The sequence below is a fragment of the Photobacterium kagoshimensis genome (assembly GCF_050337045.1).
GTDB classification, from domain to species: Bacteria; Pseudomonadota; Gammaproteobacteria; order Enterobacterales; family Vibrionaceae; genus Photobacterium; species Photobacterium kagoshimensis.
Window position 1 is genome coordinate 461,371 of the sequence record NZ_JAKJSO010000008.1, and the last position, 115,343, is coordinate 576,713.

General features: G+C 44.0%; 105 protein-coding genes, 2 pseudogenes and 1 riboswitch (2 of these 108 only partly in view). Of the genes and pseudogenes, 55 read left to right on the forward strand and 52 right to left on the reverse strand.

Going from position 1 to position 115,343, the window contains the following annotated elements; all coding sequences use genetic code 11:
• Together L4C35_RS02630 and L4C35_RS02635 are read left to right on the forward strand one after the other, a co-directional pair.
• Window positions 1-1,688 carry the 3' portion of an L-lactate permease gene (locus L4C35_RS02630; protein WP_428461416.1) on the forward strand. It extends 13 nt beyond the left edge of the window, so the window shows 1,688 of its 1,701 coding nt (coding positions 14-1,701); the start codon falls outside the window, past its left edge; it ends in the stop codon at window positions 1,686-1,688.
• Window positions 1,689-1,907: 219 nt separating this feature from the next.
• The gene (locus L4C35_RS02635) at window positions 1,908-2,771 is read left to right on the forward strand and encodes a bestrophin-like domain (protein ID WP_428461417.1); all 864 of its coding nucleotides are present in this window, start codon (window positions 1,908-1,910) and stop codon (window positions 2,769-2,771) included.
• 1 nt (window position 2,772) lies between these two features.
• Here the strand turns inward: L4C35_RS02635 and L4C35_RS02640 are convergent, their stop codons facing one another.
• Both L4C35_RS02640 and L4C35_RS02645 read right to left on the reverse strand, forming a co-directional pair.
• The gene (locus L4C35_RS02640; RefSeq protein WP_428461418.1) at window positions 2,773-3,657 is read right to left on the reverse strand and encodes a DMT family transporter; all 885 of its coding nucleotides are present in this window, start codon (window positions 3,655-3,657) and stop codon (window positions 2,773-2,775) included.
• Window positions 3,658-3,940: 283 nt separating this feature from the next.
• Complete coding sequence (locus tag L4C35_RS02645; protein WP_428461419.1) at window positions 3,941-4,414, reverse strand: hypothetical protein; 474 nt, start codon at window positions 4,412-4,414, stop codon at window positions 3,941-3,943.
• Between the two features lie 319 nt (window positions 4,415-4,733).
• Between L4C35_RS02645 and L4C35_RS02650 the strand changes: the two genes are divergently transcribed.
• From L4C35_RS02650 to L4C35_RS02660, 3 genes are all read left to right on the forward strand, one after another.
• Window positions 4,734-4,901, forward strand: coding sequence for a hypothetical protein (locus L4C35_RS02650; RefSeq protein ID WP_428461420.1), 168 nt, complete (start codon window positions 4,734-4,736; stop codon window positions 4,899-4,901).
• Window positions 4,901-6,106 carry an MFS transporter gene (locus L4C35_RS02655; protein ID WP_428461421.1) on the forward strand — a complete coding sequence of 402 codons (1,206 nt, stop codon included), beginning with the start codon at window positions 4,901-4,903 and terminating at the stop codon, window positions 6,104-6,106. The genes L4C35_RS02650 and L4C35_RS02655 overlap by 1 nt, the downstream gene beginning before the upstream one ends.
• A gap of 308 nt (window positions 6,107-6,414) precedes the next feature.
• Window positions 6,415-6,586, forward strand: a riboswitch (Lysine riboswitch).
• A gap of 85 nt (window positions 6,587-6,671) precedes the next feature.
• Window positions 6,672-8,258: a Na+/H+ antiporter NhaC family protein gene (locus tag L4C35_RS02660; RefSeq protein WP_428461422.1), complete on the forward strand. Its 1,587-nt coding sequence runs from the start codon at window positions 6,672-6,674 to the stop codon at window positions 8,256-8,258.
• A gap of 441 nt (window positions 8,259-8,699) precedes the next feature.
• On the opposite strand, the gene htpX is transcribed toward L4C35_RS02660, so the two are convergent.
• Window positions 8,700-9,578 carry a protease HtpX gene (gene htpX / locus L4C35_RS02665; protein WP_428461423.1) on the reverse strand — a complete coding sequence of 293 codons (879 nt, stop codon included), beginning with the start codon at window positions 9,576-9,578 and terminating at the stop codon, window positions 8,700-8,702.
• A 404-nt stretch (window positions 9,579-9,982) separates the two neighbouring features.
• Here htpX and L4C35_RS02670 point away from each other — a divergent pair, with 404 nt between their 5' ends.
• The 4 genes from L4C35_RS02670 (at window position 9,983) to L4C35_RS02685 (ending at window position 13,277) form a co-directional block, all read left to right on the forward strand.
• Window positions 9,983-10,141 carry a hypothetical protein gene (locus L4C35_RS02670; protein ID WP_428461424.1) on the forward strand — a complete coding sequence of 53 codons (159 nt, stop codon included), beginning with the start codon at window positions 9,983-9,985 and terminating at the stop codon, window positions 10,139-10,141.
• Between the two features lie 222 nt (window positions 10,142-10,363).
• Window positions 10,364-10,957, forward strand: a complete 594-nt coding sequence (locus tag L4C35_RS02675; RefSeq protein WP_428461425.1) for a GNAT family N-acetyltransferase — start codon at window positions 10,364-10,366, stop codon at window positions 10,955-10,957.
• A gap of 206 nt (window positions 10,958-11,163) precedes the next feature.
• Window positions 11,164-12,336, forward strand: a complete 1,173-nt coding sequence (locus tag L4C35_RS02680; protein ID WP_428461426.1) for a MerR family transcriptional regulator — start codon at window positions 11,164-11,166, stop codon at window positions 12,334-12,336.
• Window positions 12,337-12,563: 227 nt separating this feature from the next.
• Window positions 12,564-13,277, forward strand: a complete 714-nt coding sequence (locus tag L4C35_RS02685) for an HAD family hydrolase (RefSeq protein WP_372020320.1) — start codon at window positions 12,564-12,566, stop codon at window positions 13,275-13,277.
• Between the two features lie 106 nt (window positions 13,278-13,383).
• Here the strand turns inward: L4C35_RS02685 and L4C35_RS02690 are convergent, their stop codons facing one another.
• The gene (locus L4C35_RS02690) at window positions 13,384-13,557 is read right to left on the reverse strand and encodes a hypothetical protein (protein WP_428461427.1); all 174 of its coding nucleotides are present in this window, start codon (window positions 13,555-13,557) and stop codon (window positions 13,384-13,386) included.
• 183 nt (window positions 13,558-13,740) lie between these two features.
• On the opposite strand from L4C35_RS02690, the gene L4C35_RS02695 reads away from it, so the two are divergent.
• Window positions 13,741-14,598, forward strand: coding sequence for a helix-turn-helix transcriptional regulator (locus L4C35_RS02695; RefSeq protein ID WP_428461428.1), 858 nt, complete (start codon window positions 13,741-13,743; stop codon window positions 14,596-14,598).
• 30 nt (window positions 14,599-14,628) lie between these two features.
• On the opposite strand, the gene L4C35_RS02700 is transcribed toward L4C35_RS02695, so the two are convergent.
• From L4C35_RS02700 to L4C35_RS02745, 10 genes are all read right to left on the reverse strand, one after another.
• Window positions 14,629-15,015, reverse strand: coding sequence for a thiol-disulfide oxidoreductase DCC family protein (locus L4C35_RS02700; RefSeq protein ID WP_428461429.1), 387 nt, complete (start codon window positions 15,013-15,015; stop codon window positions 14,629-14,631).
• Between the two features lie 214 nt (window positions 15,016-15,229).
• Window positions 15,230-15,673 carry a F0F1 ATP synthase subunit epsilon gene (locus L4C35_RS02705; protein WP_428461430.1) on the reverse strand — a complete coding sequence of 148 codons (444 nt, stop codon included), beginning with the start codon at window positions 15,671-15,673 and terminating at the stop codon, window positions 15,230-15,232.
• 11 nt (window positions 15,674-15,684) lie between these two features.
• Entirely contained in the window at window positions 15,685-17,070 is a 1,386-nt protein-coding gene (gene atpD / locus L4C35_RS02710) for a F0F1 ATP synthase subunit beta (protein WP_428461431.1), read from the reverse strand.
• A gap of 34 nt (window positions 17,071-17,104) precedes the next feature.
• Window positions 17,105-17,980, reverse strand: coding sequence for a F0F1 ATP synthase subunit gamma (gene atpG / locus L4C35_RS02715; RefSeq protein ID WP_048897165.1), 876 nt, complete (start codon window positions 17,978-17,980; stop codon window positions 17,105-17,107).
• A gap of 53 nt (window positions 17,981-18,033) precedes the next feature.
• A complete protein-coding gene (atpA, locus tag L4C35_RS02720; protein ID WP_107302409.1) occupies window positions 18,034-19,575 on the reverse strand; it encodes a F0F1 ATP synthase subunit alpha in 1,542 nt (513 codons plus the stop codon).
• A gap of 13 nt (window positions 19,576-19,588) precedes the next feature.
• Window positions 19,589-20,137: a F0F1 ATP synthase subunit delta gene (locus L4C35_RS02725; protein WP_048897164.1), complete on the reverse strand. Its 549-nt coding sequence runs from the start codon at window positions 20,135-20,137 to the stop codon at window positions 19,589-19,591.
• Window positions 20,138-20,150: 13 nt separating this feature from the next.
• Window positions 20,151-20,621, reverse strand: a complete 471-nt coding sequence (gene atpF, locus L4C35_RS02730; protein ID WP_428461432.1) for a F0F1 ATP synthase subunit B — start codon at window positions 20,619-20,621, stop codon at window positions 20,151-20,153.
• Between the two features lie 53 nt (window positions 20,622-20,674).
• Window positions 20,675-20,911: a F0F1 ATP synthase subunit C gene (gene atpE / locus L4C35_RS02735; RefSeq protein WP_004730405.1), complete on the reverse strand. Its 237-nt coding sequence runs from the start codon at window positions 20,909-20,911 to the stop codon at window positions 20,675-20,677.
• A 48-nt stretch (window positions 20,912-20,959) separates the two neighbouring features.
• Entirely contained in the window at window positions 20,960-21,730 is a 771-nt protein-coding gene (gene atpB, locus L4C35_RS02740; protein ID WP_048897162.1) for a F0F1 ATP synthase subunit A, read from the reverse strand.
• 1 nt (window position 21,731) lies between these two features.
• Entirely contained in the window at window positions 21,732-22,130 is a 399-nt protein-coding gene (locus L4C35_RS02745) for an ATP synthase subunit I (protein WP_428461433.1), read from the reverse strand.
• Window positions 22,131-22,685: 555 nt separating this feature from the next.
• Between L4C35_RS02745 and L4C35_RS02750 the strand changes: the two genes are divergently transcribed.
• Together L4C35_RS02750 and L4C35_RS02755 are read left to right on the forward strand one after the other, a co-directional pair.
• Window positions 22,686-23,585 (forward strand): DUF723 domain-containing protein, encoded by a 900-nt coding sequence (locus tag L4C35_RS02750; protein WP_428461434.1) that lies wholly within the window; start codon window positions 22,686-22,688, stop codon window positions 23,583-23,585.
• 194 nt (window positions 23,586-23,779) lie between these two features.
• A complete protein-coding gene (locus tag L4C35_RS02755; RefSeq protein WP_428461435.1) occupies window positions 23,780-24,325 on the forward strand; it encodes a hypothetical protein in 546 nt (181 codons plus the stop codon).
• Window positions 24,326-24,455: 130 nt separating this feature from the next.
• Here L4C35_RS02755 and bioD read toward each other — a convergent pair whose 3' ends face one another.
• From bioD to bioB, 4 genes are read right to left on the reverse strand one after another with little or no spacing between them, the layout of a single operon-like run.
• A complete protein-coding gene (gene bioD, locus L4C35_RS02760; RefSeq protein WP_428461436.1) occupies window positions 24,456-25,136 on the reverse strand; it encodes a dethiobiotin synthase in 681 nt (226 codons plus the stop codon).
• Window positions 25,129-25,968 carry a malonyl-ACP O-methyltransferase BioC gene (gene bioC, locus L4C35_RS02765; RefSeq protein ID WP_428461437.1) on the reverse strand — a complete coding sequence of 280 codons (840 nt, stop codon included), beginning with the start codon at window positions 25,966-25,968 and terminating at the stop codon, window positions 25,129-25,131. The genes bioD and bioC overlap by 8 nt, the downstream gene beginning before the upstream one ends.
• Complete coding sequence (bioF, locus tag L4C35_RS02770; protein WP_428461438.1) at window positions 25,961-27,112, reverse strand: 8-amino-7-oxononanoate synthase; 1,152 nt, start codon at window positions 27,110-27,112, stop codon at window positions 25,961-25,963. The genes bioC and bioF overlap by 8 nt, the downstream gene beginning before the upstream one ends.
• A 30-nt stretch (window positions 27,113-27,142) precedes the next feature.
• Window positions 27,143-28,195 (reverse strand): biotin synthase BioB, encoded by a 1,053-nt coding sequence (gene bioB, locus L4C35_RS02775; RefSeq protein WP_428461439.1) that lies wholly within the window; start codon window positions 28,193-28,195, stop codon window positions 27,143-27,145.
• A 248-nt stretch (window positions 28,196-28,443) separates the two neighbouring features.
• Between bioB and bioA the strand changes: the two genes are divergently transcribed.
• The 9 genes from bioA to L4C35_RS02820 all read left to right on the forward strand — a co-directional run bounded on the left by bioA (window position 28,444) and on the right by L4C35_RS02820 (window position 38,285).
• A complete protein-coding gene (gene bioA, locus L4C35_RS02780; RefSeq protein WP_428461556.1) occupies window positions 28,444-29,712 on the forward strand; it encodes an adenosylmethionine--8-amino-7-oxononanoate transaminase in 1,269 nt (422 codons plus the stop codon).
• A gap of 247 nt (window positions 29,713-29,959) precedes the next feature.
• Complete coding sequence (locus tag L4C35_RS02785; RefSeq protein ID WP_428461440.1) at window positions 29,960-30,523, forward strand: LON peptidase substrate-binding domain-containing protein; 564 nt, start codon at window positions 29,960-29,962, stop codon at window positions 30,521-30,523.
• A gap of 142 nt (window positions 30,524-30,665) precedes the next feature.
• Window positions 30,666-31,235, forward strand: coding sequence for a sigma-70 family RNA polymerase sigma factor (locus tag L4C35_RS02790; protein WP_428461441.1), 570 nt, complete (start codon window positions 30,666-30,668; stop codon window positions 31,233-31,235).
• Window positions 31,228-31,920, forward strand: a complete 693-nt coding sequence (locus L4C35_RS02795) for a ChrR family anti-sigma-E factor (protein ID WP_428461442.1) — start codon at window positions 31,228-31,230, stop codon at window positions 31,918-31,920. The genes L4C35_RS02790 and L4C35_RS02795 overlap by 8 nt, the downstream gene beginning before the upstream one ends.
• Before the next feature lie 603 nt (window positions 31,921-32,523).
• Entirely contained in the window at window positions 32,524-34,107 is a 1,584-nt protein-coding gene (locus L4C35_RS02800; RefSeq protein WP_428461443.1) for an L-lactate permease, read from the forward strand.
• A gap of 253 nt (window positions 34,108-34,360) precedes the next feature.
• Entirely contained in the window at window positions 34,361-35,080 is a 720-nt protein-coding gene (locus tag L4C35_RS02805) for a (Fe-S)-binding protein (protein WP_428461444.1), read from the forward strand.
• Window positions 35,081-35,091: 11 nt separating this feature from the next.
• Window positions 35,092-36,501, forward strand: coding sequence for a LutB/LldF family L-lactate oxidation iron-sulfur protein (locus tag L4C35_RS02810; protein WP_428461445.1), 1,410 nt, complete (start codon window positions 35,092-35,094; stop codon window positions 36,499-36,501).
• Between the two features lie 15 nt (window positions 36,502-36,516).
• Window positions 36,517-37,263, forward strand: coding sequence for a LutC/YkgG family protein (locus tag L4C35_RS02815; protein ID WP_428461446.1), 747 nt, complete (start codon window positions 36,517-36,519; stop codon window positions 37,261-37,263).
• A 116-nt stretch (window positions 37,264-37,379) separates the two neighbouring features.
• Window positions 37,380-38,285, forward strand: a complete 906-nt coding sequence (locus tag L4C35_RS02820; protein ID WP_428461447.1) for a LysR family transcriptional regulator — start codon at window positions 37,380-37,382, stop codon at window positions 38,283-38,285.
• A gap of 28 nt (window positions 38,286-38,313) precedes the next feature.
• Here L4C35_RS02820 and L4C35_RS02825 read toward each other — a convergent pair.
• Window positions 38,314-38,508, reverse strand: a pseudogene (locus L4C35_RS02825) (MFS transporter); the annotation flags it as partial.
• A 156-nt stretch (window positions 38,509-38,664) separates the two neighbouring features.
• On the opposite strand from L4C35_RS02825, the gene L4C35_RS02830 reads away from it, so the two are divergent.
• The 6 genes from L4C35_RS02830 to L4C35_RS02855 are packed head-to-tail and all read left to right on the forward strand — an operon-like array spanning window position 38,665 to window position 43,962.
• The gene (locus tag L4C35_RS02830; RefSeq protein WP_428461448.1) at window positions 38,665-39,732 is read left to right on the forward strand and encodes an ABC transporter substrate-binding protein; all 1,068 of its coding nucleotides are present in this window, start codon (window positions 38,665-38,667) and stop codon (window positions 39,730-39,732) included.
• Window positions 39,733-39,791: 59 nt separating this feature from the next.
• Window positions 39,792-40,607, forward strand: coding sequence for an alkaline phosphatase family protein (locus tag L4C35_RS02835; protein WP_428461449.1), 816 nt, complete (start codon window positions 39,792-39,794; stop codon window positions 40,605-40,607).
• The gene (locus tag L4C35_RS02840; protein WP_428461450.1) at window positions 40,604-41,497 is read left to right on the forward strand and encodes an ABC transporter permease; all 894 of its coding nucleotides are present in this window, start codon (window positions 40,604-40,606) and stop codon (window positions 41,495-41,497) included. The genes L4C35_RS02835 and L4C35_RS02840 overlap by 4 nt, the downstream gene beginning before the upstream one ends.
• On the forward strand, window positions 41,497-42,282 hold the full coding sequence (locus L4C35_RS02845; protein ID WP_428461451.1) for an ABC transporter permease: 786 nt from the start codon (window positions 41,497-41,499) through the stop codon (window positions 42,280-42,282). Before L4C35_RS02840 ends, L4C35_RS02845 begins: the two co-directional genes overlap by 1 nt.
• On the forward strand, window positions 42,282-43,301 hold the full coding sequence (locus L4C35_RS02850) for an ABC transporter ATP-binding protein (protein WP_428461452.1): 1,020 nt from the start codon (window positions 42,282-42,284) through the stop codon (window positions 43,299-43,301). The genes L4C35_RS02845 and L4C35_RS02850 overlap by 1 nt, the downstream gene beginning before the upstream one ends.
• Before the next feature lies 1 nt (window position 43,302).
• A complete protein-coding gene (locus L4C35_RS02855) occupies window positions 43,303-43,962 on the forward strand; it encodes an HAD family hydrolase (protein ID WP_428461453.1) in 660 nt (219 codons plus the stop codon).
• A 119-nt stretch (window positions 43,963-44,081) separates the two neighbouring features.
• Here L4C35_RS02855 and mlc read toward each other — a convergent pair whose 3' ends face one another.
• A complete protein-coding gene (gene mlc / locus L4C35_RS02860) occupies window positions 44,082-45,299 on the reverse strand; it encodes a sugar metabolism global transcriptional regulator Mlc (protein WP_428461454.1) in 1,218 nt (405 codons plus the stop codon).
• Window positions 45,300-45,517: 218 nt separating this feature from the next.
• On the opposite strand from mlc, the gene queE reads away from it, so the two are divergent.
• The 7 genes from queE (at window position 45,518) to L4C35_RS02895 (ending at window position 53,415) form a co-directional block, all read left to right on the forward strand.
• Entirely contained in the window at window positions 45,518-46,186 is a 669-nt protein-coding gene (gene queE / locus L4C35_RS02865) for a 7-carboxy-7-deazaguanine synthase QueE (RefSeq protein ID WP_428461455.1), read from the forward strand.
• 317 nt (window positions 46,187-46,503) lie between these two features.
• Window positions 46,504-49,320: a hydrogenase expression protein HypA gene (locus L4C35_RS02870; protein WP_428461456.1), complete on the forward strand. Its 2,817-nt coding sequence runs from the start codon at window positions 46,504-46,506 to the stop codon at window positions 49,318-49,320.
• 210 nt (window positions 49,321-49,530) lie between these two features.
• Window positions 49,531-49,683 (forward strand): hypothetical protein, encoded by a 153-nt coding sequence (locus L4C35_RS02875; protein WP_428461457.1) that lies wholly within the window; start codon window positions 49,531-49,533, stop codon window positions 49,681-49,683.
• 99 nt (window positions 49,684-49,782) lie between these two features.
• A complete protein-coding gene (gene asnS, locus L4C35_RS02880) occupies window positions 49,783-51,183 on the forward strand; it encodes an asparagine--tRNA ligase (protein ID WP_062688867.1) in 1,401 nt (466 codons plus the stop codon).
• A gap of 370 nt (window positions 51,184-51,553) precedes the next feature.
• Entirely contained in the window at window positions 51,554-52,000 is a 447-nt protein-coding gene (locus tag L4C35_RS02885; protein WP_428461458.1) for a MauE/DoxX family redox-associated membrane protein, read from the forward strand.
• Window positions 52,001-52,037: 37 nt separating this feature from the next.
• Window positions 52,038-52,616, forward strand: a complete 579-nt coding sequence (locus L4C35_RS02890) for a rhodanese-like domain-containing protein (protein WP_428461459.1) — start codon at window positions 52,038-52,040, stop codon at window positions 52,614-52,616.
• A 229-nt stretch (window positions 52,617-52,845) separates the two neighbouring features.
• Entirely contained in the window at window positions 52,846-53,415 is a 570-nt protein-coding gene (locus tag L4C35_RS02895; RefSeq protein WP_428461460.1) for a hypothetical protein, read from the forward strand.
• 120 nt (window positions 53,416-53,535) lie between these two features.
• Here L4C35_RS02895 and L4C35_RS02900 read toward each other — a convergent pair whose 3' ends face one another.
• Window positions 53,536-54,009, reverse strand: coding sequence for a YehS family protein (locus L4C35_RS02900; protein WP_428461461.1), 474 nt, complete (start codon window positions 54,007-54,009; stop codon window positions 53,536-53,538).
• Between the two features lie 153 nt (window positions 54,010-54,162).
• On the opposite strand from L4C35_RS02900, the gene L4C35_RS02905 reads away from it, so the two are divergent.
• On the forward strand, window positions 54,163-54,378 hold the full coding sequence (locus L4C35_RS02905; protein WP_428461462.1) for a VF530 family protein: 216 nt from the start codon (window positions 54,163-54,165) through the stop codon (window positions 54,376-54,378).
• Window positions 54,379-54,602: 224 nt separating this feature from the next.
• On the forward strand, window positions 54,603-55,361 hold the full coding sequence (locus L4C35_RS02910; protein WP_428461463.1) for an enoyl-CoA hydratase-related protein: 759 nt from the start codon (window positions 54,603-54,605) through the stop codon (window positions 55,359-55,361).
• A 73-nt stretch (window positions 55,362-55,434) separates the two neighbouring features.
• Here the strand turns inward: L4C35_RS02910 and L4C35_RS02915 are convergent, their stop codons facing one another.
• Entirely contained in the window at window positions 55,435-56,820 is a 1,386-nt protein-coding gene (locus tag L4C35_RS02915) for an MFS transporter (protein ID WP_428461464.1), read from the reverse strand.
• A 561-nt stretch (window positions 56,821-57,381) separates the two neighbouring features.
• On the opposite strand from L4C35_RS02915, the gene L4C35_RS02920 reads away from it, so the two are divergent.
• Window positions 57,382-58,572, forward strand: coding sequence for an amino acid aminotransferase (locus tag L4C35_RS02920; RefSeq protein ID WP_428461465.1), 1,191 nt, complete (start codon window positions 57,382-57,384; stop codon window positions 58,570-58,572).
• A gap of 117 nt (window positions 58,573-58,689) precedes the next feature.
• On the opposite strand, the gene L4C35_RS02925 is transcribed toward L4C35_RS02920, so the two are convergent.
• Together L4C35_RS02925 and L4C35_RS02930 are read right to left on the reverse strand one after the other, a co-directional pair.
• On the reverse strand, window positions 58,690-58,995 hold the full coding sequence (locus L4C35_RS02925) for a hypothetical protein (protein WP_048897135.1): 306 nt from the start codon (window positions 58,993-58,995) through the stop codon (window positions 58,690-58,692).
• A gap of 271 nt (window positions 58,996-59,266) precedes the next feature.
• Window positions 59,267-59,668, reverse strand: coding sequence for a MarR family transcriptional regulator (locus tag L4C35_RS02930; protein WP_428461466.1), 402 nt, complete (start codon window positions 59,666-59,668; stop codon window positions 59,267-59,269).
• 410 nt (window positions 59,669-60,078) lie between these two features.
• Here L4C35_RS02930 and L4C35_RS02935 point away from each other — a divergent pair, with 410 nt between their 5' ends.
• The gene (locus L4C35_RS02935) at window positions 60,079-60,738 is read left to right on the forward strand and encodes a DUF2982 domain-containing protein (RefSeq protein WP_428461467.1); all 660 of its coding nucleotides are present in this window, start codon (window positions 60,079-60,081) and stop codon (window positions 60,736-60,738) included.
• A 69-nt stretch (window positions 60,739-60,807) separates the two neighbouring features.
• Here L4C35_RS02935 and L4C35_RS02940 read toward each other — a convergent pair whose 3' ends face one another.
• From L4C35_RS02940 to L4C35_RS02965, 6 genes and pseudogenes are all read right to left on the reverse strand, one after another.
• Entirely contained in the window at window positions 60,808-61,461 is a 654-nt protein-coding gene (locus L4C35_RS02940) for an MBL fold metallo-hydrolase (RefSeq protein WP_428461468.1), read from the reverse strand.
• 103 nt (window positions 61,462-61,564) lie between these two features.
• Window positions 61,565-62,119, reverse strand: a complete 555-nt coding sequence (mepK, locus tag L4C35_RS02945) for a peptidoglycan L,D-endopeptidase MepK (RefSeq protein ID WP_428461469.1) — start codon at window positions 62,117-62,119, stop codon at window positions 61,565-61,567.
• Window positions 62,120-62,273: 154 nt separating this feature from the next.
• Complete coding sequence (locus tag L4C35_RS02950) at window positions 62,274-64,019, reverse strand: L,D-transpeptidase family protein (RefSeq protein WP_428461470.1); 1,746 nt, start codon at window positions 64,017-64,019, stop codon at window positions 62,274-62,276.
• A 223-nt stretch (window positions 64,020-64,242) separates the two neighbouring features.
• Window positions 64,243-64,419: pseudogene (locus tag L4C35_RS02955) on the reverse strand (di-heme oxidoredictase family protein); the annotation flags it as partial.
• Between the two features lie 88 nt (window positions 64,420-64,507).
• On the reverse strand, window positions 64,508-66,109 hold the full coding sequence (locus tag L4C35_RS02960) for a BCCT family transporter (protein ID WP_428461471.1): 1,602 nt from the start codon (window positions 66,107-66,109) through the stop codon (window positions 64,508-64,510).
• A 9-nt stretch (window positions 66,110-66,118) separates the two neighbouring features.
• Window positions 66,119-66,652, reverse strand: coding sequence for a hypothetical protein (locus tag L4C35_RS02965; RefSeq protein WP_428461472.1), 534 nt, complete (start codon window positions 66,650-66,652; stop codon window positions 66,119-66,121).
• 283 nt (window positions 66,653-66,935) lie between these two features.
• Between L4C35_RS02965 and L4C35_RS02970 the strand changes: the two genes are divergently transcribed.
• Window positions 66,936-67,427 carry a MarR family winged helix-turn-helix transcriptional regulator gene (locus L4C35_RS02970; protein ID WP_428461473.1) on the forward strand — a complete coding sequence of 164 codons (492 nt, stop codon included), beginning with the start codon at window positions 66,936-66,938 and terminating at the stop codon, window positions 67,425-67,427.
• A 150-nt stretch (window positions 67,428-67,577) separates the two neighbouring features.
• A complete protein-coding gene (locus L4C35_RS02975) occupies window positions 67,578-68,432 on the forward strand; it encodes a LysR family transcriptional regulator (protein WP_428461474.1) in 855 nt (284 codons plus the stop codon).
• Here L4C35_RS02975 and L4C35_RS02980 read toward each other — a convergent pair.
• Complete coding sequence (locus tag L4C35_RS02980) at window positions 68,383-69,153, reverse strand: TSUP family transporter (RefSeq protein ID WP_428461475.1); 771 nt, start codon at window positions 69,151-69,153, stop codon at window positions 68,383-68,385. The two genes, L4C35_RS02975 and L4C35_RS02980, sit on opposite strands and share 50 nt — an antisense overlap.
• 437 nt (window positions 69,154-69,590) lie before the next feature.
• Here L4C35_RS02980 and L4C35_RS02985 point away from each other — a divergent pair, with 437 nt between their 5' ends.
• Window positions 69,591-70,904 carry an anaerobic C4-dicarboxylate transporter gene (locus L4C35_RS02985; RefSeq protein ID WP_428461476.1) on the forward strand — a complete coding sequence of 438 codons (1,314 nt, stop codon included), beginning with the start codon at window positions 69,591-69,593 and terminating at the stop codon, window positions 70,902-70,904.
• 99 nt (window positions 70,905-71,003) lie between these two features.
• On the opposite strand, the gene L4C35_RS02990 is transcribed toward L4C35_RS02985, so the two are convergent.
• Entirely contained in the window at window positions 71,004-71,885 is an 882-nt protein-coding gene (locus tag L4C35_RS02990; RefSeq protein WP_428461477.1) for a LysR substrate-binding domain-containing protein, read from the reverse strand.
• A gap of 270 nt (window positions 71,886-72,155) precedes the next feature.
• Here L4C35_RS02990 and cuyB point away from each other — a divergent pair, with 270 nt between their 5' ends.
• Window positions 72,156-72,866, forward strand: coding sequence for a cysteate racemase (gene cuyB, locus L4C35_RS02995; protein WP_428461478.1), 711 nt, complete (start codon window positions 72,156-72,158; stop codon window positions 72,864-72,866).
• Window positions 72,867-72,936: 70 nt separating this feature from the next.
• Here cuyB and L4C35_RS03000 read toward each other — a convergent pair whose 3' ends face one another.
• Window positions 72,937-73,569, reverse strand: a complete 633-nt coding sequence (locus L4C35_RS03000; protein WP_428461479.1) for a PEP-CTERM sorting domain-containing protein — start codon at window positions 73,567-73,569, stop codon at window positions 72,937-72,939.
• A gap of 380 nt (window positions 73,570-73,949) precedes the next feature.
• Between L4C35_RS03000 and L4C35_RS03005 the strand changes: the two genes are divergently transcribed.
• Window positions 73,950-74,168: a hypothetical protein gene (locus tag L4C35_RS03005; protein WP_428461480.1), complete on the forward strand. Its 219-nt coding sequence runs from the start codon at window positions 73,950-73,952 to the stop codon at window positions 74,166-74,168.
• Between the two features lie 39 nt (window positions 74,169-74,207).
• Entirely contained in the window at window positions 74,208-74,729 is a 522-nt protein-coding gene (locus L4C35_RS03010; protein WP_428461481.1) for a THxN family PEP-CTERM protein, read from the forward strand.
• A gap of 84 nt (window positions 74,730-74,813) precedes the next feature.
• On the opposite strand, the gene L4C35_RS03015 is transcribed toward L4C35_RS03010, so the two are convergent.
• Window positions 74,814-75,146 carry a tRNA-binding protein gene (locus tag L4C35_RS03015; RefSeq protein ID WP_428461482.1) on the reverse strand — a complete coding sequence of 111 codons (333 nt, stop codon included), beginning with the start codon at window positions 75,144-75,146 and terminating at the stop codon, window positions 74,814-74,816.
• A gap of 166 nt (window positions 75,147-75,312) precedes the next feature.
• On the opposite strand from L4C35_RS03015, the gene L4C35_RS03020 reads away from it, so the two are divergent.
• Window positions 75,313-76,311, forward strand: a complete 999-nt coding sequence (locus L4C35_RS03020; RefSeq protein ID WP_428461483.1) for a substrate-binding domain-containing protein — start codon at window positions 75,313-75,315, stop codon at window positions 76,309-76,311.
• A 120-nt stretch (window positions 76,312-76,431) separates the two neighbouring features.
• Here the strand turns inward: L4C35_RS03020 and galM are convergent, their stop codons facing one another.
• From galM to galE, 4 genes are all read right to left on the reverse strand, one after another.
• Window positions 76,432-77,466: a galactose-1-epimerase gene (gene galM, locus L4C35_RS03025; protein WP_428461557.1), complete on the reverse strand. Its 1,035-nt coding sequence runs from the start codon at window positions 77,464-77,466 to the stop codon at window positions 76,432-76,434.
• A gap of 80 nt (window positions 77,467-77,546) precedes the next feature.
• Window positions 77,547-78,707, reverse strand: a complete 1,161-nt coding sequence (gene galK / locus L4C35_RS03030; RefSeq protein ID WP_428461484.1) for a galactokinase — start codon at window positions 78,705-78,707, stop codon at window positions 77,547-77,549.
• An 87-nt stretch (window positions 78,708-78,794) separates the two neighbouring features.
• Window positions 78,795-79,850 (reverse strand): UDP-glucose--hexose-1-phosphate uridylyltransferase, encoded by a 1,056-nt coding sequence (locus tag L4C35_RS03035; protein ID WP_428461558.1) that lies wholly within the window; start codon window positions 79,848-79,850, stop codon window positions 78,795-78,797.
• 25 nt (window positions 79,851-79,875) lie between these two features.
• Complete coding sequence (galE, locus tag L4C35_RS03040) at window positions 79,876-80,886, reverse strand: UDP-glucose 4-epimerase GalE (protein ID WP_428461485.1); 1,011 nt, start codon at window positions 80,884-80,886, stop codon at window positions 79,876-79,878.
• Between the two features lie 356 nt (window positions 80,887-81,242).
• Here galE and ebgR point away from each other — a divergent pair, with 356 nt between their 5' ends.
• The 4 genes from ebgR to L4C35_RS03060 all read left to right on the forward strand — a co-directional run bounded on the left by ebgR (window position 81,243) and on the right by L4C35_RS03060 (window position 87,783).
• Window positions 81,243-82,226: a transcriptional regulator EbgR gene (gene ebgR, locus L4C35_RS03045; RefSeq protein ID WP_428461486.1), complete on the forward strand. Its 984-nt coding sequence runs from the start codon at window positions 81,243-81,245 to the stop codon at window positions 82,224-82,226.
• A gap of 412 nt (window positions 82,227-82,638) precedes the next feature.
• Window positions 82,639-85,743, forward strand: a complete 3,105-nt coding sequence (ebgA, locus tag L4C35_RS03050; protein WP_428461487.1) for a beta-galactosidase subunit alpha — start codon at window positions 82,639-82,641, stop codon at window positions 85,741-85,743.
• Between the two features lie 3 nt (window positions 85,744-85,746).
• A complete protein-coding gene (locus tag L4C35_RS03055; RefSeq protein ID WP_428461488.1) occupies window positions 85,747-86,226 on the forward strand; it encodes a beta-galactosidase subunit beta in 480 nt (159 codons plus the stop codon).
• A 108-nt stretch (window positions 86,227-86,334) separates the two neighbouring features.
• Window positions 86,335-87,783 carry an amino acid permease gene (locus tag L4C35_RS03060; RefSeq protein ID WP_428461489.1) on the forward strand — a complete coding sequence of 483 codons (1,449 nt, stop codon included), beginning with the start codon at window positions 86,335-86,337 and terminating at the stop codon, window positions 87,781-87,783.
• Between the two features lie 100 nt (window positions 87,784-87,883).
• On the opposite strand, the gene L4C35_RS03065 is transcribed toward L4C35_RS03060, so the two are convergent.
• The gene (locus L4C35_RS03065) at window positions 87,884-88,492 is read right to left on the reverse strand and encodes a TetR/AcrR family transcriptional regulator (protein WP_428461490.1); all 609 of its coding nucleotides are present in this window, start codon (window positions 88,490-88,492) and stop codon (window positions 87,884-87,886) included.
• 177 nt (window positions 88,493-88,669) lie between these two features.
• On the opposite strand from L4C35_RS03065, the gene L4C35_RS03070 reads away from it, so the two are divergent.
• Complete coding sequence (locus L4C35_RS03070) at window positions 88,670-89,785, forward strand: efflux RND transporter periplasmic adaptor subunit (protein WP_428461491.1); 1,116 nt, start codon at window positions 88,670-88,672, stop codon at window positions 89,783-89,785.
• A 3-nt stretch (window positions 89,786-89,788) separates the two neighbouring features.
• Window positions 89,789-92,839 (forward strand): efflux RND transporter permease subunit, encoded by a 3,051-nt coding sequence (locus tag L4C35_RS03075; protein ID WP_428461492.1) that lies wholly within the window; start codon window positions 89,789-89,791, stop codon window positions 92,837-92,839.
• Between the two features lie 66 nt (window positions 92,840-92,905).
• Here the strand turns inward: L4C35_RS03075 and torA are convergent, their stop codons facing one another.
• From torA to L4C35_RS03100, 5 genes are all read right to left on the reverse strand, one after another.
• Window positions 92,906-95,383 carry a trimethylamine-N-oxide reductase TorA gene (gene torA / locus L4C35_RS03080; RefSeq protein WP_428461493.1) on the reverse strand — a complete coding sequence of 826 codons (2,478 nt, stop codon included), beginning with the start codon at window positions 95,381-95,383 and terminating at the stop codon, window positions 92,906-92,908.
• A 19-nt stretch (window positions 95,384-95,402) separates the two neighbouring features.
• A complete protein-coding gene (torC, locus tag L4C35_RS03085) occupies window positions 95,403-96,587 on the reverse strand; it encodes a pentaheme c-type cytochrome TorC (RefSeq protein ID WP_428461494.1) in 1,185 nt (394 codons plus the stop codon).
• 36 nt (window positions 96,588-96,623) lie between these two features.
• The gene (gene torE / locus L4C35_RS03090; protein ID WP_048897116.1) at window positions 96,624-96,797 is read right to left on the reverse strand and encodes a trimethylamine N-oxide reductase system protein TorE; all 174 of its coding nucleotides are present in this window, start codon (window positions 96,795-96,797) and stop codon (window positions 96,624-96,626) included.
• A 227-nt stretch (window positions 96,798-97,024) separates the two neighbouring features.
• Window positions 97,025-97,819, reverse strand: coding sequence for a tetratricopeptide repeat protein (locus L4C35_RS03095; RefSeq protein ID WP_428461495.1), 795 nt, complete (start codon window positions 97,817-97,819; stop codon window positions 97,025-97,027).
• Window positions 97,820-98,126: 307 nt separating this feature from the next.
• Entirely contained in the window at window positions 98,127-99,137 is a 1,011-nt protein-coding gene (locus L4C35_RS03100) for a hypothetical protein (RefSeq protein ID WP_428461496.1), read from the reverse strand.
• Window positions 99,138-99,243: 106 nt separating this feature from the next.
• Here L4C35_RS03100 and L4C35_RS03105 point away from each other — a divergent pair, with 106 nt between their 5' ends.
• Complete coding sequence (locus tag L4C35_RS03105) at window positions 99,244-99,480, forward strand: hypothetical protein (protein WP_428461497.1); 237 nt, start codon at window positions 99,244-99,246, stop codon at window positions 99,478-99,480.
• Between the two features lie 35 nt (window positions 99,481-99,515).
• Here L4C35_RS03105 and mukB read toward each other — a convergent pair whose 3' ends face one another.
• Genes mukB through cmoM form a run of 4 tightly spaced genes read right to left on the reverse strand, consistent with a single transcriptional unit; the run spans window position 99,516 to window position 106,846 of the window.
• Window positions 99,516-103,985, reverse strand: a complete 4,470-nt coding sequence (gene mukB, locus L4C35_RS03110; RefSeq protein WP_428461498.1) for a chromosome partition protein MukB — start codon at window positions 103,983-103,985, stop codon at window positions 99,516-99,518.
• Window positions 103,985-104,728: a chromosome partition protein MukE gene (gene mukE / locus L4C35_RS03115; protein ID WP_428461499.1), complete on the reverse strand. Its 744-nt coding sequence runs from the start codon at window positions 104,726-104,728 to the stop codon at window positions 103,985-103,987. The genes mukB and mukE overlap by 1 nt, the downstream gene beginning before the upstream one ends.
• Window positions 104,709-106,031, reverse strand: a complete 1,323-nt coding sequence (gene mukF, locus L4C35_RS03120) for a chromosome partition protein MukF (protein ID WP_428461500.1) — start codon at window positions 106,029-106,031, stop codon at window positions 104,709-104,711. The genes mukE and mukF overlap by 20 nt, the downstream gene beginning before the upstream one ends.
• The gene (gene cmoM, locus L4C35_RS03125) at window positions 106,028-106,846 is read right to left on the reverse strand and encodes a tRNA uridine 5-oxyacetic acid(34) methyltransferase CmoM (protein ID WP_428461501.1); all 819 of its coding nucleotides are present in this window, start codon (window positions 106,844-106,846) and stop codon (window positions 106,028-106,030) included. Before cmoM ends, mukF begins: the two co-directional genes overlap by 4 nt.
• Window positions 106,847-106,965: 119 nt before the next feature.
• On the opposite strand from cmoM, the gene elyC reads away from it, so the two are divergent.
• Window positions 106,966-107,799 carry an envelope biogenesis factor ElyC gene (gene elyC, locus L4C35_RS03130; RefSeq protein WP_428461502.1) on the forward strand — a complete coding sequence of 278 codons (834 nt, stop codon included), beginning with the start codon at window positions 106,966-106,968 and terminating at the stop codon, window positions 107,797-107,799.
• 244 nt (window positions 107,800-108,043) lie between these two features.
• Entirely contained in the window at window positions 108,044-109,426 is a 1,383-nt protein-coding gene (locus tag L4C35_RS03135) for an L-cystine transporter (RefSeq protein ID WP_428461503.1), read from the forward strand.
• A gap of 153 nt (window positions 109,427-109,579) precedes the next feature.
• Here L4C35_RS03135 and kdsB read toward each other — a convergent pair whose 3' ends face one another.
• The 4 genes from kdsB to msbA are packed head-to-tail and all read right to left on the reverse strand — an operon-like array spanning window position 109,580 to window position 113,290.
• Window positions 109,580-110,326 (reverse strand): 3-deoxy-manno-octulosonate cytidylyltransferase, encoded by a 747-nt coding sequence (kdsB, locus tag L4C35_RS03140; protein WP_428461504.1) that lies wholly within the window; start codon window positions 110,324-110,326, stop codon window positions 109,580-109,582.
• Between the two features lie 3 nt (window positions 110,327-110,329).
• Complete coding sequence (locus tag L4C35_RS03145; protein WP_428461505.1) at window positions 110,330-110,509, reverse strand: Trm112 family protein; 180 nt, start codon at window positions 110,507-110,509, stop codon at window positions 110,330-110,332.
• Entirely contained in the window at window positions 110,490-111,512 is a 1,023-nt protein-coding gene (lpxK, locus tag L4C35_RS03150) for a tetraacyldisaccharide 4'-kinase (protein ID WP_428461559.1), read from the reverse strand. The genes L4C35_RS03145 and lpxK overlap by 20 nt, the downstream gene beginning before the upstream one ends.
• 8 nt (window positions 111,513-111,520) lie before the next feature.
• Window positions 111,521-113,290 carry a lipid A ABC transporter ATP-binding protein/permease MsbA gene (gene msbA / locus L4C35_RS03155; protein ID WP_428461506.1) on the reverse strand — a complete coding sequence of 590 codons (1,770 nt, stop codon included), beginning with the start codon at window positions 113,288-113,290 and terminating at the stop codon, window positions 111,521-111,523.
• 493 nt (window positions 113,291-113,783) lie between these two features.
• Here msbA and L4C35_RS03160 point away from each other — a divergent pair, with 493 nt between their 5' ends.
• Window positions 113,784-115,343, forward strand: partial view of a methyl-accepting chemotaxis protein gene (locus L4C35_RS03160; protein WP_428461507.1) — the 5' portion only. 72 nt of this gene lie beyond the right edge of the window; only the first 1,560 of its 1,632 coding nucleotides appear in the window; it begins with the start codon at window positions 113,784-113,786; its stop codon lies beyond the right edge, outside the window.

A 115,343-nucleotide genomic window follows, 5' to 3' on the forward strand; every position in this document is an offset into this window, starting at 1 on the left:
TACTTGCTATACTCGCCTTTTCACCGATAGTGCTCGCCGCTATCTTACTGGTTGGTCTTAATTGGCCAGCAAAGCATGCCATGCCTGTCGCCTTTGGCTTAACGGTTATCATTGCTTTATTCGGCTGGGATATGTCGGCTAACCGTGTTTTAGCCTCCAGTATCCAAGGCTTAATGATCACCATTGCAGTGTTGTGGATTGTGTTCGGTGCTATCTTCTTGTTAAACACTTTAAAGCACACTGGCGCTATCACTACCATTCGTAATGGCTTCACTGATATATCTACCGACCGACGTGTTCAAGCGATCATTATTGCTTGGTGTTTTGGCTCCTTCATTGAAGGCGCATCTGGCTTTGGTACCCCTGCCGCTATTGCAGCCCCTCTTTTAGTTGCTATCGGTTTTCCTGCATTAGCAGCTGTGCTGATGGGTATGATGATCCAATCGACTCCGGTTTCTTTTGGTGCCGTTGGCACGCCTATAATCGTGGGTGTTAACAAAGGGCTAGATACCCATAACATCACAGAATCATTAATCGCTAATGGCTCAACATGGGATGTTTACTTACAACAGATCACCACTAACGTCGCCCTGATCCATGCTTGTGTCGGCACATTAATGCCAGTATTAATGGCGATGATGCTCACGCGTTTTTTCGGTAAAAACAGAAGTTGGACGGAAGGCTTAGACATCTTGCCGTTCGCCCTATTTGCAGGCTTTGCGTTCACGGTACCTTATGCATTAACAGGTGCACTGCTTGGCCCTGAGTTCCCATCGTTAATTGGCGGCTTAGTCGGGTTAGCCATTGTCGTTACTGCTGCTAAAAAAGGCTTTTTAGTCCCTAAATCAAAGTGGGATTTTGAAAGCGAAGACAAATGGCCAGCAGAATGGTTAGGGTCACTTAAAATAGAGATCAAAGAAGCAACAGGCAAACCAATGAGCCTCGCATTAGCGTGGGCACCTTATGTACTGTTAGCGGTAATACTGGTTGCGAGCCGAGTCAGTAAAGACTTCAAAAGCATGTTAACCGATGTTAGCTTTTCACTCAGTAACATACTCGGTGAAGCGGGGATCAGTGCTGCCATCCAGCCTTTGTACTTACCTGGCGGTATCTTAGTCTTTGTTGCTCTGCTTGCGGTATTGCTGCAATCACGCCAAGTCAGCCCACTGATTAAAGCCTTTGGTGAATCAAGTAAGACCTTAATTGGTGCAGGGTTTGTACTGATCTTTACTATTCCTATGGTGCGAATTTTCATTAACTCAGGCGTTAACGGTGCTGATTTAGCCAGTATGCCTGTAACCACTGCTAATTTTGCATCTGGCTTAGTGGGTGAATTCTTTCCAGCCCTTAGCGCAACAATCGGAGCGTTAGGTGCCTTCATTGCGGGATCAAATACCGTATCGAATATGATGTTCAGCCAGTTCCAATTTGAAGTGGCGCAGACGCTAAGTATCTCAAGTGCGGCCGTGGTTGCCTTGCAAGCGGTAGGTGCGGCAGCGGGTAATATGATTGCGATTCACAACGTGGTTGCCGCATCTGCGACTGTGGGTTTGTTAGGTCGTGAAGGGGCAACTTTACGCAAAACCATTATCCCAACGTTCTACTACCTTGTGATGACTGGTGTGATTGGTTTGATCATCATTTATGGCTTCGGTATAGGTGATGTGCTACTAGCCAGTAGTTCGTAAAAACCTTATATCAGGCTAAATCCTTGAGACTAAAATAAGCCAAGAAAGGGACTTCTTGGCTTCTCTTGTATTCCTTTGCTTATTTCGGTTCTGCTCCCTGCTGTGGCTCTTAGTTGTCACGCAGTCATTCCCCCATACCCGCCGCGTCTACCATCCAAGACACAGACACAAAGTTTCGCCAACTATACTCAAACCACCTTGTAGCCATTAGGAATGAATGTGGTGATTGAATCGCTTCCTACTTTTGTCGGATTGGCCACAGTTATCAGTCTTTCAGCACTGGCTGCTGTGCTGTTCACTACCCTCATCCACTATGCTGTTCACCCTGCCCGTACCGATGAAAATGCGCAATTATGCTCTACACTCTCGACACGGTTAGGCGCTATTCAAGCCTTCATTCTTGCCTTAGCTTTTAATTCTGTTTTTTCCGAATATAACGAATTACGCGAATCAATTGATCAAGAAGCCATGGTGATCTCTTTGGTATTAGAAGATTTAAGTGAAGAGTTACCCACCGAACATGCCCTTCCAAGCATCGCCACTCTCGCCAACTATGTTTACGCTGTTATTGAAGAAGATTGGATAACTAAAGATCCATTAGCAAACAGCCTTACCGCAGATCTCGCTCTATATGACTTACGCCGCATGCTAGATGCCATTCCGCGTACCCCTGACATTGTTGAAACAACAAATGAAATAGACAAACTACTTGATGAAATAGAACGGCTACGCATGCAACGCTTATTTGATTACGATGATGACCTACCCCCTTTATTTTGGATTATGGTGATCGGTCTTTTTTTTCTTGCTCTGATACCGTTGAGCTACTTTAAACCGAGTAAGATTAGTTCGTTTTATCTTTCAGCTTTTGGTGCAGCGACAGGAATGGTGATGTACGCGATTTTAATTTATTCACAACCCTTCCAAACAAGCTTAACTGTTGGTAATCAACCTTTTAGTCAAATACTAAACGCAATAGAAAATGAATATTCAGCCCTAAAACAAATCTCGGAAGATCCAGACGATCTTCGCCTACCCAAAGTAAAATCAATGCAGGTAACCCCATACCCAAGAGAACGCTAAATTAGCTGTTTTTCAACCACGCGCGAATTTTCGGATTCGATAAACCACGGTACAACAACAAAGAAAACAAGATCATCGTACACCCTACTACCTTAGTGGCGGGCATGGCTTCTTTGTACCATAGGATACTGAGTAGTACGGTCCAGATCGGCTCTAAGATCATGATGATCGCAGCATTGGCAGCCGTAACCCGTTGCTGACCCATGGTTTGGGTTAGGTAACGTAAACTAGTCGCAAATAGCACACTGAGTGCAAACCAGCCCCATATCACCGATGGGATCGTAGCAGGCCAAGTCTCCACCGATAATGAGAGTATTAGCCCTAGCACACCTGTCACGAATAGTTGAATACAGGTTAGCAACATCACAGGCATACGCTGCGCAAAGCGACTATTAAAGTTAAAGTGCAATGCCAAAAAGAAAGCAGCAAGTAAGAACCACAACTGGCTAATAGATCCCTGCCAACCTTGAGAAAGTGACAGCAACATTAAACCAACGATAGCAAAAGGTAACGATAACCAAAACTCTCGAACAGGTTTGTGCTTAAAGAGCACCCACGCCACTAGCGGTGCAAGCAATACCGAAAGGCTCATAATAAAAGCCCCTTCCCCTAAGGTATCGCTAATTGAAATGGCATAAATCCAACACAGCAGTGCCCCACCAAGCAAACAGCCTACCGACATAGAACGCAGGACATCGCCAATCGCGACAGCTTTAAAATGCTTCACACAAAAGGGAAGTAATATTAATGATGCCGCTAAAAAACGTAGCCCCATAAAACCAAATGGCGGCAGGCCTTGGATCACTTCTTTTGAAAAGATCCAACCAGCAGAAGCACAAAACGTTGTAAAAAGCAGTAAAAACTCAGCGCGTCTTTCAAGTGTCATTAAATGGTTTATCTCATACAAAAAAAGCGTCACGAGGAATAACGCGCATTGTATGATGATTTGGTAAAAACACGATTAGTTTCACGATGAACCGAGTGATTAATCACAAAGATCATCACATTTTATGCCTCTGAACATTCACGCTGAATACCCAAATATCTTGTGATCAGTTTACATGCCAGGAAAAGTCTCACTGCGCATAAACTTTATACATTGCGACGACATTTCACTTGCTATATTTGAAGGTATAGACGTATTCCAAAACGGTTTAGTGCATCTATCCTTAATTTTGTATTTTCATCTCATCATGTTTTAGCCTTATACGGCAGCCTAGTTTTTCACTCGCCTTCATAGCAAAATATTGTACAACTAACATTAAGGCCGTCACTAATGACGTAATCAGTAAGATAATAGCTATATCACTGCCAAAAAGGGATGATATCTCATAAAGTAACCCCATTACGGACAACACTAAGTACGCAAAAAACAGGCTAATAAACAAATGAAATAATAGCGCTTTCAACCTAGTATCAAAATCCATAATAGATGAACGCTTATAGCCAGAGTAATACCCCGTTATCATCACTGGTAGAATGAGGCTCAGGAAAGAATTTGAGCTTGATTCTATGCCTAAAAAAGTCGCGATCACTCCCCAAATAATGCCAGATACTATCGACACAGCTAGCAATAGGAACCCCACCCTCACCCAACTAGATTCAGGCTGATTAATGTGTGTATCAACGTCAAGTTCACTCATCTTTATTTCTCTACTCTTATTTATGAAATAATTAGAGCGGTATTAAACCAATTGAATATGATTAACACTAACCGATTTTTGCTCACTCACTCCTAAATATGAAAATTCGCTTTTCAATCTGTTACACACTTTTCAATCTGTTACACAATATAGGGCTCGGCCAATGCCACCTAAGCACGCCTGTTATGTGTAAACGTCATGTCTGCACTTTAGTCGATACAATGCAAATTATGCATACCATTCCTGAGTTTTATTCATTTGTTTCATTAACTAGGTTTCTTTAATATCCGCGCCTCGCAATTTCGCGTATGAGGCACTGATGTTTTCACAATCACTTTTTGCGCAGTTAACCCGTATGGTTTTACTGCTCATCATTACTCTTATTGGCGTTCATCATTGTCAGCCTTTGTTAGATGCACTTGCACAACATGCTGTTCATGCAGGTTGCCATCAATCAAACTCGGATTCACATACAGAGCACCACTAATGAGTATTTTTCGTTTTCCACTTTTAGTATGGATGGGAATAGGGACATTAATTTTTAGCCTTGGGATTAGGCAGTCATTTGGTATCTTCATGATGCCAATCTCAGATACATTTCAAACTGGCCGTGAGTTCTTTAGCTTTGCGATTGCCCTGCAAAACCTTCTATTTGGCATGTTCCAACCTTTTGTTGGCATGGCATCGGATCGCTGGGGACCACGACGTATCATCATGTTAGGTGCTGTTGCCTACGGCGCTGGCTTGTATCTCACGTCAATCGCGACTGAGCCAAGCATCTTGTATGTCACTATTGGTATGTTGGTGGGTTTAGGTTTAAGTGCTACTAGCTACGTGATCGTACTGGGGGCTATCGCACGCGTAGTACCTGCAGAGCACACAGCAAAAGCCTTTGGCTTAACGACCTCGGCAGGCTCGTTTGGTATGTTTGCGGTGATCCCAGGCGCGCAATCGCTATTAACCCATTTTGATTGGCAAACCGCATTACAAATTTTTGCCTTAGCTTGCTGTTTAATGATCGCTTTCGCGAGCTTTATGAAAACAGAAAGTGCTAACAGTAAAGGCGTGGTTGAAGATCCACAAACACTGAAACAGGCCCTGTCTGAAGCCTTCAGTCACAAGGGCTATTGGCTGATTCATGCGGGTTTCTTCGTATGTGGTTTCCACGTCATGTTTATTGCGACTCACCTGCCTAGCTATCTGGCTGATAAAGGTTTACCCGGTAATATTGCCGCGATGGCACTTGCCTATGTGGGTATTTTCAATATCTTCGGTTCGTACTTTTGGGGCGTGATGGGCGATAAATTTGATAAACGTTATGTGATGACTTCACTGTACCTTGTTCGTACTGTGGTTATTGCAGCCTTTGTCACTTTACCTGTGACTGAACACACCGCTGCTATCTTTGGTGGCGCCATTGGTTTTTGTTGGTTAGGTACAGTGCCATTAACATCTGGTTTAGTTCGTCAGATCTTCGGCGCACGCTACCTATCCACCTTGTACGGCTTGGTTTTCTTTACTCACCAAGTAGGCAGTTTCTTAGGTGCTTGGGTGGGTGGTCGTATTTACGACTATTACGGTTCATACGAGCCTATCTGGTGGTCGACGGTAGTATTAGCTTTCGTGGCGGCATTGCTTCACTTACCCATAAACTGTAAACCTGTTGCTCGCCTTCAAGCTGTATATGGCTAATATTTTTACAGATTGAACAATATTAAGCACTTGGCTGCATAATAATTTATGCAGCCAACATTTATTCAGCTTCATTTTCGTCTTCACTCACGCCCCTTTCACAACAACTCTGCGCACACTTTGTTGCTAAAAAGTACCTAAGTTATTCACAAAACGAACAATTCCCAATCGTCTATTTGATATATTTATCATCACAATCAAAAAAATTGCATTTAACTGTGAATAAAGCTGATTATTTGATGACTAAAATATTCAACCACATATAATACCAACACAAGGCATTTCATTGGTATAATGGAATTTGCCAACCCTAAAGTAGAGGCGCGCTGCCTAAGAGTATCCGAGCGGAGGGTGATTCCGTTGATGCCGGAGAAAGGAGCCAGCGCCGAAGTGACTGTTGCTATCAATCTCAGTCGCTGGGTCTGTGCCGAACAGGTACAGAACTGCCATAGGTTTTTACTATGGAGCGCTGCCAGAAGGGGTAACAAGTGATCGTTATTATGCTTCTTAGTTACTCGTCCTTTCGGTAGATCTCCACCTTATATGTTGTAGGTGAACTGAGATCATGAACCTTTTTGATTTTTCGGACTCTCTTTGGTCCGTATTGCCCGCTATGATTGCGGTCATTCTTGCTGTATCCACGCGCCGTGTTTTGCTGTCTCTCGGTACTGGTATTGCAGCGGGTGCATTAATGCTTAATCATTACTCACCGCTAGATGCCCTCCACTATTTAACAGACAAAGTCTTAGCCATTGTGTGGAGTAACGGTTCGCTAAATGGCGACAACGTGAATATGATTATCTTCATGTTATTGCTTGGGGCGCTAATTAGCTTAATGAGTGTCTCGGGCGCAACACAAGCTTTTGCCGATTGGGCATCGGTACGCTGTAAAGACCGCCGCAGTGCTAAGTCTCTTACTGGCTTAATGGTATTTGTTTTCTTTATCGATGATTTCTTCCACAGCCTGTCTGTTGGTGCAATTTGTCGCCCTGTGACAGACCGCTTCCAAATCTCCCGCGCTAAACTTGCTTACTTACTTGATTCTACCGCTGCTCCTGTTTGTGTTCTTATGCCTATCTCATCTTGGGGTGCGTACATCATCGCGCTTGTCGGTGGCATCATGGTGGCACATAACGTAACAGACCAAAGTCCTATCGCTGCATTTGTCGAAATGATGCCAATGAACCTGTACGCGGTATTTACCTTAGTTATGGTTGTGTGCGTTATTTTCTTCCAGCTAGATATCGGCCCTATGCGTAAGCACGAAGCTTGGGCGTTAGAAGGCAAACTTTGGGATGAATCACAAGGTAAACCAACGGGCCTAGATGTTGAAGTACCTGAAGATGCTAAAGGCGGCATGATTGATATGGTATTGCCGATCTTCACGCTAACCGCTGCCACTGTCTTTTTCATGGTGCAATCTGGCGCAGCAGTACTTGCTGATAAGGGTGAAGTATTTAGTGTTATCGGTTCATTTGAAAATACTAATGTTGGCTCGTCACTGGTCTACGGTGCGATTTGTAGCTTAGTGGTTTCAATTGGTTTAGCACTACGCTTAAAAATGAGTGCAAACACTTGGCTAAAAGCTGCACCGCAAGGTATCTCTGCGATGATGCCTGCGATTGTTATTTTATTCTTCGCATGGACCATTGGTGCCGTTGTACGTGACATGCAAACCGGTATTTACTTAGCATCAATGGCTAACGGCAATTTACCTATCGAGCTATTACCTGCGCTGGTTTTTGTTTTATCTTGTGCTATGGCGTTTGCAACAGGTACAAGCTGGGGTACGTTCGGTATCATGCTGCCACTAGCAGGTGATATTGCAGCTGCAAGTGACATTGCGATGCTACTTCCAATGCTGTCTGCGGTGCTTGCTGGTGCGGTATTTGGTGACCATAGCTCCCCTATTTCCAGTACCAGTATCCTTTCTGCTACAGGTGCAGGTTGTCACCACATGGATCACGTCATGACACAGCTGCCATACGCATGTTCTGTCGCGTTTGGCGCACTACTGGGCTACCTTGCTATCGGTTACACCCAGTCTGCATGGATTGGTGTAGGCGTGAGTGGCTTATGGTTCTTAGCCTTCTGTATCTTTGCAGTACGAAAATCTCAACCTGCTATGGCCGCAGAGCCTGTGACTAACTAATCACACGACGACAAATATAAAAAAAGAGCAAAGCTATAATGGCTTTGCTCTTTTTTTTGCGGCCACAGTAAACCTATCCCCCCTCTCACTGTCTCCTCTCTCTATCTCCTCTCTTCCCGCCAAAAACTGGCACAAGCTACATCATTCTTTTTCAGTCTTACTGTATTTCAGTATCCGTTGATTTCAGCATCAATAGATTGGATTACAGAAACGCGCTATTTCGTAAACACCAACACAAGGTCGCCAGCACCTGCGGTAGGGTAAAAACAAGTAATAACGCTATTCATCGCGCTTAGGCAACCTTAGCTCCTAGACTACCTTAACCCCTAGACGAGCCGACTCCACCCATAAAAAATGCCAGTCAGCAAAACTGACTGGCATTTTGATTTTTATGCTAACTCGTTTCTAGTACGAGTAATCACACTACAACATGGCTAGCGATTAAAGGTGCTCACCACGACGTAGTGCATCGATACGTTTTTCTAGCGGTGGGTGTGTCATGAATAACTCAGACAGTGACTTTTTACCGTTAATACCAAACGCCATCATCGAACCTTCAAGCTGTGGCTCTTGGCTCATTTTCAAGCGCTCTAGGGCAGAAATCATCTTCTGCTTACCCACTAGGTGAGCAGAGCCCGCATCCGCTTTAAATTCACGATGACGGCTGTACCACATGGTCAAGATGCTCGCCAAGAAGCCAAACAGTACTTCCATGATAGAAGACACGATAAAGTAGGTCATGTAGCTACCACCTTCACCCTCTTCATCATTACTATTAACGCCACTGATCACGCCAGCAACTAAACGAGAGACGAAAATAACAAAGGTATTCACGACACCTTGCATTAACGTCATTGTCACCATGTCACCATTGGCGATATGGCTGATCTCGTGAGCAAGCACAGCTTCAGCTTCATCACGTGTCATGTTGTGCATCAGGCCAGTAGATACCGCTACTAATGAATCATCACGCTTAGCACCTGTCGCAAAAGCATTAATGTCAGCGGAGTCATAAATCGCCACTGTTGGCATACCAATGCCCGCTTGTTGTGCTTGACGAGATACAGTTTCCATTAGCCAATGCTCTGTCTCATTACGCGGATGTTCAATAACTGAACCACCCACAGAGCGCAACGCCATCTTCTTCGACATGAATAGAGAGAATAGCGAGCCACCAAAACCAAACAATGCCGCCATAACAAGCAAACCTGAAAGGCTACCTGGCTGCATACCTGTGACAGCATAAACAATGTTCAAGACGACACTGAATACCAACATAACGGCAAGGTTGGTTGCCAAAAACAATGCAATTCGCTTCATATTTTTAGTTTTCTCCAATAAAAGAAGCTTCAACAGCTTTATTGTTAAATGCCATAACGCCTTCCTGCTACGCGCCAATTGCGTATGCGTAAAAAGCATTTAACGATTTATCTATATAGTATGGTCGATCAAAGTGATTACAAGGGAAAGTCTCAAATTGTTACTTTTCGTTAGCTAGTATACATTTTTGATATGACCATTGAGGAATAGCTCATTGTATAGAAAGAGTTTTCTGTACAACAACACATATTAAGACTAAGTTACAAATTAACCATTACTTTTGGTTAAACACTAAACAAAGTGTTTTTTTATTAGTATAAGACCTTAGTCGTATTGCATAGATCATACTAGTTAGCTATTGTCGCTATGTATTAAGCGAATGTCATATCTATCAAGGAGGAAAAATGGCAGACCAAGAGAATTACCAAGTTGCAATTGATATCCTTCGCTGTCATCTGGGCATGACAGCAGATGAAGCACACAAAGAACTTGGTTTAGATCAGTCGGGCAAACCGCAGTTGTCTTCAACGCAAGAAGCGCTGATTGGTTTAACACAAGACTAATCAAGCTCTGTATTTCAGCGTTATAACTTGCTCAGGTGAATCCCCTGCCATTAGCGGGGGATTTTTGTATTTGCATTCCTAAGGCTTAGCCATTCTAGCAACTCGATATGCTCTCTGCTGGGTTCATTTCAGCGCATGACAGAAAGTGTCGGAAATGTTCAATCTGTCTCGCGCGTTATTCACTATCATAACCTTGTAATTCCAATTATAAGGTTAACAACATTGTCTACTCTCTCTCTGAAAACAGGCCTACCTGTTGCGTTAACACCAACGCTGAATATTTCATTAATTGCTCAAAACGACTTGCCAGACATCATCGACATGCTGGGTAACCCTGCGGTGAATGAATTCCTTTTTTTTGCACCAGCGCCCATTGACGTTTACGAAGGTTTTTTTGGCCCAATTATTGAAGAGACACAAAATGCAATCGCTACAGGTGAATGGCCAGAGCATCTTACTATCGTGATTCGAGACACAAGTGGCACCTACATGGGAATGGCTGGTCTACCATCGGTAATGTTCTTAGAAGGCAACTTCGAACTTGGCTATCAGCTGGCAGAGCACGCATGGGGACAAGGCATTGCAACACAAGCCGCACAATACCTAACAGCACTTGCGTTTAACGAACTTGGTGCGCATAAGGTAACTGCCGATTGTTACGCCAGTAATGCAGGTTCGTACAAGACATTAGAAAAATGCGGATTTAACCGTGAAGGTTGCCAAAAGGATTACTATAAAGTTGAAAATGGCTTTGATGACCTCTTGCATTACGGTATGACCAAAGCTGATTTCCTTGCTCAACACACATTGCGTTAAAACATAACGTTTACCTCACCTCTCACATCCAACTCACATCATCACGCTTTAGTGATGATGTGGGTTTCCTCTTGGCCTATCAGCAAACCCATCCTTACTTTGCTTGTCGCTTGATAAGCTATAAATTAGATGATTATTAATATTGACCTGTCTACAGCTTTACAGTTTACAGTGCCTTGGTTCAAACAATCGTGTGGAGACAAACAGTGTATCGAATATCAGAACTTGCAGAGCAAGTGGGCTTATCACGCACGGCTTTGCTCTATTACGAGAAACAACAACTCATTAAAGGTCATCGTCTCGACAACGGCTACCGCGTATACAGTGATAAAGATTTACAGCGCATTCGCCTTATTCAACAACTGCAATCTGGTGGATTAACACTCAAAGAGTGTAAAGCGTGCTTAGAAGCAAAAGTGGATCGCCAGTTACTGGCAAACCGTTTAGTAACCTTGGATGAAGAAATTGCGAAAAAGCAGCAATCTCGTCAATTGCTTGCTGCATTACTGGGTGAAGGTGACCTTAAAGCATGGCATGAGAGCGTTGATAAAGTCGCGCCAGATGCACATTTAGACTGGTTAATAAAGCAAGGCTTTACGGAAAAAGAAGCTTTGCACTTAAAATGGTTATCAAAAGACATGAACGAACACGACACTTACATGGCCGACTTTATGAAGGTCTTTGAAACACTTGAACGTTGGGCGCCTGGTTCTGAAAGCGAAACGTTAAAAGCACTCTCCTTAGTTCCACATACACCGAGCACTATTCTCGAAGTGGGCTGTGGTAAGGGGCTAGCAACTCACTTATTAGCAAACCACACCGATGCATCAATCACAGCGGTGGATAACGAAGAGTCAGCCCTGCAACGACTCAACGAGCGATTCATAGCCAATCACTTAGCTCATAGGCTTACAACTGTGTGTGCCAGCATGACGGATATGCCCTTTCCCCACAATAGTTTTGATTTGATTTGGGCTGAAGGGAGCGCTTACATCATGGGGGTCACCAAGGCCCTATCCACATGGAAGCCTTTGCTGACTGACGACGGTATTATGATGCTCAGTGACCTTGTATGGTTGACCGACGCACCAGATGATGAAGCAATTGAATTTTGGAAACAGGAGTACCCTGATATTCAGACTGTTGCGACACGTTTAGCACAAATCAAGGCCGCAGGTTTTGACGTCATTGAGCACTTCACACTCAATGAGGAAGCATGGCAAAACTATTACGAGCCACTCAAATCGCGAGTGAAAGAACTTGAGGCTGGCATGCCAGCGTCTACAGCCCTGCAAGATATAAACAAAGAGGCCAATATCTACACCCGCTACCTTGGTCAATTTGGTTATCAAATGTTTATCTTAAGAAATCGGCGCTAACTATTCTGGCTATTCACATCATTTCGAAAGTGTCATGGTGTGAATCCCCCTCTAACAAGCTCAACGCTTTTTCGCTTATATCCTCAATAAGCAATCAACTCATTGTTTCCTTACGTGGACGTTTTAAGCCTGTTTCGGCTTATATTTTCCGATATATTCATACCAACACAACTAATAATAACACCTAGTCGTTTGCCCCGACTGGGTATCAAAGTACGAGAAAATAAATGAAATTAGATGCGATCCTTTGGGACTATGATGGAACACTCGTTAACTCAGTCCCCAAAAACATCGATATTACGAAGCATATTTTATCCATCGTTGCCCCCCACCTCACAGGCGACAACCTACCTGAATGCCTACAAAGTGAAGCGGCCTATCATCAGGTAAACCATGCGGCCAAAAATTGGCAAGATCTTTATGTACGCTATTACGGTATGACAGAATCAGAAATGTTAATTGCAGGTTCATTATGGGCTGAACATCAATTAACAAATACAACCCCCGTCCAACTGTTTACAGGTATAGACTGCACTATCAGAGATCTATCCTCGATCCCTCATGGTATTTGCTCACAAAATGCCTCACAAAACATTTTAAATGTATTAACGGATGCACACGTTGATCCCTATTTTAAAGCGATTATAGGCTACGATGATGTTGCTAGCTCAGGGCAAAAGCCATCACCAGAGAGCGGCTTGTTATGTTTTAACCAGTTATTTGATAGCCCTGAAAACAAAACCATTATGTACATTGGCGATCATGAAGCGGATGTTCTTTTTGCTAAAAACATGAATGCAGCATTGGGTGATAATACAACCGTTATTTCTGTTGCTGTCACCTACAGCGGTGCACTACCTAAGCACTGGGCTACCCAGCCAGACTTCATTATTCACACACCAACAGAATTAACCACTCTCTGTGTACCGTACTTATCGTAGCTAACGGCTTTTGCGAACTTCTCTCCCCCTGAAGTCACAAAGATGTTGCAACCAACGAAGTCGATAAAAGCCCCCCTGCTTATCATTTGTGGGGGAAATATCGATATTACTTTTGCTGTAAGCTCCGCGCTAAATCCTTCCTGTAATCATCATTGGAAGCGTAGCCATATAACCGCCACATATCTGCACTTTTTAATCCGTACCGATAAACACACTCTGCAAGCCATTGTTGACGATTAATAGCGATAAGCTGTTCTATTTTTTGTTTAAGTGATGTCATCTTAATTCTCCAATGTAGTGGACATTGAAAGTATATTGACCTCAGCTAACCACATGAGTATCAGACAAGCAGATTGCAGTACTTTTCGCGCAATATAAACATAACAAGGCTGTTTTCAGTATAATTTCAATACCTAAAAACCACCCGTAACCATCGGTGGAAATAAAGAATGAAGGCAAAATAATGAAGGGACACCTTGAAAAAGTACCTCAGCGCATTGGCGCTTCTTGGCGATACCGAAAGATCGTTGAAGGCAGTAAAAGCTATGGCTGGCACCGACACAAGGAGTATGAACTCGCCATTCATCGTCACTTTCAAGGTTGTTGTTTTGTTGGCCACCACCAGAGCAATATTCAGCATAATCATATGGTACTTATCGGCCCTGACCTACCCCATGCCATGTTTTCCAATACTGACGGCCAACACACTCAGTGTGAAACACATGTCATTTGGTTTCGTAAAGATTGGGTTCAGCAACTCATCGCCTGTTGCCACGAGTTAGAACCCCTAAAACGGCTACTCTCAAACGCGAGCCATGGCATACAGTTCTCTACCGATACAGCAGAGCGCGCAGCGCAATTATTAGCTGGTGTGATTGATATGCCACCTCACCAGCAACTCACCACGCTATTTTCATTGTTTTCACTGCTACTTAAAGATAAACAAGCGCAGCAATTGATGAGTATTGTTACAACAAACATTGATGATGAATTAGCCAATGAACGTATTGGTAAATCTGAGGCGTTTTTAATGAAAAACTTTGCAAATGATATTAGCCTTAACGATCTGGCTAATCATTTGTATATCAGTGAGAGTAGCGTTCGGAGGCTATATCAAAAGCACTATAACGAAAGCTTCAGCCAACATTTAAAGAAGATCCGACTGAATGTTGCCTGCGATTTACTGATGAATACCCGCTTACCGATAAATATTATTATCCAAAAGGTAGGATACGATAACCAAGCCAACTTTAACCGTCAGTTTAAAGCGTATAAGCAGGTCACTCCGACGGCTTATCGAGCGGCAATGAGTAAGATATAGATGGGGTAATATCGTGAGCAGACTTATGTACTATTTTACGCATGTTCCACTGTCACAACGCGATTTACCGGTTAACCAAAATGAAAAACGGTATCTATTTTTAGCAAAGAATAGGTAAAAACAATCGACAAAGGGTTTGATCAGGGGCCAACGCAAGGGTGCGTATAACCAGCCTCGCCCAACTAACTGCCATGCACGATGCGTGACGTCTAATCCCAGTAATAACTGCCCTTTATCATCTAATGCATGCAGCACAGTATTAGCTGCGTTCGCATCAATTTGAGGGTATGCACTAAAAGCGTCACTGTAGATGTCCACGATTTGAATAACACGCTGGTGATCTTTTGCTGCCAGCGCTGACATTTCTTTTGAACAAAGCGGACATGTTCCATCATAAAATACCGTGAGCTTAATCATTACGACCTTCAGTACAGTGAATGTATTTACCCTAATGTACGCGATTAAGCCTGTTTCGATCATCGTTTAATAAATTTCAGATAAAAAAAAGCCCCGAACTCAGTACTGTTCGGGGCAAAGACAACTCTGGAAATGAAATTTAATTAGCTTTTCTGAAACCGTATTTCAATCTGGACAAGCGGTCGGTAAGCCGTGTCCAGACTGCAATATCGGTCTATCGGCGCATCTGTTTCTGGCTTAACTCAACGGCACGAAGTTGCGCCATTGCTTTTGCCAAATCCATTTGCGCCTGAGCGAAGTTCACATCGTTAGCATGCTTAACAATGTTCTCTTCCGCTGCACGGCGTGCCTCGTCCGCGCGGGCTTTGTCGATGTCCTTCCCGTGCATAGCTGTATCAGCCAGCACGGTTACTACTGAAGGTTGTACTTCAACAATCCCACCCGAGATATAAAGGATTTCTTCAGGATCCTTTAGACCGGTAACGAAACTCGCCACACCTGGTTTTATCCCACTGAGCAAAGGAGAGTGGCCCGGGCGAATACCTAATTCACCATCGAACCCTGCAATCGCCAGCGCATGGGCCGGACCAGAAAACAGTGGGCCTTCGGCACTCACAATGTTGAGCTGGAACGTATTTTCAGTAACGCCAATTGCCATAATTTACCCCTTTACATCTGCTTCGCTTTTTCAATTACTTCATCGATACTGCCGCAGTACAGGAATGCCTGCTCTGGGATATCGTCATACTCGCCATTTAGCAGCCCTTTAAAGCCTTCGATGGTTTCTTTCAGTGAAACAAACACACCAGTCTGACCTGTAAACACTTCTGCAACGTGGTAAGGCTGAGTTAAAAAACGTTCAATCTTACGAGCGCGGGAAACGGTTTGCTTATCTTCTTCTGACAGCTCATCCATACCCAAAATCGCGATGATATCTTTCAGTTCTTTGTAACGTTGCAATACAGTTTGTACACCACGAGCGACTTGGTAGTGCTCCTGACCAACAATCAGCGGATCAAGCTGACGTGACGTTGAATCAAGTGGATCAATCGCAGGATATAAACCTAGCGCGGCAATGTTACGTGACAGTACAACCGTTGCATCTAAGTGCGCGAACGTTGTTGCTGGAGACGGATCCGTTAAGTCATCCGCAGGGACATATACTGCTTGGATCGAGGTGATCGAACCTTTCTTGGTTGATGTAATACGCTCTTGTAATACACCCATCTCTTCAGCCAATGTAGGTTGGTAACCTACCGCTGATGGCATACGGCCAAGAAGTGCTGATACTTCTGTACCAGCTAAGGTATAACGGTAAATGTTATCGATGAATAACAACACATCACGGCCTTCATCACGGAAACGTTCAGCGATAGTCAAACCTGTTAAAGCAACACGTAGACGGTTACCTGGGGGCTCATTCATTTGCCCGTACACCATGGCAACTTTGTCGAGTACACCCGCTTCTTTCATCTCGTAATAGAAGTCGTTACCTTCACGGGTACGTTCCCCAACACCAGTGAACACTGACAAACCTGAGTGTGCTTTTGCGATATTGTTGATAAGTTCCATCATGTTGACGGTTTTACCTACACCTGCACCACCGAATAAACCGATCTTGCCGCCTTTGGCAAACGGACAGATCAAGTCGATCACTTTCACGCCAGTTTCAAGCAGCTCAGCACTGTTGGCTTGCTCTTCGTAAGAAGGGGCTTCACGGTGAATGGCATAAGTCATTTCTTCACCAATTTCACCACATTCATCAATCGGTGTGCCTAGCACATCCATGATACGGCCCAGGGTTGCTTCACCTACTGGTACAGAGATTGGTGAGCCTGTGTTATGAACATTCAGGCCACGGCGTAAACCATCTGATGAACCCATTGCAATACAACGAACGACACCACTACCAATTTGCTGCTGGACTTCCAGCACTAATGAAGCATGACCATCATCAATAATATTCAGTGCATCGTATACGCGTGGCACACTATTCTGGTCAAATTCCACATCAACGACTGCGCCGATGACTTTGACAATTTTACCCGTACTCATTTGTTATCCTCGGAAATTCATTGTTAGCTTGGTATTACACAGCTTGGGCACCAGCTACAATTTCACTCAACTCTTGAGTGATGGCGGCCTGTCGGGCTTTGTTGTAAACCAACTGGAGATCATTTATCAGGTTGCCTGCATTATCGGTTGCTGCTTTCATTGCCACCATTCGTGCGGCTTGCTCACATGCACAGCTCTCAACCGTTCCCTGATAAACCTGCGATTCGATATATCGCAGCATTAATTCATCCAGTAGTGCCTTCGGGTCTTGCTCATAGATGTAGTCCCAACGGCCTGACGTTTTTTTACTGTTAGCATCATCAACTTGTGCCAACTCTGGCCGTGGTAGTAACTGCACCACTTGTGGCTTTTGCACCATGGTGTTAACAAATTCGTTATACACCAGATGTAAGCGATCAATTCGGCCCTCGTCGTAATGCTCTAGCATGGCTTTCACCGGGCCAAGCACATCTTCCAACTTAGGTTTGTCACCCAGACCAGAGGTCTGAGCAACAACATTACCGATACGGTGAAAGAAAGAGATGGCTTTAGAGCCAATCAAAGAAGTATCAACCTCTACCCCTTTCTCACGCCATTGCTGCATCTCACCCAGCACTTTCTTGAACAGGTTGTTATTCAAGCCACCACACAATCCTCGGTCAGAAGAAATAATGATGTACGCAACCCGTTTAACTTCGCGTTCTTCAAGATATGGATGCTTATATTCCAACGAGCCTGAAACAACGTGACTGATCACCTTACGCATGTTGTCTGCATAAGGGCGTGTCAGCACCATGTTGTCTTGCACCTTACGCATCTTGCTCGCGGCAACCATTTCCATCGCACTGGTGATCTTCTGGGTGTTCTGAACACTACTGATCTTGGTGCGAATTTCTTTTGCGTTTGCCATTTTTCGCTCCTGTCTACCTCGTTGCTATGCCGCTGAGCGGCTTACCCTGACAATTAAAACGACTGGGTGTCCATGAAGGTCTTCAACAGGTTGTGCAGATTAGTTTCAATCTCATCGTTGTAATTACCCGATGCATTGATTGACGATAGCAATTCAGCTTGTGAGCTCTTAGCAAAAGCCATTAACTCAGCTTCAAATTCACCGATACTCGCTAATGGGATCTCGTTGAGGTAGCCTTTTTCAGCCGCAAAAATAGCAATCGCCTGTTCAGCAACAGACATAGGTGAATACTGTTTCTGCTTCATTAGCTCAGTCACTTTTTCACCGTGGTCTAACTGTTTGCGTGTTGCGTCATCTAGGTCAGATGAGAACTGAGCAAACGCGGCTAACTCACGGTATTGCGCCAATGCAGTACGAATACCACCAGACAGTTTCTTAATGATCTTGGTCTGAGCAGCACCACCAACACGAGAGACCGAAATACCTGGGTCAACCGCTGGGCGTAAGCCCGCATTGAACAAGTGAGTCTGTAAGAAGATCTGACCATCTGTGATAGAAATAACGTTGGTCGGAACGAAGGCAGATACGTCACCAGCTTGCGTTTCGATAATAGGTAGTGCGGTGAGTGAACCCGTCTTACCTGTTACTTCACCATTGGTGAAACTCGCGACATAATCTTCGTTGACACGCGCTGCACGTTCTAGCAAACGGGAGTGAAGATAGAACACGTCACCAGGGAAGGCTTCACGACCCGGTGGGCGTTTAAGAAGCAGCGAAATTTGGCGGTAAGCAACAGCTTGTTTAGACAAGTCATCGTAAACAATCAGTGCGTCTTCACCACGGTCGCGGAAATACTCACCCATAGTACAACCAGCATACGGCGCAAGATATTGCAGTGCAGCCGCTTCAGAGGCAGACGCTACAACCACAATCGTATTTTGTAGGGCGCCATTTTCTTCTAGCTTGCGTACAACGTTAGCAATGGTTGAGGCTTTCTGGCCAATTGCCACGTAAACAGAGTAAATACCGGATTCTTTTTGGTTGATGATGGCATCTATCGCCATCGCTGTTTTACCCGTTTGGCGGTCACCGATGATCAATTCACGCTGACCACGGCCAATTGGCACCATGGAGTCCACGGCTTTGTAACCAGTCTGAATCGGTTGATCAACCGACTTACGATCGATAACCCCTGGGGCAATAATTTCGACAGGTGCAAAACCATCATTTTCAACCGCACCTTTGCCATCTAGTGGCTGACCGAGCGTATTAACGACACGGCCGAGTAAGCCTTTGCCTACTGGTACTTCAAGAATACGGCCAGTCCCTTTTACTGTCATGCCTTCGGCAAGGTCAGCATAAGGGCCCATAACAACAGCACCGACTGAATGGCGCTCAAGGTTCAATGCAAGTGCATAGCGGTTGCCAGGAAGTTCGATCATCTCGCCTTGCATTACATCCGCAAGGCCGTTAATGGTGATGATACCGTCACTTACGGAGATAATTGTGCCTTCATTACGTGCTTGGCTAGCTACGTTAAAGGAGGCGATCCGTTGTCTTATTAGATCGCTGATTTCATTTGAATTTAATTGCATGTCTAGTACCTAATTACACCTCTAGGCGGCTCGCAAGTCGATTAATAGCGCTTTTTAGCGACCCATCAATCACAAGTTCACCAGCAGTGATCTTAATTCCTCCAACCAGCGTCTTATCGATCTGGCAAGTCAGAGAAACGGTGCGGTTCAACTTCCGCTCCAGAGCTTGGCTTAAGCTATCTTTTTGCTGCTCATCCAGCGGCTCAGCTGTTGTTACACAAGCCTCAACTGTGCGTTCAAAATCAGATTTGAACGTCTGATAAAGCTCTGCGACCTGAGGCAACACACCGAGTCGGCCATTCTCTGCCATTAGCTTGAGTAGATTCTGTCCGTACTCATCTAGCAGGCCTTCACAAATAGCCAGAAAAGACTGAGTAAATTCCTCATGCGCATCTGGGCCGAGCATATCAAGTGCTTCGATTTGGCTGGCGACAGACGGCGCTTGTGCGACTTCTTTCATCACTACCAGCATATTTTCCCAAGCTTCAAGCTGGGCTGCATCGCGAGCATAATCAAACGCCGCTTTTGCATAGGGGTAAGCAATGGTTTGTGAATCGGACATTCTTAACCCCTTATTACAGATCTGTGATGATCTTATTAACCAATGCTCGGTTGGCGTCCGTGTCTAGTTGACGGTCAATCAATTTCTCAGCGCTCTCAATCACCAAGGCCGTCATTTCGTGGCGTAGTTCTTCACGAATACGATTACGCTCACTTTCCAACTCCGTTTGCCCTGCCGCAATAATGCGGGCTTTTTCTTGCTCAGCTTCGAGCTTGGCGTCTTCAATGATCTGTGAACGACGCTTGTTACCCTGCTCAACCAAGCTGCTTACTTGCTGTTTGGCATCTTCAATCAGTTTTGCACCATTGGCTTTCGCCATTTGTAACTCTTTCGCCGCATACTCGGTATGAGATAGACCTTCAGCGATAGTTCGCTGGCGCTCATCAAGCAATGCAGTCAAAGGAGGCCAAACATATTTCATACAAAGCCAGACAAAAATCACGAAAGACAGTGCCTGTCCTAGCATGGTGGCATTTAAGTTCATTCCATCCTCACTTTTTGGTAACCCAATGTTGTTTAAAAGAGTGGTTGAATGACTTATGCCACAGCAAAGATAATGTACAGACCGATACCTACGCCAATCATTGGTACCGCATCAACCAGACCCATCATGATGAAGAATTGAGTACGTAGCATTGGGGTCAAATCAGGTTGACGTGCAACACCTTCAAGATATTTACCGGCCAAGTTACCGATACCGCTCGCTGCACCTGCAGCACCTAAACCAATAAGCAGCGCACCCGCAACGTAAAGAACCGCACTAACAATATCCATGAATAACTCCGAATCTAATTATGAAAAAACGTAACTTAAAAAATAAAATCAATGTTGTTCTTCTACTGCCATTCCTAGGTAGACAATTGTCAGTACCATGAAAATGAAAGCTTGTAAGAACACTATCAAGATGTGGAACAGTGCCCACGGCACACTCAGTGCCCATTGCATCCACCAAGGCATCAATGCGATAAGAATAAAAATCATCTCACCTGCATACATATTCCCGAATAGTCGTAGACCAAGTGAAATTGGCTTGGAGATCAGTGTTACTAATTCCAAAATAAAGTTCACTGGATACAACAATGGATGAGTAAAAGGTTGGGTGGTTAATTCTTTAATAAATCCAACTAAACCTTTATTTTTGAGTGTATATCCAATAATAAGAATGAATACACCAATCGCCATCGACATTGGAACATTTATATCAGCTGATGGTAGGTCCCTAAAGTGCTCAAAGCCAAGAGTACGCGCAATCATTGGCACATAATCCACAGGGAGCAAGTCAATCGAATTCATTAAAAACACCCATACGAATATCGTTAATGAAAGAGGGCCTATTAATTTATCTTCTGTTTTAAATATTTCCTTAACTAGGTTATTAACAAATTCAAATGTGATTTCAATAAAACATTGCAACCGACCAGGAACACCACTTGTCCCTTTTGTTGCAACATACCTAAACACACCAATAAAAGTTAAACCTAACACCCAAACCATGAACATGGAGTCTAAGTTAATACTCCAAAATCCTTCGCCTGCGGTGAGAAATGTCAGATGGTGCTCAATATATTCATGAGCAGAAGTAACTATTTCCACCTTACGTCATCCTAAATTGAGGTTTGTTAAGTATAGGGGTTAAACAGCTTCCCATATAAGTCAGGGAATACGCCACAAGCATAGCTATCTCATTGATTTCTATAAACCTAGAAACCAAAAGCATCAATACTGCTGTGTATATCAATTTAATTGACTCATTAAACCACGCCAGTTCACTGATATGACTTCTGTTATTACGCTTAACTTTTACTGCAACAGCAAGCAAACCTAATAAAGAGGGAACAACAGCAACAGCTACGCCAATTAATGCTGACTCAACACTCAGGGCGTCTCCTAATACTATTTGGTATAAAATCACAAGAGCACCAACAATTGATTGTGCAAGTAATAATGATTTTACAACAGAAATAATATCTGACCCTGGGGAATAACTTTCCATAGATATATCCTCTTACGTTAATAATTATTTATCAAACCACCTCCCAAACATCATCAGAAATAAAACACCTGATGTAATAAAAATAAAACCCAAAGTGTTTTTTTAAACTAACACATAGATTTTAAATGTCACACAAAAATAAAGTAATTTTTAATTTTTCTATATTTCCAACCATAAAACACATTCCAATTTAAATCATCCACACATATATTATCTTACAATTTATATGATGAGAGATTTTAATTAAAAGCTATTTTTATTTCTTATTAAAATGATATTTTAAATAAAATTACGGTTTGAAGAGGGCATTGAATCTACGCCTCGCCAAACGTGATTGGAATCTCAATTTTTGCAATCATTGATTTTCATTTTTGGTGGTTGATTGTGTTATCAGTTAGTAGGAATATGCATATATGGTCTGAATAGTTATGCTACCAAGACCTACAAGGAACGAAAATAACCTTTTAAAAATCAATATGTTCCTTTAAGACAATAATCTTGCCTACCTATTTATAGTTAATTAGCTGGTAGGCCAATAGAGACGAAGATGTAGAAATGAGAAAAACCAAAGCAATGTTCGTTGAACAAGCACGGGCTTTTCATAACGGAAAATACGGTTATGAAAATTTCGTGTACACCAACGCCAAAGCCAAAAGTCTAGTCACTTGCCCTATCCATGGCGACTTTGAACAACGAGCAGATGCCCACCTTGCTGGCCGTGGCTGCCCGAAGTGTGCAGGAAAAGAAAAACAAACAATAAAAGAGTTTGTGATAAAGGCGAAGAAGGTGCATGAAGACAAATACGACTACAGTAAGTTTGTTTATCGTGGATCGCTCGAGAAAAGTATCATCATTTGTCCACACCATGGCGAATTTGAGCAACGCCCTAACTCGCACCTCTCAGGAAAAGGTTGTCCGGGTTGTTCTCGCTCCACCCCTTTGACGCAAGAACAATTCATTGAACGCGCTTATGCTATCCACCATGGTAAATACTTTTATGATCGCTTCGTTTATGCAGGAGCATTAACCAAAGCCACCATTACTTGCCCGCTACACGGCCCGTTTGAGCAACGACCAGACACGCACTTGCGCGGGGCGGGTTGTCCTGCCTGTGCCAAGAGTAATCGTACCAAAACCACCTCTGATTTTGTTAGCCAAGCCTTAGCCCTGCATAATAAACGTTATAGCTACGAAAATTTCGTCTATGTTAACGCTCGCACTAAAGGCAAAATCACTTGTGCAGTTCACGGTACCTTTGAGCAGTTACCTTTTAATCACCTTGCAGGGAATGGATGCCCGCATTGTGCAGCGCAAAGTCGCCCGAGTTTCACGAGTAGTCGTTTACAACCATTTTTCTTATGGTTACTAAAACCTTTACTAACCCATTCACCGCACTTTCACACTTTCTTCTTACACCACCCGGTGTTTCATCACGCTGTGACTCGATTGATTTAAGTAACACATTAAACCATCAGTTTCACTGCACTGAGATATCATACGCAGTTCCCTGAATTGAAAAAGCACTAACCCCAGTTGTTCTTTAGAATGCGGTGCTAATAATTTCGGGGAACTGTCTGCCAATGCAAAAAACAAACATTCAAAGTACAGTGTTCCAGTTGAACAGCAGTTCATTTGGAACCTACTTTTAGATGAAAAAGGTTTTAGCTCTAAGCTCAGTTTTAATTCTATCTATACTATTCCTTTACTTTTTCGCTAACGAATTAATCAATTATTATGAATTTAAGACATTGGCAAAGCAAATCAGCAATAACTACGCCATAGTGTATATAGATCCAACCTATCTAGTTTTCTATGGAACATTTTTATTTATTCCTCCCTATGTGTGGTGTGTTTTTAAGCTCCAACTTTTTGGAAAAGAAAGTTTAGGTATCGCTGTTAAACTGACTGCTGTCACAACACTTGCAGCACTAGCCATTTCTATTCCAGGTCAAATTATCGAACACCAAAGACAAAAGAGCATCGCGCGTGAACATGGTTTCGTTGATTGCCCTTCATTTACGTTGCTTTCAAGTACTCATATCGTTGAAGCTATGGTCAAAGATCCTCAATACTGCACCGATGATGAGATCACTAGCATAGCTAAGTATGGCTACTTTCGTGAACTGTCTGAAGTAAATGCGTATGTAGATAAGGTGTATGATATGAAGACTCCCCAACCCGCTACCGATATCTAATTAGCGCAGTAACACATTCAGTGTGGTTGATTTAGAGCACGCACAAAAAAGCCGACGCAAAAGTCGGCTTTTTACTGTGTGTCTTATACTGTAAATCGCGTTCACAGTTAACCCAATGTTATTTGGTCAATTATAGCCCTAGCGGTGCTAAGTTGATGTACTTAGACAAGTCACGCTTTTTAATACTCGGCATGTATGGGATTTCACCTAGTTTTGGGGCTCCTAGGTTGTCTTCCATCATGCGAATAATTTCTGCGTAATTTTCTGTACCTGGGTTAATTCGGTTTGCAACCCAACCTACAAGCTCTAAGCCGTCGTTACGGATCGCTTCTGCCGTTAGAATCGCATGGCTCATACAGCCAAGTTTTACGCCGATAACTAAGATAACAGGTAGCTTCTCTTGCTTCACCCAGCTTGATAGGTAGTCGGTACGAGAAACAGGAACACGCCAACCGCCTGCACCTTCAACTAATACCGCTTCCGATTTTTCTTTCAGCGCTGCAAGGCCTTCAGAAATCACTGGAAACTCAATAACACGATTTTCTTGTTCTGCTGCTAGGTGTGGTGACACCGCAGCTTCAAATGCATAAGGGTTAACTTCGTCGTACGCTAGTTCAACAACAGAGGCTTCTTGAATGTACAACGCATCGGAATTACGCATGCCTTCATCTGTTTTTACACTGTCTGACGCTACTGGCTTATAACCTGCCATCTTGATATTCGCGCTAGCCGCAGCTTGTAGAATTGCGCGCGAGGCAACCGTTTTACCTACTTCGGTATCGGTTCCTGTCACAAAGAAAGCGTTAGTCATTTATTATTACTCCAAAACAGACTTGATAGGTTGCTGGCAGTTGGCCTTTCTCATCTCTAAACTCATCGTAAGCGCGTTCTAAAGCCTGAATTGTCTTGCGACTAGCTAAGCCTGCTTTGCGTTCCCGCTGCAGATGCGTCGCCCCTATCCCTTTCAGGTCTTTCATGAGTTCAACTGCCGTATTGTATTTCACTGTAATCGGGAGGAATTTTAGGGTATCGATTTCTCCCCCCGCTTGCGCCAGCGCAAGTTTTACCGCCTTTTGCGAAAGAAAATGGTTCACATGTTGATATTGATCAACCTGCAGCCACGCATAACGAAGCTCATGGAGTGAATTTTCTGCCAATGTGGTGAATAAAATACAACCACCTGGTTTGACCACACGTCGTAACTCTTTCAAGGGTACAGATAAATCAGAGCACCACTGTAGCGCTAAAGTGGTATATGCAATATCAAAGCTATTATCCGCAAAAGGCAGATCTTCTGCATCACCTTGTTGATAAGTGACTTGGTTACCACAACGTAATTTCGCCTGCTCCAACATTTCAGATGATAAGTCTGTCGCGCAAACATCAAATCCACGGTTAGCAAGTTGCTGCGAAAAATATCCCGTACCACAGCCTAAATCGAGTAGCTTGCTGCCCACAGGAACAAGTGCTGGCAACTTCTCCATAAGTTGATGGCCAACTAAGCGTTGAAAAGCGGCAGATTTATCATAGTTAGCCGCAGCCTTACCAAAGGCGGCTGCAATTGCACTTTTATCTGCGCATGAGTTAGGTTCTGTTAGTTCGGTACGATTTAGGTTCGACACCTTTTTAGCAACATCAGTCATACATCACCTCATTGATTGTTGTTGCGAGATATTTAACATCTTCGATGCTATGGCTAGCCGTTAATGTAATGCGCAATCTGGCACTATTAACAGGTACTGTAGGCGGGCGTATTGCACTTACCCAGCACCCACGCTGGTTTATCGCGTGAGATAGCTGCATTGCTTTATCACTACAGCCCACCAGTAACGGTTTAATAGGCGAAGGCGTATTGGTAAACTCAATAGCACTATCTAAGGCCTGTTCGAATTCGTGGCTTAGGTGCGCCAGTTTTTCACGACGCCAATCATCTTGTTGAATCAGTGCGCACGCTTTAGAAAGAGCAAAGGCTTGCGCAGGGGGGATGGCGGTCGAATAGATAAAGTGACGAGCAAATTGCACCAAATATTCAGCAGTCTCTTCGCTACACAGCACGGCTGCGCCTTGTAAACCAAACGCTTTGCCAAAAGTAACAACCAGAATATCGGCTTTTATCTTGGCTAAGTCGCAACTGCCTCGTCCTTTTTCTCCTAGGACACCGCAGCCATGTGCATCGTCTACCATCAACCAAGCATCGGCGGCTTGCGTCATGTTGGAGATTTCAGCTAATGGCGCGAGATCGCCATCCATACTGAAGACACCTTCAGTAACCACCAAAGAGGCTTGGTTCGCTTGTTGGCTAAGTAGTCGCTGGAGATGAGCTGTATCATTGTGCTTAAAGCGTTTCATGGATGCGGGTGATAACATGCCCGCTTCCATGAGTGAGGCATGGTTCAGTTTATCTTGCAGCAGGCAGTGCGTTTTATTTAGTAAACTAAACAACACCGCTTGATTCGCGCTAAAGCCACTGTTGAACAGTAATGCGCGGTCGTAGCCTAGCCACTCTGCAAGCTGTTGTTCTAACTGCCTATGAGGTTGATTAAAACCCGTGACGAGTGGTGATGCCCCGCTACCTGCTCCAAAGCGTTGCAAACCTTGTTGCCACGCTTGAAGCAGTTGCGGCTCTTGCGCTAAACCAAGGTAATCATTTGAGGAGAAGTTTAGTAGCGACTTACCATGATGATTAACGTGCTGCGCTGTACGTTCAAGGCACACACGCTGTCGGTATAGCCCTTGTTGATGGCGTTCCGCCAGTGCTTGTATGATGTGTTCGTTAAACCGAGACATGGTAAAAAGCCTTGTTAAACCGATGCAATGCTAAACAGTCGCATCATAAAACAAGTCGTCTTTACCTGGACGAGCAGCAACACGTTCCGCCACACGATCAAGCAACTCATGCTCTTGAATCTCATCAGGCTTAGCGGCATGTTCTTGGCTATTAATACCTAATTTAGCAAACAGCTGCATGTCTTTATCTTCACCTGGATTTGGTGTCGTCAGCAGCTTACAACCGTAAAAAACTGAATTGGCACCCGCCATAAAGCACAGTGTTTGCATTTGCTCATTCATGTCTTCACGCCCAGCCGAAAGTCGAACAGCAGATTCGGGCATAATGATACGAGCCACAGCAACAATACGAACAAAATCGAATGGGTCAACGTCATCCACATTTTCTAGTGGCGTACCCTTCACTTTCACCAGCATGTTAATTGGTACACTTTCAGGGTGCGTTGGCAAGTTCGCTAATTCAACCAGCAGAGCTGCACGGTCACGTGAACTTTCACCCATGCCAATAATACCGCCCGAGCAAATTTTCATACCTGAATCACGTACATGGCTCAGTGTATCGAGGCGATCTTGGTAAGTACGCGTGGTGATAATGCTGCCGTAATATTCCGGTGAGGTATCTAGATTATGGTTGTAATAATCTAAACCAGCATCCGCTAACACATTAGCTTGATCGCCTGTGATCATACCTAGTGTCATACAGGTTTCTAAACCCATTTCTTTTACCCCGCGGATCATATCCAACAGGTAAGGCATATCGCGCTCTTTCGGGTTTTTCCACGCAGCCCCCATACAGAAGCGAGTTGCACCAGATACTTTTGCTTTATTGGCAGCATCAAGCACTTGTTCTACTTCAAGTAGACGCTCACGCTCAACATCAGTACGATAATGCGCACTTTGCGGGCAGTATTTACAATCTTCTGGACAAGCTCCTGTTTTAATAGACAACAAGGTACTCACCTGAACCTTGTTAGGCTCGTGATATTGGCGATGGATCTGCTGTGCTTCAAACACCAAATCCATAAAGGGCTTATCAAATAAGGCTTGAACTTCCGCGACTGTCCAGTCGTGTCTTACTTCCACGTGTATAACCTCTTTCTTTCGCAATTAAGTACACATCTTGCATGACTAATTGCATAAATCGACATGCTTAACTGTTTGTTATTATTGTGATAACTCACCGATTGGTGGGTTTAACAAACGCGCCAGTAAATGTATTTCTTTGAATAATTTTACTTACTGTAATGCTTGGCTAGTCTACGTAGACTTAGTAGACTGTCAACTAACAACAAACACCAAGGTTTACATCTGTGCAAAAATTAAACAATAAAATTGATTTAGAATTTGATCAACAGCACATCTGGCATCCATATACCTCCACACTAAACCCTTTACCTTGTTACCCTGTCACAAGTGCAAGTGGTGTTTACTTGGAATTAGAAGGCGGCAGAAAGGTGATTGATGGTATGTCTTCGTGGTGGTCCACCATTCACGGCTATAACCATCCGGTACTTAACGAAGCGGCAAAAGCACAAATTGATAAAATGTCACATGTGATGTTTGGCGGGATCACCCACCAGCCAGCGGTGGATCTTTGCCAAAAGCTAATTACTATGACCCCCACTCCACTCCAACATGTTTTCCTTGCCGATTCAGGTTCTGTTGCTGTGGAAGTCGCGCTAAAAATGGCACTGCAATATTGGCACACGAAACAAGAACGCCGCCCTAAATTTCTAACGGTGCGCCATGGCTACCATGGGGATACTTTTGCTGCCATGTCAGTAACGGATCCTGACAACTCAATGCACAGTTTATATAAAGGTTTCTTACCTGAGCATATCTTTGCCGACTCACCCGAGTGTGGCTTTTTTGATGAATGGTACGAAGACGATATTAGTGATTTTCGTCAGCAAATCATTGCGCACCAAACCGAACTTGCCGCTGTGATCCTTGAACCTATCGTACAAGGTGCTGGCGGCATGCGCCTTTACCACCCCACTTTCCTCAAACGCGTGCGCGAGCTGTGTGACGAATTTGGCATACTCTTAATTGCCGATGAAATCGCAACAGGGTTTGGCCGAACCGGAAAATTATTTGCGTGTGAACATGCAAACATCAGCCCAGATATTATGTGTGTCGGTAAAGCCTTAACAGGCGGCTACATGACACTATCAGCGACGCTGGCAACGAAACATGTTGCCGATACTGTCTGTGGAGGCGATGCGGGGTGCTTCATGCACGGGCCAACCTTTATGGGGAATCCATTAGCTTGTGCGGTCGCCAATGCCAGTTTGGGCTTGCTACAAGATGGAAAGTGGCAACAACAAGTCGCTCAGATTGAAAAACAACTTGCGGTCGAATTAACGGAAATTAGTCATCTTAGCGCCGTGAAAACTGTACGCTGGCTGGGCGCTATTGGCGTAGTTGAATTGCATCACGCTGTTGATATGGCGAGCATTCAACAAGCATTTGTCGACGCGGGGGTATGGATTCGTCCTTTCGGGAAGCTTGTGTACATCATGCCACCCTTTATTATTACGCCAGAGCAACTTAGTAAACTCACTTCTGCTATTTTTAGTGTGCTTTCAGCAGCAGAATAACGCCATTATCGAAAAGCAGACAAATTCCTACATTTGTCTGCTTATACTAAACCCAATGCTACACGTTGATCGTTAAATAATAATAATTCGTACTAGAGCGTATATGCGTTCTCTTTGAGAGTCAGTGATTCAACCTAGCCCTACAAAGCACACGGACACGTCAATAACAACTTGCTAGGTAAGTGACTGCTCTCGCGATATATGCCGCTACCTATTGGCAGGCATAATTAACGTCAGTAAGGGTTATATGATGCAGTTACCCCTATTCCCCCTCAAGCTATACCTACTGCCTGGTGGGATAAGCACACTTCGCATATTTGAACCTAAGTATGTCAGGTTAATAAAAATGGCGATGGCTTCAAACGAAGGTTTTGGACTTTGCATGCAAACCGATGACCACCTTTGTCACTTTGGTTCTCGTGTTGTTATTACCGATTTTGACCAAATGCCCGATGGTTTATTGGGTATTACAGTACGCGCCATCGACAAATTTGTAATTGACCAACATTGGACAGAAGATGACGGGCTGATCATGGCGACAACCTCTATCATCCCCAATTGGACCCCCACTGAAATTAAATTTATTGACCGCGATTTATCAAGTGGACTACAAATGTTGTTTGAAGAATACCCTGAGCACGCCGCACATTATCCGCAGCCAGATTTTGAGGATATGGCGTGGGTATGTCAGCGTTGGTTAGAAATATTGCCGCTAGGTACAGAGCAAAAGCAGTGGTTTATGAGCCGTAGTGATCACAAAGCGGCACTGTCATTTCTCCACTCAGTCATAGACGAAGAATTAAAAAAATAATGATCCATTTCTAATTCCGCTACGTAAATCTCAATACATGTTCGTGGAAGTGTTTCTTAACAGAGGCATTATTGAGATTATGCCATTAACAAATTACTATCATACTCAGTCTAAGCTACCTCAACCTCAGGCTAGAGCGTCAATGGATGATTTGAGTATTGAGAAACAAAAAGAGTTACTTGCCAATATCGCGTTACATCGTGATAAGTCTTCTTTCGCTGTCATTTTTTCGCATTTCAGCCCTAAAATTCGTATTTATGGACTGAAGTACTTAAAGCAAGAAGCGGTTGCTATGGAACTTGTACAAGAAACAATGATGAAGGTATGGCGTAAAGCACACATGTTTGACGGCTCGAAAGGCGCAGCATCAACATGGATTTACACCATCATGCGGAACCTTTGTTTTGACATGCTCCGAAAGCAGCAATCAAGCAAGGAAGATAACTACAGTGACGATTTGTGGCCTATTTTTGAAGAGCGGCTAGCAAGCCAAACGGATGAACAAGCCAATGCCACCTTGAGTGACGAATTACTGGTTTATATTGATAGCTTGCCCGATGCCCAACAAATTGTAGTTAAAGAAATTTATTTAAATCAGCGATCTCATCAAGATGTCGCCGATCAGCTAGGCGTGCCAGTGGGAACCATTAAGTCACGGTTACGGCTTGGGTTACAAAAGTTACGTGGCCAATTGGAGAATAGCGATGATTAAACATCACCCGCAGGCAGCGTTAATGAAAGACTACGTGGAAGGTAAGCTACCGCTATCACTATCGATTGCTGTCTCTGCCCATATAGAGCTTTGCCCGTGTTGCCAACAGCAAGCAGACAAACTTACCGCACAAACAGCAATGCGCTCTTGGCGTGACACCGAGGTTCAGACTGAGCCGAGAAGCACCGCTACGGAAGCTGATTTTGACCTGCAAGCCAACTTTGATGCCATGTTTGCTGACATTGTAGAAAATGAAACCGCAGAACCTGTCGTGCACAAACCTGTTGAAGTCACCAGTGTTGAATGCAAAGGGACACGCTACCCACTTCCTCGAGCGCTGCGCAGCTTCGATAGTTTAAACTGGCATGGGTTAGGTAAAATTACTCGGGCCCGATTGCCACTGGAAGAGCAAGAAGTGCGAGCAAGCCTGCTTCATATTGATAAGCATGGCAGCATTCCGGCCCATACTCACAAAGGCTATGAGTTAACCTTGTTAATCGCAGGTGAGTTCAGCGATGAAAATGGCACCTACCACGCAGGCGATTTTATCTGGCTGGATGCATCTAATCATCACGCACCAGAAACTAAAGAAGGCTGTTTGTGTTATACCGTTTCGAATGCACCGCAACACTTTACGCAAGGTATTAGCCAACTATTGAACGGGATTGGAAAAGTCATTTACTAAACCAATTCAAGTCAAAACCTAACTAGACGACTCAAAAACATCGAGCGATTTAAATATTGCTCGGTGTTTTCATTTTTAGCCCCTTTCACACAGGTTATTTAATCAGATTATCCAGTTTTTCATCTTGTAATAAAAATTCAAAAATACATTAAAACGCCTAAAATGTAGTTTTATTACAACATAGAATTTCAACTTGGTTTCTGTGTGACACACAAAAGCACGATTCTACTAAACCCACACTATAAATACGGCAATTTCATTAGGTCATTCATACAAAATCATTGTTTCCAATAGTGACCCAATATGTTTCCCCACCATTCCAACCAAAAACCATAACCAACTGATTTTAAAAGACTCAAAGAATAAATTGGAATTTAACATTTCATTACCAATCACACATTGGTGATTTGTCTGATGAAATCAGTAAATAAAAAGCATAGCGAACTCTGTATTGATACTTACAATATTCTTCCCACGACGTCGTAGAAATCGAAACGCAAAGAAAACGTATAGAAAGTTACAACATTAATAATTACAAAATCGACTACCGCCTTGGTGCACACAACACTCAGCATGGATAGTCACGATAAAGTGGAATACAACATGTTAAACCTTGTTATTTCAGTAGTCCCTATCTTGCTACTGATATGGATGATGACCAAAAAGAATGCATTACCATCACACATTGCGTTGCCGGTGACAGCATTATTAATTGGCGCCCTACAACTTTTTTATTTTGGTTCAGACCTCACCCTACTTAGCGCTAATATTGTCGCGGGGATGTTATCTGCCATCACTCCAATTTCTATTATTGCGGGTGCCATTTTATTAAACCGCACTATAGCCCTTTCAGGTGCTGAAGATGTCATTCGCCAATGGCTCGAAACCATCAGCCGCAACCAAGTTGCCCAGTTAATGATCATTGGTTGGGCCTTTGCTTTCATGATTGAAGGCGCTTCAGGCTTTGGTACGCCAGCCGCAATTGCAGCACCAATTCTTGTTGGCCTCGGCTTTAATCCTTTAAAAGTCGCCATGCTTGCGCTGGTGATGAACTCGGTACCTGTTTCATTTGGTGCTGTTGGCACACCAACATGGTTTGGTTTTGGCAATTTAGGCCTAAATGATGCGGGGCTACTTGAAGTCGGTCGTAACTCGGCATTAATGCATGCTATCGCTGCCTTTGTGATTCCTGTATTAGCATTACGCTTTGTAGTTAGCTGGCAGCAAATCCGCCGCAATATGCTGTTTATCCAGCTAAGTATTCTCGCTTGTACTGTGCCTTATATTCTATTTGCACAGTGGAACTACGAGTTCCCATCACTGATTGGTGGCGCCATTGGTATGGCAGTATCGATTGTTCTGGCTCGCTATAAAGTTGGCCTAGAAGAACCAGAAGCGGATGCTCAACAAAAAGCAAAGCACATCCCATTTGGTCAAGTTGTAAAGGCAATGAGCCCGACACTCATGCTGATTGCTATTTTGATTGTGACGCGTATTCAGCAACTCGGCATTAAAGGCATGCTGACCGATTCAACACCAATGCTTAACCTTAACTTAGGTTTCTTTGGTGACTTATCAATTAGCCAAGCATTGATCATCAAACTAAGCAATATTCTGGGCACTGAAACGGCATGGGCATACAAAACACTTTATGTACCAGCACTGATCCCGTTCTTCTTAGTGGTGCTGATCTCTATCCCTGTCTTCAAGCTGCCAAGCTCGGTTGTTAAGCAAGTGTTTAGCGAAACAGCTAGCCGTATCAAGATGCCATTTATTGCCCTTATTGGTGCACTTATCATGGTGAAATTCATGATGATGGGGGGTGATAATTCACCAATCATGACAACAGGCCGCGCGTTTTCGGATTTAACCGGCACCAACTGGCAGTTCTTCGCCTCTTACCTTGGGGCGCTGGGTGCGTTTTTCTCTGGCTCAGCTACAGTTTCAAACCTAACGTTTGGTGGTATTCAACAAACCATTGCCCACACCGTTGGCTTACCTGAAACGACGATTCTAGCCCTACAGTCGGTTGGTGGTTCTATGGGTAACATGGTGTGTATTAACAATATTATCGCAGTATCGACTATTTTAGGTATTGCCAATAAAGAAGGTTACATCATTAAGCGTACCGTTATTCCAATGGTGCTTTATGGTGCAATTGTTGCGGTTGTAAGTGTGTTTATCTGATAAACATTCACCACAAAAGCAACATTCGGAGCGATTAGGAACCAATCCGTACCCATAATAATAACAAGATACACCAGCAACACTGATTAGAAACACACAATAAACGGCCTCGCATCAGGGGCCGACTTTTAGTCCATCTCGATACGTTCTTATACTGTAGTAATAGGTAAGTATCGAGATGGTTATAAACGACAGCGCTACACGCGTTGCCAGAATCACTATACGGTAGTCATGCTACCGACTGGAGCAATGTATGAAGGTTAACTTCTTTGTCACCTGTCTATGCGACACAGTTAAAGCTGAAGTCGCTAAGAAAACAGTCATGTTACTCGAGCAACTTGGTTGTGACGTTATTTTCCCAGACCAGCAGGGTTGCTGTGGTCAACCTTCTCTTAATAGTGGTTACATTGATAGCAGCAAGCCTGCAATGAAGAACCTGATCCGTGCGTTCGAATGTAACGACTTACCCATTGTAACCCCTGCGGGCTCATGCGCTGCATCGGTAAAGCGTTACCCAGAATACCTAGCAGACGAACCTGAATGGGCAGAACGCGCGCAAAAAGTCGCTGACCGCCTGTTTGAGTTAACCCAATTTGTCGTCAATACCCTAGGCGTTGAAAACGTTGGTGCTCGCCTTGAAGGCCGCGCTGTTTATCACCCATCTTGTAGCTTGATCCGTAAGCTCAACGTACGTGAAGAGCCTTTGAAACTGCTTGCTAACGTTGAAGGGCTAGAGATGCTGCCAATTGAAAACCAAGAAACCTGCTGTGGGTTTGGCGGTACCTTCTCTGTGAAAATGGCTGAAATTTCTGGTGAGATGGTAAAAGAAAAAGTCCACCACATCTCAGCGGTAGAACCTGATTACCTAATTGGTGCCGACATTAGCTGCCTGATCAACATTGGCGGTCGTATTAACCGTGAAGGTAAACCCGTTAAAGTAATGCACATTGTTGATGTGCTGATGAGCCGCTAAGGAGATCACACATGTCGATGAAAACCAGCAATGTAAACTTTAAAGACCGTATTAAAGTCCAAATGAAAGATGACTTTATGCGTCAGTCTGTCGCCAATGCCCAAACCCGCATGTATGCCAACCGTCAAAAGGCAGCCGATAAACTCGGTAACTGGGAAGAGTGGCGTGAAATGGGCATGGACATTCGTAACCATGTGCTTGAAAACTTGGATTACTACCTACATCAACTGAGCGAAAGCGTTGAAAAAAATGGTGGTCAGGTTTTCTTTGCCCGTACGGCAGAAGAAGCAACCAGCTACGTTGAAAGCATTATCCAAGCGAAAAATGCCAAGAAAGTCGTTAAATCTAAATCTATGGTGACGGAAGAGATTAACCTAAACCATGTGATTGAACGTAACGGCTGTGAAGTGGTTGAAACCGATTTAGGTGAATACATTCTACAAGTCGATGACTGCGATCCACCGTCGCACATCGTTGTACCAGCGCTGCACAAAAATCGTTACCAAATTCGCGATATCTTCCAAGAGAAAATTGGCTATCAAGGTAGCGAAGATCCTGAAGAGTTAACGCGTTATGTCCGTGATTACATTCGTCATGACTTCCTTGAAGCAGACATTGGTATCACAGGTTGTAACTTTGCTGTTGCAGAATCTGGCACTGTGACATTAGTGACTAACGAAGGGAATGCTCGTCTAGCCACCAGCCTGCCAAAAACACACATCGCCGTCATGGGCATGGAGCGTATTGTTCCAACCTTTGAAGAACTGGATATTGTGATCAGCCTATTGTGTCGTAGTGCTGTTGGTTTACCGCTAACAGGCTATGTCACTGCATTAACAGGCCCACGAGAAGAAGGTCAAACAGACGGTCCTGAAGAATTCCACTTAGTAATTATCGATAATGGCCGCTCTGATATTTTAGGATCAGAATTTCGCGATATCTTACGCTGTGTTCGCTGTGCAGCGTGTGTCAACACTTGCCCTGCTTACCGTCACATTGGTGGTCAATCTTACGGCTCTATCTATTCTGGCCCTATTGGTGCCGTTCTATCACCATTATTAGGTGGTTACGATGATTTCAAAGACCTGCCTTATGCATGTAGCTTGTGTAAGTCTTGTCATGACGTCTGCCCAGTAAAAATTCCACTATCAGATTTACTACTGAAACACCGCCAGAAAATGGGTGAAGAAAAAGTCACGCCATTTACTGAGCGTGCATCTGTAGGGGTATTTAACTTTATTAATGCTCGCCCAATTTTATGGGATACCACAGTACGCGTAGGTGCAACTATGGCAAGCGGCTTAATCCGCAACGGTAAACTACCCGTCAATATGGGTGCGATTAGTGAATGGACTGAAGCGCGCGATCTACCAAAACCAGACGGTCAATCTTTCCGTAGCTGGTTCAAAAACAGAAAATAACGAGGAGTGGCAATCATGAGTCAAATTCATAATCGCGACAGTTTCTTAGATAACATTGCAGAAAAACTAGGCCGCCCTCGCCAAATCGAAGCGGTTGAGCGCCCTGCTCTTAAGTATACCTGTCACCAAGAAGTCATGGCTGACTACAGCTTAGATGAGCTAAAAACAGCACTGATTGATTACACCCATACCGCACTTGGTGCACATGCTGTTGAAACAACACAAGCTGAACTCACCAATACGCTAGCAATGGTGTGTGAAAAGTACTGCACAGACGAAACACAAGACGCGGATACCCCTGCGAAAGTGGAAGAAACCGTGCTGACTGCTGATCCTCGTTTGTTAAATTTAATCAACGTAGACCAGCTTAAGACAGACACCCACCACGTACATGTATGGAACCCTGAATTAGGTTACGCACCTAATATTGAAGTGGCCGAGCGTGCAAAAGTAGGTGTGGTATTTGCCGAACAAGCCTTAGCAGAATCAGGCACCATGGTGCTATACAGCAGCCCAGCACAAGGCCGAGCAATTAGTTTGCTACCTGAAGCTTCTGTGTTTGTTGTGCCTAAAAGTACACTGGTAGCGCGCTTAACCCAAGCGACCGCCAAGCTACATGAAAAAGCCAAGAATGGTGAGCGCATGCCATCGTGCGTTAACTTTATTTCTGGTCCAAGTTCGACAGCCGATATTGAATTAATCAAAGTGGTTGGTGTGCATGGCCCAGTTTACGCAACTTACGTGATTATCGACGACCTATAAGTCCAAACCGTTAATCAAGCGATCAAGGCTATGCTTCATTGGAGCATAGCCTTTTTAGCTTTATACTACTTTTCTACATATCTGATTTATCACTATCACCAATAACGAGCTCTCTTATGGCGCAAATCGACGACTTAGTGTTATTTACCCAAGTGATTGAACATGGCTCTTTCAGCAAGGTCGCTGAAATAAATAAAATCACCAAATCGGTTGTCAGTAAACGCATCAGTAAACTAGAGAATGAACTCGGGGTGCAATTGATTTACCGTACAACGCGAAAACTAACGCTGACAGAACCAGGCTCTGTACTGTTTCACCGCGCCAAAGAAATTAAACAAGTCGCGCAATCCGCTTTTGATGCCGTAACTGGTTATAGCGAAGCGCTATCAGGTAATATTCGGGTATCAGTGCCCACTATTTCAGGTGAATTACTGCTTGCTGAAGCCCTATCTGATTTTTGTCAAAGCCACCCAGGGCTCACCGTCGAAATGTCGATGGACAACCACTTTGTTGATTTAGTCGCAGATAACTTTGATCTGGTAATTCGCACTGGGTATTTGGAAGACTCTAGCCTAATTGCTCGCCATATTTTCAATTCACGCTGGATGATTTGTACTTCTCCAAAATACATAGAGCAGTTTGGTGAGCCGACAACACCGAAAGGCTTACTGCACCACAATTGCTTAGGGTACACCCAACAAAGTACTGGGCCTTTCGATTGGTTATTTATCCGCAATAGCAACGAAACCTATACCTTAAAATTGTCGGGTAATTTTGCCTCAGACAATGCCGCAGCATTAAAAAAAGCCGCACTCAAAGGTAACGGGATAGCCTACTTACCAACCTGCTTAATTTACGATGAATTACAACGTGGAGATCTGGTTGAAGTGTTACCGAAACACTCAGGTAAAGTGGTTGGTATTTATGCTGTGTACCCTTACACCAAGAAGCCATCTAAACGTATTCAGGCATTAATTGAACACATTCGTGAACGCTATATGGGGATTAAAGAGCGTTTTTAATATCGGCTTTTAATACCGTAATAATGAGCTAACCTTCACTGTCGATCTGAATCATCATGGCATCAGGTCGCCAGTATTCAAATTCACAATCAATCACCTCAAACCGTGAACGCTGCGTTTCATGACCGTCTTTTCCTTGGTAGAGCCCCAGCAATGACAGTGTCAGATCTTCTGCCAATACATGGGGAAAGAATGGCGCTTTTAAGCCGTTTTCAACAAATAACTCATGACAACGCACATCACTCCTCCGTATTGGATTATTGAAATATTCCCTACATATAACCGCATTAAAACTGTAAAAAAACTCCATTCAAAGCGTCACATTCCTTCCCTAGCATACCTATCGAACTTACTGACCTAGCCCTGAAGGATAGAAACAATGAAGACTTTGCTTCGCCGTTCCACCGCACTTTCTGCAACCCTGATTGCAACCAGTTTTTCGGCATCGGTAGCAGCGAAAGACGCAAACCTAGACACACTTATTCAAGCCGCCCAAAAAGAAGGCGCGGTGTACAGCGTCGGGATGCCAGACAGTTGGGCTAACTGGAAAGGAACTTGGGCTGATCTACAAGCTAACTACGGTTTGAAACACCAAGATACTGACATGAGTTCGGCGCAAGAAATTGCAAAATTTGAAGCTGAGAAAAAAAGTGCCACCGCCGATATCGGCGATATCGGTTTTGCCTTCGCTCGTGTAGCAGTCAAAAAAGGCGTTACACAAGCATACAAGCCAACCACATGGGATAGCATTCCTGATTGGGCTAAAGACGAAGACGGTCATTGGGCGCTAGCTTACACTGGCACGATTTCTTTTATTACCAACAACAACCAAGTAAAGAATGCACCGAAAAGCTGGGATGATTTACTAGACGGTGATTACAAGGTCACTGTTGGTAATGTCGGTGTTGCAGCCCAAGCCAACAATGCCATTTTAGCCGCCGCGTTTGCCAAAGGTGGTGACGAATCGAACCTTAAACCTGCGCTTAAATTCTTCTCTAAGCTAGCAAAACAAGGCCGTTTATCTTTCACGGATCCGAACATGGCGAACCTTGAAAAAGGCGAAGTTGAAGTAGCTGTCATGTGGGATTTCAATGCCCTAAATTACCGCGACAAAATCGATCGTGACCGCTTCACTGTCACTATTCCGCAAGACGGGTCGGTCATCTCAGGCTATACCACCATCATCAACAAATACGCTCAGAACCCAAATGCGGCAAAACTTGCTCGTGAGTATATCTTTAGCGACCAAGGCCAAATTAACCTTGCTGAAGGTTATGCTCGCCCTATTCGTAGCAATGTCACCCTGCCTAAATCAGTCCAAGATAAGCTGTTATCAAACGACCTTTACACCAATGTACAGCCAGTCACTGACTTTAAAGCATGGGAAAAATCAGCACGTAAGCTGCCACGTCAATGGCAAGAAAGTGTTCTTATTCACCAGCAGTAATCGTTAAGACTAACTTGAAATAACGACGCGTTCCAAAGACTGATACAGAGATTATTACGATGAAAAACAAGGTCATTTTAGTTGTGCTTGATGGCCTCAATTACCAAGTAGCCCGTGATTGTATGGGCTACTTAAATGGTCTGATTGAGCAGCAACGAGCAACCTTATACCCAATACAGTGCGAGCTACCGTCTATGTCTCGCCCACTGTACGAATGTATTTTAACGGGTATTCGTCCTGTCGAAAGCGGCATAGTGAACAACGACATTGCACGTTTATCCCATAACGATTCCATTTTCAGTTTGGCGAAATCTCAGGGCAAAGTCACGGCGGCAGCGGCATACCATTGGGTAAGTGAGCTGTATAACCGTGCGCCTTACAATGCCGTGCGTGATCGCATAACGCATGATGAAACCATGAATATCCAACATGGCTGTTTCTATCACTGGGATCACTACCCAGATGAGGCGTTGTTTTTAGATGCTGAGCATTTACGCCGTACATATAACCCAGATTTTTTGTTGATCCACCCGATGAACATTGACGATATCGGTCATAAATTTGGATTAGATTCGCGCCAATATCGCAACAGCGCACGCGGTGCAGACATCTATTTGTCGAACTATATCGAGCAATGGCTTGCTGATGATTATCAAGTGATCGTGACCAGTGATCACGGGATGAACAACGATTTATCACATGGCGGGATTTTGCCTGAAGAGCGTGAAGTGCCCTTCTTTGTGATTGGTGACAAATTCACCCACCAGCAAGACATCTCTAAAAGCATCAAACAAACAGAGATCTGTGGCTTGGTTTGCCAACTGATGAACCTTGACCACAACAAACCTTATACTCAGGAATTATTGGCCTTATGAGTAGTTCGACTCTAACGCAGCAGGCATCACCTACGTCTTCTTCATCCATTAAAAGTCGATTAAGCAAATTAAAGCCCGCGCTTTGGTTGGCGCCTTTTGCTGTTTTTTTCTATCTATTCCAACTCGCCCCGATGATTTGGGTGTTAGTGAACAGCTTCATCTACGACGACGAATTTGCACTTGATAACTACAGCGAGATCTTTGATTCCGCTTTCATGATGCAAGCATTCAGTAACAGTTTATGGTTATCCATATGGTCCAGCATTATTGGCCTCGCCATCGCTACCCTTCTAGTTTCATCGCTGCGCCGCGTGGATTCTAAAATCCGCGATGGTGTAGTCGCTTTCACTAACATGAGCAGTAACTTTTCTGGCGTGCCTCTCGCCTTTGCCTTCATCATTATTTTAGGTACCAATGGCGCGATCACCTTGCTGCTCAAGCAATACGGCCTATTAGGTGATTTCGACTTGTACGGTAAATGGGGCTTACTCGTCCTGTATATCTACTTTCAAATTCCACTCGCAGTATTGCTGCTTTACCCCGCTTTTGATGCGTTAAACGATGATTGGCAAGCTGCCGCTGCACTGTTAGGCGCAAAAACCTGGCATTACTGGTTAAAGGTAGCCTTACCTGTTTTATCACCTGCATTGTTTGGCACCTTGATTATTTTGATTGCCAACGCGATAGGTGCGTATGCGAGCGTGTTCGCACTCACATCCGGTAACTACAACATCATTACCGTGCGTATCGCGAGTTTAGTCTCAGGTGATTTATTCCTAGAACCTAATTTAGCCGCTGCGATTTCGGTCATCCTTATGGCTATGCTGGCTTTCATCACTGTTGTTAACCAGTGGCTTATCGCCAAAAGCTACGCAGGGAAGAAAAACTAATGCAAAACGTGAATACAGCTTTCCACAAAACCGTGGTGTACTCGATTGTCAGCATCATGCTGATTCCTATATTGGCAACCTTTATATATTCAATCTCTTCACGCTGGGGAGCAACGGTATTACCCGATGGTTTTACCTTTGATTGGTATATTAACTTACTGACTGATAGCCGTTTTCTGGATGCCTTTGGCCGCTCGCTGTTTATCTGTATTGCAGCATTAACACTAAGCGTAATCTTGATTCTTCCCACGATTTTTGTGGTGTTCTATTACTTCCCTAAACTTCACAAAGTCATGAATATGCTGATTTTGTTGCCTTTCGCCGTGCCACCTGTGGTGTCGTCGGTTGGTTTGCTCCAGCTATACGCCGACAGTGAAATTACGCTTATCGGCACACCTTGGATTTTGATCGGTACCTATTTCACCATTGCCCTACCGTTTATGTACCGCGCTATTGCCAACAGCTTCGATGCTATTAATCTGCAAGATTTGATGGATGCCGCACACTTGTTAGGTGCCAGCACATCGAAAGCCTTCTTACTGATTATTTTACCGAATTTGAAAAAAGGCTTAATGGCATCGTTATTCTTGTCTTTCTCTTTCTTACTGGGTGAGTTTGTCTTTGCCAATATTTTGGTCGGCACCCGCTATGAAACCTTACAAATGTATTTATACAACATGCGTAATACCAGTGGTCACTTTACATCAGCACTGGTCATGACCTACTTCCTATTTATTTTTGTACTGACTTGGCTGGCAAGTCGTTTCAGCCGAGGAGCGAACTAATGAGTTATGTAACTGCGAAAAACCTAACCAAGCGTTTTGGTGATAATACTGTTTTTGAAAATGTCGATTTCACCATAGAAAAAGGCGAATTTATCACGCTACTTGGCCCAAGCGGCTGCGGTAAATCGACCCTGTTACGCAGCCTGACAGGGTTGGATCCACTCAATGGTGGCGAGGTTTGGGTTAACGGTGAGAACATTACACAGCAAACCCCACAGCAGCGCGGGATTGGTATGGTCTTTCAATCATACGCGCTTTTTCCCAATATGACGGTCGAAGAAAACATCGCGTTTGGCCTGAAAATGAAAAAGATGGCAGCAAGCGATATCGAACGTGAAGTAGCAAAAGTTATCGCTTTGGTTGAGCTGGGTGGCCGTGAAAAACGCTATCCACACCAACTTTCAGGCGGTCAGCGCCAGCGTGTAGCCTTAGCTCGTGCACTGGTTGTTAAGCCACGTATCCTGTTATTGGATGAACCGCTGTCAGCACTGGATGCGAAGATCCGTAAGCACTTACGCCAACAGATCCGCGACATTCAAAAAGAGATGGATCTAACGACTATCTTTGTCACCCACGATCAAGAAGAAGCCATGATCATGTCAGATCGGATCTTCTTAATGGACAAAGGGAAAATCGTGCAAGCAGGATCACCAGAAGAGATCTACACCCAACCTGCTAACGAGTTTGTGGCAGGGTTCATGGGCCACTACAACCTTGTTAATGCGGATAAAGCCAAGCAGCTTTTTGATATTGAAACAAACTGGAAAGTGGCCATTCGACCTGAATCTATCTATGTAAAAGAAGCGGGCCGTCAATACGGTAGCCACATTTCAGCACCACAAACAGGCACCATTAAAAACCACCAGCTATTGGGTAACGTCATCCGATACCAAGTGGATGTTAATAATTGTGAGCTAACGGTCGATTTACTCAATCGTTCATCAGAAAGATTACTCGCAGCGGGCAGCCAATTAGAGCTATTGTTTAACCTTAACGAAATTCAACCCGTGAGCGCGTAACATGCCAACTCCTCTTTATGTTTTTGATATGGATGAAACCCTGATCAATGCTGATTGTGCGATGATCTGGAATGCTTTTTTAGTTGAGAAAGGCATAGTCACAGATCCTGGCTTTATTGCAGAAGATCAACGCTTGATGGGACTGTATGCTGAAGGGAAGCTAGATATGGAGGATTACCTCAACTTCTCGATGGCTCCCCTTACTGCTATGCCTAAAGCAGACGTCGATGCGCTGGTGGCTGAATGCGTAGAATCACATATCTTAGCCCAGCAGTTTAATCAGTCTAAGACACTGATTGCGCAATTGAAGCGTGACAATATCGACATGGTGATCATCTCAGCGTCAGTGACATTCCTAGTTCAAGCTGTCGGCCGCCGCTTGGGGATTCCCGTTGCGTTAGGGATTGATTTAGTCGAATCGAATAACCGTTATACCAGCCAAATTTCAGGTGTGCCAAGTTATCGAGAAGGCAAAGTAACGCGCCTTAATCAGTGGCTTGCCGCGCAAGAAAAAGACTACAACGAAGTACACTTCTATACAGATTCAATCAATGATTTGGCTTTGTGTGAGCATGCAGATTTTGCCTATTTGGTTAACCCTTGCCCTCGCCTTCGAGCGCATGCCGATCAACCCAACTGGACGGTATTAAGCTGGGATTAACCATGAATAACTTAACCACCCTAATCTAGACATATAAAAAAAGCAGCCACTCGGCTGCTTTTCCATTTCAAGCGAGTTTATAACTCGGGTTCAACTGCTAGACCTAGCAAACGAAGCTTTCACCCTTCGTTGATCAGCTTCATCAATAAGTGGCCATCATAAAGCGCCTGTTTTACCAAAGCGGCACCCGGCATGGTTGCTTGCGTGTAAAAACAACTTTCATCAATCTCTAAGTCTTTATTGTAAACCGGTAAAGATTGGGTACGAATGCATTCCATAATGGCCGGATAAAGAATTTTCTTGGCATGGTTTAACTCACCACCAATTAAGATTTTTTCTGGGTTAAACAAGTTGACCATAATCGCGATGGCTTGGCCAAGATGATGCCCTAATTCAATGATGACTTGACGCGCTAAGGTGTCATTATTTAATGCTGCTTCACAAATAGTTTCAATCGTCACCTTACGGCCATGCAGTGATGATGGATGACCTTCACGTAAGCGTGTTTCAACTTGCTCAATCACAGCAGGTAGGCTAGCGACGGTTTCAAGACAGCCATGATTACCACAGAAGCAACGCTTGCCATAGGGTTTAATTTGGATATGCCCCAGTTCGCCCACGTTGCCAATACGCCCTTGCAGTACGGTATTATCCAGTACAATCCCCGCACCTACACCGTGATGAACTGACACCAAAATTGAGTTGGCGACACCGCGAGAATTACCAAATAGCTTTTCAGCCAATGTCCATGAACGCGTGTCATTACCGATAAAAACAGGTAACCCCGTTTCTTCGTGTAAAGCAGGGCCTAATGCGAGGTTCTCCACATTATAATGCGGCATTTGTACCACCACACCGTCATGCGCATTCACCACACCTGGCAACGACACTGCAATCGCCGTAATACGATCAACTTCATTAACATGATTAGCAAAAAAGGTATTGATCTCTTCCAGCAGTTTATTGAGTACTTCGTCTTGCTCGAGCTCTTGAATATTCTGGCGCTCTTCCACCAAAATATCGCCACCTAGCTCATGCAGAGCAATGGTTAAATAACCTCGCCCCAAGCGCAGTGACATGAATTGCCAGCCTTCATTGGCGGGTACTAAGCCAATCGCAGGGCGACCACGACTTGTTGATTCCTGATACGGGGTTTCTTTGATAAGATGCGCATCAATTAATTCACGGGTTATTTTGGTAATACTGGCTGGTGCTAACTGACTTCGCTTCGATAGTTCGATACGAGAGATAGGTCCAAACTGGTCAATAAGCTTATAGACGCTGCCGGCATTGTTTCGTTTTATATGATCGATATGTCCAGGCTGAGCGACATACATTGCCAATACTCCTGATAAGAAAAAAACGTTCTGGTGAATTTTTTTACTTTGCGAAGTAATTGTGAAGTCGAATCTTCCCAGTACGTGATACTCATCACGATGAATTACAAATTAGCGCATTATTCCTACGCTACATGGCACTAAAACACATGCCACTAAGCAATATTTAGCGTAATTTTTTCGTTGAATGAAATTAGCATTCTCCACTGAGGTTTACGGTGTACAAATTAAACGAAGTCTTTGAAACAATTCAAGGTGAAGGGGTTTTCACTGGTGTTCCAGCCATTTTTGTTCGATTGCAGGTATGCCCTGTTGGCTGTTCTTGGTGTGATACTAAGCAAACTTGGAGTGCAGAACCCAATGATTTGACCGACCTTGATACCATTATGGCGAAAAAAGAAGACTCTCCATTATGGACTGAACTCGACGCTGACAGCGTTGTACAGTTACTGATTGATCAAGGCTACACCGCAAAACACGTGGTTATCACAGGTGGCGAACCATGCATCTATGATTTAATGCCCCTGACGCAAGCATTAGAAAACACAGGCTTCCAGTGCCAAATTGAAACCAGCGGCACATCTGATGTCATGGCAACGGCAGCAACTTGGGTGACTGTTTCGCCTAAAATTAACATGAAAGCCAAACTTCCAGTGCTCACTAGTGCATTAGAGCGCGCCAATGAAATTAAGCACCCAGTCGGCACCCAAAAAGATGTTGATCAGCTAGATGCGTTGCTTGAAGGCAAAGTCTTGCGTAGTGATGTCACGATTGCGCTTCAACCAATCAGCCAAAAACCACGCGCAACAGAACTTTGCATCGAAACCTGTGTGAAACGTAATTGGCGCTTGTCGATTCAAACACACAAATACCTCGCTATTGCCTAAGCGCTCACGATTTATCTCAAATAATTGTGATTAATCGTTAAGCTCAGTATCTTTCCAACCGATGCTGAGCTTAATCACTCCATCTCCTTCCAACCGTCACGCTCTTTACACTTTCTTATTTTTTAGACCCCAGCTCCATCTTCAAGATCGGTCGCATAGTTTCACACAAGCCCCCTCTCCAACTTCCTATACTCACCCCAAATAGATCGACATTTCTCACGCGAACTAAATAGCACCACAGCTATAAATGATGAGAAATGCATACAAGCATAACCTTCGTGCTTTGACACGAATTTCATTTTAACAGGGGAGTTGCTATGCGTGCTTTCATTCGCATCATGGCTGTAGCCATGCTTGGTGGAACATTAACAGCCTGCGGAGGTGGCGGCAGTGATGACCCTGCTGTCGTACCACAGGAAGTTGTTGAAATTTCTAGTCGATTTACGGTAACCGTCGATGTCCCAGAAGGACTGGCGACAGCTTATCAATCACCATTGCCCCAATCTAAGTCGCCGCTATCAATCAATGTTATTAGCCCCGCTTACGCTGATATCTTATCTAGCCTGCAAGAAAAGAATTTCAAAGTTGTACTGATTGACGGTCAGGGAAAAATTTACCGCACTTCGACCCTATCGGGCTGGCAAAAGCTCGGCAATGGAGGCTATCAATTTGACGCAGATACACTCAAGCGTGTTAATGCAATACTGCTGATCGACCTCTTCAATGAACCCGACGTTATCATAGGTGATCCACTGCCTAAGCACCTCTATATGGCGCCATTAACAAGCAGTGAGGTTGTTGTCTCGCTAAACAGTACCCTCGCCTACCAAGCCATTACCAAACGTGTAATCGAAAAAGGTGATTGGGGTGTCTTCCTCGAGACCGTTGTTGAACCTAGCGTACGCAAACTCCGTGAATCAACAGCCTACATGACACAAATTAATAGCGAGATCGAATCTGCCTTACGCCCGCAATTAGGCACACTGGGCATGACACTGCAAAATATTTTGATACTCACCAAAGTCAGAGATGTTACCGATGGCATTATTGATCGCACTTACTCAGAGCAACTCGGCGCTGAAGGTAACATTGAAGCGATACTAACTGACGGCTATTGGCGCTTAAATAGTTTTGATTCGAATCAAGGTAGCGGCATCAACGCAAATCAATATGCCTACGATGGTACAGAAACCCGTCAGACGGATACAGGTTGGCGAAAAGACGGCAGCACCGATATCACCTTCTCCACTTACTTTACTTATTTCAGTGAAAGTACACGCTTTTCATCCAATGACATTTCTAAACAAGTGTTTACAGGAGGTGGCTGGCAGGGCTTATTTGACTATGACAAGGTAGTATTAACCACCAAAAAAACAGCCTTAATGACAAACTCGGCCCTACAAGGCAATGAAGAGTTGGGCAATAATCTCAGCGTTAAGGTTTACCCACTCACCGGTAAGAAGATCCGTTATTTCTTGTCCTCTAAAGACAATCATCACATCAGTAAATATATTCCAGCCGAGACAGAATTTACGGAAGATACCTACGGTTTTTATTTCACATGGCAACCGCAAAAAGAGCAGTATTTATTGTGCGACACCCGTGACAACAACGATGCTTGTCGAGTGAGTCCACCCGCTCAACCTAGTGTTCATATCACAGCACTTGAAGATGTCATAAGTGACGTACGCGCTAGCCAAGTGTTGGAAACAAAAGGCTTTAACTTATCGGATAAATTCGTGGTCGAGTTTGTTCAAGAAGAAGGCTTCTATACCGCTTATTACTGGTTCAATGTTGCTGGCGATAACTGGGATGTGTTCACAGAAGGTACCTTCGCCCCTGTCACATTAGGTAATACCGAGTTTATTCAATTTGTGGTACCAGATATTGTCAAACAGCTTGATGATAGTTACCGCTTCACCACCAACAACCTCTTTTTGGTGGAAGACCGTAACTTCGTCAATATTGGTGAAACCTTATTGAAATTCGAACCGTTTCATTTCGCGGGGTTCGATAACAATGCTAAGGAGCAGATCTTTGCCGCCGCCAGTCGCAGTAACCTACCGCCCTTTGGTCGCTGTACCTTTGGCGATACCTCAACAGCAACAACCGATAAATACCTCAATGCCATCATTGAATGTGGCGGAGATGAACGTTTTACCGCAGAAGATATTAGTGGGCTGATCAACCAACACCTCGTTCAGTTAACAGAAAGTGGTGATATCGACACTGTGATCTTAAAACCCGACAACACATGGGAATATTACATCAACGGTGATCGCCAGTTTAATGATCGTACATGGACGCATACTTCTGAAGGTTACCTCAAGATCAACTGGGATCCAGCCCAAGAACAAGATTTTGATTTAATGGCGGTTACCAGCCGAGATCGCAATACTAACCTCTACGCTTATAAAGTGTTCTTCTCGCGCTTTGATCCTTTTGGCCCTGTCATCAATTCTATCTTTTCGTCTATCAACAAAGAATATTCACCGTTTGAACTCACCGCGTGTACCACTGGTGATTCTGGTTGGGATATGACGACCGTAGCACCCTTAACCAAATCAACCCAAGCCCAATATCAGAATGAAACTGCGGCTTGTATGGTTGGTTGGGACAACAAAATGGTGCGCTTCAATGAAGCGATGCTAATAGGTGAAACAGGCATTGCCAATGATGACAAAGCACTGAAATTTGCCAGTGACAGCTCACGTTTTCTTAAACTGAGTGACGAATTTGATGGCGACTTCTTCCGGGGTAAATATATCGATTCAGCAGGTTGTGGTTTCAATATCGATATTCATTGGAAAATAGATGAAGACGGTAGCTTATTTTACCAAGCCGTGGACGGTTCGCTAAACGAACGTATCACCATGACAGAATCCGACGGTTTACGTTTCACGATTAAAGCGTTTAATCACCAAACACGATGGCAAGCAGGTTTGCAATTTGCTGCGGATGAGGGCGAGGTGTGGAGCGATACCATTACCTTTATCAGTGCCAATGACGTACCTAACGTGACAACGATCCTGCCACCCGTGGTTCCAGAGGGACAGCCACAACCGCGTCCACCAGGTGTCGCCAACGGTACAATCCTCGATGATGGTAGAGCATGTGAATACATCTCGCCGTAAGCGACATAAATTACCGACAAGTCATCGGTTACACTATCACATCCAATATCGCGCCTTAACAACCACGTTTTGGCGCGATACAACAGATACAAACGATCTCAACATTCCTATCATCATAAGCTTGATCTGACATTAGTAATCATATTCAGGTAGTTATTGATCACACCACTGGCATTTCGCAACAAAGTGCCGAACAGGCAGATTCGGTGAATGCCAAAATTGAAACCATTACTCGCCACTTCAGGTGAAACTTCTTCTCATGCAGCGCAATCAAGAGAGATTAGTGCAAATCTTGAGCAGTTAGCAGCGCAATTAGAGCGATTACTTCATCAATTTACGCTTTCAAGTGATAACAATGCTTGATGCTTGACGTGAGACAGGTAATATTGATGGTTCGGAATGTATCTTAAAGCACAAATTGTCAATTACGACCAAAGTGCCTTAACGGAGAATAATTTAAACATGACTTACGCGCCTGTAACAGACGTATTAAGCGGTAAGCTGGCAGTAGACACTGAAGTCACTGTCCGCGGTTGGATCCGCTCACGTCGTGATTCCAAAGCTGGGATCTCTTTTCTTGCCATTTATGACGGCTCTTGTTTCGACCCGATTCAGGCCGTGGTCCCAAATGAGTTAAATAATTACCAGGAAGAAGTACTTAAACTAACAACTGGTTGCTCTGTTGAGGTCACTGGTAAGATTGTTGAGTCTCCTGCTAAAGGTCAAGATTTTGAACTAGCTGCAACAAACGTAAAAGTTGTTGGTTTAGTTGAAGACCCAGACACATACCCAATGGCGAAAACTCGTCACTCAATCGAATACCTTCGTGAAGTGGCTCACCTTCGTCCTCGTACTAACATGATTGGTGCTGTAGCGCGTGTTCGTAACTGTCTATCGCAAGCTATTCACCGCTTCTACCACGAGCAAGGTTACTTCTGGATGTCTGCACCACTTATCACAGCGTCTGACTGTGAAGGTGCGGGTGAAATGTTCCGTGTATCAACACTTGATCTTGTGAACACACCTATGACTGACGCTGGTGAAGTCGATTTCGATAAAGACTTCTTCGGTAAAGAAACTTTCCTAACGGTATCTGGCCAGCTAAATGCTGAAACGTATGCTTGTGCACTAAGTAAAGTGTACACATTCGGCCCGACTTTCCGTGCGGAAAACTCAAACACAAGTCGTCACCTAGCTGAATTCTGGATGGTTGAGCCTGAAGTTGCTTTTGCTGATCTTAACGATGTAGCAAAACTAGCAGAAGACATGCTGAAGTATGTGTTCAAAGCGGTACTTGAAGAGCGTCGTGACGATCTTGAGTTCTTTGCACAGCGCATCAACAAAGACGCAATTTCTCGTCTAGAGAGCTTCGTTGATTCTGACTTCGCACAAGTTGATTACACTGACGCAATCCAAATCCTAAAAGATTCTGGCCGCGAATTTGAATTCGATGTTGAGTGGGGCATCGACATGTCTTCTGAGCACGAGCGTTACCTTGCAGAAGAACACTTCAAAGCACCTGTTGTTGTTAAAAACTACCCGAAAGACATCAAAGCATTCTACATGCGTATGAACGATGACGGTAAAACAGTAGCGGCAATGGACGTTCTAGCACCGGGTATCGGTGAAATCATCGGTGGTTCTCAACGTGAAGAACGTCTAGAGCTTCTAGACAAGCGTATCGACGAAATGGGTATCGACCCAACTCACCTAGACTGGTACCGCGACCTACGTCGTTACGGTACAGTTCCTCACTCTGGCTTCGGTCTTGGTTTTGAACGTCTAGTGACTTACGTAACGGGTATGCAAAACATCCGCGACGTAATCCCGTTCCCACGTGCACCACGCTCTGCAAACTTCTAATTAGAAGTTCGCTCAATAGCATTATAAAAGGCTACCTTCGGGTGGCCTTTTTTATGGCTGATATCCCCCCTATTAACAATCCCCTTACCCCTTGAATATTTTCTATTTTTCAACAAGTTCGCACTCTCAATATTAATTTAGAGGCGCATTTTCGCTACCTGCATCAAGGTTCACTTAACGCGGGTACGTTATGATAACGCTCTGTTCAATTAGTTAGTTAAATCCCACTTGTGATTACCCGACCAACGTCAAGAACGTAAAACCATGTCTAACTTAAGGGATTAAAACTAAACCGATTTGTCAGATTAGATCTTTGGCTGTTCATTCGCTCACTCAAGAATCGGGCAATACAAAAGGAAGCGATCAATTTATGAAAACTAAAGGGTATTTCCATCTTATTGTTACCTCTTTTGTACTGATGTGCGCAGCTGCACTCACGGTAAAAGGATTTTTCTTCGCTGATCACACCAGATTACTGCTTAGTGATACTGGTATCGTCCCTATTAGGTTTGCCGACCCCATCGCTTTTGTCATACCACTCATGCTTGGCATTAGTGTACTCACCGCCTTGTTTGGCATTACAACCTTATTGCCTGTTGTTGCGGCCTTCTGCATCCACATTGCCTTGCAGGGACTTGCGCTTTACCAAGGCTTACATTTTGATTGTGGCTGCTACCTATCGGGATCGCTTCAATCAGAAGTCTACAGCACACTTCAGCCCCAATTTATCACCTTGCTACTAGTCCTGAGTGTTTCAGCAGCACTTTATTATTTCAATAACTTGGCAAACCACCGTGCGATGACACCCAGCGTGTGATGTGACGGAACGAGCCTACTTTAATAAGGATACAATCATGAGACAACACACGGCACCTTTGCATTCGTTTTCTTTCCTGCGTATCGAACGCAGTTTTTCACTCAAGATGCTTATTCTTGCCAGTGCATTGTTAACCCTACCGTTCAGTGCCAGTGCAGGCCTGTTTGGCGGTAAATTCAAAGCCGAAGTAGAAACAGAGCAAGTGGCTATCAAACTTCATAATGAAACCCTTGCTGGCAACTATCAACTCATCGACACTAACGGGCTCAAAGCACTCACCGAGCAAGACAGTGATGTGATGATTGTCGATGCTATGCCGTTCAAAGACAGTTATAAAAAAGAGCACATCCCAAGCGCTAAGCAATTCGAGTTCCCTATCCCTAACATGCCAGAGTGGGATTCTGCATTAACCGACCAAAAGTCAGTTGAGGATTTCACTCAGCTGCTTGGTGAAGACAAGGATAAAACCTTGGTCTTTTACTGCGGTTTCGTGAAATGCAGCCGTAGCCATAACGCGGCAGCTTGGGCGGTAAAACTCGGTTACACCAATGTCTATCGTTACCCTGGTGGTATTTTTGCGTGGAAAGGCGCAGGCTTTAAAACCGCTTCGCTATAATTCATTCCAAGCAATGACTTAAATATCAAAAAGGCTGGATCATCCGAAATAATGACCCAGCCTTTTTCTTAACACTATCATGTCACTGCAAACTGACCGATTTACCAACAGCTAGCGCGAAATATATAGCTGGTGAACTCTCGTCATAGACTTGGTTGCAGGGTTAGAATAAGCTAACGCCTATCCGCTTATTTCAGTAAGCAGCAACGCTAAACCATATGAGTCCATTATGATCAGAGAAAATACCCTAGCGCCAGTAAACCTATGGGCTAAACCCTTCGTTTCTGAAGTCGCTGAAGTTATTAACCAATTAAAAGAGTATGGTTATGATTCAGCAACCCTTGCCGATTTAACTGGTCTACAAGAGAAAAAAATCTCTGATTGGATGTCACGCTATAAGCGCGAACCCGATAATATTTCTGAGATCCCTTACCCTTGCTGGTGTTTTCTCGCCGCTCTAGTCGGTCGACCAAACATTCAAAACAATGGTCAGCCGATTGATGTGGATGCAAGAAAAGTCATGCGTGCATTCAAACCAACTGCGTTTAAAAATAAAAACGCTTTTGAAATGCCTAGCGAAAAAGAATTTAAGCGCATTATTGGCGATAACACCTTTACTGGCATTACCGTAGAGAGCCTTTGTGACACTTTTCAGTGGAAGCCGACTCAGATTGCAACAAGCTTAGAAAAAGGAACGCTACCTTTCTTAAATTGGTGCCTAATCCTTATGCTTTGCGGTTTCAATATCCAAAAAATGCTGTTGACTGAGCATGACGGCGAAATAATGCTAAATCAATAGGACAGCTAATTAACGAGCAAGTCCCAGATACAACAAAGGCTACCCGAAGGTAGCCTTTTATTTATCTATATCTGAACAAAATACTGATTATACTTCTTACAATCAATACGTTATTTCGTATTATTCAGATTCTACTTCTGGGCGCTCTTTCCGTTGAACACCTAATAAGAAGTTACGTAAGATCTGATCTTTACACTCACGGTAGTGCTTGTTTTCAGGCTTACGGAAAAACGCGCTAAGCTCATGCTTACTTAAATTAAAGTCGATGCTTTCCATGATTTCTAACACGTCTTCAGCACGGTAATTCAGTGCGATGCGTAACTTCATGAAGATCATGTTGTTGGTTAAACGTGTTTCAGGCTCTGGTTGCTCGCCTTCTTTCTTACCACGTTTATGGTTGATTAAACCATTTAGAAAAATTGCCAGTTCACGGTCTGTACATTTTTTGAAAGCGTCATCATCGTCTTTCTTCAACCAATCGCTAACTTGCTCTCTAGTGACTTCATGCTCTGCAGCAGCAAAGATAGTAATCATCTCTGCATCATTAAAATCAAAAGTGTAGCGAATACGGCGTAAGATATCGTTGTTGACCACAAGTATGTCCTAAGTTTATTACAGCCCAGTCGAGATGACTCACTGCGAAATTTTGCCGTATTTTACCAGACATCAGCGCAACTTTATTCCTAAAGCGATATTATTTCTTTACTTACCTGCTATAGTTGCGGTTCTTAAACGAGATAGAACACTATGACACAAGCAAACAATCCACTACACGGCATTACCCTCGAAAAACTTCTTACTGAATTGGTTGAACATTACGGCTGGGATGAGCTCGGTTACCGTATCGACATCCGCTGTTTCAACCAAGACCCAAGCATCAAATCGAGCCTTAAATTCTTACGTAAAACAGAGTGGGCACGCACTAAAGTTGAAGCACTTTATATTGATATGGTTCAGAAGTAATTCTGAGCATTCATACTCAGCATAAATAAGAGCTAGTAACGCTGGCTCTTAATAACCCCCCCTCGTTTCAACACATCATTTTCGCAAGTTTCAGTTTTCTATTACTCCGCCTATCATTTCACACACTCCCTCTAATAACCTTTACCTCGAATCTTTATAGCGTAATAACTCTAACTTGAACTAACCTAATTGTACCAATACCGTTCACAGGGAAGGAGAACGCAATGCACGAGATAAATGTCACTCACCAAAATCACATTCTGTCGATTGAAATTGACCGCCCGTCAGCCAAAAACGCCATTAACCAACGTATGTACCAAGCGCTAGCTGACACACTTGAGAAATGCCAAGACAACAAAGACGTACGTGCGATTTTACTCCATGCTCAAGGAAACGTTTTTACCAGTGGCAATGACATGCAAGACTTCCTTGCTATCTCCAACGGGGCACAGGACAATCATGCTGGGCGCTTTATCAAAGCACTCATTCGAAATAAAAAGCCTGTGGTGGCCGTAGTAGAAGGGCCTGCAATCGGCATAGGTACTACCCTTTTACAATTTTGTGATTTTGTCTTCATCTCACACCATGCTTTTTTCAAAACCCCGTTTGCTCAATTAGGCCTATGTCCTGAATTTGCATCGAGTCAGTATTTGTCCCGTATAATTGGTATTAGAAAGGCAAAAGCTATGCTGATGCTCGGTGAAACAATGACTGCAGAGGAAGCGCTCGAATTAGGTTTTGTGAGTGGGCTAAGCCATAATCCGATGGAAGATGCCAATACTTGTTTAGAACAGCTCACATTGCTTCCTCCATCTGCATTACAGATCAGTAAAACCATGTTGGTGGATTTTGAGCTTAACGATTTAGTCACCTGTGTCGATGCTGAAAACAAACAGCTATTTCATTTGTTAACACAACCAGAAGCACGAGAAGCCATTACTGCCTTCCTTGAAAAACGCCCCGCTAATTTTAGCCAATTTTAATCGCCAGACTAGAAATACAAAAAAGCCAGCATGGGTATGCTGGCTTTAAATGCAGAACAAATAGAGCGAATAATTACGCTATAGCGGCCTTGGTTTTGACTGCTTTTCCGTCTTGTTCCTCGATGTTGTTTGGCTCATCTTCATCTTGAACAAACGTAACGAAGAAGCCTGCCACTATCATAGCGCAGCCACCTAGCACTAAGGCCATCATAGTGTTGCCATCAAATGCCCAGCGAGTGAAGAAGCCTAAGATACCTGCTGCCAGAATCTGAGGGAGCACGATAAAGAAGTTAAATACCCCCATGTAGAAGCCCATTTTACGGCTTGGCAGCGCCCCCGCTAGAATCGCGTAAGGCATACATAAAATACTTGCCCAAGCTATGCCAATACCGACCATGTTAAGCATCAGCATTTGTGGATTTTCAATCATAGTGATAGATGCCAAACTCACACCACCAATCACTAACGCTAGCGAATGTACAAACTTACGGCTGGTACGATTAGCAAGCCAAGGCAGTGCAAATGCGGCTAAGGCAGAAATACCGTTATAGGCTGCAAAACACAAGCCTACCCAGTCTGCACCCTCGTTATATAGCGCCGAACTCGTATCTGAGGTACCAAAAATGTGCGATGTTACAGCCGAAGTGGTGTAAATCCACATTGCAAACAAGGCAAACCATGAGAAAAATTGGACAACCGCAAGCTGCATCATGGTTTTAGGCATGGCGCGTAGATCATCCATAATTTCTTTTAAGCTGGCTTTCTCTTCTTTATCTTCAGCTTTTTCTTGAACAAGATTATCTGCCAACTCCGCGGCATGGAATTTATCCATTTCTTGTGGTGAGTATTCTTTGGTTTTAAATACTGTCCATAATATCGATGCCAAGAAAACAAGTGCACCACAAAGAAATGAAATTTTCACTGACGGTGGTACTTCACCAGAAGGCGCTGTATTTGCCACATCAAACACATTACTCAAGATATATGGCATTGCTGAAGCAACAACAGAACCAACGCCGATAAAAAAGGTTTGAACGGCAAAGCCTTGAGTACGCTGATCGGATGGTAAGTTATCCGCAACGAGCGCTCGGAAGGGTTCCATCGACACATTAATAGAAGCATCTAAAATCCAAAGCATGCCCGCAGCAACCCACAGGTATGGAGAATATGGCATGACAAGCAGTGCAAAGGACGATGCGATTGCGCCACATAAAAAATACGGGCGACGACGACCTAATACGGTCCATGTTCGGTCACTGAAGTAACCTATAATGGGCTGAACCAGTAAACCCGTTAGTGGTGCGGCAATCCACAAAATCGGAATTTGATCTATGCTCGCTCCCAGCGTTTCAAAAATTCGGCTTACATTGGCATTTTGTAAGCCGAAACCAAATTGAATGCCTAAAAATCCAAAACTCATGTTCCATATTTGCCAAAAAGACAGGCGTGGCTTTTCCATTTTATTCCCCGATTAAACGCCAGCGGTGACATTTATTGTTGCTGTTCGATAAATGCTCAACAAATAAATGAAACCGGAATTTTCCATGCTCAGGGCTGATGAAAATCAGTTAAAAACAACGCTTAGTTGCTTTTAGCTATCTAAATGGCTTTTTGTGGTATTTTATATTTAAAAGCCATATTAAATCATCATATTAGAGCGTTATCCTTCGGGGAGTAATCCTACGTTAGAGCCATCCGTACCAACCGTGATCAGTTTCACATCACAATGTTACATCACACCACAATCTCGTAAAATTACATCAAATTTGATCGCCACCACAAAAAACCTTCGATTTGGTTCACAAAACAGCCAACAAACTCAATAAATAACGTTATTTAATAACCATAAGGCGGCTAATTTATCGTTATTTTTATCGGGTGGTTATCAATAAGATGCAAAAAATGTCTAGTGTGAAAATAATTCGAGTTAAATTGTTGCATTTTGTTGTAAATAGGCACTCTCAAAGGGTATAAAGAGAAGTATCGCCCTTTATTACTCTCAGCATGGATGACCACCACAATGTTTGAAAAAATCGTAGCTGCACCTGCCGACCCTATTCTTGGCCTCACTGAAGAATTCAAAAATGATGCTCGCGCAGAAAAAATTAACCTTGGTGTTGGTATTTATAAAGATGAAACAGGTAATACACCTGTACTTGCGACTGTTAAAAAAGCAGAAGCCATCTTATTAGAAAAAGAAACCACTAAGTCATACTTAAGCATTCCAGGGACTGCGGAATACGGCCTCGCTGTTCAACAGCTACTTTTTGGTAATGACGCTACGATTATCGCAAACAAACGCGCACAAACAGCGCAAGCGCCAGGTGGTACCGGTGCACTACGCGTTGCGGCTGAATTTATTAAACGCCAACTTGGTGATGTAAAAGTATGGATCAGTAATCCAACATGGGCTAACCACAATGGCGTATTTGCTGCGGCAAATCTAGAAACTGCGCAGTATGGTTATTACAACGCAGAAACGAAAGATATGGACTTTGCAGCTATGCTTAAAGACCTATCACAAGCTAATGCGGGTGACATTGTACTGCTACACGGTTGCTGTCATAACCCAACAGGTATCGACCCAGACTCGACACAATGGGAACAGCTAGCAGCACTGTGTGTTGAGAAAGACTTACTGCCAATGTTTGACTTTGCTTACCAAGGTTTTGCTGCAGGCGTTGAAGAAGATGCACTGGGTCTGCGTATTTTCGCGGCACAATGTAAAGAGCTATTGATTGCGAGTTCATTCTCGAAAAACTTTGGCCTGTACAACGAACGTGTTGGTGCTTTCACGCTAGTCGCGGAAACCGCTGAACTTGCAAACACCGCCTTTAGCCAAGTAAAAAGCATTGCGCGTGTTATTTACTCTAACCCACCGGCTCACGGCGCAGCTATCGTAACTGAAATTTTAAACGATGCAGCGCTACGCGCTGAGTGGGAACAAGAAGTCGCTGAAATGCGTGACCGTATTCAAGAGATGCGCACTCTGTTTGTAAATACACTAAAAGAGTTAGGTGTAGATGCCGACTTTAGCTTTATCGAACGCCAAAACGGTATGTTCTCGTTCTCTGGCTTAACTAAAGAACAAGTTAAGCGCCTAAAAGACGAATTTGCCATTTACATCGTGGGCTCTGGCCGCATCAGCGTTGCCGGCATGACCAAAAATAACATGCTGCCGCTATGTAAAGGTATTGCTGCTGTGCTTTAAGCTCAGTTAACAGCTAAGTAGCAGAGGTTAGAGTTATAAGTGAGGGGGCAAGTATGCCCCCTCTTTTTTATTTCTCTTTGTTATTCGCAACATCACTGATGCACTCGCCGCTAAGCTTCAGCCCGACTTGTCCAACGGTAGTACATTACAGAACAATTCCCTTTCATATTGACGCTCTAATTGATCTCGCCAAGGCTTATTTGATATCGGTACCAAATAAAATTTTTCTCTTGATGTATCTGTCACAAAAGCCATGCCATGCTGCATTAGCTCATAATGAATGTCGTGCACAAATCCCAGAGAAAAGCTCTGTCTGCCCGTTAGCTGATTAATATCGTCACGCGTCAAGCATACACCTTGTTCTTCTTCAGCAAAGCGATTACGAAGCCAGTCAGAAAACTCTCTAGCACTTATCATCGTCATAAATCTTGCCTCCGAGTGTAGATACCAAAACCACTTATACCATTGGCATCACTTCCTTGATGGATAAGCTCAGTTATTTATTGGTATTAAGTCCCTGAATATTTAAATCCGTTATAAATAAGTTATAGCAGAGACTTAGAATATCGTCAGATTAATGAGATGTTGTTAACAAAAATGAGAATAAAAATAGGATGAATATGGGGAAAGGTAAGACTTGGTATGAAAAAGAAAGGAACACCCGCCTCTAACGATAAGAGGCGGGGAGCGAGGATTAAGCTGCTTTATAAAGCACTTTGTTACCCGCTAGCTGGATACGCTCAACTAGGCCTTCTTCAGCCAGTTTTTTAAGCGCGCCAGTCGCCCAAGAAGCCGCTTTCGCATCTTCTTGGCCCGCTTGAAGACCAATACCTTTAGGGTTAAGGCCTTCAGCGTTGCTTACTACAATATCAAGCACTTGTTGCTGCTTAGGAGTCAAAGACACTTTTGCAGCTGGTGCTGCTTTCACTGTCTTTTTTTCTTCTACAGGCTTCGCCGCTGGTGCAGCTTTTACTGTTTCTGCAGTTGGTGCTTTTTTCACAGCGTCTTTCTTCGCTGCTGGTTTTGCTACTGCTACATTTGCTAATACACGCTTTTGCAGCTTAAGCTGAACTTTACGTTTGTGAGAGATTCTCATTAAATTTCCTACTCCGTTGCACTACTTTCAGTCGCCACTGATCCAGCGGGAAAAAGTAAGCGCGTTTTATACCAAGGATGTCAGAGAAATGCCAGCAAACGGTTATTTAACCCACAACAAAACATGATTTCACTCAAAATTATGTATATTTAGTTCAATTTTGGTCATAAACACTCCCTAAAAAAGCAAAATTGCGAGAAGTGCATATCAGGCATAATATTATTAAACATAGTGCATTATTTGGTTCTACCAATGTGCGCTAATTATCATAACCCTACGTATAAGGTTTTAAAACAGCAAAGAAATACCCCATAAATCGCTCATTTAGATACCAAGTGCTTATGCATGAACCCGTGAACACAACATCTGTTATCGAGACACCAACCATGGAAACTCGGTACATCAAACCCATGAATAGCCAACCCAGCGTTTACTGGTTTGCGTTCAGTCTCGCTGCTATTTTGGCCATAGGCATCACAAGTTTTCTGATACCGACAATCAATAATGTCGGTTTATCAATCTTATTATTGTTTGCCATTACTTTTTCGATCATGGCGTTTAAACAAATGAACACCCCGGTTCTGACATTCACACTGAGTTTTATGCACTTGCAGTATCACAGCGCAGAAGGCGGTTGGTCGCTTCGTTGGCAATGTATTCAGCAACTTGGGTTAGCAGAGTTGCCAACAGCAGAAGGTTGGTACCAAACACTGCCTTGGATGGGAGTAAAACTAAAAAATTACGACGAATTTTTAACATCTATTTGTCCACGAGTAGCAACTAAAATGCTAATTGAACAAAGAGGCTTACTGTTTCTTGCTTTTAAACGCACGCCAAACAGCCCACACGCGATTGAAGACATGTTATTTGATGATACCCCTTACACCACCCAGAATGGCGTTGTACTGAAGGGATTAATTGCGATGCTCGCAAACCGCATGCGTTATAACCGTGAGCTATTAGGGTTTGATTTCTTTATTGCTGAAGATTTATTTGATCGACCTTTAGGTGAGTTTGTTGGACTAGCAAGACGCTATCTTGCTCAAGCTAATACCAGTCAGGTTAATTGACGAAACAGAATGCAAAAAAAACCGTACCTATAATAGGTACGGCTCTTTATTCAGAAGCTTGCTGAAAAATCAGTAAAGCGGCATTTCGTCAGCAACGAATGGATTCGAAGCACGTTCGTTACCGAAGGTTGAAAGGGGACCATGACCCGGTACAAAAGTAACGTCGTTGCCTAACGGCCACAGTTTACCCTTGATTGAGTTAATCAGTGTCTGATAGTCCCCTTTAGGGAAATCTGTACGACCGATACCACCGTTAAACAATACATCACCGACAAAAGCAATTTTAGCGTCTGTATTATGCAAAATCACATGACCCGGTGTATGACCAGGCGTATGCAATACATGCAGTACTTGGTTACCCACTGGGATGTCATCACCTTCGTCTAGCCAGCGATCAGGATCAAAGGCTTCTGTTAATGGGAAGCCAAACATCTCACTTTGACGCGCTAGGCCTTGTAACCAGAAAGCATCTTCTTTGTGAGGTCCCCATACAGGCACGCCCAAGTCAGCGGCTAACGCTGTTGTGCCGCCAACATGATCGAGGTGGCCGTGCGTTAATACTAGCTTAACGACATTCAAACCAAGCTCGTCAATTTTAGCTTTCAGTAAGTGAATATCACCACCTGGATCGACAACCACTGCCGCTTTGGTTTCATCACACCATACAATCGAACAATTTTGTTGATACGGTGTTACAGGTACAATTTCAAATTGAAGGCTCATACTGAAAGGTTTCCTTAGAATTAAACTGATGCAAGAGTACCATTTTCTTTCTAAAAACAACAAAGCCGACATGATTTGTCGGCTTTGTTGTCTCGTTCAAAGGTTAACCACGCCAGCTTCTCACCGGGCCAGTATCAATGTGAACAAAATCACTTTTCGGGTAATACCCAACACCGCCTAAGCGCAATTCTTTGGCCGCTTTATGGACTTTAGATAAAGGCACTCCCTCTAAATTAAAGTCGATAGCTTGCCCTTTCATATGGTAACTTTTTTTCGCTACCCCACCATTTTTTTGCAACATCTTATTGGTTTTTGCAGAACGATAGCCCGAGATAATGCGCACTTGCCCTTTGTGGCCTAAATTGGCTTGAATTTTAGCAATACCATCAAACAGTCTTTTATCCATCTTCGCGACCTCGTTTTGGCGGAAATCACGACAAATCTGATAAATACGTTGCAGCTCTTCAGGCAAATAATCTTCACCATCAAAATATTGCGTGTCTATGTCTTCACCAGTGTGAATATTACACATAGACATTTGGCGTGGGTTACTCGACTTAAATGGGCTTGCTATCGCAAGCTGTGGAAACAAGCTTGCACCTAATGTAATACCACCAGCAATCAGAATCTGGCGGCGCTTGTAATCAATTTCAGACATCCCTAAAACCCATCTAAAACAAAAAAACACAACGCGATGTTGCCCGAACGCCGATTAAATTAACGTTCAATTTTTACACAGTCAAATGGGATAGATGGAATAAAACACCGCTTCATTGCTGAAACGGTGTCTAATTATTGAGAATTAAGCAATTTTAGTCTTTGTAAACAGTTGTAAGTTTCTGTTCAGTTTGCGAAGCGTAACTCATTTTATCGTAGAGATAGACGTCATCACGAAAATTAACTAAGCCTTCGTCATCCACCCATGCAGTCTGATAAATGAGGTGTACTTGCACCTTATTCTTTAATCCAACCGTTTTAGTGCCAGTGCGCGCACTCAAGGTATTCACTCTTTGCTCCGAAACGCCCGAGTAGTTCAACAAGACCATGGCAAGATCATCAGCATGCTCAACCCGAACACAACCCGAACTGAATGCACGGCCGTCTTCGTTAAACAAACTTTTTGCGGGTGTATCATGCAAATAAATAGCGTTTTTGTTGGGAATATTAAATTTATAACGGCCTAATGCATTACGTGCACCTGGCTTTTGGCGCAGTCGGTACGGGAAGGATTTAATGGATACATTATGCCAGTCAATGGCTGATACGGGGATTTGCTCTGAGCTTGTCCAACTACGAATGACAGCAAAATTTTTGCGCGTTATATAGCTACTGTCGTATTTGGCTTTCGGCAGAATATCTTTCTGCATAATTGAAACAGGAACATTCCAATAAGGGTTAAAAACCACAGAGTTAATACTTGAGCTCATTAACGGTGTTCGACGATCAGGACGCCCGACAATCACTCGACTGTCCATGACATGCTTATTATCCAGCCACAAGTTCATCTCATAGCCGGGAATATTCACTATCAATACCGAGGAGACGTCCATTGGCCATAAGCGTACACGCTGGCTATTTAACGCCAGTACACGCACACGTTGCTTGGGTGATAAAGCTAACCAATAGCGCGTTTTAGGGCCAATCACACCATCGACTTTTAATCCGTGCCGTTGCTGGAAACTTTTAACACCTTGCACCAAATCAATATTGTAGTGACGAATGTTTGATGCTCGAAGTGAGTCAGCTTGATAATCCGTTAAATCGCCAAGTTGGTGTAATACTGTAATTAAAGCTTCAGGTTGCTTTAAAGGCGCACCAATCCGAATAATGCCTCTTTGATAAAACGTTGGCCACGCCGTTGATTCTAACTGCTGTAAATCATTAATCGCTAAGACCATACGAGTATAACTTTCATCAAGTGGTTTTAGTGAAGTAATAAAATAACGCAGCCTGTTTGTTTCAACCGCATTCAATATACGTGCTATCGACGGTTCAGACGGCAGTGGTAATGGCATGGCTAACCCACTCCCAAACAACCATTGCTTACCATACTGAGGCAAGCTTTCTACGTAGCTCATATAGCTTAACAAGGTATCTGTTGCCAATAAATCATACTGCCGCCAATCATTGCCTTGTTTAAAGTGCTGAAGCATGGCGTAGCGACGGGCAAACTCAGGTTCAATCTCCGCTAATGCCAGAATTCGAATTTGATCTTCAAATTCATTGGCAACAAAAGAATCTTGCCAAAGCGGAGTATAACCAACGGCATAATAAATTTGTGCTAGTTTGTCGACATACTGTAAATCGCGAACGTTACGTGATACTTCAGAAACCCAAGATCTCGCTTTTTGCATTTCTAATGGTGAGGACTTTATAGACACCGCCCCCGGCACTTGGGGGGATGCAGGTGGCGTTGGCGGGCTTGAAACAAGGCCTTCTGTCGGCGCAGTACTCTGGGAGTGAATAGGCACGGTATTATCATCTGCAATAGCCCACACTTGCCCACTAAGAGCGAGTACTAATGCGACGGATAAACTGCATTGTTTTCTCATGGCCATTGGAACTCCCTCACTGACATAATGTAAGTATGGCAAACGCATTCACCACAGGGAGTAATTTTAGTAATCCGTCACTTTTCAAGGTGTATCAATTCTTAAACTTAAGCCAAAACACTCCAATAATTATCCCATAGAACAGGACTACGACTGGCTGCATTTTGACCATGCTGCGAGACAGTTAACATCTTGCCTGAACCCGAACCAACAACCCACTTATTATTGGTAACTGCTCGCCATACATAGGATCGGGGATCACCCCATTGGTGATCAGGGCTTTTTTCTGCTCCGGCGCCATGGCAGGGATACTTAATCGGACCAACATAGACACCGCATTGGTTGCCCCTTCTTCGGGGGGATGACCTCGCCCATCCTTAATGTGGCAGTTCTGACAACCGTTGGAAAAAATAAAAAAATGCGCAGCCTGCTGGCTGCGCACTTTTAAACTAAGCAGTTGATGTACAACACATAGTTAACATTCAACAGGACATTTAATTGCCCGGACCAATACGGTCCATGAATGTCATATGTGGTGAACCATCTTGTGCTTTCAGTCGAATTCGATCTTCAACCTGACGCTCTTTCTCTTTTCTCAAGCCAATGACCAATGAGTAACACATCATCAGCATAATGACAGAGAAAGGTAAGCCTGCAGTAATCGAAGCCGCTTGTAATGCCGCGAGACCACCCGTTAACAATAGAATGGCAGCCACTAAGCCTTCGCCTAAACCCCAAAAAATACGGTGGCGTAGCGGTGGCTCTTGATCGCCAACAGATAGCAAAGTCGTCACAACCAAAGTGCCACTATCCGATGATGTAATGAAGTACGTACAAATCAGTAGCGTTACAACGCCTTTGGCAATTGGCTCGATCCAACCTGTATTCATTAGACCAATCGTTTCGTATAGCGCAAGCGTAAGGTCTTTATTAACAGCATCGATAACACCACCACCATCGAACAATTCGATGTGAAGTGCCGTGCCGCCAAACGCAGTCAGCCAGAACATACCTAATAACGAAGGAACAATCAGTACACCGATCGAGAATTCACGGATAGTACGACCTTTCGAAATGCGGGCGATAAACATGCCAACGAATGGTGCCCATGAAATCCACCAGCCCCAATAGAATGCAGTCCAGCCTGATTGCCAAGCAGAAGTACCATTGGCTTCCGAGTTGGTCCAGAAGCTAAGTGCCACGACATTCGAGAGGTAGTCACCAATGTTTTGTACAAAGCTATTTAAGATGTAAATTGTTGGGCCAAACGCCACAAAGAAAATGAGGATCAGAATACTTAGCCATAAGTTAAGTTCTGATAAAATTTTCACACCTTTACCCACGCCTGACACAACAGATAAGGTCGCAATACACGATACAACAGCAATTAAGATTAACTGGTTAGTAATTGATACTTCTATACCTAGTAGCTGGCTTAGACCTGTGTTCATCTGAGCCACGCCTAAACCAAGCGAAGTCGCGACACCAAATACAGTACCAAATACCGCTAATACATCAGCAGAGTGACCCCAGAACCCGTAAATGCGATCACCTAAAATAGGGTACAACGCAGAACGAATCGCTAGAGGAAGTTTGCGACGGTAAGAGAAGAAAGCCAGTGATAAGCCCACGATCACATAAATCGCCCATGGGTGTAGACCCCAGTGGAAGAAGGTTAATCGCATTGCAACTTGCGCAGCTTCTGCTGTACCACCCTCGGTGATGAACGGGTTACTTTGCAGGTGGAATATCGGTTCAGCGATACTCCAGAAGATAAGACCGATACCCATACCCGCGCCAAATAGCATAGAGAACCACGCAAAGTAGCTAAATTCGGGCTCGGTATCATCATCCCCTAATTTAATGTCACCATAGCGACTAAAAATAAGAAATACAGCAAAGAAGAAGAACAGTGCCACTACAAGAATGTAATACCACTTAAAGCCAGCAATAATGGAGTCTTTTGCCCCCGTAAACCACGATGCCGCCAGTTCTGGGTCAAAAGCACCAAATAGAAGGAAGAGCGCAATCACCGTCATGGCCGTTAATGCCATCGGTGGATTGAGTCCTTTCAGTAAACCTGATTTTGCTCTCATGTTGCCTCCTTACTCTTCCGAGTAAAAATCTTCACCAACATGCTCACCCGCGCCACGAACGGCACGATAAACCACTTGGCCTGTAGCTTGTTTACGGTGATCGACAAGGGTTACTGAAGGTTGACCATTCACGGCATTGCGTTGGCCTAGGAAAATAGCCATCGGAATGCCCAGATTGCTCACTCCGCTTGAAATCCACATACGGTCAAAATCGTAGTTGCCGCCAATGAATTCTAACTGAGACAAACTTGTGTCAAAGCCGGCAAGGAAATACTCCATTGCCTGCATATTTGGGAACATGTGCGCCAAAATATAAGCATACTGTAGTTCGTTCACTAGCGTAGGTAATGTAAATTTACCCGTTTTATCTGCCCCAACAGATGGAACACCCCACGAAGAGTGAACAGTTAGTTCTTCTGGTTGGCTGTCATCAAAACGAGGTTCATAGCGTACAAACGCTGATGAGTCTGGCAACTCATAACGAACACGAAGAATCTGAAGATCTTCTACAATCTCTTTTACAGTTAAATTATCAGAACTCATAATATCTTTCATTAAGCTAAAGAAGGCAAAATACTACCAAAAAAGGAGGGGTTTATGAAAGAAAATGGCAAAATAGCTCCATTTATTAAGAATAATTGTGGAATCATACCGCGATTGGTAGATTCTTTAACCACCCTATTATAGTCATCAATTTCAAGAATAGTTAGAACTCTAATGTTTTTACGTCTAACATTAATTCTATCTTCCCTCAAAATTAATAACTATTTCTTTCATGTTGCCTCCGTTTGATGTAGTTTCGCGGCGTTAAATCTTGGAGAGAAAAATGGACAAGCACGAAGAAGTCCTTATTGCCCTGCGACAAATTATCCGAGCAATTGACTTACATTCAAGAAAACTGAATAAAGACGCTGGGTTAACTGGGCCACAATTGGTATTAATGCGCGCTATCCGTGATTCTGGTGAAGTCACTATTCGCCAATTGTCGAACAACACAAACATGAGCCAAGCCACGGCAACAACAATTCTTGACCGCCTTGAAAAGCGAGAGCTTGTTGTGCGCCAGCGCAGCCAGTTAGACAAACGAAAAGTGCACGCACATTTAACCCCTCAAGGTGTTGAAGTGCTAAACAAAGCACCATTGCCACTACAAGACAGTTTCATTTCTCAATACCATGAACTTGAGGAGTGGGAGCAATCTTTACTGCTTTCATCGGTTCAGCGCATTTCATCAATGATGAATGCAGAGCATTTAGATGTCGCACCTGTTTTAGCAGTAGGTAGCATTACCAAAACTGAAGAAGCCAGCAACTTATAACACTGCATGTACTGCCGCTATTGTAAGCCCTGCTAATGGATAGAGAACGTGACGCTCTGCACGTTCTCTATTACCTAATCTCTTTTCCTCTTTAATCTTCACTACACTGCGCTACCATACCTATTCCGTATTTTCATAAATGGACTCTGTGTGTTACTCGACGGAATTGAAACCCTACTCGTACTGGCAAAAGAAGGCACCATGAGTAAGGCAGGTACACGCCTGTACATTAGTCAGTCGGCGGTCAGTAAGCGTATTGCTAATCTTGAAAAGCGTTTAGGCAAGAAGCTCATTGAACCCGCAGGCCGGCATATTCAGCTTACAGCAACAGCTAAGCAGCTCATTGATAGCGTTGAACCTAGCTATCGCGAGATGAAAGGGCTGATCTTTGAACAGCAAGATATTCAAGATACCTCTCTCATTACGCTTGCTTGCTCTGAAACCTTAGTTGCTGGTTATTTGAGTGACATTCTGGGGTCTTATATCCAAAAAGATCCTCACCTATCCGTGTTTACTCAGCAAACACCTTTTATTATCGAGAGTGTGTCATCAGGCGACGCCACCATAGGTTTCTGTGCTGGCCATTTACCACCTCAGCACGGTATTGTTGCTCGTCATCTCATCGATGAACAATTCACTATTGTGAGTGCGACCCCGCTTGATTCCACACCCACTATGTTGCTGACCAATGACCTGAAAAACAGTGCCAATACCTACCAAGCGGCTACCCTACAAAAAATGGGCATCAAGCCTATGATGGAAATGGATTCTTATACTGCAGCAGCAAAACTGGCACTTGGTGGTGTCGCCCCCGCGTTAATTCCAATGTCGGTTGTAAAAACACTGAATATTGAAACGCAGCATTGTCACCACTTTGATTTTCTTGATGCCCTAACGCGACCTGTTCACCTTTGCTATCGCCGAAAAAGTTATCAAGCTAAACGCGTTAAACTGCTTATTGAAACCATTGCAGATTTTGTTCCAACAGCAACTTTATTGCCATAATCATAGAAATAACCACCACCATAGGGCGTATAAGTTTGCGCCCTTTAGTAATAGCCACTTTGGCACCAAAACGAGCGCCGATAAAACCACCCACTGCCATGGTTAATCCAATTTCCCAAACAGGTAACCCAGCCATAATAAAAAACAGAAGTGCGGCGATATTCGACGTAAAGTTAAGTACTTTTGTTCGTGCTGTTGCCTCTATCATCGTGAGCTGGGCAATGGCGACAAAACAAATGGTAAATAAAGAACCCGTGCCCGGCCCAAAGAAGCCATCGTAAAAACCAATACCAAACCCAACTGAAAAAGCAAATGCCGTTTCAGACAGTTTTGCTTCTCCCCCGCCCACACCCGCTTGTGGGGCGAACAAGAAATACATCGAAATACTTAACAATAACAATGGAATAATGCTGGTTAACACGCCCGCATCAATGAACTGTACCAATTCCGCACCAATTGCTGAGCCAACAAAGGTACACGCAATCGCTAACCGCATTGTTTTTAAATTAACGAGTCCATTACGCACAAAATACAAACTGGCCGAAAAGCTTCCAAATGAGCTTTGCAACTTATTGGTCGCCAATGCTTGAGCTGGGGGAATACCCACAGACAGTAAGGCGGGTACAGTAAGTAGCCCCCCACCACCCGCAATTGCATCAATAAACCCTGCTAATGCCGCAACAGCAAAGAGAATGGTAATAATCTCGTACGAAAACGCCATTTATATTCCTTTGGATAACAAATTCAAACCAACAAGCTGAAACAGAGAGTACCCCCTTATTGATAAGATAAAAAAGGAAAGCTACGACACAGACTCATTCCAAGTTGGAATAGGACGAAGTTTATCGGCTTAACTATCACCCGATAGACATCACAATACACGTATAAAACAGCTATGAAATCATGTGAGTATTTAGTCGCACTTTAAGCTAACGGCAAAGGCGCCAAATCATCTTATTTTCCAAATACCGTTAACTGGCTCCCAATTTCATCCCTAGCGCTATGCCGATTTGTTATCGTGAAACGTTTTTCAGCATTTAACAGACATTTGCGAATCATCCAACATAAACCCCATAGAAAGTAATGAGATAACCACCAAATTCAGGTTTTAGGCCACCAGCGTAAAACCAACCAATCTGTCACTTAGTGAGAAAAATTATGATCGTTATCATCCAACTAGTTATTGTCTTAGGTTGCATATATTGGGGCTTAAAGATGGGAGGGTTAGGCGTTGGCCTTGCAGGAGGATTAGGACTGGCAATCTTAACGTTAGGTTTTGGTTTAGAACCAAGCCAACCCGCCGTTAATGTGATTTTAATTATTATGGCCGTCGTTACGGCCGCCTCTACGATGCAAGCTGCTGGCGGCATGGATTGGCTGGTTCACTACGCTGGAAACTTAATGCGTAGAAACCCTCGCTATATTAACTTTCTTGCACCAATGATCACTTGGCTTATGACGATAATGGCGGGAACAGGCTATACCGTTTTTTCAACCTTACCTGTTATATCTGAAGTCGCAAAAGAAATTGGAGTGCGTCCATCACGCCCTCTGTCAGCAGCTGTCGTCGCTTCACAGGTAGCTATTTCTGGTTCACCTATCTCTGCGGCAATGGCTGCTATGATTTCAATAATGGAACCTATTGGCGTCAGCTTTTTACAAATTATGGCTGTCTGTTTACCAGCCTCATTCATTGCCGCTATGGTCGCTGCCTTTGTCGCTTCTCGCCAAGGCTGTGAACTAGAAGAAGATCCTATTTATCTGGAACGTATTCAAGCCGAACACGAACAAAAAAATAAGACTCAAACACTCACGAATACAGAGTTAGACCCAAAAGCCAAATATTCAGTACTGCTTTTCCTGCTCGCGACTATCGTGATTGTTATCTATGCGGCATTCCCACCGTTACGTCCACAATTCGCTGACGGCGCTATGATGTCTACTCGCGATATTATTATCGTCAGCATGTTTGCCGTGGCTTGTTTAATGGTGCCGTTCTGTAAGGTGAACCCTGATAAAATAATCCGCACTACGACTTTCCGCTCAGGCATGAGCTCAGTCGCCGTCATTCTAGGTATTGTGACTATGGGCTCCACCATGGTAAATGCTTACTTACCTGAAATTAAAGCCACCGCAGGTACCCTACTGCAAGCGTACCCTATGTTACTTTCTGTGGTCTTATTCGGCACTTGTACGCTACTGCTTTCTCAGGGCGCAACCACTCCGCTTATTATTCCACTCGCTCTTAGTCTTCAAGTACCACATTGGGCTATCTTGGCTTCATTTGTTGCAGTCACTGGCGTATTTGTTCTACCGACTTATCCAACCTCTTTGGCTGCGATCGAATTTGATTCAACAGGTACCACAAGAATGGGTAAGAATATTTTTGACCATCCATTCTTGTTACCAGGGCTTTGTGGCGTCATCATCTCAACCCTTTGCGGTTTTGTGCTTGCACCTATGATCATGTAACGCACCTTTCATTCGACACAACATAACGAAAAGGCCCGACTAATGTAGTTAGTCGGGCCTTTACTTTACGCTAAATATTTGCAATCAGCAGCTAAAGCACTATTTAGTTAACTGGCAGAGCGTACTCCACACTTGCTCGCCTGCAGGGTGAAGCCTTGCTTGGTAACGATAGGCATAATAAGCAATGGGTAAGCGCAAGTATGGTTCACCCACCAAAGCAACTTGTCCCAATTCAAGTTCCGTTTTTATCGCATAATCTGGTAACCATGCAACACCCTGCCCCTTCAATACCAAGGCTTTCAATAAATCCGTCATCGATGAAGAAAAAACAGCATTAAGATTGACCTGATGCCTAATTGCTTCAATTTGACGTCCCATATAAGAGCTTGGGCTATACGCTAACCATGGGGTGGGTTCAGCTGAATCGAGAGTAAACAGCGGTTTTCCCTTTTCATCACAGGCACATACAGGAAGTAGCTCAGCTTCACCAATACGCAAAGATTGATACGGAGGCAACCGCAGACGCTCATCATCAAATGCAAGTAACAAATCACAACTGCCTTCATGTAGCTCTTCTGTTGCTTGGTCAACGTCGATCGCTTCAACACTCAACAAAGGATTATGGTGCCCACTACTCAACAGTGGCTGAATATTAGGAACTAAGCTGGTTGCGAGTGAATGCGCAGCAGCAACGCGAACAACATTGCCACCCAGTTTAGAAAGATCTGACAACTGCCCAATTCCATCAACCATTTGATTCATTAATGTTCGAGCAGAAACTCGAAACAATTTACCACTCGGCGTTAAGGCTATCGGCGTTTTGGTTCGATCAACCAACTCAGCCCCCACCGCGTTTTCTAATGCCTTAATTCGACGACTAAACGCAGGTTGAGTGACATTACGTTGTTCAGCAGCGTGAGAAAAGTTGCGTAATTCAGCCAAGGCGAGAAAATCTTCGAGCCATTTACTTTCAATATTCATAACAAGCTCAGAAAAAGAAAATAATTTTACCAAACAAGATGTTAATCAACCTTAACTAACCGCAAACCCAGCTCACACTACTGACTTTTAACGCATAATCGTGCCAATTTTTATAGGTTTTAGTGCTGTTCATTTGCTAAATGACAGCGTGACCGTCGTCAAGTTAAAGCGCTATACCGATTCGGCATCGTAGCGTCAGCTTTAGCATTTCTAAAGCCTTTAGCACCTGCATATAGTGAGTATTAACAACAACATGCTAGGAACAAGGTTATGCTTAAAACACTAGGAATTTTAGGTGGTATGGGGCCACTTGCAACCGTTACCTTTATGCAAAAAATTATTGCCCGTACACCTGCGCATAACGATCAAGAACACATACCAATGCTAGTCAGTAACGTTCCACAAATACCCGATCGCACCGCATGTATTCTAAATAAAGGCCCAGATCCATTCCCTATTCTCAAACAGGGCTTTGAACAACTACAAAACTCAGGGGCTGGCTGCATTGTCATCCCATGCAATACTGCACACTTTTGGTATTCTCGTTTGCAGGCAATAAGTAACATTCACACAATTAGCATCATCGACAGTGTCGTCGCCGAAGCGAATTATCGACAATACCAACGCGTTGGCATCTTAGCTACCACAGCGACCATGATGACTAACATGTATCAAGGCCGACTTGCCGAAAAAGGAATTGATGCCATTGAAACAACAGAGCAAGAACAGCAGCAAGTAATGGCAGGAATATATGCAGTAAAGGCTGGTAACGTCGCAGAAGGTACGCAATTAATGCTGCCCATTTTCAATGCCATGCTGGCTCGCGGCGCTGATGCTGTTATTTTTGGCTGCACAGAAATCCCCGTCGCACTTGAAGACGAAGCAAAAAACCGACCAAATGTATGTTTAGATTCGTTAGAAATTCTAGCCGATGAGTGCATCGCATGGGCAACGACGGAAGAGCATGAGCTAGTTGCATGAAATTTAATAAAGAGAGTGAATTGCCTATTCACTCTCTTCTTATCAATGTTTAATTTATCGTTCTTAGATCTTAACCATTACTTTTTGAGCGACGACGTGAAGCAAAGCCTAGACCCGTAATACCTAGCATAAATAATGCGATGGTTGATGGCTCTGGTACTGGCGGGATTGGAGCACATGGTGTTGCTTGACACACGACACCATCACCTTTCACACCGTAAAAAGTAATATGAGAAATATCCTGAGGCTTACCGTCTTTAAGTTGCGGCGTCATGTAATTACCTGACGTTACACCTGTACTAATATGGTAGCCAGTAAAGTTAGAATTACCGCCTTTAAAGACAAGCATGATGTCATCAAATGAATCCCAGATATCACTCGACATTGTCCATGTCCCCATCTGGAGATCACCTGTAGCACTAAAAGTGTAGCTATCTCCGACAAAATTGATCGCTAGAGAATTATCTCCTGACCCCCCTTCAAAAATCTTGCCGAAAAACTCCCAATTCGTAATGCCAAACATCGAGTCATCATTAACAGCAAGCGTTGGATTCAACTTATCATTCTTTTGCGAGCCAACTTCACAACCCATATTTACAGTCACTTTATTTGCAATGGCAGCATCACATGCTATGGAAGCAGCCTGTGAATAAGTTGGTATCACAAATACAGCTACTACTAACATCTTATTTAATAATCGCATGACTCTTCCCCATCTATATATTGATTCATTAGGTAAAGAGCAATCTTCACACCAATATTTATATGCCTACTTATCAATACATTAAATAAGAATTACTTTTACATTGTAAAAAAAACTGACACTGTGGTCTTTGATAATTTCATATTCACGAGCATTGCAACTTGCGAATTTTTTAAATTCTCGTCACAATTTGCAAAGCAACAATAAACGTCTCACTTTTGATACTGCCTATTATTCAAATTTTCCCCTTTATTGCTCAATTGATACGGTTATTTGTCAATATCCTTTACACACTTTTTTGTCTCGAAACTGGCATACCACTTGATATACCTATTACTGAATAACAGCCAAACATAATTTATATCAATGAGGGAACGAAGATGAAACTTAAACTATTAGCTGCAGGTATCACACTTATTACCGCATTTAACGCACACGCCATTCCAGTTAACTTCGGAGCATTTACCGCAGAATGGTTAAACCCTGTCGCTAAACCAGGGGCAAATCAACCCGTCGCTTCTGCTGCCGGTACCAACCCAACAATCCGCTGGGGTACTGCAGCAACAGCAAATGGACAGAGTGGTTACAATTTTGATTAAGAATCACCCTTTAGCACCGAATTTGATGTTGTAATGGGAATGAGTGATACTTTTGAACTCGGTACTTTCACCCACTTAAATAACCCTATTTTTTCTAACGGTTCTAGTTTACTCAGTGTTGATTTAAAACTATCAACGACTGTACAAGCGGGTGCTCTCCCTGCTGAAAATGTTGATTTCCTATTTAGCTTTACTCATGAAGAAACACCAAATAATGCCAATCCTTGTGCTTATGGGCCTGCAGGCCAAACCGGTGTAAACATCAATGGCTGTGCCGATAGAGTCACTACAAATACCAATGCATTTACCGATGTTTTTTCAATTAGTGGGGTTGATTATACTGTTGATATTCGAGGATTCACCGTTGGTGGTAACTTTGTAGATGGGTTCTTAACGAAAGAAAAAGTTGATAACCAAGCTATTATTATTGCAAAAATAACAGCTTTTGAAGATATTAATGAAGTCCCTGAGCCCGCACCCTTTGCAATTCTCGGTGCTGGCTTGCTAGGCTTAGGCGCAGTTCGTCGAATGAAAAAGAATAAAGCCGAGACAGAAAAATAAAAACTGACACGTTAGCTGAAACGCAGTGTTAATAATTAACACTGCGTTTTTAATTGTCACCATACCGCTAAATAATAACTAGCATTAAACAATGCGCACGCCTGCTACCATCGCTCTTTCAGCTGTTAACAGTACACTTTCAGATTCATCATCTGTTTCTGCACACAACAACATGCACTCAGACGTTTCACCGCGCATTTTTGCTTTTGCTAAATTACACAGTACCACCACGTCCTTACCCATCAATTCTTCTTCAGTGTAATACGGTACTAGACTTGTCACGGTCTGGAGCGTATTACCACCAACATCAATTTGTACAATGTACAGCTTGTCTGCATTTTCGTGACGTGTCACATCAAGAATTTTACCTGTGCGAATCTCTAATTTTGCAAAGTCGGAGTAAGCTATCGTTTCCATCTTAAAAACCCCAGTAAAATTTTAGTAAAAGATAACGTTTACACTATCAGTAATCGTATATAATACAAATGGTAAAGATCGCATTTTGAGTAACCGATCATAGTCTTGATTGCGTTATTTTCACATCAAGTGTTAAATAGCTGATAGTTAAGAAAAGAGGTAATACATGGCTACCATTAAAGATGTCGCAAAAGAAGCAAAAGTCTCTATCGCTACTGTTTCTCGCGTCATCAACAAATCACCGAAAGCCAGTAAAGCATCGGTCGAATCCGTGACAAAAGCGATGGCAAAACTCGGCTACCGTCCTAACGCTGCAGCTAAAGCGCTTGTTAGTCAAAGTACCAATACTGTTGGCGTGCTCGTCGGTGATGTTTCAGATCCCTTCTTTGGTACCTTAGTCAAAGCGGTAGACACAGTAGCGCATCAAGATAATAAACATATTTTGATTGGCAATGGCTATCACAACGCCGATAAAGAACGTCGCGCATTAGATTTACTGATCAACAGCCGCTGTGATGCGTTAGTTATTCATGCGAAAGGGCTATCCGATCAAGAATTGATTACGTATGCCCTAGAAGTAAAAAGCATGGTGATCATTAATCGCCATATTCCAGAATTAGCCGATCGCTGTATTTCGCTAGACAACTATAAAGGTGCGTACTTAGCCACCGAGTTCCTTATCCGTCAGGGCCACACGAAAGTCGCTTGTCTTGCATCTAACCACAACATCGAAGATGCCGAACAACGCGTAAATGGCTACCTTGCCGCATTGGCTGATAACCAGATCACACTGCCAAAGAGTTATATCGAGCATGGTGAACCTAACAGCGATGGCGGTGAAATTGCGATGACTAACCTGCTAAGTAAGTCACTCGACATTACTGGCGTCGTTGCTTACAACGACTACATGGCGGCAGGAGCATTATCAGTCCTTGATGAGAATGGCATTAATGTTCCTCGTCAAGTTTCGATGATAGGCTTTGATGATGGTTTAATTGCTAAATATGTCCAACCTCGCCTAACGACAGTGCGCTATCCGATTCAAATGATGGCAGAAAAAGCGGCACATCTGGCACTTGAACTTGCAAAAAAAAGAGAAGTAGAACCAGAAAACATCATTTTCTCTCCTACCCTTGTAAGGCGAAATTCCGTCGAACGAGTCTAAAGCTTGAAGAATACAGGCGTGAAAAAGAAAAGCTCAGCTTGATGAATTCAAACTGAGCTTTTTACTAAAGGGAACGTGTTTTAAAAAAAGCTAAACAATACAGAATCAGTCTTAACAGGTTTAGCAATCAAACTGGTAAGTGGTGAAGTACTGATAGGTTTCTTTCGGCCTTAAAATACAGGCTGGCTGAGGCCATTCAGGATGATTTGGCGAGTCAGGTAAAAACTGGGTTTCTAGTGCTAACCCCGCATAATCCTGGTACTCACCCCCTTCTCGTTTCGGCGTACCCGCTAGCCAGTTTCCTGTATACAACTGTATTGCCGGTTTGTTAGTGATGACATTCAATCGAACTTTATTATCAGGGCTGATAACTTCCGCAACAGGTAAATAGATTTCGCGCTCAGTTGGAAACAAAAAACTATGATCGTAGCCTTTCGCCATCTGCTGCTGTTCGTCTTTCATCCAATCCTTTGCAATGACTTTTCCTTCACGAAAATCAAAACCAGTCTCGTCAACAGAAGCAAGCTTGCCTAACGGTATGCCTTCATCTGTTGTGGGTAAATATTGATTGGCTGCAATTTTCACCCAGTGCTGATGGCAATCCGTTCTAGCGGCAGCCCCTGCTAAATTAAAGTAAGCATGGTTAGTCAAGTTACAAGGCGTCGCATGGGTGGTTGTTGCCTCATAGCTTATGGTAACGCCGTGCTGCTCAGTCAGAGTATAAGTCACACTAACGGTTAGTTCGCCGGGGAAGCCTTGGTCACCATCTGATGAAACCGTTGAGAAGACCACATGCTGCTGACTTTGCTCGACAATGTTCCAACGAACTTTATCTAACCCAGCAGCCCCGCCGTGCAAACAGTTTCCTGCCTGATTCGTAGAAACTCGGTATTTTTTATTAACAATGGAAAAAGATCCATTGGCAATACGGTTTGCGTAGCGACCTACCGTTACACCCATGTAACTGGTTTGACGCATAAAGTCTTCCATGGTCCCCATACCAAGGAGCACTTCCCTCAGCTCACCGCTTGCCAATGGTAAGCGACAACTTAACCATGTCGCGCCGATATCCATTAGGGTTACACGCATACCAGCTTGATTGGTTAATTCCACCAAATATGCAGGCTGCCCATCAAAGGCGTTCTGCGAACTCATTGTTTTTACTACGTCAGTTTTCACTATGTCAGCTTCGACTAACTCACTTCCATCTGCATGCTTTTGGTTATCTGCTTTCATTACAGATACTCAACGAGGCTTGCACCATCTTTCGCCTGACAAACATAAATCGAGGCTTTCAAGTCTGTTTTTGCTTCATAATTAGCTTCAATTGTCGCTGTCACTTCATCCACCAACGCTGGCGGCACAAGCGCGACAATACAACCACCAAAGCCACCACCCGTCATCCGCACGCCGCCTTGATCACCTATTACGTTTTTAACCATTTCTACCAAGGTATCGATTTCAAATACGGTGATTTCAAAATCATCACGCATAGAGGCATGAGATTGCGCCATCAACTCACCCATCAATTTCATATCGTGAGCAATCAAGGCTCTTGCTGCACGCTCAGTTCGGTCGTTTTCAGTGATCACATGACGCGCACGCTTAGCCACCATTTCATCAAGCTCAGCGGCTTTTGCTTCAAATTGCTCAATGGTGACATCACGCAATGCAGGTACACCAAAAATGCGCGCCGCTTCTTCACACTGCGCTCGACGCGTATTGTATTCACTATCCACTAAGCCGCGCTTTTTATTCGAGTTGATGATGACAACAGACATATCTTCTGGCATAGAAACAGGCACAGTTTCTAAACTGCGGCAATCAATTAGCAACGCGTGATTCTCACGGCCTTCAGCCGAGATAAGCTGATCCATGATGCCGCAGTTACAACCCACAAATTCGTTTTCCGCTTGCTGGCCATTCAAAGCCACTTCTGCTTGACTGATCTCTAGGTTATAAAGCACTTTGAATGTTTGACCAATCACCACTTCCAGTGCTGCTGATGAGCTTAGTCCTGCACCTTGCGGTACATTGCCACTCACTGAAATGTCAGCACCTGAAAACGTAAACCCACGTTCCTTTAAACACTTCACCACACCACGGATATAGTTCGCCCACATCTTGTCTTGTTGGAAAGTAATGTCTTGGTTTAGATCAAATTCATCCACAACGTTGTCGTAATCAACCGATACCACACGTACTAAACTATCTTCACGCTTAGCGGCAGCGACCACTGTTTGGTAATTAATCGCGCAAGGCAGTACAAAGCCGTCGTTATAATCGGTATGCTCACCAATCAAGTTAACGCGACCTGGTGCTTGAATAATATGGCTCGGCGAATAGCCTAATACTTGCTCGAAAGATGCTTTTACGTTGCGGATTAAATCGGTCATAACTTAACTCTCAAATAATATAATTTATTCGTTCAGCCGCTCTATCATGACAAGCGGCCGACTTAGTAGACTTTATGGGGCAAGCGGCTAGCATTGCTCTTTATAGTGGACATCGCTTAGGTCACGTAACCGCTGAGCAGCTTGTTCTGCGGTCAGATCTCGCTGACTTTCCGCCAGCATTTCATAACCCACCATGAACTTACGCACACTGGCACTACGGAGCAGAGGCGGATAAAACAGCGCATGTAATTGCCAATGTTCAATCTCTTCACCCGCTTCAAAAAATGGCGCGTAATGCCACCCCATCGAATAAGGGAAAGAACACTGGAACAAATTGTCATAGCGACTCGTCAGTTTTTTAATAGCGATCGCTAAATCATCACGCTGCTCATCGCTCAATTCGCTCATACGACGAATATGTGTTTTTGGCAACAACATGGTTTCAAACGGCCAAGCAGCCCAATAGGGAACAACCGCAATCCAGTGCGCGGTTTCCACCACAGTGCGTGAGCCATCTTTCATTTCAGCTTGCACATAATCCACCAGCAAATTGCTACCCTGCTCTTCGTAATATTCTCTTAAATGTTTATCTTTACGTTCAATTTCATTGGGTAAGAAGCTATTTGCCCACACTTGTCCATGTGGGTGAGGCTGTGAACACCCCATGGTCTCACCCTTATTTTCAAATGCTTGTACCCAAAGGTACTCTTTACCTAGTTCTTCAATCTGATCATTCCAGGTATCTATCACTCCGCGAATTTTACCAACGGATAATTCTGGTAGCGTTTTACTATGATCAGGCGAGAAACAAATCACACGGCTAAGGCCCCGCACACCTTGCGTTTTAAATAATGGGCTATCCGATTCTGGCGCGTCTGGGGAATCAGGCATTAAGGCAGCAAAATCATTTCCAAACACATAAGTCCCTTGATAATCAGGGTTTTTATCGCCAGAAATACGCGTATTAGTTGGACACAAGAAACACTCACCATCAAAGCTTGGTAGCTGTACGGTTGATGGCTTCTCATCTTGCCCACTCCATGGGCGTTTCGCACGATGCGGTGACACTAAAATCCATTGCCCTGTGAGCGGGTTATAACGACGGTGAGGGTGATCAACTGGATTAAATTCATTGTTCGACATTGTTTTACTCACTCTTAATAACCTCTTAATAGCCTTGAGGATTGTTTGATTGCCAGCGCCATGTGTCGGCTGTCATTTCTGCGACGGTACGTGTTGCTTGCCAATTCAAGTCTTGTTGTGCTTTTTGGGTATCCGCCCAACATTCAGCAATATCACCCGCACGGCGAGGACAAATTTGATAAGGAACGGCTTTTTGGCTGGCATCAGCAAATGCGCTCACCATCTCTAATACGCTGGTACCTTTCCCTGTACCTAGGTTGTAGATGTGTAAACCTGATTTTTCACCTACCGCTTTTAGTGCCGCAATATGACCATCGGCTAAATCCATCACGTGGATATAATCACGAACACCAGTACCATCGGGCGTGCTGTAATCGTCACCAAAAACTGACAGTTGCTCACGACGACCGACAGCAACTTGAGCGATAAACGGCATGAGGTTATTAGGAATGCCTTGCGGGTCTTCCCCCATGGTGCCTGAAGGGTGAGCACCGACTGGGTTAAAATAGCGAAGTAGCGTAATGCTCCAATCATTTTCGGCGGTAAATAAATCTGATAAGCATTGCTCGACCATATACTTACTACGCCCATATGGGTTAGTTGTCGCGCCTGTCGGTGAATCTTCTGTAATAGGCACGATTTGAGGGTCACCGTATACCGTTGCCGATGAGCTAAATACGATGCTTTTCACACCCGCTTTACGCATAGAGCGGGCAAGCACTAACGAGCCATTGACGTTGTTATCAAAATATTCCAATGGCTTTTCCACCGATTCACCCACGGCTTTTAAGCCTGCAAAGTGAATAACTGCTTGAATATCATGCTGGATAAAAATGGAATCAAGAAAAGCTTCATCACGAATATCACCTTGATGAAAAACAGGTTTAGTGCCTGTAATTGCTTCAATACGCTGAAGAACTTCTGACTTCGCATTGGATAAGTTATCGATAATGACAGGCTCGATACCTGCTTCAATCATTTGCACACAAGTATGGGAGCCTATGTAGCCCATCCCGCCAGTTACCAATACTTTCACAATCCGCCTCTCTTTTTGTCCAACCTTATTCAGGTCGCTATTTTGTCTGAGCGAGAGTCTACCAATCATTGGTCGTACGATTCCGTGATCAATTACACACTTGTGTAAACGTTTCCACGAATTGCACATTTTGACCTACTTTATAGGGTGACAAACACAGTAAAATTTAATACCGATAAGAATGGATTTTAACCACCTCATTATTTATCAATGAGTTAATGCTTTATCGCGATATGTTAGCCATATCTTAAAATTAATATTTTTTTACTAAAAAGACGTGCAGGTACTGTCACTTGATTTAAAATAGACCTTCTAAAGATAAATATTGACGACCATCGCCTCCAAGGAAAAATACAATGGCAACACTAAAAGACATAGCAACCGAGGCTGGCGTATCTCTGGCTACAGTTTCACGGGTACTCAACGACGACCCGACGCTGAGCGTTAAAGAAGAAACTAAACATCGCATCTTAGAAATTGCAGCAAAGCTGGAATACAAAACCAGCAGTGCAAAAAAAAACCAAATCGCCGCCGTACCAAATCACCACTTTCTTGCTGTTTATAACTACAAACAAGAAGCCGAAATCAACGATCCTTACTACCTTTCTATCCGTCATGGCATTGAAACCCAATGTGAAAAACTAGGTATCACACTAACCAATTGCTACGAAGGTAAAATAGACAATAGTATCAATGCTATATCTGGCATTTTAATGGTTGGAAAAACAACTCAAACCGTACTGAACATGGCTGTAAACATGACAGACAACATTTGTTATCTCGACTTTAGCGATAACAAGTCACAGTTTGATTCCGTTGATATCGACTTAGCCAAAATCAGTAAAGAAGTGATCGACTTTTTCATTGCTCAAGATTTTAACCGCATTGGTTTTATTGGCGGCCAAGACCAACCAGGTAAGGCGGATATTCGTGAAATTGCTTTTGCTGAATACGGCCAATTACAGCAAGTCGTTTTCGAGCAAGATATCTATCGCGGCGACTTCTCGAGCTCTTCTGGCTATGAACTTGCGTTAGAAATGCTGGCAAAACCCGATCACCCTCGCGCGTTATTCATTGCGTCTGATTCCATTGCAATTGGCGTTGTTCGAGCCTTGCACGAGCATGGCTTACATATTCCGAATGATATTTCATTGATCAGTGTGAATGACATTCCGACGGCACGCTTTACCTTTCCGCCACTATCGACGGTGCGTATTCACTCAGAAATGATGGGGAGCCAAGGGGTTAACCTCTTAGTCGAAAAAGTGAGAGATGGCCGCGCCCTGCCGCTTAAAGTCTATGTACCCAGTAAATTGAAACTCCGCGGAACAACCAAATAGCGGTAATAAAAACAGTTAAATAAGACCTCAAGGCGCTGATTATAGTGCCTTTTTATTTATTACGAGCAAACGTAGCATCTGTATAGCTCAAATATCTTAAGTTAGCCGTTTCTCATGGCAAACCTGTTTAAACGCCCATAAAAATCCCTTCTCGACATCAAAATATACCCCAAAGCAATGCAATCGTTTTCTTTAGCTAGATCACATCGCGCGCTGAAATCGGCTCAATTTTAGTGACCCAGTTAAAGTAAAACGTTTTCACCAATTTATTTTAGTAAAAGTTTTACTAATATCTTTTCCAGTTAAGGAGCAAGAGCGCTCCACTCATTTTGAAGCTCACTTTTTCATCCTTTGAAGCTTTCCTTCTAAGGCATTTGAAAAGTACATCGGTATATAAACCGGGAGGCAACACGTGAACAACTGGGAAAACTTCCTTCACCTACATGAGAACCGTATGGCACCACGTGCCTACTTTTTCTCTTACAACTCAGTGAAAAGTGCGCGAACATTCCAACGTGAATTAAGCAGCCACTTTATGCAGCTTAGCGGTCAATGGAACTTTAACTACTTCACTAACCCATTATTGGTGCCTGATACGTTCTACTCACAATTAATGGCTGAGTGGAACCAAATTACAGTGCCCAATATGTGGCAAATGGAAGGCTACGGTGATTTACAATACACCGATGAAGGCTTCCCTTTCCCTATCGATGTACCTTTTGTTCCTTCCGACAACCCAACAGGTGCCTATCAACGCACTTTCACCCTAGGTAAAAACTGGTGCGATAAACAAGCCATTATCAAATTTGATGGGGTGGAAACTTACTTTGAAGTGTATGTGAACGGTGAATACGTCGGTTTTAGCAAAGGCAGCCGCTTAACCGCTGAATTTGATATTTCACAACACGTACACCAAGGTGAAAACTTGTTGTCGGTACGTGTGATGCAGTGGGCAGATTCGACTTACATTGAAGACCAAGACATGTGGTGGACGGCGGGTATTTTCCGTGATGTTTACCTTATCGGTAAAGAGCAAGTTCATATTCAAGATTTAACAGTTCGCACTGACTTTTCAGATGATTACCAAAGCGCAACCCTGTCTTGTGCGGTTGATATTGAAAACCTAACAAGCCAACAAGCATCTGGCTTTGCACTTGAATATGCACTGTATGAACAAGGGCAAGTTATCGCAGACGGCGCACTCAACAACCTAGCGATTGATGCCGCCTCCAAGGTGCAATTTGCCATCGACATGGTTAACCCAATCCATTGGACCGCGGAAAACCCTTATCTATATCAACTTGTCCTTACGCTTAAAGACAGCACAGGGAAAGTACTTGAAATTATTCCGCAGCGTGTCGGCTTCCGCGATATTAAAGTGCGCGATGGCCTGTTCTACGTCAACAACCAGTACTTGATGCTACACGGTGTCAACCGCCACGATAACGACCATCTTAAAGGTCGCGCTGTCGGTATGGAGCGCGTTGAAAAAGATATCGTGCTGATGAAGCAACACAATATCAACTCAGTACGAACGGCGCACTACCCTAACGATCCGCGTTTCTACGAACTCTGTGACATCTACGGTTTATTCGTGATGGCGGAGACCGATGTTGAAACCCATGGCTTTGCCAATGTTGGCGATCTGAGCCGCATTACCAATGATCCTGAATGGGAAACTGTCTTTGTCGACCGCGCTGTTCGCCACGTACACGCGCAGAAGAACCACCCTTCTATCATCATGTGGTCTATGGGTAATGAATCTGGCTACGGTTGCAATATCCGTTCAATGTACGCTGCTACCAAGGCAATTGATGACACCCGCTTAGTACACTATGAAGAAGACCGTGATGCCGAAGTGGTTGATGTGATTTCGACCATGTACTCGCGTGCTCAGCTGATGAACCACTTTGGTGAGTACCCACATGAAAAACCACGCATTATCTGCGAATACGCCCATGCTATGGGTAACGGTCCTGGTGGTTTAACTGAATATCAAAACGTGTTCTACAAACACGACAGTATTCAAGGCCACTATGTGTGGGAATGGTGTGATCACGGCATTTTAGCGCGTGATGAACAAGGAACTGAATTCTACAAGTACGGCGGTGATTACGGCGATTACCCGAATAACTACAACTTCTGTATGGATGGACTGATCTACTCAGATCAAACACCAGGGCCGGGCTTAAAAGAATACAAACAAGTGATTGCGCCTGTGAAAATCCGAGCGGTTAACGCTGCAGATGGTCAGTTCATTGTTGAGAATAAACTTTGGTTCAGCAACCTCGATGACTACACCATCACCGCTGATATTCGCGCTGAAGGAGAAACACTGACGAGCATCAAGATAAAACTAGAAGGCTTGGCAGCAAACTCTGAGCGTGACATTCACATTACACTGCCAGAGCTTGATGAGCGTGAAGTCTTCGTTAACTTTACGGTGCACAAAGACACTCGCACGCTATATAGCGAGGCAAACCACGACATCGCGGTTTACCAATATCCAGTCAAAGAAAATACCGCTCAGTTACCTGCGTATACCTGCCTCAATGCGACCGAGCTAGAGATTAAAGAAAGCCGCTTGAATTACACCATCACAGGGCACAACTTCACGCTGAACTTATCAAAAATCAACGGCAAGCTGATCTCTTGGCTGGTTAATGGTGAAGAGCTGATCGCCTCCGCACCTAAGCTGAACTTCTTTAAGCCAATGGTTGATAACCACAAGCAAGAACACGAAGGACTCTGGGAGCCCGCTCACCTACAAATCATGCAGGAACATTTTCGCAGCCTAGAAGTCACGAAAGTTAACGGCAAGATTGAAATCACAACCACCAGCATTATCGCGCCGCCGGTATTCGACTTTGGGATGCGCTGTACTTACTGCTACCAAATTAATGCAGAAGGTCAACTAAATGTTGAGCTAAGTGGTGAACGCTATGGTGATTACCCGCATGTTATTCCTGTTATCGGTTTAGATTTGGGCATTAACGACCAGTTCGATCAAGTGAACTACTACGGTCGCGGCCCAGAAGAAAACTACCAAGACAGCAAGCAAGCCAACATGATTGATGTTTATCAATCAACCGTTGCTGACATGTTCGAGAACTACCCGTTCCCACAAAATAACGGCAATCGTCAGCACGTGCGTTGGGCTGCGCTTACCAACAGTAGCGGTGCAGGCATCTTGGTAAAACCTCAGCAAGACATCAACCTCAGTGCATGGTTCTACACTAATCAAAACCTACACCAAGCGCAGCATACGACTGAATTAGAAAAGAGTGGCTACATTACGTTAAACCTCGATCATCAAGTCATGGGCTTAGGTTCTAACTCTTGGGGAAGCGAAGTGCTCGATTCATACCGCGTTTACATGGATCGCTTCCGCTACGGCCTAACGTTATTGCCACTTCAAGCAGGCGATTGCAACGCACATGCAATGGCACAGCATGACTTTGGTAATGATTTTTTCAGCCAAACCTCTCTTTCTTCTACTAACAGCAACGAGGCCTAAACCATGATCGTGTTAGAGAGCTTAGAACAATTCAAAACGGTATATCGCGCAGGTCGTAAATGGAATCGTTGTGTCGAAGCCATCGAGAACATCGGCAATATCAAAGATGGCGTCATGCACTCAATTGGGGATTCTCTGGTGTACATGATCCAAAGCCATACATCCGCTACAACCCCAGCTTTAAACACAGAGTACTTCGAAGGCAACCGTCGTTATTTCGATGTGCACTACTACCTTGAAGGCAGTGAAACTATCGAATTTGCAGACAAGTCTGTATTAACTCAAATCACAGCTTATAGCGATGAAACCGACCGTGAATACCTTCAAGGTCGAGGCGAAATTCGAGAGCTGCACCAAGGTCAAATCGTCATTTTTGATAACAGCAAAGCCTACCGCTTTCATGGCGATAACCAAGCCGAAAAGCTCGTACGCAAAGTGGTGCTGAAAGTCACTATCGAAGACGGTTACTTCTTAAATAAATAATAAAAATCGGAATAAATATCCGGAAATAAACAACAAGAGAGGGACTGCAGTCACAGCACTGTAAGCCCCTCCTCACCTACAATCAACGTGATTCATCGGAGATATCAGATGTCTGATACTAAACGTAATACGATAGGCAAATTCGGCTTGCTCTCTCTCACATTTGCGGCTGTATTCAGCTTCAATAATGTGATTAACAATAACATCGAAATCGGTTTATCCTCTGCGCCAATGTTTTTCTTGGCAACGATTTTTTACTTCATTCCTTTCTGTTTGATTATTGCAGAGTTTGTTTCTCTGAATAAAGATTCAGAAGCGGGCGTATACGCGTGGGTAAAAAGTTCACTAGGCGGTCGCTGGGCATTTATTTCAGCCTATACCTACTGGTTCGTTAACCTGTTCTTCTTTACCTCTTTACTGCCACGCGTTATTGCCTATGCGTCATACGCCTTCTTAGGTTATGAATACATACTGACGCCATTTACCACCACGGCGCTCAGTATGGTGCTATTCGCATTCGCAACCTATGTCTCAACCAACGGTGCAAAAATGCTGGGGCCAATCACCTCAGTGACCTCATCGTTAATGTTGTTACTAACCATGTCTTACATTCTACTTTCTGGTGCTGCACTGCTAGGCGGTGTGCAACCTGCTGACCCTATTACAGTTGAAGCCATGGTGCCTGAATTTAGCTGGGCATTCCTTGGCATAACGACATGGATTTTCATGGCAGCTGGCGGTGCGGAATCGGTCGCAGTTTACGTTAACGATGTGAAAGGCGGCTCTAAATCTTTCGTCAAAGTCATCATAGTCGCGGGTATTTTCATTGGTGTGCTTTACTCAGTTGCATCTGTACTGATCAACGTATTCGTACCAAGTGAAACGCTAAAATACACAGGTGGTTCTGTACAAGTATTTGAAGGCTTAGCCACATACTTTGGTCTGCCAGAAATCATGATGAACCGCTTTGTTGGCTTAGTATCATTTACGGCAATGTTCGGTTCACTGCTGATGTGGACAGCAACGCCAGTTAAAATTTTCTTCTCTGAAATCCCAGCGGGTATCTTCGGCAAGAAAACGGTAGAGCTAAACGAAAACGGCGTTCCAGCACGTGCCGCTTGGATTCAATTCCTCATTGTTATTCCATTGATGATCATCCCGACAATGGGATCGAACACTGCACAAGACCTGATGAATACCGTCATCAATATGACCGCTGCGGCCTCTATGCTACCACCGCTATTCATCATGATTGCTTACCTGAACTTACGCTTGAAATTGGATCACCTCGAGCGCGACTTCAAGATGGGTTCACGCATGACTGGAATTGTTGTGGTATCCGTGCTTATCGGCATCTTCACTGTTGGCTTCCTGGCTTCAACCTTCCCAACAGGTGCAGACATCATGACTATCATCTTCTACAACGTTGGCGGCATTGTTATCTTCCTTGGCTTTGCTTGGTGGAAGTACAACCAATACATCAAATCGCTAAACCAAGCTGACCGCATGGTAGAAGAACAACCCACAGTTCAAGTGGTGCAGGCTGAAGCACAATAATCACAGCTAAGCCTATCGCGCCCAGAACAACATAAAAAATAAAAAGGATGGTGACCACACCATCCTTTTTTATTTTCAGAAGGCAACGAAATAAACCAACTTACTCTATGCCATAAGACTGAATAAAAACGGTCGTCAGCGTATCTACTTTTTGATGCAATGCTTCACCCTTTAGCTCGGCATCCAAATTCATTATTTGCGGCCAAAAGAATAAGCCTTGAAACAAACTAACATAGACATCCGTCATCAGTTTAGGGTCTTCATTTTTCAATCGTCCTGCTTCTACTGCCGCACTAAACCATTGGGTGATCGCACGAATACTATAAATATTACTGATTAGATTTTTGGCCATTTCAGGTTGACGTAAAAACTCAATCACTATGGTGCGGGCTAATGAAATCCCATAGGATTTGTAGAGCACATCTATCTCTTTGTAAGCCAATGATTTGAGTTGTTCTTCTGTGGTTTTATCGGGCTCAAATTGGTAACAAACACTCTCGTTGACCGTATCGTTAATGATGGTAAGCACAGACTCAAACAGTATTTCTTTACTTTCAAAGTGACGGTATAGCGTTCGTTTAGACACCTCAGCTGACGCTGTAATTCTGTCCATATTAGCTGCAAGGAAGCCATGCTCAATAAATTCAGCCTTCGCAGCATTAATAATATCAAGATGCTTTTGCTGTGATCTTGTTAGTTTTTTTTCCATATCCCCCCCGAATCAATCACGCTAGTTTACAGTCTGCAACACAAAAGTACACTATTGAGTTTACTTTGAGGTGTTTATGTATAAAATAAACTCCAGAGTTTACTTCTTGGCGAGCTATCTCTTGAACAGTAAACACTTTGTTTTTCTATTAATCGCTCTTTCATGAGGACTGAGTTAATGCGCTCGACAGCTTCGACATTACTGTTAATTAAACAAACGGCCATTGCGGTAAGTATCGCTATTGGTTCCACACTAATTTCTGGTTGTGATTCGAATGAAGCTCCGCAAGATGCGGTAACGACCATCACAGTAAGACCTGCGCTTACTGAAGTCATTTCGCACAGTACCAATGCGAAATTGACCTTTAACGGTGTGGTACGTTCAACTCAACGTGCTGATCTTGCGTTTCGATTAAGCGGACGAGTGATCGACGTACTTGTGCATGAAGGGCAGCAAGTCAAAAAAGGGCAGTTATTAGCACAATTAGATCCTCGAGATGCTAAAACTGCACTCGACTCTGCGCATTTTGAATTTAAAAACAGTGAAGCAGAGTACACGCGTGGAAAAGCAATTTACGACAAAAGCCAAGCTATCGCTAAAAGTGATCTAGACACATTACGCACCCGATATAATGTCGCAAAAAATCGCTTAACCGATGCAAAACGTCAGTTGGAATATACCCAATTACTAGCGCCTTTCGATGGCATTATTGGCCGTAAGATGGTTGATAATCATGTACAAATTCAAGCAAACAGCCCTGTATTAACAGTACATAATATTAATGATTTAGAAGTCCTGATTAATATCCCAGACAGTGTCATGCTGGGTGATTTAAAAGGATCAAAAGCATTAGCTCAAATTAGTGCGCTGCGTAATGAAACCTTTCCATTAGTATTAAGTACTTATGGAACCCAAGCCGATCCTGTGACTCAGACTTATCCCGTGGTGCTGACCTTTGAAGACCTGCGTGGTTTTAATGTATTACCGGGCATGGCTGTTAAAGTTGTGCCAGTTTACCCTACAGATCAAGCACAAGCCGCAGCACTGATCACTGTACCACTGACTGCAGTGGTTCCAGATAACCAAGGTGGGCAGTTTGTATGGGTTGTCGACCAAGATAATCAAGTCCACCAAAGACCCGTAACTGCTGGCACACTCAACGCAAACCGAATTGTAATTAAAGCAGGTTTACACGCAGGTGAGCGCATCGTTATTGCCGGTGTTTCAAGCTTAAAAGAAGGCATGAAAGTGAAACCTTACACTGACAAACTCGCTGCGAACGTTGAGGGCTAAAGCATGGATATCGCACGTTACACCATCGCCAAACGTACCTCGGTTTGGGTGCTTATTACTTTAATCTTATTGGGTGGATACCTCAGTTATTTAAAGCTGGGCCGCTTTGAAGATCCTGAATTTGTTATTCGACAAGCCGTCATTAATACGCCCTACTCTGGCGCAACAGCTCAAGAAGTGTCTGACGAAGTCACCGATGTGATTGAAGGTGCAGTTCAATCGCTTCAAGAACTCAAAGAAGTAAAGTCTGTCTCTAAACAAGGCATGTCTGAAGTCACGGTTGAAATCAAATTAGAGTTTGCCAATAGCCAAGCCGCGCTCCAACAAGTGTGGGATAAACTTCGTCGTAAAATCAGTGATGTACAGCGCCAGCTACCACCAGGCGCAGGTGCGTCGATAGTGAATGACGACTTCTCTGATGTGTACGCACTCTTTTTTGCGGTAACAGGAGAAGGTTTTACTGACAAGCAGTTACAAGATTATGTGGATGAGTTACGCCGTGAATTAGTGTTAGTACCCGGCGTAGCTAAGACCGCGACGTTAGGCGAACGCCAAGAGACCATCTTTGTTGAAATGTCTGGCGAACGCATGGCTAAATTTGGTGTTTCAGCTGAAAAAGTTTACCAAGTGCTGCAAAAACAAAACATGGTAACGGTTGCGGGCAGCATTGAAACTGATGCTATGCGCATTCCTGTGATCCCAAGCTCAAACGTCAACTCATTTACTGATCTGATTAATATGCAGGTGGGTCTAGGTGACAATAACGCAGTGCTACGTTTAGGCGATATTGCTACGGTTACCCGTGGCTACCAAGAACCACAAACCATGATGGTTCGATACAATGGTCAGCGCGCTGTTGGGTTTGGTATTTCTAACGTAACAGGCGGTAACGTAGTTGATATGGGGGACGCCGTTAAAGCCCGCATCGCTGAGTTAGAAAACCAACGTCCATTGGGTATAGAGCTAAATGTCATCTCTATGCAGTCGGACTCGGTGCGTGATTCAGTGACAAACTTCATCGATAACTTAATCGCTGCGGTTGTGATTGTCTTTATTGTACTACTGCTGTTTATGGGTGTGCGCTCAGGGATCATCATAGGTTTTGTTCTGCTACTTACAGTTGCAGGCACTTTGTGCATCATGCTGATTGAAGACATTGCCATGCAGCGGATCTCACTTGGCGCACTGATCATTGCACTGGGGATGTTGGTTGATAATGCGATTGTTGTCACTGATGGCATTTTAGTACGCCTGCAAACAACACCTAATGACAGCCGTGATGAAATAGTGTCCGATGTGGTTAACGCCACCAAATGGCCACTGTTAGGCGGTACGGTTGTGGGAATTTGTGCATTCAGTGCGATTGGCTTGTCACCGTCAGATATGGGTGAATACGCAGGTTCACTGTTTTGGGTGATCCTCTACTCTATGCTTTTAAGCTGGGTATTTGCTGTCACGATTACCCCGATGCTGTGTTATGACTTTTTGAAAGTCAAACCCGTGGATGCCGAAGCGCCTGTTGGGCGGATCAGTCGTGGCTACCGTCAATTACTAACATGGGTGATTAAGCATAGGTTGGTTAGCTTGAGCTTATTGTTAGTGGTGCTGTTTACTGCCGTTTATGGCGTGCGTTACATTCCACCGGGCTTTATGCCGGAATCGCAACGTGCGCAGTTTGTGGTTGATGTGTATTTGCCACAAGGCTCTGACATTAAACGTACTGAGCAAACCATCGCAGAGATTGAACAAGACGTTAAGCAAAAAGCTGGCATTACTAACATCACCAGTTTTGTCGGTGGTGGCGGTTTACGCTTTATGTTGACCTACGCCCCCGAAGCGCGTAACCCGAGCTATGGCCAACTGTTAATTGATATTGATGACTATCAAAACATCGCGCCCTTATTGGTTGAGCTACAAGATGAGCTTGCTGAAAAATACACGGATGCGTCAATCAAAGTATGGAAGTTCATGCTAGGTCGCGGCGGCGGTAAAAAGATTGAGGCTGGTTTTAAAGGCCCTGATAGCGCGGTATTACGTCAGCTAGCAGAACAAGCGAAAGCCATTATGCTCAATGACGATCAACTAATCGCGGTACAAGATGATTGGCGTCAACAAGTGCCAGTGCTGCGCCCGAGTTACTCCGAACAGAAAGCACAACAGTTTGGATTAACCACTCAAGAGATAAACCAAGCCATTGCACAAACGTTATCTGGCCGTCATGTCGGTGTTTACCGCGAAGGTAATGATTTAATTCCGATTGTAGCTCGATCACCAGAAGCAGAGCGTAATCAACAACGAGCAATTGAAAACACCGAGGTCTATAGCCATACGGCTGGCGGCTTTATTTCAGTCAGCCAGTTGATTGAATCGACCAATGTAGTTTGGGAAGATGCGATTTTACGCCGTATTAATAGAATGCCGACCATTTTGGTACAAGCCGATCCCGCACCCGGCGTATTAACAGCAGACGCATTTAATCAGCTTCGTCCACACATCGAAGCGATTGAACTGCCAGCAGGTTATGAGTTGATTTGGTATGGGGAATACAAAGCGTCTAAAGATGCGAATGAAGGACTCGTGATTTCTGCCCCTTATGGGTTTGCAGCAATGATCTTGTCTGTAATTTTCATGTTTAATGCCATTCGCCAACCCTTGGTTATTTGGTTAACAGCACCGTTGGCGATTATTGGTGTGACCGTGGGCTTAATTGTGTTCCAAACACCGTTTGAGTTTATGGCGATACTCGGTTTCTTGAGCTTGATCGGCATGATGGTGAAAAATGCCATTGTATTGGTAGACCAAGCAGACGCTGAAATCCGCGAAGGTAAATTACCTTATCATGCCATTATTGATGCTTCGCTAAGTCGTGCTCGACCAGTATTGCTGGGCGCATTAACCACGATTCTAGGGGTTGCTCCTTTGCTGGTTGACCCTTTCTTTAAGAGTATGGCGGTCACCATTATGTTTGGTTTGTTGTTTGCGACAATCCTAACTTTAGTTGTGATCCCACTCTTCTATGCCATGTTCTTTAGGATCAAGGCGATAGAAGAATAAGCTAAAACGTTAAGAATCAAAAAGGAGCGTTCGTACGCTCCTTTTTATTATTGATAATTGAGAGTATCAGCTTACGTATATTGGCCCACCAAAGGAGGTTACTGGTGGCGCTTCACCTTTGAATTTCTCAAACTCGACAACAACAGTATTGGCACTGGTCGCTTGGGCTAATTGTGACGAACCAATATCTTGTGTCAGCGTATTCGGATCGCCATAGGTATCGAGCGACCCTACTTTCTCGTTCACAGGGCCATACCATGCCCCTTCATGAATACGAATCACTCCTCGCGGATAGTTATCAGACACGCGCGCCCCCGCCAGTAACTGGCCGCGGTCGTTATACACCCGTACTATATCGCCATCGCTAATACCACGTTCTTTGGCATCTTCAGGGTTAATATAAACCGGTTCACGCCCTTGTACTGTGTAGGTCTCACGGTATTTTTCTGATTCACACATTTGTGAGTGTAAACGCTGATCAGGGTGGCACGATTGCAACCAAATAGGGTACTTATCAGAACTTGGTCCACCGTGTGAGCGCTCTGATTTTTCAAACCACATTGGATGCCCTTGGCAGTATTCGTAACCGTAGCGATCGATCTTACGGCTAAAGATCTCAATAAAGCCAGAAGGCGTACCCAATGGGTTAATCTCAGGATCTTCACGGAAAGCAGCATGGCGAACAAAATTGGTGCCTTCACCAAACTCAACCAGGCCTTCCTTCCAGAACTCATCGAATTCAGGCATTTTATGCTTGGCTTTGTTGGCTTCACGGCATTCATTATAGAGCTGATGTAACCACTCCATTTCGTTCATGCCACGGGTATATTCTTTGGCTCGGCCAAAGCGTTCGCACAACTCGGTGAAGATTTGGAAATCTGTTTTCGATTGATAAAGCGGATCCACCAGCTTATGCATCGCCAACACGCCAGAGGCTGAATACGCCCCATATAAGTCAATATCGTTACGTTCAAACTGGGTACACGCAGGTAAAACAATGTCTGAGAAACGACAGGTTGCTGTCCACGCAAATTCGATAGTGACAACAGTTTGCAATTTTTGGAACGCGGTTTTCATTCGATTACGATCTTGGTGGTGATGCCATGGGTTACACCCACTAACAACGACCATTTTAGGATCGGGGAAGGTCACTTTCGAGCCGTTATATTTGATCTCTTTACCCGGCTCTAAAATACAATCGATCCAGCGTGCGACAGGGATGGTACTGCTATACCCTTTAAAGTCGGTGCTATCCCACTTAGGTTTTTGGCCTTCATCGACATTACGAGGGAAGCCACCAGGACCAGATGCGCCTGTTGGTGGAATACCGACTCCACTGTAGTGATGAGAGTAGGAAATCCCACCACCCGGTAACCCAATTTGTCCGATCATCGCCGCCAATACCGCCCCCATCCAGTAGGGTTGCTCACCGTGCTGCTGGCGCTGGATCGCCCAACCAAAGATCAGTTGGGTACGCCCTTTCACCAATAGGCGGGAAAACTCACGAATATCATCGGCTTTAACACCACAAATTGGCTCGGCCCACTCAGGCGTTTTCTCCACTTTGTCTTTGGTTTTACCTTCGACATACGGAATAAACTCATCAAAACCTAACGCATAAGTTTCGATGAATTTTTTATCGTACAGATCTTCTTTATACAGGGTGTGGGCTATCGCCAGCATGAAGGCGACATCCGATTGCGGATTCACGTAGATCTGATCGCTATTAAAGTAGTTCTGGCTTTTCGATTTAACAGGATCGACTGAGATCACTTTGATCTCACCTTTGGCTACTTTCTCTTTTAGCTGCTCATAATAGCCATACGAACCATGCGTCTCACACTGCCAACCAACTTGAGTATTCTTGATCGGATCATTGGCCCACAAAACCACGACATCAGTATTCTCTAAGATCTCTGGCCACGATGTCCCTTGGGCATAAACCTCGGTTGAACCCAGTACATAAGGCAAAATAGTTTGCCCAGCCCCTGTTGAGTAATCACCCACCTTCTTAATGAAGTTACCGTGCATACCTACGGCGCGTTGCATGTGCGTAGTGCAACTATGGAACTGCCCTGTTTGTCGCCAACCAGTTTGCCCTGCTAACAATGCCCACGGACCATAGTCTTTTTGGACTCGTTCAAGTTCTTGATAGAACAAATCTAACGCTTCGTCCCATGTCACGCGAATGAAGCGGTTATTACCACGGGTATCACCGCTGTACTTATGTTTTTTTAGCCAATCAAGTCGCACCATAGGGTAACGTACTCGCGATGGACTATAGATAATCCCTTTAATGCCTTTGAGCATATCCGTTGGGTATTTATCAAATTCCAGCGCTTTCAGTTCTTGTACTTTACCGTTATATATTTTGGCGCGAAATGCTCCCCAGTGAGAGCCCGATACTTTCCATACACCATCAGCAGCATACGGGGAAACCTCTTCAGCCGCCTGAGCGGCTTGCATCAATAAACTTGGCCCAATCACTGACGCAGCTGAGGTCGTCGCGAGCCCTTTCAAAAAATTACGTCGACTTAGAGACATAGCTTAATCCCTCTGTGCATTAGTGATTACCATCAGCAAAATCTGATGAGTGTTTTTGAAGATATTTCAGAACCAAGGCTTCACTATCATGATCGAGGTTCACAAACGCCAGCATACCGTTAAACATGCCTGGCCATGTATTGGCATCGAAATGCGCTTCTTCTGGCTGGGTATGACAAACACTACAGTTGGTGTTGTATGCTGATTTTGTTTCACTCCAGATTTCATCAACATTGGGTAGCATAGACTCTTTAGGCATCCACAATTTCACTGATACACGCTGCCAAGGTAGACCCGTTAGATCATCTTCTTTTTCTTCAAATTTCTCGACCAAGCTATCGCTCAATGCCGCTTCTTTGCTTAGCGCCGCTGTTGGGATATTCATACCAAAGTCTTCATTAATCACTCGGCCAAAACCTTTTGTTTTACGCCAGCCATTAATTTCGACTTGAATGGCTTTATCTGTCACAGCCACCACTTTAACCTCAGATGCTGGGTTTAATTGACCACCATCTTTGGTCATGGCTTCATCTTCAAACATAGGTAGGAAGCGGACACTAAAGTAATTATTACCTTCGGTGTATTGGGTGTTCTGCGCTTTGGCAACCAATTGATCCACCATGCCGCCAGAGGCTTCCATGTTGCCCGGTAATTGGTGGGCAATGCCTTTATGACAATCAAGACAACTTTGGTCACGTTCAGCCGCTTGCTTCATTTGTGAACGTGCCCGATCAGACATCAGGTCCCAGTCCATGCTGTCGTAGTTATGACAGCTTTTACACTCCATCGATCCATTCGCTGCAAACCGTTTCCATTCATGGTTTGCTAATTCAAGGCGTTTTTCTAAGAACTTTTCGCGCGTATCTATCGTGCCAAAAATGGCCCCAAAGACCTCTTTACTGGCCTGCATTTTACGTGCAATTTTATCTGTCCAGTTATGTGGAACGTGGCAATCAGGACACGTTGCCCGTACCCCTGAATGATTCGACCAGTGAACTGTTGACTGTAATTCTACGTATACATTGTCACGCATTTCATGACAGCCAATACAAAACTCTTCTGTGTTGGTGTGCTCAAGGGCAGTGTTAAACCCGCCCCAGAAAATCACACCCGCAATAAAGCCACCGAGTGTTAATACACCGAGGCTAATATGAACTGCTGGACGCCAAAACGTCATCCACAGTTTTTTAATCAAACTCATCATAATGACCTACCTTGTCGTTTACTGTGAATGGGAAAGTTAGCCGTGACCTGGGGGGCCAAGGAAAAAGACTTGTAACATCCAAACAATAAAGCCGTATCCACCCACGAGGGCGATAGCTAAGATAGGAAAAAGAAAGACGGTTATAAAAATAAATGATCGCCATTCATACTTACCACGTTCTTCTTCTTTAAGCGGTTCTTGATTGCTCATGCTCACATCCTTTTTTTATTCACCTACCTCTTTAGATGTAATAGAGAGGTGGCCTATCTACGAAAGTATAGTTAAGGAATTCTAAACAACTGAGTAGCACGTAAATAATTCTGGTCTCATCACATTAACAGCGAATATTTGCCTGCACTGGGTAGGAAGAATTGAACCGCGGGATATAAAAAAGCCACCGTATAACGATGGCTTTGAGAAGAATTGTCAGCGTATATTTACAACGATGCGCTATAGATGGTTTGATTTTGCTTATAAAGCTTTAAACGTTGCGAGAATTTTGCGATGCGCTGATTATCTTTACTTTCAAGCTTACTCAGTGCGACCTGTTGTGCTTTCACTGCATCATTAAATTCACCACATGCTGCATATGCTGCTGCTAGGTTATCGTAATCACTCGCATCATTTGATGCTGTACGCTTAATGATTTGCTTCGCCAGTTTAAGTGCACGCTCGCCATCTCGTTGCTTTTCATCAGAACAGGTCGCGTATAACCAAACTAGGTTACGCTTAGAGTCCATCGAACCTGCATTTGAGGCATCGTTAAACCATTTAATGGCATTACCACAATCTGTTTTACCTGTACCACCACCTGATGCATAGTAGTGCCCTAGCTCAACCATGGCTTGTACCGAACCTTCATTTGCAGCTTTAGTATACCATTCAACCGCTTGTTGATTATCACGCGGTAGACCACGACCATTCTTGAATAAATCACCAATCATTGCTTGAACTTCAGGTGTATCTGCTGCTGCCTTCTTAAGCCAGTACATACCTTTCAGTGGATCGGCTTTTAGACCGTTGCTGCCTTCAATATATGCACGACCAAGAAACAGCTGCATATTTTTATCGCCTTGCTCAGCTTCAAGTTCAACATACTTAAGAGTGGATAATAAATGGTTGTCTGGCGCTGTTGTTACAGAAGCATGTGCTGATGTGATCCCATATCCTGTTGCGGCTAAACCAAACATCGCACCGATAACAACATTTTTTAAAGTCATAACTGCTGGCATAAAACGTTCTCTCAAGTTGCTTCACTCTAAATCTTGGCAACGAATTTAACGGTCGAGTGATTAAAAAACAACCAATATAATATAGACTTGCTTGTACAGTTATGAAGGCAATATAGAGTTATACTTGCGTGGTCAGTAAGTTATTACCGAAACAGGAAAGGAAATAAAGTGCTAGTAATGAGAGGTAGATCGCACATAAATGACTATTTTACGCTCTGCTGCTGAATTTACGCTGAATATATTAACGCCAGCAAATATGCTGGCGTTATCATTTCTCGTCACTATTGCTTAACCCGCATGAGCGATATTAAAAATCAATGCTCAGTACATCTTTGCCTACCGAGTACCCTTTTTGGCTTGAGTCGACATTCAGTACATCGTTAACAACATCAGGTAAGTCAAACAAACCGTTACATACCAAAGTCAGGTCATAGTCGCCCGATGGGATATGTTTGAACTCGTAAGTATTTTCTTTACTCACTTTCGCTGTCAGCATTGGCGCATCTTCTGACCCCATATCCCCATAGCTTGACTCACCACCTGTCTCGCCATGTATCTCATACAAATAAATGTACGCATCAACCATGGAAGAGGCACACGCTGATGGGTTGATATTCCCTATGATGTTCCCTGCTTCATTATTGTTAACTATACGAAGTCCTCTGTCCTTCATTTCATACGCGTCTTGTTTAAGCTGGAGCATATTGCGTAAATCAAACGCTAACGTAATGGTTTGTGGCACATCAAAATTTAAATTTAACCCTTCAAAGGTTAATTCATCGGCAATTTTGAGTGGTTTTAAGTCGCCAAAAATATCGCGTACATGTGAGTAAGGTGTATCTAAAATATCGCCATAGCCACCTTGGTCAATGGTTGATAGGGCCACCGAAACATAATCACCAGCCAGCATGAGTTTATCTTCTAATAGACGAACGAGATCAACGCCAGTTAAATCCGTTAGGTTCAGAACAACAAACATTGGATTCCCGTCACCATCAACAGGAATGTCACCGTCTACTGGTACACAATCTTCTGAACTTGCAGTCTGCTCAAACGACTCAGGCGTCCAATTAACAACATCACCTAAGTTATTTATGAAGGTCATGCCATCTATTGCGACACACACTTTAGAGACATCTTTATCTGTTGGTGTTTCTGGTGCTGGCGACTCGGCAACATCAGCTGAAATAGGCACTTGAGCTGATGCTGTTCCCCCACCCGAGCTCGCTGCGGCTCCACTACTATCAGAGTCACCATCAGAACCACCACACCCAACCACCACAAACATGGTGAGCACTATCACTATTATATTTTTCATGTCATCACCCCTACGACAAATGAAAATAGGCCGCTACTGTTGTGGTGTTGTCACCACTGTTATCTTGCTGCTACGTTTTTATTCGATTTTATCGCTGCGCTGAATAATGGCATTCAGCCAACAGACCAATATGATGAACACGGCTGCGAACGGAATTAATCAGATTGGTAATGAAATTTTAGGTGCTATACGAGAAGGAAAAACGTTATCTGGGGTGTTCTCAACGATTGAGAAAAACTTCTTACCTACAAGACAAAATGTGCAATTTCGAGTCAATGGGGTAAATGAAGATAAAGAAGGGATTCCACGACAAGCAGAAATAACAAAGGCCAGCAAATGCTGACCTTTGAAGGTGTTTATCGGTGCTTACTCATGTTGCTACTCAACACTTGCGGGTTTTAAATCCAACATGTCTTGAATGTTCGCCTGTGGCTTAGGCTCTTGACCAAAACCACGTAAGCCCACCACGTGTACGTGTTCACGATCTTTAAAGATCTTACGCACCAACTTATAGGTCGTCCCTTTCTCGGGGCTGATGTTTTCAGGCGCGGCAATCAATAATTGCATGTCTAAGCGGTCACAGAGCTCGAACAAGGTCGAGATAGATTTCGCATCCAGACGTGCGGCCTCATCCAAGAACAGTAAGCGACAAGGAATAATATCTTTACCACGTAAGCGGCGAGATTCTTCTTCCCAGCTTTGGATAACCATCAGCAAAATTGCCTGACCTGTACCAATCGCTTCACCCGTTGATAGTGCACCCGACTCCGCTTGTAGCCAACCGTCTGTACCACGGTTCACTTCAATGCTTAGCTCTAGGTAATTACGGTAATCCAGCAGCTCTTCACCCAAGATTTGTGGCGAACGTTGACCCATATCGATATGTGGGTTCAAACGTTGGAACAACTTCGCCATCGCTTCAGAGAAGGTCAGACGGTTGTTACCAAACAAATCTTGGTGTTGGTCTTGCTGCTCTGCCAAACCTGCCAATAATGATTCATGCGTTTCACGTACTTTGACGTTTAGACGCACGCCTTTCACCTGACCAAAACCAATGTTCATCAGGCCTTGGTTTAGCATACGAATACGGTTCTGCTCACGCTGAATCGTTTTACGAATGATGTTTGCAACAGAGTCCGAACTGATTGCTAGGCGTTGCTCACGTGCTGTTAGCTCTTCCGTTAGACGGGCTAACTCCACTTCCATTTCTTCAATCGCTTCAACCGGATCATCGGTGTGAATGATATCGTGGCGAATACGCTCACGCAGGTGTTGGTACACCGCAATATAGAACAAGACTTTACGTTCTGGACGTGAAATATCTTCCGATGCACGTAGCGAATCACGTAAGTCTTCATTATCAGCAACCGCTAGACGCAAGGCACCCAGCGATTTATCCGACAGTGAACGTAACTCATCAGCAGACATGTAGGCCATTTCGCGACGGTGTAGACGACGTTCAACATCGTTTTCACGTGCTAAACGCAATACGGCACACCAGCCTGCTTTGGCATTCACCACCAGCTTACGTAAATCTTGGTATTCTTTACCCACTTTACGCAGACGTTTCGCCAAGCCTTTCATTTCAAGCTCAATCGAGGTGATCGCTTTTTCAAGCTGGCTACGACGAGTACGTGAACTTTGTAAACGTTCATTCAATTCGTCACGGCGTAAGCGCGCACGCTCTTCCGCTTCCACATCAGCACGCACACCTAGCTCTTGTAGCTCGCGCTCAAATTCTTGCACTGTTTCCAGTTTCGCTTGATGCGAACTCTTCAACGATGCCATTAGCTGGTTATATTGGTTCGCTTGTGCACGCGCTTGTTTCAACGCATCACGGCAACGGTTACGCTCACGCTCAGCGGCAACCAATTTGGCTTTAAGCTGTTCATTAAGCTCTGAACTCTTGCCAAGCAATTCAACAGAATCAGCGTAACCAAAGTGGTGACGACGCTCTGCTAAATCTGCAACAGCAAAGATTTCTTTCTTCAATGCTTGCAGTGTTTGGTCTGCATCTTGGTGCTGGATATTTAGCGCATCAAATTGCTGCGGGTCAACATCTAGCGCAGAGGCGATACCTTCAAGCTCAGAAATTGCCTTACCGTGGCGGTCAAGGTAGTTACGTGCTTCATCAAGTTGGGAAAGCTGTTGTTCAATTTCTGCAAAACGCTCAACAACCGTTTCGTCTTCTAACAAGTTAACCATTGGGCTTAGTTTGCCCAGTAGTGTTAAACCTTCACGCGCAGCCGTTAGCTGGCTACGTTGTTGCTGCTCTTGCGCATCCATTTCAGACAGCTGACGAACCAATTGGTTACGCTTATCACGTGCTGTTTTCAGTTCCGCTTCTGGATCAGGCTGGAATGCAACCGACATGTGGGTCGCAACAAAGCTATTAAAGCTTTGGTACAAACGCTGTAGTTTTTGCGAATCAAACGCCGCTTTTGCGTGATCTTCAACAACTTGATCGCGCTCTTCACGTAAATGCTCTAAACGTTGTTCACGCGCCGCACGACCAAACAATGGTACTTTCGGAAAACGTGAGTAACGAAGTTGACGATCGTTTAAGTGAACACAAACCGCTTGCTCTAGCTCGTCCACATCAAAGCCGCTGTCATCAAATGAATCAGCATCCCCTTCAATGATGTAAAGATCGTCAGGACAATCTTCTAGCGCAATCAGCTTGTCTTTAATGCCTTTAAGATCAGGCACCACAATCGCGTGACGCGCAGGGCCGTACATCGCACTGAAATACGGCGCATCTGCTAGCGTGATATCGTCATAGATCTCAGACAGCATGGTGCCGCCTAGCGTATCGGCCAGTGAACGTAGCTCTGAATCGTCGCTACCACCAGGCTGTGCAAGACGCTCGATGTCTTTTTCTAACTGGCTCTTACGCTGCGCTAACTGATCGCGCATTGCTGAAACTTGACGTTCGCTATCCAGTGTTTGCTGCATAGCATTCATTACAGCGTTGCTATCGAACAACTCTAGTTGCGATTGTTCAGCCAGTTTTTCAAGAGCATCACTTGCCGCAATCCAAGCTGGCGCTTTCGCTTCATGCTGCTTAATTTGCACCGCAAGTTGCTGTTCTTGACTACGTAGCTCACTACGCTGTTCGACCAAGCTTTCTTGCGTTTGCTCTAACGACTCCAGCGTTGCTTCATGGCGAGCTTGCTCTTCTGCCAATGCAAGGTCACCGTCAATTTGAGTGGCAAAGCGTTTGCTGTAGGCTTCCGCTAACTCTTTGGCTTGACGTTGCTGACGAACGCTACGCTCTAAATCGCGATACTGTGCTTTAAGCTGCTCACCACGCTCTGCCACATGGCGAAGTTGACGTGCATGGGCAATTAACTCTTGAGCTTTCGTACCAGCTTGCGCACGGTCTACCGCACCCGCAATGGTAGTAACAATCTGCAAACCTTTTTCAAACTGCTGGATAGCCGCCGACGACATGTCCAGTTTGTGCTTGAGTGCCAGTAGCGCCGTTGTTTTCTGCTCTTCCGCTTGCTTTAGCTGTGCTAAATAAGCAGGTGCACTATCTGCCAAAAGTTGCTCATCACCTGAAAGCTGACGTGCTTTTTCCAGTGCTTGAACCGCTTGTTGATATTGAAGCGCACGCGTTTGCTGCATATCCAACGCTTGTTGGTAATCGGCAAGCTGTGTTTTCAGGCTATCAACTTCTTCTTCCGTTAATAGCGCTTGCTCTTCAGCCATCGCAAGTTGTTCAGCAGCTTCTTCAACCACCATCACTTGTTCTTCTAAGCGCTCGGTCAGCTCTTCAAGATCTTCTTTGTAGCGCTCGATCTTTTCTTGCTGGCGAACCGCTGTTTGCACAAGTTGTAGGTGATCCGATGCCGCTTGGTGATCTTGCTCTAACGATGATTCACGTTCGGTCAGTTCATCAAGCTCAGCACTGTGATTGGTCAAAGTTGATTGCTGATCCATCAAGCTTTGGCGCGAACCCAGTAGTTCACCACGTAAGCGTAATGTCTTATCTAGGCGCTGTTGACGATCGTTGGCGTGACGCATGTAATCAGCCGCAACATAGTTCGTTGCTTCTGAGATCAAGTGCTTAAATAAATCACGATCGCTTTGGGTTAGCTTGATCGCTTCTAGCGTCATGCGGTTTTCACGCAGTGCTGCTTCCATGTCTTGGAAGGCTTTTTTCACACCTGTGTTTTGCGGCAATAGGTAATCACGCAAAGAACGGGTGATCGCACTAGAAATACCACCGTACAGCGAGGCTTCAATCAGACGATAGAACTTAGAGCGGTCGGTACTGTTACGCAGTTTCTTCGGCAGTACACCAAATTCAAACATCTGCGCGTGGTAATCGGTTACTGAGTTAAAGGCTTTGAATACCACACCTTCAATCTCTGCAATACCGTCTTTTACTTCGTTCAATTGGCGAACACGCGCTTGTGTTTCCGATACCGTCTCAACCAAAATTTCAGTTGGCTTAATGTGTGACGGTAAACCTTGAATAATAAAAGGCTTAATATCGACTTTCTTATCACGACCCGCCACTTGTTGTAGGCGTACCGCAAAGATAATACGTTGGTTTTTCGAGTTAACCACATCGAGCGCTGAGTAACAGGCGCCTGGTTTTAACTTACCGTGTAAACCTTTGTCACGGGAAGACGCTGAACTGCCCGCTTCCGTGGTGTTACGAAAGTGCAGTAGGCTTTGATCGGGGATCAATGAGGTAATAAACGCCGCCATTGTGGTCGACTTACCCGCACCGTTACCGCCCGATAGGGTTGTTACTAGGTTATCAATGTCAAAGGTACGGGCAAAAAAGCCGTTCCAGTTAACCATGGTGAGCGATTGATACTTACCGCGTTCCATCACACTTCACCTTCTTGTTCTGGCTCCGTTGGGAGCTCTAGTTGTTCTTCGTGTTCTTCATGAGCATCTTGCTCGTCAAGTAGGCTTGACTGGCTTGGTTCTTGGTGGTGAACCACTGCTTCACCATCACGGATCAAGCGAAGTTGCGCTTCACGCACATCATCACCGCTACGTACATCGGCACCAAAACGGAATACCGATTCGCTAATGCGGAATTTACCGTTTTCACCCACAGGAATGATCATGCCTAAACGGCGAAGACGACGCAGTGATGTTTTCACTTTGTCGTACAGTTTTTCACGGTCTAAATCTGAACCTGATGCACGGTTCGTCACTAACTTCATCAACTTAGGTTCATCGGCTAAGGTCATTAGCTCGTCAAACAGCTCTTGGTTAGTAAAAATACCTTCATGGGCCAAACGCTCTGGGCTCAAGTAAAGGAAACACAATACTTTACCCACTAACATATCAACTTCTGCCAATACAGAGCGGCTAATGAGTGATGTGGAACGCGGACGCAAGTAGAAGAAGCCTTCTGGCGCACGTACCAATTCTGCGTTATAGCGTTTGTAGAACATGTGTAATTCACGCTCTGCATCAATCAGTAGTGCGTGGTTGTCTAAATCTTCACTCGAAATATGGCGACCTGAACGCAGCGCATTATCAAGTGCAGGGAAAAGTGGGTTAGCAATTGCTTTAGCCAACTTCTCCGGCATAAATTCTTCAATATTTATCGATGACATTGGCTTGTACCTTAGCTCCGTAGTCGTTAATCGCTTCCCAATCGGGCTGAATGGCATTGAAGTCCGATTCGGAGTAACCCAATCGAACAGCCTGATCGATAACGATCCGCGATAAATCAAAATGCTGAGCATGAGGTTGCTGAGCAAGATAGTCTTTCAGTAGCGCACTAAGGTTAATAGCAGCGCCTGTGGCTTTATGAGCTTGCAGCATAGCAGCAACTTGTTCAGCAAGTTGATCATTGACTAGGCTGAGCTCTTCAAATTCCATTTCTTCTGGCACTAGGCCTGTCACTTCATCGTCACGCAATACGAGGGTTTCATCACGCATGTCGAGTAAACGATCGGCATCGGCATAAGTGAGTAACCATGGATTATCAAAGTAATCGGTCACTGACTGACGCAGGCGCTGACTGAAGGCACGGTTTTTATCCATATCAATCGCAGTACGAATAAATTTGTGTACATGGCGGTCGTAACCAATCCATAAGTCAATCGCTTGCTGGCCCCAGCTAATAATGCGGTCTAGTTTCATCTGCAAAACGAAAATCATACCATCAACAAAATCTAACTCAGCATGGCCTTGAGTTGCTTCTTGAATATCAAGTAACTGTGTTTGCAGCTGATCGCCCGCGGCTTGCAAGGTGTCTTGCAACTCACGCAGGGTACTTGATGTTTCATTCAATAAGCTTTCACAGCTAGAGATTGCCGCTTGCCAATCTTGATTAAGCAGCTCAGCAATATCGTGTTTCACTTGCTGTTGTTGCTCATCCATAGTGCGCTGATTTAAATCGATACGGTCGAAAATATCCGCTACAGAATATTTTAATACTGCGTAAACATTGCTGCGCCAGTGCTTCTCATCACCACCTTCTTTGGCGGCAACAGCAGCTTTATTGATTTCATCTGCCACCATGGCAAGCTGAATCGATAATTTCAGTGTCGAATATTCACGCTGACGCGCGTAATAATCAGTGATACCCAAAGCCAACGGACTTAGGCGATAAATACTCGCTCCGTCATTCACTTCACTGGTAAAACGAGAAATAAGACGTTGGCGAACCAACTCATTGATGGCGTTATTGGCACGAAATGCGAGCGTTTCTTTTGATTGTTCAAACAAGTCGCTTACTATGCGAAATGCGTCAATCAGCTCACCTTCTCCTAACTCTTCTTCAAAGCGATCGCTACTTAAAACAGCAATCGCCAACAAGAACGCCAGCCGCTCAGTTGGTAAGTTAAGCGAGAAATCATGCTGCTTAACCCAAGTTACCAACTCAGGAGCGGTCTGGGTAACTTCACTCATCCGTTGTCCTTTTTGCTGTTAATAGTATTTGCCTCTGCCGTAACTGGCTTTTGTGCGTACACGTGAATGTAACGCCCTAGCGACAAATAAGGCTCTTGACGACAAAGCTTCTGCTCCATCTCAAGAACTTGTTCAAAACTGTAATCCCCAACCATGGTATCGCGCATATAGTCATGAAATGTGCGCACGCCTGTTTTACCGAGGATCTGAAAACCGCCTTCTTCAAGCCACTGATAAACATCATCAGGTTTGAGGCCTTGATAAGGCTGAAGCTTGAAGCGTTTACGATGCGGCATCCCTTCTTCAACATGCGTCAGGTTGCCACAAATTAAATTCTTAAATAGTAAGCCGTTATAGTTGTAGAACATCACCGAGATAATGCCGCCAGGCTTAACTTGCTCAAGTAAACTATCTAAAGCCTGTTGCGGATCAGCTAACCACTCCATGACAGCATGGAATAAAATCAAATCTGGTTTCTGTGCTAAATGTTCACCAATATCCTGCACAGCACTGTGAACCAATCGATACTGCTCAAGCAAGCCATTTTTGGCAATGTCTTGCTCGGCTAATTTCAGCATTTCACCAGAGAGATCACACAATGTGATTTTATGGCCTAATTCAGCTAACTTTTGTGACAGTTGACCGACACCGCCTCCCGCATCCAGCACAGATAACGGTTTGTCATCTGGCAATGCTGCTAATATTTGCTGCAAATCTTGCCATACAACAGTCTGTCGGATCTGCCCTTTGGCAGTGCCGTAAATGTTTTTGGCAAATTTTTGCGCTAGGTCGTCAAAATTTCGATCTTTGATCACGGCTGCTTTACGTTATGATAGCGGTTCTAAAATGGTGTTTATTTTCTCACAAGCTCTATAGGAATAAAGGCTTGTGATGTCTTTTTAAGCTCAACTGCTGATTTTTCGGGCTAGATTGTATGTTTGAACTAAAAAAATTGATATCGGCATTACTTATGCCACTCCCTGCGATGCTGATTTTAGGCCTGTTCGGCTTATTGGTATTGTGGTTCACCAAACGAAAAGGGCTTGCCTCTCTTCTATTGACCACTTCATTATTAGGAATATTCTTATTTGCATTCCAACCCATCTCGACAAAGTTACTCTACCCGCTTGAACGTCAATATACGGGTTTTATACCCAGCAACAAGCCTGTTGATTACATCATGGTGTTAGGCAGTGGCCACGTTATTGATAAAAATATCCCTGTCACGTCTGAACTGTCGCGTACGGCATTAATGCGCCTATCAGAGGGTATTCGAATTCACCGTTTATACCCAAGCGCTAAAATGATCCTGTCAGGTTACGGTGGCGGCACTGAAATCAGCCAAGCTCGAATGATGGCAAAAGTTGCGCTCGCACTCGGCGTCAATAAGACAGACATCTTACTCCTAGAAACCGCCAAGGACACATGGGAAGAAGCTTTTCAGGCTTCATCTGTGGTTGGCAGTAAAAACCTGGTGTTGGTGACATCGGCAAGCCATATGGAACGCGCTTTATTTGAATTCAATGAGGCGGGTTTACAACCCACTCCCGCACCCACTAACTTTTTAGCCCACCGCAATATTGAACAAGCTTGGGCCAAATACACGCCGCAAGCGAAGTACTTGGAACAAACTGAACGCTACTGGCACGAAACCTTGGGGCAGTGGTGGCAAAAGTTACGTAATATTATCGGTAATAACGAGCACTTGATTAAAAAAGAGCCACCAACAACCGCCGTTGTTATCAGCCATACTGATGCATTTTCTTAATAGTCAGTAAAAGCAATAATTAACTCCCACTCAGCATAAACCTCTAAGCCAGCTAATTTAGCTGGCTTTTTGCATTATATGAGCGCAAAACAACCACACCCTGCGCCAATAGCAATTTTTGTTATATCATGTGCCAAATTCATATAGTCATCATTATAAAAACTACTGCCGTTTTGTATCACACCTCTTTATTATTTCAGCCATTACAAGAATCACATATCAAGCAGTTAGGTGGCTAGAGACTATGTATCAGATTATTAACTTGGCGATATTCGCCCTACTCATCGCATTATTAGCGAAACAGCAAAAAACAGATCAAACTCTCTCTAAACGCGTATTCACTGGCCTTGGTCTTGGTGTGCTATTTGGTGGTGCTCTACAAGCGGTTTACGGTGGTGGCAATGCCGTCATTGGTAGCACGTTAGAATACGTAAACATTGTGGGTTCTGGTTACGTGAGCCTACTGAAAATGATCATTATGCCGTTAATCATGGTATCTATCATTGGCGCTATCGTTAAAGTAAAAGACTCAGGTTCGCTGGGTAAAATTTCAGGTTTAACAATCGGTATCTTGCTTGCGACGACCGCGGCATCGGCTGTGATTGGCTTGTTTGTCAGCCATCTGTTTGGCCTATCAGCGGAAGGTATTGTGCAAGGTGCGCGTGAAATAGCTCGCGGTGAAATGCTAGAGACTCGCCTTTCAACCGTGGAAGCGATTTCTTTTGCCGATATGGTAATTTCTTTCTTCCCTGGCAACCCTTTCGCAGATTTAGCGGGCAGCCGTGCAACTTCAACCATCGCTGTTGTTATTTTCTCTGCTTTCATTGGTGTTGCGGGTGTCAGTGTTATTCGCACTCAACCAGAACTTGGTGCAAGCTTTGAGAAGTTTGTCCAAGTTGCTCAAGAAATTGTTCGAACGCTAGTACGCATGGTGCTAAGCCTAACGCCATACGGTGTGCTTGCACTCATGACCAAAGTGGTTGCGGGCTCAAACCTTGACGACATTCTTAGCCTCATTAACTTTGTAATGGCATCGTACGTTGGTTTAGGTATCATTCTGGTTATGCACCTTGTTCTGGTATCGCTGGTTGGCGTTAACCCGATTCGCTTCCTAAAAAAGGTTCTGCCAGTACTTACCTTTGCATTCACTTCTCGCTCAAGCGCAGGCACAATTCCATTGAACATTGATGCGCAAGTGAAGCAGCTAGGTAATGGTGAAGGCGTTTCAAACTTCTCGGCATCATTCGGGGCCACTATGGGTCAAAACGGCTGTGCTGGCTTATACCCTGCAATGTTAGCTGTGATGATTGCGCCAACTGTAGGTATTAACCCTATGGATATCAGCTTTATCCTGACACTGGTTGCTATTGTTACCATCAGTTCATTCGGTATTGCGGGTGTGGGTGGCGGAGCAACGTTTGCAGCTCTGATTGTTCTCTCAGCACTTGATATGCCTGTAGCGCTCGCTGGTCTGCTTATTTCTATTGAACCTTTGATTGATATGGGCCGTACCGCAATTAACGTGAGTGGCTCTATGACTGCAGGAACAATCACCTCTCGCCTCTTAGGTCAGGCTGATGACTCTATCTTCCAACAAGATGGTGAAGTGGAAACAGCAAAAGCCTAATACACATAATATGCAGTCAGGAATCCTGACTGCTAAACAGATCAGCTATCGCCACAAATAAAAATGCCACCTTATCGCTAAGGTGGCATTTTTGTATTCATTGTTTATCACTTATTGTTAGCTATAGTTGAGTTGATTCTTAAACTCAAGAATCTAACCAATAAGCTGACGCACTTTTTCTAAATCTTCAGGTGTATCAACCCCAGCTGGTGGGGTATCAATTGCCACATCAACGTGGATCTTCTCACCGTACCAAAGCACACGAAGTTGCTCTAAAGATTCAATCTTCTCAAGCGCACTCGGTTCCCAGTTAATATAAGTATTGATGAAACCTGCACGGTACGCATAAATCCCAATATGACGCAGCAAGCTCTGGTGGATCTCTTGCGGACGTTTCGCAAAGTTATCGCGATCCCATGGAATCGATGCACGGCTAAAGTACAGTGCATATCCATTCGCGTCAGTGACAACCTTTACTGCATTTGGATTAAATACTTCATCAGCGTGATCAATTTGCACCGCTAGCGTCGCCATCGGTGCGTCGCAGCGTGCAATATTATCCGCGACTTGGCGAATAATACTTTCAGGAACTAGAGGCTCATCGCCTTGCACATTAACGACAATGTGGTCATCAGCAAGTTGGTATTTTTCAACCACTTCAGCCAAACGTTCAGTACCTGATTCATGATCGCTACGCGTTAGGCAAACTTCACCACCAAACGCTTTCACGGCATCAACAATGCGTTGATCATCTGTCGCTACGATAACTTTATCTGCACCAGACTTACTTGCTTGTTCATATACCCATTGCACCATTGGTTTACCGCCAATGTCAGCTAATGGTTTACCCGGTAGGCGGGATGATTGATAACGGGCTGGTATAACGACAGTAAAAGCCATGCTTTATTTAACCTCTTCTGCGCTCAGCGTGCGAGCTTCTGGCTCAAGCAACACTGGAATGCCATCATTAATAGAGTAAGCCAGACGATCAAATTTGCAGATAAGTTCGTTCTTTTCTTTATCGTAGTTCAATTTCCCTTTACACACTGGGCATGCAACGATTTCAAGCAGACGGTGATCCATATTGTTCCTTTATCTTTATTATCTGACTGATGATATCTTGTGCCTGTTCTGCTGGTAACTCAGCATCGACGGGCAGATACCACCAATTTGACTCAGCGAAAGCGTGGCACTTCACCGCATCTTTCTCTGTCATGACTAAGTGCTGGCCTTTAGCAGCCAACACGGTTAATTCTTGTTGTTTAAACGCTTGGTGATCAGCAAACGGCTGACAATGTTTAGGTTCAATACCAAGCTCACGCAATGTATCGAAAAAGCGTGGCGGATGACCTATGCCTGCCATTGCGACTATGTCATTCAATGCTGTCACATCGCATCGCTCACCCGTCTTGAGATTAATCAAGGCTGAAGGTGATAACCGCATCGGAATTTCACCCTGCTGCGCTTCACCACCATTACAGATCTGAAAATCGACCTCATCAAGTCGCTCGCAAGGCTCCCGCAATGGTCCCATAGGGATCAAATGCTGATTACCAAAACGGCGCTGGCCATCAATAACAACGATCTCGATATCACGCTGAAGGGCGTAATGCTGTAAACCGTCATCGGTAATAATGACATCCACACGCTTCGATGCATCTTTTTCAGCAAGAAGTAATTGAACAGCTTCAGCACGTACAGGTGAAACCGCTACGGGTACACCTGTACGGCGATGAATGAGTACAGGTTCATCGCCGACAAAAGCAGTTGGGCTATTAATGTCAACTTGATACGGGTAATGCGGTGCTTTACCGCCATAGCCACGAGAGACAACACCCGGCTTTAAGCCTTGTGCCAATAACTGCTCTACCAACCAAACCACAACTGGCGTTTTACCGTTACCACCAGCAGTGATGTTACCAACAATCACAACAGGCACTGGTGCGCGATAAGACGCTTTGGCACCTGATTCAAACTGCTTACGGCGGTGCTGGCTAATCGCTTTGAAGATTTGACTTAACGGCCATAACACAGGCATCAGCGCTATCCCGACGGGATGGCGCTGAAACCAGATTTTCTCGATCAAGGTGCTCATTATTGGCCGAATTGAATACGATGAAGTTGGGCGTAAGCGCCATCTTCTTTTGCAATTAACTCGCTATGGCTACCGCGCTCAATCACTTCACCTTCATCAACAACCAAAATTTGATCGGCTTTTTCAATGGTTGATAGACGGTGAGCAATCACCAGTACAGTACGGTCTTTTTGTAGCTCATCCAATGCAGATTGAATAGCACGCTCAGATTCGGTATCCAGTGCTGATGTTGCTTCATCAAGAATAAGAATTGGTGCATTACGTAATAGTGCACGAGCAATCGCAATACGTTGACGTTGACCGCCTGATAGGCTGACACCATTTTCGCCAATTTCCGTATCTAAACCTTTATCTAGGTCGCGGATAAAGTCCATTGCAGACGCTAACTCTGCCGCTTTTTCAATATCAGCTCGGCTATATTTGTCACCACACGCATAAGCAATATTGTTTGCTAAGGTGTCGTTAAACAAATGAACGTTCTGAGAGACAACCGCGACTTGTTCACGCAGGTTCTTCAAGGTGTAATCTTTGACTTCGTGACCATCAATACTGATAGAGCCACTATCAATGTCGTAAAAACGTGTAAGCAGGTTGGCAATCGTACTCTTACCCGAACCTGAACGACCTACCAGTGCTAACGTCTTGCCCGCTTCTAAATCAAAACTAACATTACGCAGTGCTGGTGAGTCTTTCGTTGGGTAAGTAAAAGTAACATCGTCTACTTTTACTGCGCCCGATACACGCTCAACTTCATGTTTACCATTGTCTTTCTCTGTCTCAAGATCAAGCAGAGCAAACAAAGTACCACACGCCGCCATACCACGTTGGAATTGTGAGTTCACGTTTGTTAGACCACGGATTGGGCGCATTAAACCAAACATAGAACCAAACACAACCGCGAACGTACCAGGTGTCAATTCTGAGCGTAGTGATTCAGAGCCCGCTAAGAACAGAACAAAAACAAGTGCTAACGAAGCAACCATTTGAATGGCAGGCGTCGAGATAGCATTCGCTGCGGTTAACTTCATTGATTGTTGACGCATTTGATTACTTACGTCTTCAAAACGCGCTTGTTCTTTCTCTTGACCACCAAAGTTAAGTACCACTTTGTGACCTTTTAACATTTGTTCTGTCTGTGCTGTCACCGAACCCATTGCGTCTTGCATGCCACGAGACACTTTACGGAAACGCGAAGAGATCATCTTGATACCAATCGCCACAACTGGCGCAATAATGATCAAGATTGCAGATAACTGCCAGCTGTTCCAAAACATCAAGGCAACAAGCGAAATAATGGTCGTACATTCACGCACTATGTTAATCAATGCTGAACTTGTTGCATTGGCAACCTGCTCTGAATCGTAGGTGATTCGAGACAATAAGCTACCCGAAGATTCTTTATCGAAAAAGCTCACAGGCATTGCCATAAAATGATTAAACATCTTACGACGAATATTCATCACAACATTGCCAGAAACCCAAGCAAGACAATAGGTCGACACGAAACTACTTAAGCTTCGAACTATCATTAAGCCAAGGACAAACCATGGCATCATTGCCAAAAAGTCAGATTCAATCGAACCTAACCCACCAAAACTCTCATCCATTAAAGGCTTTATCATGGAGATAAGTACTGCATCGCCTAATGCGTTAACGATTAATGCGACAATAGCGACAACTAAGCCGGCTTTATAAATACTGATATACGGCCACAGTAGCTTGAAAGTATCTAATACCGTCGCTTCAGTTTCTTGTTGCTGCTTATTCATGAAAGACCATCATTTTTTTAAACTATTCACCTATTCTACTCTCAATCTGGGCTGTGCTCCAAATATGTTACCGCTAACACACTCGTACTGTTCCCTTTTTATACAATTAAGCCATCAATAAACCGCCTCAAGTTAAGCCCAACATTTGTTGAAGCACGACTTAATTGGTTGCAAGAATCCATCAATGATAAGTAAAAAAACGAACAGCCTAACATCGACAATCCGCACTTTCTTTCCTTGTTAAAGTGACCATAAAGGTCAGCAAACACACAATTCGTATAAAACATCGGGCTATTGCTGTGATTTAGCGCATAAATACAGTTGAGTAATCACTCTATAATTTCATTCCGCCATGACATTAGCCGCTTAATCAACATGACGTTACCATCCTGCTGAGGCATTGCCATAACAAGTAGTCGCTTTCAACGATGATACTGATAGAGCTAGAACTCCTCAGCAGTCTCTATGTAGATCAATTTTAAGTATTTATCCTATGAGAATATCCGATTTAAGTATCAGAAAAAAAATGTTTGCTGTTTTCGCCAGTATCTCTGCTGCGATTATTTTCCTAATCTTTTTTATAATGAACCAACTCAATCACGTGAATGACTCCTTGGTCGAGTTCGCCGAAACCACAGTACCCAGTGTTGTTTTAGTCAAAAACACACAAAATGAAGTCATAACGCTGCGTAAAGATCAGTTTTCTCTTTTACCAAACATAGATCACCCGCAACTCATTAATTGGATTCAAGGTATTGTAGACTCAGAAAAGCGCATTAATACCTATCTAAGTGAGTATGAAAGTGGTTTATGGGATGACAACGATAAGCAAGCCTATACGCAAGTAACACAAGCTTGGCAGCACTACCTTAATCAATCTCAAGAGTTTATTCCGGCATTAAAGCGACGTGATATCGATAAGGCCAATCACATTGTTCTCTCTAGCTTAAGTAGCTTTCAAAAACTACAAGCTGCTTTATCTAATCTTGAAAAATTAAATCAGTCTTATATGACCTCAGATAAAGCCACAAGTAACCAAAGGGTGGAAGACACTCGCTTGTATGCGTTTGTGGGGGTAATTTTACTACTAGGCTTTATGATCGGAATGGGATCGCTGCTCAGCCGTCAAGTGTGTAACCCCCTTGAATTGGTTATGGAATTAGCACATAAAATTTCGTCTGGTGATTTAACACATCGGATTGCACGAGACAAAATTGGCAATGACGAAATGGGTCAGCTCGCTGATAGTTTTCAGCAAATGCAGGACAAATTGCTAGCTCTAATAGAACAAATTTCAAGTACCGCCACTCAACTAAGTGCCTCGATTGAAGAAGTGAGCGCTATTTCAGAACAAACCTCGCAAGGCATGAACGAACAGCAAAATCAGCTTAATTTGATCGCAACGGCCATGAATCAAATGCAGGCCACAGTTAATGATGTCGCAAACAATACTGAAGAAGCCTCTCAGTCAGCTCGCAATGCAACCTCAGATGCAGAAGAAGGTCGAACCGTGGTGCAACTAAGCATCGAAAACATCCAAAAAGCCCAGAGAGTGATCCAACAAACGGGCGAGATGGTTGAGCAGCTAGAACAAGATAGTTCTAACATCAGTATGGTTGTAGATGTTATCCAAAGCATTGCAGAACAAACAAATTTACTCGCACTCAATGCAGCAATTGAAGCTGCACGTGCAGGTGAACAAGGGCGTGGCTTTGCGGTGGTTGCTGACGAAGTAAGAACCTTGGCTGGGCGAACACAATCTTCAACAGAAGAGATCGTTTCAATTATCGATAAGCTCCAATCTCGTTCAAAAACAGCAGTACAAGGAACAAGTAATAGCTGTGAGTTAATTCTTCGCTGTGTGGAGCAAACAGAGCAAACAGGAAATACCATAGGTCAAATTACTGCTTCAATTAATGATATGGCGGCCATGAGCATTCAAATTGCAAGCGCTTGTAGTGAACAAAGCTCTGTATCTGAAGAACTACAACGTAATGTTGAGCATATCAATCAATTCTCAGGGGAGGTTGCGACAGGTTCATCTCAAACGGCT

Bases quoted from the DNA above. Each gene is read 5' to 3' on its own strand.
- mukB (WP_428461498.1), bottom strand. From the start codon at position 103,985: ATGGAACGCGGTAAGTATCAATCGCTCACCATGGTTAACTGGAACGGC.
- L4C35_RS02685 (WP_372020320.1), top strand. From the start codon at position 12,564: ATGAAATTAGATGCGATCCTTTGGGACTATGATGGAACACTCGTTAAC.
- L4C35_RS03005 (WP_428461480.1), top strand. From the start codon at position 73,950: ATGAAACTTAAACTATTAGCTGCAGGTATCACACTTATTACCGCATTT.
- L4C35_RS02670 (WP_428461424.1), top strand. From the start codon at position 9,983: ATGGCAGACCAAGAGAATTACCAAGTTGCAATTGATATCCTTCGCTGT.
- L4C35_RS02690 (WP_428461427.1), bottom strand. From the start codon at position 13,557: ATGACATCACTTAAACAAAAAATAGAACAGCTTATCGCTATTAATCGT.
- L4C35_RS02930 (WP_428461466.1), bottom strand. From the start codon at position 59,668: ATGAGAATCTCTCACAAACGTAAAGTTCAGCTTAAGCTGCAAAAGCGT.
- L4C35_RS02925 (WP_048897135.1), bottom strand. From the start codon at position 58,995: ATGACGATGATAAGTGCTAGAGAGTTTTCTGACTGGCTTCGTAATCGC.
- htpX (WP_428461423.1), bottom strand. From the start codon at position 9,578: ATGAAGCGAATTGCATTGTTTTTGGCAACCAACCTTGCCGTTATGTTG.
- L4C35_RS03135 (WP_428461503.1), top strand. From the start codon at position 108,044: ATGTATCAGATTATTAACTTGGCGATATTCGCCCTACTCATCGCATTA.
- mukF (WP_428461500.1), bottom strand. From the start codon at position 106,031: ATGAGTGAAGTTACCCAGACCGCTCCTGAGTTGGTAACTTGGGTTAAG.
- L4C35_RS02960 (WP_428461471.1), bottom strand. From the start codon at position 66,109: ATGAGAGCAAAATCAGGTTTACTGAAAGGACTCAATCCACCGATGGCA.
- L4C35_RS03065 (WP_428461490.1), bottom strand. From the start codon at position 88,492: ATGGAAAAAAAACTAACAAGATCACAGCAAAAGCATCTTGATATTATT.
- L4C35_RS02655 (WP_428461421.1), top strand. From the start codon at position 4,901: ATGAGTATTTTTCGTTTTCCACTTTTAGTATGGATGGGAATAGGGACA.
- atpF (WP_428461432.1), bottom strand. From the start codon at position 20,621: ATGAACTTAAATGCCACCATGCTAGGACAGGCACTGTCTTTCGTGATT.
- L4C35_RS02920 (WP_428461465.1), top strand. From the start codon at position 57,382: ATGTTTGAAAAAATCGTAGCTGCACCTGCCGACCCTATTCTTGGCCTC.
- L4C35_RS02700 (WP_428461429.1), bottom strand. From the start codon at position 15,015: ATGATTAAGCTCACGGTATTTTATGATGGAACATGTCCGCTTTGTTCA.
- L4C35_RS03100 (WP_428461496.1), bottom strand. From the start codon at position 99,137: ATGAAAAATATAATAGTGATAGTGCTCACCATGTTTGTGGTGGTTGGG.
- bioD (WP_428461436.1), bottom strand. From the start codon at position 25,136: ATGACTAACGCTTTCTTTGTGACAGGAACCGATACCGAAGTAGGTAAA.
- torA (WP_428461493.1), bottom strand. From the start codon at position 95,383: ATGTCTCTAAGTCGACGTAATTTTTTGAAAGGGCTCGCGACGACCTCA.
- torE (WP_048897116.1), bottom strand. From the start codon at position 96,797: ATGAGCAATCAAGAACCGCTTAAAGAAGAAGAACGTGGTAAGTATGAA.
- mlc (WP_428461454.1), bottom strand. From the start codon at position 45,299: ATGTATGTCGCTCAGCCTGGACATATCGATCATATAAAACGAAACAAT.
- L4C35_RS02915 (WP_428461464.1), bottom strand. From the start codon at position 56,820: ATGGAAAAGCCACGCCTGTCTTTTTGGCAAATATGGAACATGAGTTTT.
- L4C35_RS02785 (WP_428461440.1), top strand. From the start codon at position 29,960: ATGATGCAGTTACCCCTATTCCCCCTCAAGCTATACCTACTGCCTGGT.
- elyC (WP_428461502.1), top strand. From the start codon at position 106,966: ATGTTTGAACTAAAAAAATTGATATCGGCATTACTTATGCCACTCCCT.
- L4C35_RS03105 (WP_428461497.1), top strand. From the start codon at position 99,244: ATGGCATTCAGCCAACAGACCAATATGATGAACACGGCTGCGAACGGA.
- L4C35_RS02795 (WP_428461442.1), top strand. From the start codon at position 31,228: ATGATTAAACATCACCCGCAGGCAGCGTTAATGAAAGACTACGTGGAA.
- L4C35_RS02810 (WP_428461445.1), top strand. From the start codon at position 35,092: ATGTCGATGAAAACCAGCAATGTAAACTTTAAAGACCGTATTAAAGTC.
- L4C35_RS03020 (WP_428461483.1), top strand. From the start codon at position 75,313: ATGGCTACCATTAAAGATGTCGCAAAAGAAGCAAAAGTCTCTATCGCT.
- L4C35_RS02645 (WP_428461419.1), bottom strand. From the start codon at position 4,414: ATGAGTGAACTTGACGTTGATACACACATTAATCAGCCTGAATCTAGT.
- L4C35_RS02800 (WP_428461443.1), top strand. From the start codon at position 32,524: ATGTTAAACCTTGTTATTTCAGTAGTCCCTATCTTGCTACTGATATGG.
- atpE (WP_004730405.1), bottom strand. From the start codon at position 20,911: ATGGATATTGTTAGTGCGGTTCTTTACGTTGCGGGTGCGCTGCTTATT.
- L4C35_RS02755 (WP_428461435.1), top strand. From the start codon at position 23,780: ATGAAAAAGGTTTTAGCTCTAAGCTCAGTTTTAATTCTATCTATACTA.
- L4C35_RS02905 (WP_428461462.1), top strand. From the start codon at position 54,163: ATGACACAAGCAAACAATCCACTACACGGCATTACCCTCGAAAAACTT.
- cuyB (WP_428461478.1), top strand. From the start codon at position 72,156: ATGCTTAAAACACTAGGAATTTTAGGTGGTATGGGGCCACTTGCAACC.
- L4C35_RS02650 (WP_428461420.1), top strand. From the start codon at position 4,734: ATGTTTTCACAATCACTTTTTGCGCAGTTAACCCGTATGGTTTTACTG.
- L4C35_RS02840 (WP_428461450.1), top strand. From the start codon at position 40,604: ATGAGTAGTTCGACTCTAACGCAGCAGGCATCACCTACGTCTTCTTCA.
- L4C35_RS02885 (WP_428461458.1), top strand. From the start codon at position 51,554: ATGAAAACTAAAGGGTATTTCCATCTTATTGTTACCTCTTTTGTACTG.
- ebgR (WP_428461486.1), top strand. From the start codon at position 81,243: ATGGCAACACTAAAAGACATAGCAACCGAGGCTGGCGTATCTCTGGCT.
- L4C35_RS03145 (WP_428461505.1), bottom strand. From the start codon at position 110,509: ATGGATCACCGTCTGCTTGAAATCGTTGCATGCCCAGTGTGTAAAGGG.
- mepK (WP_428461469.1), bottom strand. From the start codon at position 62,119: ATGTCTGAAATTGATTACAAGCGCCGCCAGATTCTGATTGCTGGTGGT.
- L4C35_RS02640 (WP_428461418.1), bottom strand. From the start codon at position 3,657: ATGACACTTGAAAGACGCGCTGAGTTTTTACTGCTTTTTACAACGTTT.
- L4C35_RS02985 (WP_428461476.1), top strand. From the start codon at position 69,591: ATGATCGTTATCATCCAACTAGTTATTGTCTTAGGTTGCATATATTGG.
- L4C35_RS02970 (WP_428461473.1), top strand. From the start codon at position 66,936: ATGGACAAGCACGAAGAAGTCCTTATTGCCCTGCGACAAATTATCCGA.
- L4C35_RS02990 (WP_428461477.1), bottom strand. From the start codon at position 71,885: ATGAATATTGAAAGTAAATGGCTCGAAGATTTTCTCGCCTTGGCTGAA.
- L4C35_RS02790 (WP_428461441.1), top strand. From the start codon at position 30,666: ATGGATGATTTGAGTATTGAGAAACAAAAAGAGTTACTTGCCAATATC.
- L4C35_RS02745 (WP_428461433.1), bottom strand. From the start codon at position 22,130: ATGGAAAGTTATTCCCCAGGGTCAGATATTATTTCTGTTGTAAAATCA.
- galM (WP_428461557.1), bottom strand. From the start codon at position 77,466: ATGAGTTCGCAGAACGCCTTTGATGGGCAGCCTGCATATTTGGTGGAA.
- bioF (WP_428461438.1), bottom strand. From the start codon at position 27,112: ATGTCTCGGTTTAACGAACACATCATACAAGCACTGGCGGAACGCCAT.
- L4C35_RS02695 (WP_428461428.1), top strand. From the start codon at position 13,741: ATGAAGGGACACCTTGAAAAAGTACCTCAGCGCATTGGCGCTTCTTGG.
- L4C35_RS03060 (WP_428461489.1), top strand. From the start codon at position 86,335: ATGTCTGATACTAAACGTAATACGATAGGCAAATTCGGCTTGCTCTCT.
- L4C35_RS02980 (WP_428461475.1), bottom strand. From the start codon at position 69,153: ATGGCGTTTTCGTACGAGATTATTACCATTCTCTTTGCTGTTGCGGCA.
- torC (WP_428461494.1), bottom strand. From the start codon at position 96,587: ATGATGAGTTTGATTAAAAAACTGTGGATGACGTTTTGGCGTCCAGCA.
- atpD (WP_428461431.1), bottom strand. From the start codon at position 17,070: ATGAGTACGGGTAAAATTGTCAAAGTCATCGGCGCAGTCGTTGATGTG.
- L4C35_RS02940 (WP_428461468.1), bottom strand. From the start codon at position 61,461: ATGAGCCTTCAATTTGAAATTGTACCTGTAACACCGTATCAACAAAAT.
- L4C35_RS02965 (WP_428461472.1), bottom strand. From the start codon at position 66,652: ATGAGTTCTGATAATTTAACTGTAAAAGAGATTGTAGAAGATCTTCAG.
- L4C35_RS03015 (WP_428461482.1), bottom strand. From the start codon at position 75,146: ATGGAAACGATAGCTTACTCCGACTTTGCAAAATTAGAGATTCGCACA.
- L4C35_RS02855 (WP_428461453.1), top strand. From the start codon at position 43,303: ATGCCAACTCCTCTTTATGTTTTTGATATGGATGAAACCCTGATCAAT.
- L4C35_RS03095 (WP_428461495.1), bottom strand. From the start codon at position 97,819: ATGCCAGCAGTTATGACTTTAAAAAATGTTGTTATCGGTGCGATGTTT.
- L4C35_RS02830 (WP_428461448.1), top strand. From the start codon at position 38,665: ATGAAGACTTTGCTTCGCCGTTCCACCGCACTTTCTGCAACCCTGATT.
- L4C35_RS03000 (WP_428461479.1), bottom strand. From the start codon at position 73,569: ATGCGATTATTAAATAAGATGTTAGTAGTAGCTGTATTTGTGATACCA.
- atpA (WP_107302409.1), bottom strand. From the start codon at position 19,575: ATGCAATTAAATTCAAATGAAATCAGCGATCTAATAAGACAACGGATC.
- L4C35_RS02805 (WP_428461444.1), top strand. From the start codon at position 34,361: ATGAAGGTTAACTTCTTTGTCACCTGTCTATGCGACACAGTTAAAGCT.
- L4C35_RS03055 (WP_428461488.1), top strand. From the start codon at position 85,747: ATGATCGTGTTAGAGAGCTTAGAACAATTCAAAACGGTATATCGCGCA.
- L4C35_RS02895 (WP_428461460.1), top strand. From the start codon at position 52,846: ATGATCAGAGAAAATACCCTAGCGCCAGTAAACCTATGGGCTAAACCC.
- L4C35_RS02725 (WP_048897164.1), bottom strand. From the start codon at position 20,137: ATGTCCGATTCACAAACCATTGCTTACCCCTATGCAAAAGCGGCGTTT.
- L4C35_RS02660 (WP_428461422.1), top strand. From the start codon at position 6,672: ATGAACCTTTTTGATTTTTCGGACTCTCTTTGGTCCGTATTGCCCGCT.
- L4C35_RS02935 (WP_428461467.1), top strand. From the start codon at position 60,079: ATGAATAGCCAACCCAGCGTTTACTGGTTTGCGTTCAGTCTCGCTGCT.
- L4C35_RS02850 (WP_428461452.1), top strand. From the start codon at position 42,282: ATGAGTTATGTAACTGCGAAAAACCTAACCAAGCGTTTTGGTGATAAT.
- msbA (WP_428461506.1), bottom strand. From the start codon at position 113,290: ATGAATAAGCAGCAACAAGAAACTGAAGCGACGGTATTAGATACTTTC.
- L4C35_RS02820 (WP_428461447.1), top strand. From the start codon at position 37,380: ATGGCGCAAATCGACGACTTAGTGTTATTTACCCAAGTGATTGAACAT.
- L4C35_RS02705 (WP_428461430.1), bottom strand. From the start codon at position 15,673: ATGGCAATTGGCGTTACTGAAAATACGTTCCAGCTCAACATTGTGAGT.
- L4C35_RS02750 (WP_428461434.1), top strand. From the start codon at position 22,686: ATGAGAAAAACCAAAGCAATGTTCGTTGAACAAGCACGGGCTTTTCAT.
- L4C35_RS02845 (WP_428461451.1), top strand. From the start codon at position 41,497: ATGCAAAACGTGAATACAGCTTTCCACAAAACCGTGGTGTACTCGATT.
- L4C35_RS03010 (WP_428461481.1), top strand. From the start codon at position 74,208: ATGAGTGATACTTTTGAACTCGGTACTTTCACCCACTTAAATAACCCT.
- L4C35_RS02950 (WP_428461470.1), bottom strand. From the start codon at position 64,019: ATGGCCATGAGAAAACAATGCAGTTTATCCGTCGCATTAGTACTCGCT.
- L4C35_RS02870 (WP_428461456.1), top strand. From the start codon at position 46,504: ATGCGTGCTTTCATTCGCATCATGGCTGTAGCCATGCTTGGTGGAACA.
- bioC (WP_428461437.1), bottom strand. From the start codon at position 25,968: ATGACTGATGTTGCTAAAAAGGTGTCGAACCTAAATCGTACCGAACTA.
- L4C35_RS02890 (WP_428461459.1), top strand. From the start codon at position 52,038: ATGAGACAACACACGGCACCTTTGCATTCGTTTTCTTTCCTGCGTATC.
- mukE (WP_428461499.1), bottom strand. From the start codon at position 104,728: ATGTCATCGATAAATATTGAAGAATTTATGCCGGAGAAGTTGGCTAAA.
- L4C35_RS02910 (WP_428461463.1), top strand. From the start codon at position 54,603: ATGCACGAGATAAATGTCACTCACCAAAATCACATTCTGTCGATTGAA.
- asnS (WP_062688867.1), top strand. From the start codon at position 49,783: ATGACTTACGCGCCTGTAACAGACGTATTAAGCGGTAAGCTGGCAGTA.
- galK (WP_428461484.1), bottom strand. From the start codon at position 78,707: ATGACCGATTTAATCCGCAACGTAAAAGCATCTTTCGAGCAAGTATTA.
- atpG (WP_048897165.1), bottom strand. From the start codon at position 17,980: ATGGCAAACGCAAAAGAAATTCGCACCAAGATCAGTAGTGTTCAGAAC.
- L4C35_RS02875 (WP_428461457.1), top strand. From the start codon at position 49,531: ATGCCAAAATTGAAACCATTACTCGCCACTTCAGGTGAAACTTCTTCT.
- kdsB (WP_428461504.1), bottom strand. From the start codon at position 110,326: ATGGCTTTTACTGTCGTTATACCAGCCCGTTATCAATCATCCCGCCTA.
- L4C35_RS02835 (WP_428461449.1), top strand. From the start codon at position 39,792: ATGAAAAACAAGGTCATTTTAGTTGTGCTTGATGGCCTCAATTACCAA.
- L4C35_RS03075 (WP_428461492.1), top strand. From the start codon at position 89,789: ATGGATATCGCACGTTACACCATCGCCAAACGTACCTCGGTTTGGGTG.
- L4C35_RS03035 (WP_428461558.1), bottom strand. From the start codon at position 79,850: ATGTCGAACAATGAATTTAATCCAGTTGATCACCCTCACCGTCGTTAT.
- L4C35_RS03070 (WP_428461491.1), top strand. From the start codon at position 88,670: ATGCGCTCGACAGCTTCGACATTACTGTTAATTAAACAAACGGCCATT.
- L4C35_RS02815 (WP_428461446.1), top strand. From the start codon at position 36,517: ATGAGTCAAATTCATAATCGCGACAGTTTCTTAGATAACATTGCAGAA.